Annotated in this window: 108 protein-coding genes and 3 pseudogenes (2 of these 111 running past the window's edge); 55 read left to right on the forward strand and 56 right to left on the reverse strand. The window is 67.1% G+C overall.

Annotation, left to right across the window (positions count from 1 at the left end):
• From RTK35_RS13145 to RTK35_RS13205, 13 genes are all read left to right on the forward strand, one after another.
• Window positions 1-439 carry the 3' portion of an SGNH/GDSL hydrolase family protein gene (locus RTK35_RS13145; RefSeq protein ID WP_316908191.1) on the forward strand. Its footprint begins 389 nt before the window's first position, so 439 of the gene's 828 nt are visible here — the last part of the coding sequence; its start codon lies off the left edge, out of view; its stop codon occupies window positions 437-439.
• Window positions 440-547: 108 nt separating this feature from the next.
• Window positions 548-4,447: an ATP-dependent RNA helicase HrpA gene (gene hrpA / locus RTK35_RS13150; protein ID WP_316908192.1), complete on the forward strand. Its 3,900-nt coding sequence runs from the start codon at window positions 548-550 to the stop codon at window positions 4,445-4,447.
• Window positions 4,448-4,462: 15 nt separating this feature from the next.
• Window positions 4,463-4,987, forward strand: a complete 525-nt coding sequence (locus RTK35_RS13155) for a DUF3087 domain-containing protein (protein ID WP_074969123.1) — start codon at window positions 4,463-4,465, stop codon at window positions 4,985-4,987.
• A gap of 29 nt (window positions 4,988-5,016) precedes the next feature.
• On the forward strand, window positions 5,017-5,607 hold the full coding sequence (gene pnuC, locus RTK35_RS13160) for a nicotinamide riboside transporter PnuC (RefSeq protein WP_111260620.1): 591 nt from the start codon (window positions 5,017-5,019) through the stop codon (window positions 5,605-5,607).
• Window position 5,608: 1 nt separating this feature from the next.
• Window positions 5,609-6,649, forward strand: a complete 1,041-nt coding sequence (locus RTK35_RS13165) for an AAA family ATPase (RefSeq protein ID WP_316908193.1) — start codon at window positions 5,609-5,611, stop codon at window positions 6,647-6,649.
• An 87-nt stretch (window positions 6,650-6,736) separates the two neighbouring features.
• Window positions 6,737-7,255, forward strand: a complete 519-nt coding sequence (locus RTK35_RS13170) for an MASE2 domain-containing protein (protein WP_316908194.1) — start codon at window positions 6,737-6,739, stop codon at window positions 7,253-7,255.
• The gene (locus RTK35_RS13175) at window positions 7,222-7,800 is read left to right on the forward strand and encodes a GGDEF domain-containing protein (RefSeq protein ID WP_316908195.1); all 579 of its coding nucleotides are present in this window, start codon (window positions 7,222-7,224) and stop codon (window positions 7,798-7,800) included. The genes RTK35_RS13170 and RTK35_RS13175 overlap by 34 nt, the downstream gene beginning before the upstream one ends.
• Window positions 7,801-7,883: 83 nt before the next feature.
• On the forward strand, window positions 7,884-8,315 hold the full coding sequence (locus tag RTK35_RS13180) for an HIT family protein (RefSeq protein ID WP_044413468.1): 432 nt from the start codon (window positions 7,884-7,886) through the stop codon (window positions 8,313-8,315).
• 456 nt (window positions 8,316-8,771) lie between these two features.
• Window positions 8,772-9,893, forward strand: a complete 1,122-nt coding sequence (locus RTK35_RS13185) for a beta-ketoacyl-ACP synthase III (protein ID WP_316908196.1) — start codon at window positions 8,772-8,774, stop codon at window positions 9,891-9,893.
• Complete coding sequence (locus RTK35_RS13190; RefSeq protein WP_316908197.1) at window positions 9,893-10,504, forward strand: RNA polymerase sigma factor; 612 nt, start codon at window positions 9,893-9,895, stop codon at window positions 10,502-10,504. Before RTK35_RS13185 ends, RTK35_RS13190 begins: the two co-directional genes overlap by 1 nt.
• Complete coding sequence (locus RTK35_RS13195) at window positions 10,498-10,731, forward strand: zf-HC2 domain-containing protein (RefSeq protein ID WP_182852087.1); 234 nt, start codon at window positions 10,498-10,500, stop codon at window positions 10,729-10,731. The genes RTK35_RS13190 and RTK35_RS13195 overlap by 7 nt, the downstream gene beginning before the upstream one ends.
• A 257-nt stretch (window positions 10,732-10,988) precedes the next feature.
• On the forward strand, window positions 10,989-12,338 hold the full coding sequence (locus tag RTK35_RS13200; RefSeq protein ID WP_316908198.1) for an OprO/OprP family phosphate-selective porin: 1,350 nt from the start codon (window positions 10,989-10,991) through the stop codon (window positions 12,336-12,338).
• Window positions 12,339-12,527: 189 nt separating this feature from the next.
• Entirely contained in the window at window positions 12,528-13,655 is a 1,128-nt protein-coding gene (locus RTK35_RS13205) for a GNAT family N-acetyltransferase (protein ID WP_316908199.1), read from the forward strand.
• A gap of 3 nt (window positions 13,656-13,658) precedes the next feature.
• Here the strand turns inward: RTK35_RS13205 and RTK35_RS13210 are convergent, their stop codons facing one another.
• The 5 genes from RTK35_RS13210 to RTK35_RS13230 all read right to left on the reverse strand — a co-directional run bounded on the left by RTK35_RS13210 (window position 13,659) and on the right by RTK35_RS13230 (window position 18,712).
• Entirely contained in the window at window positions 13,659-13,925 is a 267-nt protein-coding gene (locus RTK35_RS13210) for a DUF2790 domain-containing protein (RefSeq protein ID WP_044413486.1), read from the reverse strand.
• Between the two features lie 581 nt (window positions 13,926-14,506).
• On the reverse strand, window positions 14,507-16,336 hold the full coding sequence (locus tag RTK35_RS13215; protein ID WP_107328589.1) for an ABC transporter ATP-binding protein: 1,830 nt from the start codon (window positions 16,334-16,336) through the stop codon (window positions 14,507-14,509).
• A gap of 81 nt (window positions 16,337-16,417) precedes the next feature.
• Window positions 16,418-16,972, reverse strand: coding sequence for a peptidylprolyl isomerase (locus RTK35_RS13220; RefSeq protein ID WP_044413490.1), 555 nt, complete (start codon window positions 16,970-16,972; stop codon window positions 16,418-16,420).
• Window positions 16,966-17,775 (reverse strand): alpha/beta fold hydrolase, encoded by an 810-nt coding sequence (locus tag RTK35_RS13225; protein WP_074969103.1) that lies wholly within the window; start codon window positions 17,773-17,775, stop codon window positions 16,966-16,968. Before RTK35_RS13225 ends, RTK35_RS13220 begins: the two co-directional genes overlap by 7 nt.
• Before the next feature lie 10 nt (window positions 17,776-17,785).
• Window positions 17,786-18,712, reverse strand: a complete 927-nt coding sequence (locus tag RTK35_RS13230; RefSeq protein WP_044413495.1) for a LysR family transcriptional regulator — start codon at window positions 18,710-18,712, stop codon at window positions 17,786-17,788.
• 85 nt (window positions 18,713-18,797) lie between these two features.
• Here RTK35_RS13230 and RTK35_RS13235 point away from each other — a divergent pair, with 85 nt between their 5' ends.
• The 3 genes from RTK35_RS13235 (at window position 18,798) to rarD (ending at window position 21,135) form a co-directional block, all read left to right on the forward strand.
• Window positions 18,798-19,115 (forward strand): S-Ena type endospore appendage, encoded by a 318-nt coding sequence (locus tag RTK35_RS13235; protein WP_044413498.1) that lies wholly within the window; start codon window positions 18,798-18,800, stop codon window positions 19,113-19,115.
• Between the two features lie 145 nt (window positions 19,116-19,260).
• Complete coding sequence (locus RTK35_RS13240) at window positions 19,261-19,860, forward strand: FMN-dependent NADH-azoreductase (protein ID WP_316908200.1); 600 nt, start codon at window positions 19,261-19,263, stop codon at window positions 19,858-19,860.
• A 375-nt stretch (window positions 19,861-20,235) separates the two neighbouring features.
• Window positions 20,236-21,135, forward strand: coding sequence for an EamA family transporter RarD (rarD, locus tag RTK35_RS13245; protein WP_074969099.1), 900 nt, complete (start codon window positions 20,236-20,238; stop codon window positions 21,133-21,135).
• 10 nt (window positions 21,136-21,145) lie between these two features.
• Here the strand turns inward: rarD and RTK35_RS13250 are convergent, their stop codons facing one another.
• Window positions 21,146-21,553 (reverse strand): NUDIX domain-containing protein, encoded by a 408-nt coding sequence (locus RTK35_RS13250; RefSeq protein WP_316908201.1) that lies wholly within the window; start codon window positions 21,551-21,553, stop codon window positions 21,146-21,148.
• A complete protein-coding gene (locus RTK35_RS13255; protein WP_316908202.1) occupies window positions 21,550-22,095 on the reverse strand; it encodes a dihydrofolate reductase family protein in 546 nt (181 codons plus the stop codon). The genes RTK35_RS13250 and RTK35_RS13255 overlap by 4 nt, the downstream gene beginning before the upstream one ends.
• Before the next feature lie 164 nt (window positions 22,096-22,259).
• Here RTK35_RS13255 and RTK35_RS13260 point away from each other — a divergent pair, with 164 nt between their 5' ends.
• The 4 genes and pseudogenes from RTK35_RS13260 (at window position 22,260) to RTK35_RS13275 (ending at window position 26,030) form a co-directional block, all read left to right on the forward strand.
• Entirely contained in the window at window positions 22,260-23,591 is a 1,332-nt protein-coding gene (locus tag RTK35_RS13260) for a DEAD/DEAH box helicase (protein WP_044413509.1), read from the forward strand.
• A gap of 146 nt (window positions 23,592-23,737) precedes the next feature.
• Window positions 23,738-24,013 (forward strand): annotated as a pseudogene (locus RTK35_RS13265) (DUF1294 domain-containing protein); the annotation flags it as partial.
• Window positions 24,014-24,175: 162 nt separating this feature from the next.
• Entirely contained in the window at window positions 24,176-25,234 is a 1,059-nt protein-coding gene (locus tag RTK35_RS13270) for a haloacid dehalogenase-like hydrolase (protein WP_044413514.1), read from the forward strand.
• Window positions 25,235-25,304: 70 nt separating this feature from the next.
• Window positions 25,305-26,030, forward strand: coding sequence for a substrate-binding periplasmic protein (locus RTK35_RS13275; protein WP_052807669.1), 726 nt, complete (start codon window positions 25,305-25,307; stop codon window positions 26,028-26,030).
• Here the strand turns inward: RTK35_RS13275 and RTK35_RS13280 are convergent.
• Window positions 26,024-26,320, reverse strand: coding sequence for a hypothetical protein (locus tag RTK35_RS13280; RefSeq protein WP_074969088.1), 297 nt, complete (start codon window positions 26,318-26,320; stop codon window positions 26,024-26,026). The two genes, RTK35_RS13275 and RTK35_RS13280, sit on opposite strands and share 7 nt — an antisense overlap.
• A gap of 35 nt (window positions 26,321-26,355) precedes the next feature.
• Window positions 26,356-28,116, reverse strand: coding sequence for a S8/S53 family peptidase (locus RTK35_RS13285; protein WP_316908203.1), 1,761 nt, complete (start codon window positions 28,114-28,116; stop codon window positions 26,356-26,358).
• A 141-nt stretch (window positions 28,117-28,257) separates the two neighbouring features.
• Here RTK35_RS13285 and RTK35_RS13290 point away from each other — a divergent pair, with 141 nt between their 5' ends.
• A complete protein-coding gene (locus RTK35_RS13290) occupies window positions 28,258-28,659 on the forward strand; it encodes a transcriptional regulator (RefSeq protein ID WP_142011366.1) in 402 nt (133 codons plus the stop codon).
• Window positions 28,660-28,662: 3 nt separating this feature from the next.
• On the opposite strand, the gene RTK35_RS13295 is transcribed toward RTK35_RS13290, so the two are convergent.
• Window positions 28,663-28,971, reverse strand: coding sequence for a hypothetical protein (locus tag RTK35_RS13295; RefSeq protein ID WP_044413524.1), 309 nt, complete (start codon window positions 28,969-28,971; stop codon window positions 28,663-28,665).
• Window positions 28,972-29,166: 195 nt separating this feature from the next.
• On the opposite strand from RTK35_RS13295, the gene RTK35_RS13300 reads away from it, so the two are divergent.
• Window positions 29,167-30,465 carry a phospholipase gene (locus RTK35_RS13300; RefSeq protein ID WP_316908204.1) on the forward strand — a complete coding sequence of 433 codons (1,299 nt, stop codon included), beginning with the start codon at window positions 29,167-29,169 and terminating at the stop codon, window positions 30,463-30,465.
• A 25-nt stretch (window positions 30,466-30,490) separates the two neighbouring features.
• On the opposite strand, the gene RTK35_RS13305 is transcribed toward RTK35_RS13300, so the two are convergent.
• Window positions 30,491-31,189, reverse strand: coding sequence for an RNA pseudouridine synthase (locus RTK35_RS13305; protein ID WP_316908205.1), 699 nt, complete (start codon window positions 31,187-31,189; stop codon window positions 30,491-30,493).
• Window positions 31,190-31,234: 45 nt separating this feature from the next.
• Window positions 31,235-33,583: an LTA synthase family protein gene (locus RTK35_RS13310; RefSeq protein ID WP_316908206.1), complete on the reverse strand. Its 2,349-nt coding sequence runs from the start codon at window positions 33,581-33,583 to the stop codon at window positions 31,235-31,237.
• Between the two features lie 242 nt (window positions 33,584-33,825).
• Between RTK35_RS13310 and RTK35_RS13315 the strand changes: the two genes are divergently transcribed.
• Window positions 33,826-34,665, forward strand: a complete 840-nt coding sequence (locus tag RTK35_RS13315) for a S1 RNA-binding domain-containing protein (protein ID WP_074969078.1) — start codon at window positions 33,826-33,828, stop codon at window positions 34,663-34,665.
• A gap of 178 nt (window positions 34,666-34,843) precedes the next feature.
• On the forward strand, window positions 34,844-35,113 hold the full coding sequence (locus tag RTK35_RS13320; RefSeq protein WP_044413537.1) for a DUF3509 domain-containing protein: 270 nt from the start codon (window positions 34,844-34,846) through the stop codon (window positions 35,111-35,113).
• Window positions 35,114-35,188: 75 nt separating this feature from the next.
• Here the strand turns inward: RTK35_RS13320 and RTK35_RS13325 are convergent, their stop codons facing one another.
• The 3 genes from RTK35_RS13325 to RTK35_RS13335 form a co-directional block, all read right to left on the reverse strand.
• The gene (locus RTK35_RS13325; RefSeq protein ID WP_182852096.1) at window positions 35,189-35,503 is read right to left on the reverse strand and encodes a hypothetical protein; all 315 of its coding nucleotides are present in this window, start codon (window positions 35,501-35,503) and stop codon (window positions 35,189-35,191) included.
• A 190-nt stretch (window positions 35,504-35,693) separates the two neighbouring features.
• Complete coding sequence (locus RTK35_RS13330) at window positions 35,694-36,209, reverse strand: DUF4124 domain-containing protein (RefSeq protein WP_160481348.1); 516 nt, start codon at window positions 36,207-36,209, stop codon at window positions 35,694-35,696.
• Between the two features lie 69 nt (window positions 36,210-36,278).
• Entirely contained in the window at window positions 36,279-37,208 is a 930-nt protein-coding gene (locus tag RTK35_RS13335; protein WP_316908207.1) for a DMT family transporter, read from the reverse strand.
• A gap of 121 nt (window positions 37,209-37,329) precedes the next feature.
• On the opposite strand from RTK35_RS13335, the gene RTK35_RS13340 reads away from it, so the two are divergent.
• Window positions 37,330-38,262 (forward strand): LysR substrate-binding domain-containing protein, encoded by a 933-nt coding sequence (locus tag RTK35_RS13340; protein WP_316908208.1) that lies wholly within the window; start codon window positions 37,330-37,332, stop codon window positions 38,260-38,262.
• A gap of 44 nt (window positions 38,263-38,306) precedes the next feature.
• On the opposite strand, the gene RTK35_RS13345 is transcribed toward RTK35_RS13340, so the two are convergent.
• Entirely contained in the window at window positions 38,307-38,516 is a 210-nt protein-coding gene (locus RTK35_RS13345; RefSeq protein ID WP_044413549.1) for a cold-shock protein, read from the reverse strand.
• 292 nt (window positions 38,517-38,808) lie between these two features.
• Between RTK35_RS13345 and def the strand changes: the two genes are divergently transcribed.
• A complete protein-coding gene (gene def / locus RTK35_RS13350) occupies window positions 38,809-39,348 on the forward strand; it encodes a peptide deformylase (protein WP_316908209.1) in 540 nt (179 codons plus the stop codon).
• A 31-nt stretch (window positions 39,349-39,379) separates the two neighbouring features.
• Entirely contained in the window at window positions 39,380-40,918 is a 1,539-nt protein-coding gene (locus tag RTK35_RS13355; protein ID WP_279816877.1) for a ComEC/Rec2 family competence protein, read from the forward strand.
• Window position 40,919: 1 nt separating this feature from the next.
• Here RTK35_RS13355 and RTK35_RS13360 read toward each other — a convergent pair whose 3' ends face one another.
• On the reverse strand, window positions 40,920-41,255 hold the full coding sequence (locus RTK35_RS13360) for a DUF2025 family protein (protein WP_044413557.1): 336 nt from the start codon (window positions 41,253-41,255) through the stop codon (window positions 40,920-40,922).
• Between the two features lie 140 nt (window positions 41,256-41,395).
• Complete coding sequence (locus RTK35_RS13365) at window positions 41,396-41,938, reverse strand: hypothetical protein (RefSeq protein ID WP_044413559.1); 543 nt, start codon at window positions 41,936-41,938, stop codon at window positions 41,396-41,398.
• 229 nt (window positions 41,939-42,167) lie between these two features.
• Between RTK35_RS13365 and RTK35_RS13370 the strand changes: the two genes are divergently transcribed.
• From RTK35_RS13370 to RTK35_RS13380, 3 genes are all read left to right on the forward strand, one after another.
• Window positions 42,168-42,968, forward strand: a complete 801-nt coding sequence (locus RTK35_RS13370; protein ID WP_074969063.1) for a PP2C family protein-serine/threonine phosphatase — start codon at window positions 42,168-42,170, stop codon at window positions 42,966-42,968.
• Between the two features lie 17 nt (window positions 42,969-42,985).
• On the forward strand, window positions 42,986-44,527 hold the full coding sequence (locus RTK35_RS13375; protein WP_410478662.1) for a protein kinase domain-containing protein: 1,542 nt from the start codon (window positions 42,986-42,988) through the stop codon (window positions 44,525-44,527).
• Window positions 44,528-44,588: 61 nt separating this feature from the next.
• Window positions 44,589-45,449, forward strand: coding sequence for an FHA domain-containing protein (locus RTK35_RS13380; RefSeq protein WP_044407376.1), 861 nt, complete (start codon window positions 44,589-44,591; stop codon window positions 45,447-45,449).
• Between the two features lie 33 nt (window positions 45,450-45,482).
• Here RTK35_RS13380 and RTK35_RS13385 read toward each other — a convergent pair whose 3' ends face one another.
• The 3 genes from RTK35_RS13385 to RTK35_RS13395 form a co-directional block, all read right to left on the reverse strand.
• Complete coding sequence (locus tag RTK35_RS13385) at window positions 45,483-45,911, reverse strand: DUF4019 domain-containing protein (RefSeq protein WP_074969059.1); 429 nt, start codon at window positions 45,909-45,911, stop codon at window positions 45,483-45,485.
• A gap of 55 nt (window positions 45,912-45,966) precedes the next feature.
• Entirely contained in the window at window positions 45,967-46,365 is a 399-nt protein-coding gene (locus RTK35_RS13390; RefSeq protein WP_044407370.1) for a hypothetical protein, read from the reverse strand.
• Window positions 46,366-46,759: 394 nt separating this feature from the next.
• Entirely contained in the window at window positions 46,760-48,025 is a 1,266-nt protein-coding gene (locus RTK35_RS13395) for an OprD family porin (protein WP_236212644.1), read from the reverse strand.
• 333 nt (window positions 48,026-48,358) lie between these two features.
• Between RTK35_RS13395 and RTK35_RS13400 the strand changes: the two genes are divergently transcribed.
• Complete coding sequence (locus RTK35_RS13400) at window positions 48,359-49,732, forward strand: CSLREA domain-containing protein (protein WP_316908211.1); 1,374 nt, start codon at window positions 48,359-48,361, stop codon at window positions 49,730-49,732.
• Window positions 49,733-50,133: 401 nt separating this feature from the next.
• Here the strand turns inward: RTK35_RS13400 and RTK35_RS13405 are convergent, their stop codons facing one another.
• From RTK35_RS13405 to RTK35_RS13420, 4 genes are all read right to left on the reverse strand, one after another.
• Window positions 50,134-50,475 (reverse strand): FKBP-type peptidyl-prolyl cis-trans isomerase, encoded by a 342-nt coding sequence (locus RTK35_RS13405; RefSeq protein WP_044407361.1) that lies wholly within the window; start codon window positions 50,473-50,475, stop codon window positions 50,134-50,136.
• An 88-nt stretch (window positions 50,476-50,563) separates the two neighbouring features.
• Entirely contained in the window at window positions 50,564-52,414 is a 1,851-nt protein-coding gene (locus RTK35_RS13410; RefSeq protein ID WP_316908212.1) for an ABC transporter ATP-binding protein/permease, read from the reverse strand.
• A gap of 103 nt (window positions 52,415-52,517) precedes the next feature.
• A complete protein-coding gene (locus tag RTK35_RS13415) occupies window positions 52,518-53,645 on the reverse strand; it encodes a PilT/PilU family type 4a pilus ATPase (RefSeq protein ID WP_208275848.1) in 1,128 nt (375 codons plus the stop codon).
• A 147-nt stretch (window positions 53,646-53,792) separates the two neighbouring features.
• The gene (locus RTK35_RS13420) at window positions 53,793-54,074 is read right to left on the reverse strand and encodes a peptidylprolyl isomerase (protein ID WP_044407352.1); all 282 of its coding nucleotides are present in this window, start codon (window positions 54,072-54,074) and stop codon (window positions 53,793-53,795) included.
• A 284-nt stretch (window positions 54,075-54,358) separates the two neighbouring features.
• On the opposite strand from RTK35_RS13420, the gene RTK35_RS13425 reads away from it, so the two are divergent.
• The gene (locus RTK35_RS13425; protein WP_316908213.1) at window positions 54,359-54,958 is read left to right on the forward strand and encodes a DUF4157 domain-containing protein; all 600 of its coding nucleotides are present in this window, start codon (window positions 54,359-54,361) and stop codon (window positions 54,956-54,958) included.
• Here RTK35_RS13425 and RTK35_RS13430 read toward each other — a convergent pair whose 3' ends face one another.
• A complete protein-coding gene (locus RTK35_RS13430) occupies window positions 54,959-55,879 on the reverse strand; it encodes an ABC transporter six-transmembrane domain-containing protein (RefSeq protein ID WP_107330649.1) in 921 nt (306 codons plus the stop codon).
• Between the two features lie 112 nt (window positions 55,880-55,991).
• Here RTK35_RS13430 and RTK35_RS13435 point away from each other — a divergent pair, with 112 nt between their 5' ends.
• On the forward strand, window positions 55,992-56,606 hold the full coding sequence (locus tag RTK35_RS13435; RefSeq protein WP_316908214.1) for a TetR/AcrR family transcriptional regulator: 615 nt from the start codon (window positions 55,992-55,994) through the stop codon (window positions 56,604-56,606).
• Window positions 56,607-56,632: 26 nt separating this feature from the next.
• On the opposite strand, the gene RTK35_RS13440 is transcribed toward RTK35_RS13435, so the two are convergent.
• Window positions 56,633-56,857 (reverse strand): hypothetical protein, encoded by a 225-nt coding sequence (locus RTK35_RS13440; protein WP_044407341.1) that lies wholly within the window; start codon window positions 56,855-56,857, stop codon window positions 56,633-56,635.
• Entirely contained in the window at window positions 56,857-57,561 is a 705-nt protein-coding gene (locus RTK35_RS13445) for a YebC/PmpR family DNA-binding transcriptional regulator (protein WP_316908215.1), read from the reverse strand. Before RTK35_RS13445 ends, RTK35_RS13440 begins: the two co-directional genes overlap by 1 nt.
• Window positions 57,562-57,759: 198 nt before the next feature.
• Here RTK35_RS13445 and RTK35_RS13450 point away from each other — a divergent pair, with 198 nt between their 5' ends.
• Complete coding sequence (locus RTK35_RS13450) at window positions 57,760-58,185, forward strand: group II truncated hemoglobin (RefSeq protein ID WP_316908216.1); 426 nt, start codon at window positions 57,760-57,762, stop codon at window positions 58,183-58,185.
• 3 nt (window positions 58,186-58,188) lie between these two features.
• On the opposite strand, the gene RTK35_RS13455 is transcribed toward RTK35_RS13450, so the two are convergent.
• Window positions 58,189-58,668 (reverse strand): DUF6714 family protein, encoded by a 480-nt coding sequence (locus RTK35_RS13455; protein WP_316908217.1) that lies wholly within the window; start codon window positions 58,666-58,668, stop codon window positions 58,189-58,191.
• Window positions 58,669-59,037: 369 nt separating this feature from the next.
• Between RTK35_RS13455 and RTK35_RS13460 the strand changes: the two genes are divergently transcribed.
• A complete protein-coding gene (locus tag RTK35_RS13460) occupies window positions 59,038-59,661 on the forward strand; it encodes a hypothetical protein (protein ID WP_316908218.1) in 624 nt (207 codons plus the stop codon).
• Window positions 59,662-59,842: 181 nt separating this feature from the next.
• Window positions 59,843-60,694: a CAP domain-containing protein gene (locus RTK35_RS13465; RefSeq protein WP_282887614.1), complete on the forward strand. Its 852-nt coding sequence runs from the start codon at window positions 59,843-59,845 to the stop codon at window positions 60,692-60,694.
• Window positions 60,695-60,707: 13 nt separating this feature from the next.
• Here RTK35_RS13465 and RTK35_RS13470 read toward each other — a convergent pair whose 3' ends face one another.
• A complete protein-coding gene (locus RTK35_RS13470) occupies window positions 60,708-61,145 on the reverse strand; it encodes a helix-turn-helix domain-containing protein (RefSeq protein WP_044407319.1) in 438 nt (145 codons plus the stop codon).
• 71 nt (window positions 61,146-61,216) lie between these two features.
• Between RTK35_RS13470 and RTK35_RS13475 the strand changes: the two genes are divergently transcribed.
• The gene (locus tag RTK35_RS13475; protein ID WP_316908219.1) at window positions 61,217-61,723 is read left to right on the forward strand and encodes a DUF2938 domain-containing protein; all 507 of its coding nucleotides are present in this window, start codon (window positions 61,217-61,219) and stop codon (window positions 61,721-61,723) included.
• A 9-nt stretch (window positions 61,724-61,732) separates the two neighbouring features.
• Here RTK35_RS13475 and RTK35_RS13480 read toward each other — a convergent pair whose 3' ends face one another.
• The gene (locus RTK35_RS13480) at window positions 61,733-62,620 is read right to left on the reverse strand and encodes a LysR family transcriptional regulator (RefSeq protein ID WP_316908220.1); all 888 of its coding nucleotides are present in this window, start codon (window positions 62,618-62,620) and stop codon (window positions 61,733-61,735) included.
• A gap of 85 nt (window positions 62,621-62,705) precedes the next feature.
• Between RTK35_RS13480 and RTK35_RS13485 the strand changes: the two genes are divergently transcribed.
• Window positions 62,706-63,485, forward strand: a complete 780-nt coding sequence (locus tag RTK35_RS13485; RefSeq protein WP_282887611.1) for an NAD(P)H-dependent oxidoreductase — start codon at window positions 62,706-62,708, stop codon at window positions 63,483-63,485.
• A 657-nt stretch (window positions 63,486-64,142) separates the two neighbouring features.
• Here the strand turns inward: RTK35_RS13485 and RTK35_RS13490 are convergent.
• From RTK35_RS13490 to RTK35_RS13500, 3 genes are all read right to left on the reverse strand, one after another.
• Window positions 64,143-64,982 (reverse strand): bifunctional allantoicase/(S)-ureidoglycine aminohydrolase, encoded by an 840-nt coding sequence (locus tag RTK35_RS13490; RefSeq protein WP_316908221.1) that lies wholly within the window; start codon window positions 64,980-64,982, stop codon window positions 64,143-64,145.
• A 190-nt stretch (window positions 64,983-65,172) separates the two neighbouring features.
• The gene (locus RTK35_RS13495) at window positions 65,173-66,057 is read right to left on the reverse strand and encodes a LysR substrate-binding domain-containing protein (RefSeq protein WP_410478664.1); all 885 of its coding nucleotides are present in this window, start codon (window positions 66,055-66,057) and stop codon (window positions 65,173-65,175) included.
• A 129-nt stretch (window positions 66,058-66,186) separates the two neighbouring features.
• A complete protein-coding gene (locus RTK35_RS13500) occupies window positions 66,187-66,627 on the reverse strand; it encodes a DUF2846 domain-containing protein (RefSeq protein WP_316908222.1) in 441 nt (146 codons plus the stop codon).
• 212 nt (window positions 66,628-66,839) lie between these two features.
• Here RTK35_RS13500 and RTK35_RS13505 point away from each other — a divergent pair, with 212 nt between their 5' ends.
• Window positions 66,840-67,433 (forward strand): RDD family protein, encoded by a 594-nt coding sequence (locus tag RTK35_RS13505; RefSeq protein ID WP_316908223.1) that lies wholly within the window; start codon window positions 66,840-66,842, stop codon window positions 67,431-67,433.
• Between the two features lie 121 nt (window positions 67,434-67,554).
• On the forward strand, window positions 67,555-68,010 hold the full coding sequence (locus RTK35_RS13510) for a hypothetical protein (RefSeq protein ID WP_236212058.1): 456 nt from the start codon (window positions 67,555-67,557) through the stop codon (window positions 68,008-68,010).
• Window positions 68,011-68,023: 13 nt separating this feature from the next.
• On the opposite strand, the gene RTK35_RS13515 is transcribed toward RTK35_RS13510, so the two are convergent.
• From RTK35_RS13515 to RTK35_RS13560, 11 genes and pseudogenes are all read right to left on the reverse strand, one after another.
• Window positions 68,024-68,815, reverse strand: coding sequence for an ATP-grasp domain-containing protein (locus tag RTK35_RS13515; RefSeq protein ID WP_316908224.1), 792 nt, complete (start codon window positions 68,813-68,815; stop codon window positions 68,024-68,026).
• Window positions 68,812-69,396 (reverse strand): prolyl hydroxylase family protein, encoded by a 585-nt coding sequence (locus RTK35_RS13520; RefSeq protein WP_142011290.1) that lies wholly within the window; start codon window positions 69,394-69,396, stop codon window positions 68,812-68,814. The genes RTK35_RS13515 and RTK35_RS13520 overlap by 4 nt, the downstream gene beginning before the upstream one ends.
• Before the next feature lie 129 nt (window positions 69,397-69,525).
• Window positions 69,526-71,577 (reverse strand): TonB-dependent receptor, encoded by a 2,052-nt coding sequence (locus tag RTK35_RS13525; RefSeq protein ID WP_316908225.1) that lies wholly within the window; start codon window positions 71,575-71,577, stop codon window positions 69,526-69,528.
• A gap of 206 nt (window positions 71,578-71,783) precedes the next feature.
• A pseudogene (locus RTK35_RS30575) lies at window positions 71,784-72,158 on the reverse strand (methyl-accepting chemotaxis protein); the annotation flags it as partial.
• 210 nt (window positions 72,159-72,368) lie between these two features.
• Window positions 72,369-73,139 (reverse strand): annotated as a pseudogene (locus RTK35_RS30580) (PAS domain-containing protein); the annotation flags it as partial.
• Window positions 73,140-73,164: 25 nt separating this feature from the next.
• Complete coding sequence (locus tag RTK35_RS13535; protein WP_253122772.1) at window positions 73,165-74,070, reverse strand: LysR family transcriptional regulator; 906 nt, start codon at window positions 74,068-74,070, stop codon at window positions 73,165-73,167.
• A gap of 1,433 nt (window positions 74,071-75,503) precedes the next feature.
• Entirely contained in the window at window positions 75,504-77,204 is a 1,701-nt protein-coding gene (locus tag RTK35_RS13540) for a sulfate adenylyltransferase (RefSeq protein WP_316908226.1), read from the reverse strand.
• Window positions 77,205-77,529: 325 nt separating this feature from the next.
• A complete protein-coding gene (locus RTK35_RS13545; RefSeq protein WP_316908227.1) occupies window positions 77,530-78,021 on the reverse strand; it encodes a phage antirepressor in 492 nt (163 codons plus the stop codon).
• Window positions 78,022-78,773: 752 nt separating this feature from the next.
• Window positions 78,774-79,685 carry an ATP-binding protein gene (locus tag RTK35_RS13550; protein WP_316908228.1) on the reverse strand — a complete coding sequence of 304 codons (912 nt, stop codon included), beginning with the start codon at window positions 79,683-79,685 and terminating at the stop codon, window positions 78,774-78,776.
• Between the two features lie 116 nt (window positions 79,686-79,801).
• Complete coding sequence (locus RTK35_RS13555) at window positions 79,802-81,046, reverse strand: ribonucleotide-diphosphate reductase subunit beta (RefSeq protein ID WP_044407281.1); 1,245 nt, start codon at window positions 81,044-81,046, stop codon at window positions 79,802-79,804.
• Window positions 81,047-81,348: 302 nt separating this feature from the next.
• The gene (locus tag RTK35_RS13560) at window positions 81,349-84,243 is read right to left on the reverse strand and encodes a ribonucleoside-diphosphate reductase subunit alpha (protein ID WP_074969015.1); all 2,895 of its coding nucleotides are present in this window, start codon (window positions 84,241-84,243) and stop codon (window positions 81,349-81,351) included.
• A gap of 709 nt (window positions 84,244-84,952) precedes the next feature.
• Here RTK35_RS13560 and RTK35_RS13565 point away from each other — a divergent pair.
• Together RTK35_RS13565 and RTK35_RS13570 are read left to right on the forward strand one after the other, a co-directional pair.
• Window positions 84,953-85,675, forward strand: a complete 723-nt coding sequence (locus RTK35_RS13565) for a response regulator (protein ID WP_044407386.1) — start codon at window positions 84,953-84,955, stop codon at window positions 85,673-85,675.
• A 37-nt stretch (window positions 85,676-85,712) separates the two neighbouring features.
• Window positions 85,713-87,329 (forward strand): ATP-binding protein, encoded by a 1,617-nt coding sequence (locus RTK35_RS13570; RefSeq protein ID WP_044407277.1) that lies wholly within the window; start codon window positions 85,713-85,715, stop codon window positions 87,327-87,329.
• A 1-nt stretch (window position 87,330) separates the two neighbouring features.
• Here RTK35_RS13570 and RTK35_RS13575 read toward each other — a convergent pair whose 3' ends face one another.
• The 7 genes from RTK35_RS13575 to RTK35_RS13605 all read right to left on the reverse strand — a co-directional run bounded on the left by RTK35_RS13575 (window position 87,331) and on the right by RTK35_RS13605 (window position 94,225).
• Window positions 87,331-88,053, reverse strand: a complete 723-nt coding sequence (locus RTK35_RS13575; RefSeq protein WP_172432960.1) for a 4'-phosphopantetheinyl transferase — start codon at window positions 88,051-88,053, stop codon at window positions 87,331-87,333.
• Window positions 88,054-88,299: 246 nt separating this feature from the next.
• Window positions 88,300-88,623 carry a DUF6176 family protein gene (locus RTK35_RS13580; protein ID WP_044407271.1) on the reverse strand — a complete coding sequence of 108 codons (324 nt, stop codon included), beginning with the start codon at window positions 88,621-88,623 and terminating at the stop codon, window positions 88,300-88,302.
• 212 nt (window positions 88,624-88,835) lie between these two features.
• A complete protein-coding gene (locus RTK35_RS13585; protein ID WP_172432961.1) occupies window positions 88,836-89,888 on the reverse strand; it encodes an AbrB family transcriptional regulator in 1,053 nt (350 codons plus the stop codon).
• Entirely contained in the window at window positions 89,881-91,392 is a 1,512-nt protein-coding gene (locus RTK35_RS13590) for a tripartite tricarboxylate transporter permease (RefSeq protein ID WP_044407265.1), read from the reverse strand. The genes RTK35_RS13585 and RTK35_RS13590 overlap by 8 nt, the downstream gene beginning before the upstream one ends.
• 4 nt (window positions 91,393-91,396) lie before the next feature.
• Entirely contained in the window at window positions 91,397-91,852 is a 456-nt protein-coding gene (locus RTK35_RS13595; protein WP_074969007.1) for a tripartite tricarboxylate transporter TctB family protein, read from the reverse strand.
• Window positions 91,853-91,951: 99 nt separating this feature from the next.
• Window positions 91,952-92,929: a tripartite tricarboxylate transporter substrate binding protein gene (locus RTK35_RS13600; protein ID WP_316908229.1), complete on the reverse strand. Its 978-nt coding sequence runs from the start codon at window positions 92,927-92,929 to the stop codon at window positions 91,952-91,954.
• A 30-nt stretch (window positions 92,930-92,959) separates the two neighbouring features.
• Complete coding sequence (locus tag RTK35_RS13605; RefSeq protein ID WP_316908230.1) at window positions 92,960-94,225, reverse strand: OprD family porin; 1,266 nt, start codon at window positions 94,223-94,225, stop codon at window positions 92,960-92,962.
• A gap of 200 nt (window positions 94,226-94,425) precedes the next feature.
• On the opposite strand from RTK35_RS13605, the gene RTK35_RS13610 reads away from it, so the two are divergent.
• A complete protein-coding gene (locus RTK35_RS13610; protein ID WP_160481596.1) occupies window positions 94,426-95,097 on the forward strand; it encodes a response regulator in 672 nt (223 codons plus the stop codon).
• Entirely contained in the window at window positions 95,090-96,475 is a 1,386-nt protein-coding gene (locus RTK35_RS13615) for a sensor histidine kinase (protein WP_044407252.1), read from the forward strand. The genes RTK35_RS13610 and RTK35_RS13615 overlap by 8 nt, the downstream gene beginning before the upstream one ends.
• 11 nt (window positions 96,476-96,486) lie before the next feature.
• On the opposite strand, the gene RTK35_RS13620 is transcribed toward RTK35_RS13615, so the two are convergent.
• The 3 genes from RTK35_RS13620 to RTK35_RS13630 form a co-directional block, all read right to left on the reverse strand.
• Complete coding sequence (locus tag RTK35_RS13620; RefSeq protein ID WP_044407249.1) at window positions 96,487-97,242, reverse strand: substrate-binding periplasmic protein; 756 nt, start codon at window positions 97,240-97,242, stop codon at window positions 96,487-96,489.
• 61 nt (window positions 97,243-97,303) lie between these two features.
• The gene (locus RTK35_RS13625) at window positions 97,304-98,140 is read right to left on the reverse strand and encodes an HDOD domain-containing protein (RefSeq protein WP_044407245.1); all 837 of its coding nucleotides are present in this window, start codon (window positions 98,138-98,140) and stop codon (window positions 97,304-97,306) included.
• A gap of 38 nt (window positions 98,141-98,178) precedes the next feature.
• Window positions 98,179-99,120, reverse strand: a complete 942-nt coding sequence (locus RTK35_RS13630; RefSeq protein WP_316908231.1) for a folate-binding protein YgfZ — start codon at window positions 99,118-99,120, stop codon at window positions 98,179-98,181.
• A gap of 120 nt (window positions 99,121-99,240) precedes the next feature.
• Here RTK35_RS13630 and RTK35_RS13635 point away from each other — a divergent pair, with 120 nt between their 5' ends.
• The gene (locus RTK35_RS13635) at window positions 99,241-99,495 is read left to right on the forward strand and encodes a succinate dehydrogenase assembly factor 2 (protein WP_044407239.1); all 255 of its coding nucleotides are present in this window, start codon (window positions 99,241-99,243) and stop codon (window positions 99,493-99,495) included.
• Window positions 99,479-99,931: a protein YgfX gene (locus tag RTK35_RS13640; RefSeq protein WP_316908232.1), complete on the forward strand. Its 453-nt coding sequence runs from the start codon at window positions 99,479-99,481 to the stop codon at window positions 99,929-99,931. The genes RTK35_RS13635 and RTK35_RS13640 overlap by 17 nt, the downstream gene beginning before the upstream one ends.
• On the opposite strand, the gene nadB is transcribed toward RTK35_RS13640, so the two are convergent.
• Window positions 99,900-101,516, reverse strand: coding sequence for an L-aspartate oxidase (gene nadB / locus RTK35_RS13645; protein ID WP_182852125.1), 1,617 nt, complete (start codon window positions 101,514-101,516; stop codon window positions 99,900-99,902). The genes RTK35_RS13640 and nadB overlap by 32 nt on opposite strands.
• A gap of 374 nt (window positions 101,517-101,890) precedes the next feature.
• On the opposite strand from nadB, the gene rpoE reads away from it, so the two are divergent.
• The 9 genes from rpoE to era all read left to right on the forward strand — a co-directional run.
• Complete coding sequence (gene rpoE / locus RTK35_RS13650) at window positions 101,891-102,472, forward strand: RNA polymerase sigma factor RpoE (RefSeq protein ID WP_044407234.1); 582 nt, start codon at window positions 101,891-101,893, stop codon at window positions 102,470-102,472.
• Window positions 102,473-102,504: 32 nt separating this feature from the next.
• A complete protein-coding gene (locus tag RTK35_RS13655) occupies window positions 102,505-103,086 on the forward strand; it encodes an RseA family anti-sigma factor (protein WP_044407232.1) in 582 nt (193 codons plus the stop codon).
• A gap of 10 nt (window positions 103,087-103,096) precedes the next feature.
• The gene (locus RTK35_RS13660; protein WP_074968992.1) at window positions 103,097-104,053 is read left to right on the forward strand and encodes a MucB/RseB C-terminal domain-containing protein; all 957 of its coding nucleotides are present in this window, start codon (window positions 103,097-103,099) and stop codon (window positions 104,051-104,053) included.
• Window positions 104,054-104,261: 208 nt separating this feature from the next.
• Window positions 104,262-105,680, forward strand: a complete 1,419-nt coding sequence (locus RTK35_RS13665) for a DegQ family serine endoprotease (RefSeq protein WP_083422352.1) — start codon at window positions 104,262-104,264, stop codon at window positions 105,678-105,680.
• Between the two features lie 151 nt (window positions 105,681-105,831).
• Window positions 105,832-107,631, forward strand: coding sequence for a translation elongation factor 4 (gene lepA, locus RTK35_RS13670; RefSeq protein ID WP_044407226.1), 1,800 nt, complete (start codon window positions 105,832-105,834; stop codon window positions 107,629-107,631).
• 5 nt (window positions 107,632-107,636) lie between these two features.
• Window positions 107,637-108,491, forward strand: a complete 855-nt coding sequence (lepB, locus tag RTK35_RS13675; protein WP_044407223.1) for a signal peptidase I — start codon at window positions 107,637-107,639, stop codon at window positions 108,489-108,491.
• 108 nt (window positions 108,492-108,599) lie between these two features.
• On the forward strand, window positions 108,600-108,977 hold the full coding sequence (locus RTK35_RS13680) for a DUF4845 domain-containing protein (RefSeq protein WP_074968987.1): 378 nt from the start codon (window positions 108,600-108,602) through the stop codon (window positions 108,975-108,977).
• Window positions 108,974-109,663, forward strand: coding sequence for a ribonuclease III (gene rnc, locus RTK35_RS13685; protein WP_044407219.1), 690 nt, complete (start codon window positions 108,974-108,976; stop codon window positions 109,661-109,663). Before RTK35_RS13680 ends, rnc begins: the two co-directional genes overlap by 4 nt.
• Window positions 109,656-110,013, forward strand: partial view of a GTPase Era gene (gene era / locus RTK35_RS13690; protein WP_044407217.1) — the beginning only. The gene runs 545 nt beyond the window's last position; 358 of the gene's 903 nt are visible here — the first part of the coding sequence; its start codon is at window positions 109,656-109,658; its stop codon lies beyond the right edge, outside the window. The genes rnc and era overlap by 8 nt, the downstream gene beginning before the upstream one ends.

Genomic DNA, 110,013 nt, shown 5'->3' on the forward strand with positions numbered 1-110,013 from the left:
GCGCCTGATGGCCGCCGAGGCACGCAAGGCCGGCGCCCAGCCGATCCTCTACCTGACCTGGGCGCGCCAGGCGAACCCGGCCATGCAGGCGCAGCTCGATGCCGTCTACACCGGCCTGGCCAACGAGACCCACGCGCTGCTGGCCCCGGTCGGGCAGGCCTGGAAGCAGGCCCTGGCGGCCACCCCGCAACCGCACCTGTTCATCGAGGACGGCAGCCACCCGAGCTACAGCGGCAGCTACCTGACCGCCTCGGTGTTCTATTCGCTGATCTACGGCGTGCAGCCGCCGGCACCGTCGTCCGAGCAGGCCGCGCGCCTGGACCACGACAGCAGCAGCGCCCTGCAGGGCTTCGCCTGGAATTCCCTGCAGGCCCAGGACCTGGCCCTGCGCACCGTACCGGCCGAGCTGCGCACCCTGCCGATCACCGCCACCCGCTGACCCGCTCCACCCCGCGCCGCCGAGCCATCGGCGCGCGGGCGCTTCCCGATGCGGTGCGGGGGCGGAATCTGCGACAATCGCGCCTTTGCCACGATTGCCCAGCGCCTGATGACCGACATCGCCTCCCTGCACAAGAACCTCGACCACGCCCTGATCGCCGACCGCCATCGCCTGCGCCGCCAGCTCCACGAGCTGCACAAGAAGCCGGACGAGGCGAAGCTCGCCCAGTGGCTGGAACGCTTCCAGGCTTCCTGCGCCAAGGTCGAGGCCCGTCGCGCCAGCGTGCCGCGCATGCGCTACGACGACGCCCTGCCCATCGCCGCCAAGCGTGACGAGATCAAGGCCGCGCTGGAGAAGCACCAGGTGCTGGTGATCGCCGGCGAAACCGGCTCGGGCAAGACCACCCAGCTGCCGAAGATCTGCCTGGAGATCGGCCGCGGCACCCACGGCCTGATCGGCCACACCCAGCCGCGCCGGCTGGCCGCGCGCAGCGTGGCGACCCGCGTGGCCGAGGAGATCGGCACGCCCCTGGGCGAACTGGTGGGCTACCAGGTGCGCTTCGAGGACCAGTCCAACGAGCGCAGCCTGATCAAGCTGATGACCGACGGCATCCTCCTGGCCGAGACCCAGCACGACCGCCTGCTCGAGCGCTACGACACGATCATCGTCGACGAGGCCCACGAGCGGAGCCTCAACATCGACTTCCTCCTGGGCTACCTGAAGACGCTGCTGCCACGGCGCCCGGACCTGAAGCTGATCATCACCTCGGCGACCATCGACCTGGAGCGCTTTTCCAAGCACTTCGGCGATGCGCCCATCGTCGAAGTCTCCGGCCGCACCTACCCGGTGGAGACCTGGTACCGGCCCCTGGCCGCTGAGGTGGACGAGAACGGCGAGCCGCTGTTCGACGACCTGTCGGTGGACCAGGGCATCCTCCGCGCCCTGGACGAGATCGCCGACCACGAGCGCGCCGAAGGCAAGCGCCCGGGCGACGTGCTGGTGTTCCTCCCCGGCGAGCGCGAGATCCGCGACGCCGCCGAGGTGCTGCGCAAGGCCAACCTGCGCCACACCGAGGTGCTGCCGCTCTATGCACGGCTGACCCCGGCCGAGCAGCAGAAGATCTTCGCGCCCATGCCGGGCCGCAAGATCGTCCTCGCCACCAACGTCGCCGAAACCTCGCTGACGGTGCCCGGCATCCGCTACGTGATCGACAGCGGCACCGCGCGCATCAGCCGCTACAGCTACCGCGCCAAGGTCCAGCGCCTGCCCATCGAGGCCGTGTCCCAGGCCAGTGCCAACCAGCGCAAGGGCCGTTGCGGCCGGGTCGAGCCGGGCATCTGCGTGCGCCTGTACAGCGAGGAGGACTTCCTCGGCCGCCCCGAGTTCACCGACCCGGAGATCCTGCGCACCAACCTGGCGGCGGTGATCCTGCAGATGCTCCACCTGCGCCTGGGCGACATCGCCGACTTCCCCTTCATCGAGCCGCCGGACGGCAAGGCGGTGAGCGACGGCTTCACCCTGCTGCAGGAACTCTCGGCGGTGAACCGCGAGGGCCAGCTCACGCCCCTGGGCCGCCAGCTGGCACGCCTGCCGGTGGACCCGCGCCTGGGCCGCATGCTGTTGGAGGCCGCCCACCAGGGCAGCCTCGACGAGGTGCTGCTGATCACCAGCGCGCTCTCGGTGCAGGACCCGCGCGAACGGCCGATGGATCGCCAGCAGGCCGCCGACCAGGCCCACGCGCAGTGGAAGGACGCCGATTCCGACTTCGCCGCGCTGGTCAACCTCTGGCGCGGCTTCGAGGAGCAGCGCCAGGCACTGGGCTCCAACGCCCTGCGCACCTGGTGCCGCAAGAACTTCCTCAACTACATGCGCCTGCGCGAGTGGCGCGATGCCCACCGCCAGCTGACGCTGATCTGCCGCGAACTCAAGCTGACCCTCAACAAGGAGCCGGCGGACTACCCGCGCGTGCACAAGGCGCTGCTCTCCGGCCTGCTCAGCCAGATCGGCCAGAAGAGCGAGGACGGCGACTACCTCGGCGCCCGCCAGCGGCGTTTCTGGATCCACCCCTCCACCGTGATCGCCAAGAAGCGCCCGCAGTGGATCATGGCCGCCGAACTGGTGGAGACCACCAAGCTGTTCGCACGCATGGTCGCCAAGATCGACCCCGACTGGCTGGAACCCCTGGCTGGCCACCTGGTGAAGAAGAACCACCTGGAGCCGCACTGGAAGAAGCGCCGTGGCCAGGTCGTGGCCTACGAGCAGGTCACCCTCTACGGGCTGATCGTGGTCGGCCGCCGCCCGGTGCACTACGGCCCCATCGACCCGCCGGTGGCGCGCGAGCTGTTCATCCGCGAGGGCCTGGTGCGCGGCGAGATCCACAGCCGCGCCAAGTGCCTGGCCGCCAACCGCCAGTTGCTGGAACGGCTCGACGAGCTGGAGGCCAAGGCCCGCCGCCGCGACATCCTCGCCGACGAGGAAACCCTCTTCGGCTACTACGCCGCGCGCCTGCCCGAGGACATCTACCAGACCGCCAGCTTCGAGAAGTGGTACGAGCGCGAGCGGGCGAAGAACCCCGAGCTGCTGATCATGCGCGAGGAGGACGTGCTGGCCCGCGAAGCCAGCGAAGTCACCGCCGCGCAGTACCCGGACACCCTGCGCATCGGCGAGCTGCAACTGCCGCTGGACTACCACTTCGAACCCGGCCACCCGCGTGACGGCGTGACCCTGCGGGTGCCCGCGCCCCTGCTGCCGCAGCTGCCCGCCGAGCGCCTCGACTGGCTGGTGCCCGGCCTGCTGGAAGCCAAATGCGTGGCCCTGGTGCGCAACCTGCCCAAGGCCATCCGCAAGAACTTCGTGCCGGTGCCGGATTTCGTGAAGGCCGCGCTGGCCAAGCTGGCCTTCGCCCAGGGTTCGCTGCCCGAGGCGCTGGGCCGCGAACTGCAGCGCATGACCGGCGCCCGCGTGCCCGAGGAGGCCTGGGCGGAAGCCGCCGGCCTGCTGGAGCACCACCTGAAGATGAACATCGAGGTGGTGGACGCGCGCGGCAAATTCCTCGGCGAAGGCCGCGACCTGGCCGAGCTGATCGCGCGCTTCGCCGAGGCCAGCCAGGCCGCCCTGGCCATCCCGCAGAAGCAGGGCGAGCAGCGCCCGGTGGAAGCCAAGGGCTTCGCCCAGGTGGCGGAGAAGACCCAGCAGAAGGTCGCCGGCCTGTCCATGACCGTCTACCCGGCGCTGGTGGAGGAGGGCGGCAGCGTCAAGGAAAGCCGCTTCCCCACCCAGGCCGAGGCCGACTGGCAACACCGCCGCGCCCTCCAACGCCTGCTGCTGCAACAACTGGCCGAGCCGGCCAAGTACCTGCGCGGCAAGCTGCCGGGCCTGACCGAGCTGGGCCTGCTGTACCGCGACATGGGCCGGGTCGACGCGCTGGTGGAGGACATCCTCCTGGCCAGCCTCGACAGCTGCATCCTCGACGGCGAAGCCAGCCTGCCCCGCGATGGCGCGGCCCTGGCCTCGCTGGCGGAGAAGAAGCGCGGTGCCTGGGCCGAGCACGCCGAACGCCTGGCCCGCCTGACCCTGGACATCCTCAAGCTCTGGCATGGTCTGCAGAAGCGCTTCAAGGGCCGCATCGACCTGGCCCAGGCGGTGGCGCTCAACGACATCAAGGCGCAGCTGGGCAACCTGGTGTACCCCGGTTTCGTCCGCGAGACCCCGGCCGAGTGGCTGAAGGAAGTGCCGCGCTACCTCAAGGCCATCGAGCAGCGCTTCGACAAGATCGGCGCACAGCTGCAGCGTGACCGCGTCTGGTCCGGCGAGCTGGCCGGCTATTGGGAGCAGTACCAGGCGCGCCTGGCCAAGCATGCCCAGGAAGGCAAGCGCGACCCCGAGCTGGTGCTGTACCGCTGGATGCTGGAGGAGTACCGCGTGTCCCTCTTCGCCCAGCAGCTGGGGACGAAGATGCCGGTCTCCGACAAGCGTCTCAACAAGCAGTGGACCCAGGTGGAGGGTTGATCCGTGAGTGATGTGCTGTTCGAAATCCGCCCCATGAGCCCCGAGCTGTACCGCGAGAAGACCCGGCGCATCGCCATCGGCATCGCCGTGCTGTTCATCGCCCTGGCCATGCTGTTCGCCACCGCCAGCGTGCAGCTGTTCGGCACCCCCGGTGGCGACAACTTCCGCTGGAACCTGGCCGGCGTGCTGGCCGGGCTGGCGGTGACCGTGGCCCTGGTGCGCCTGCAGTTCTGGCCGCGCCCGTTCATGGCGCCGGCGGTCTATGGCTGGGGGCTCAAGCGCAGCCTGATGCGCGTCACCAACCTGATGCACCGGGTCAAGGCCGGCGTTGCCGTGAACGACCCGGCGGCGATGAAGCTGCTGCGCTTCTACCACCTGGGCGTGACCCAGATGCACCAGCTGGACGGCAACACCTCCGACCTCAGCCAGATGGTCCGCGAGATCGATGCGCACCGCGAGGCGATGCTGGCCCTGGGGCTCGACCCGGAGCAGGGGCGCCTGGAGCGCGACTGGCTGGACGCGGTCAAGCGCTTCGGCTGAACCCGGTCGCATCGGACAAGGACGACCCCATGCCTTCCACCCTCGAACTCGTCGCCGACCTGGTGAACCTGATCGCCGTGCTGCTGGCGGCGCGCAACAGCGTGCACACCTGGTCCAGCGGCATCCTCGGCTGCGTGCTGTTCGGCTGGTTGTTCTTCGAGTCCCAGCTGTACGCCGACGTCACCCTGCAGGGCTTCTTCATCATCACCAGCGCCCTGGGCTGGTGGGCCTGGTTGCGTGGCAACGCCGGCACCCAGTTGCCGGTGAGCCGCACCGCGCCAGGCACGCTGGCGTGGATGGCGGCCCTGGCGGTGGTGGTGGCGTTGGCCTATGGAGCGCTGCTGCACCACTTCACCGATGCCTACGCACCGCTGGTGGATTCCCTTGTGCTGACCTTCAGCGTGCTGGCGCAACTGTTGCTGATGCGCCGGCGCCTGGAGAACTGGTACGCCTGGCTGCTGGTGAACACCCTGGCGGTGCCGCTCTACGCCTCCCGCGAGCTGTACCTCACCGCCGGGCTCTACACGCTGTTCTGGTGCAACGCCTGGTACGGCCTGTACCGCTGGCGCCGTGAGCTGCGCGAAGCTGCCGCGCCCCTGGCCGGGCAGGAGCCGGCCTGAGATGAACACCACCTTTCGCACCGGCCTGGTGGTGGGCAAGCTCTCGCCGCTTCACCTGGGCCATGAGCGACTGATTCGCGCGGCCCGGGGGCAATGCGAGCGGCTGTTGCTGCTCTGCTGGTCCCTGCCCGAGCTGCCGGGGTGCGATGCCGGGCGCCGTGAGCGCTGGCTGCGCCTGCGCTTCCCGGAGTTGCAGGCCGAGGTGGTCACCCCGGCCCGCATCCGAGCCTGGCGGGATGAGGGCAAGCGCCTGCCCGACCTGCCCCACAACGACGCCCCCGAGTTCGAGCCGCGCCAGTTCGTCGCCGAGTTCTGCCAGGCGGTGTTCGGCACCACGGTGGACGCGGTGTTCACCAGCGAGGGCTATGGCGAGGGGTTCGCCGCGCACCTGGCGGGTGTCTTCGGGCACCCGGTGCGACACGTCTGCGTCGACCCGCAGCGCCTCGCCGTGCCCGTCTCCGGCACCCGCCTGCGGGCCGACCCCCACGGGTTGCGGGACTTCCTCGCCCCCGAGGTGCACGCCGACTTCGTCGAGCGCATCGTCCTGCTTGGCGGCGAATCCACCGGCAAGAGCAGCCTCGCCATCGCCCTGGCCGCCGCGCTCGACGCGCCTTGCGTGGCCGAGTTCGGCCGCGAGCACTGGGTGGCGAAGGACGGCCAGCTGGAGTACGACGACCTGCTGCACATCGGGCGTACCCAGGTGGCGCGGGAAGACCAGGCGGCACTCACGGCCGGGCGCTACCTGGTCTGCGACACCTCGGCGCTGACCACGCTGTTCTACAGCCACGCGATGTTCGGCCGCGCCGAGGCCGAGCTGGCCACCCTGGCCGAACGCCCCTACGCGCATACCTTCCTCTGCGCCGACGACTTCCCCTTCGTGCAGGACGGCACCCGCCAGGACGAAACCTTCCGCCGCCGCCAGCAGGCCTGGTACCGCGCCGGACTGCAGCGCCGGGGCTGGCCCTTCCTTGTACTCACCGGCCCGCTGGAGGCGCGGGTGAAGCAGGTGCTGGATGCCCTGCGCGGTGGTTCCCCGGGCTGAAGCCCGGGCTACGGGGCGGCGAGCTACGTGGTGAGGGTGGTGGCGCCGTGCTATACAGCCCGGCAGGACTCCCGAGAGTGAACGACCATGGCCAGGCAGAACGGCAGCAGTACCGTCCCGGCAGTGCCTTCCGGCAAGCACGGGCACAGCCGCTTCGTCTGGCGGGCCCTGTTGCCTCGTGCCCTGGGGCTGCCCGTTGGCGCCTTGTGCCTTGCCCTGCCGCTGTGGGAGTTGCACCGACCGGCGTGGGTCTGGGTGCTGCTTGCGCTGTTCTCCTTCGCCTGGCCCTGGGTGGCCCTGGCGTTGAGCCGGAGCTACCAGGACCCGGTGCGCAACGAGCGTCGGCACATCCTGTTCGACTCCTTCGCCGGCACTTTCTGGATCGCCACCGCCGGCTTCAGCCCGCTTGCCACCTGCGTGGCTTTCGCCATGCTGCAGGCGAACAACGTCGCCGCCGGCGGCATCCGCTTCGTGGCACAAGGCCTGCTGGCACAGCTGGCCGGCGTGGGGGCGGGCATCCTGGTGTTCGGCTTCACCTTCCACAGCCCCATCACCCTGCAGCACCTGTTGCTGTGCCTGCCGATGATGCTGCTGCACCCCTGGTGATCGGCGCCACCCTCTATGACCTGGCCCAGAGCGTGGCGCGCAGCCGCAAGGCGCTGCGCACCCTGAGCCAGACCGACAGCCTCACCGGCCTCTACAACCGCCGCCACTGGACCGAGCAGGCCCAGCAGGAATTCCTCCGCTGCCAACGGGGTGGCCAGCCCGCCTGCCTGGCGCTGGTGGACCTGGATCACTTCAAGGCCGTCAACGACACCCGTGGCCACCTGGCCGGCGACGAGTTGCTGGAGCGCCTGGGCCGGGGCTTGCGCGAGACCCTGCGGGACACCGACCTGTGCGGGCGCTATGGCGGCGACGAGTTCTGCGTGCTGCTGCCGATGACCCAGGAGGAGGGCGCCCGGGTGCTGCTGGAGCGCCTGCGCGAGAAGATCGCCCGCGAGGAAGGCGATGTGGGGCTGAGCATCGGCCTGGCCGCCTTCGACGGGCGCATGGCGTCGGTGGAGGACTGGATCCGCGCAGCGGACCAGGCGCTCTACCGGGCCAAGTCCCAGGGGCGCAACCGGGTGGTGGTGCTGGAGCGCACGGGGTGACGCCAGCGCGGCGCCGGGGGTTCAACTCCGGCGCCGCAGCGGGTAAGGTGCGCGGCTGACCAGTCGGCATATGGAGCGCCACGATGAGCCTTCACGGTACCTACGATCCGCAGAACATCTTTGCCCAGATCATCCGGGGCGATGCCCCGTGCTACAGGCTCTACGAAGACGACGACGTGCTCGCCTTCCTCGACCTGTTCCCGCAGTCCTACGGCCATGCCCTGGTGATCCCCAAGCGCTCGGCGGCGCGCAACCTGCTGGACGTGGACCCGGAGGCGCTGGCCAAGGTCATGGCCGTGGTGCAGCGGCTGTCCCGCGTGATCACCGAGGAGCTGAAGCCGGCCGGTGTCCAGGTGGCCCAGTTCAACGGCGCCCCGGCCGGGCAGACCGTGTTCCACCTGCACTTCCACATCATTCCCCGCTACGAGGGTGAAGGCCTGGGCATCCACGCCAGCCAGAAGGCCGACCCCGCCGTGCTGGAAGCGCTCCAGGCGCGCATCAGCCGCCATCTGTAAGGCCTGCCGCCCTCGCGTTGCGAGGGCATCCTGGCCGAAATTCCATGCATTTTGGCCACATGAACGCCGACGTTGAAGCGTATCGCTGTGTCTTCCAGGTGCTCTCGAGCTTCTACGCAAAAAGGGTGACTTGTAAGTCTCTTCTGATTGACGCTTGCCTGTTTTCCTACGGCCGCTGGCCCTCCCGCAGGATTGCGCCGGTGGTCTGCCGTTGCGCTCCGGCAGGCGCCAGAAGGGCCCGTGCTGTGGCAAACTTCGCCGCCAGCAAGCGCCTCGCCCGTTATCCTGCGTGGGCCGTGCCCAGCCCGGGGCACGGATGACTTGCCAACCCGTTCCACCCACCATCCCGCTGCCCGGAGATGGCCCAATTTCAGACGCCGGGCGCGCCCTGTCGGCCGGCGAACCAACTGCCTAACCGGCTGTGCCCGTCACAGCCCCGCAATGAGAGGATCGACCGTGCACAACGTCGTGATCAGTGGCACCGGCCTTTACACCCCGTCCAACAGCATCTCCAACGAAGAACTCGTGGCTTCCTTCAACGCCTATGTGCAGACCTTCAACGCCGATAACGCCGCTGCCATCGAGCGCGGCGAGATGGAGGCGCTGGCCGAGTCCAGCGTGGCGTTCATCGAGAAGGCCTCGGGCATCAAGAGCCGCTTCGTGGTGGACAAGGCCGGCATCCTCGATCCGCAGCGCATGGTGCCGCGCATCCCCGAACGCTCCAACGACGAGTGGGGCATCCTCTGCGAGATGGCCGTGGGCGCGGCCCGCGAGGCCCTGGAGCGTGCCGGCCGTACCGCTGCCGATATCGACGGCGTGATCGTCGCCTGCTCCAACCTGCAGCGCGCCTACCCGGCAGTGGCCGTCGAGGTCCAGGCTGCACTGGGCATCCAGGGCTACGGCTACGACATGAACGTCGCCTGCTCCTCCGCCACCTTCGGCATCCAGGCGGCCGTGACTGCGATCCAGACCGGCCAGGCCCGCGCCATCCTCATGGTCAACCCGGAGATCTGCACCGGCCACCTGAACTTCCGTGACCGCGACAGCCACTTCATCTTCGGCGACGCCGCCACCGCCGTGATCCTGGAGCGTGCCGACAAGGCCACCTCCAAGCACCAGTTCGAAGTCGTCGGCACCAAGCTGCTGACCCAGTTCTCCAACAACATCCGCAACAACTACGGCTTCCTCAACCGCGCGGCGGAAGAGGGCATCGGCGCCCGCGACAAGCTGTTCGTGCAGGAAGGCCGCAAGGTGTTCAAGGACGTCTGCCCGATGGTGGCCGAGCTGATCGCCGCGCACCTGCAGGAGAACGACATCGACGTCACCCAGGTGAAGCGCTTCTGGCTGCACCAGGCCAACCTGAACATGAACCTGCTGATCGCCCGCAAGCTGCTGGGCCGTGACGCCGAGCCCCAGGAAGCGCCGGTGATCCTCGACACCTACGCCAACACTAGCTCCGCCGGTTCGGTCATTGCCTTCCACAAGCACCAGGACGACCTGCCCAGCGGCAGCCTCGGCGTGCTCAGCTCCTTCGGCGCCGGTTACTCCATCGGCAGCGTGATCCTGCGCAAGCGCTGATGCCCCTCCCTGCGGACGCCGAACTGCTGCCCCGCCTGCGCGCGGGGGAGCCTTCGGCGTTCCGCCAGCTCATCGCCGCCCACCAGGGCGCGATGCGCGCGGTGGCCTATGCCATCGCCGGCCCCCGCCATGTCGAAGAAGTGGTCCAGGACGCCTGGCTGGCCGCCGTGCGCGCGCTCGACGGTTTCGAAAGCCGTTCCAGCCTCAAGACCTGGCTGCTCACCATCGCCGCCAACACCGCCCGTACCCGCGCCAGCCAGGCCCGGCGGGAGGTACTGCTGGATGACCTGCCAGCGCCCCATGGCAGCCTCGATGACGCCCGCTTCGCCCCTGACGGCCATTGGCTGCGCCCACCCAGCGCCTGGCACGAGGACTCCCCGGAAGCTCTGTTGCAGGCCGACGAGCTGCGCCAGTGCCTGGAGAAGACCCTGCTGAGCCTGTCCGACCTGCAGCGCAGCGTGTTGCTGCTGCACGAGCGCGAAGGGCTGGCGCCGGAGGCCATCTGTAATCTCCTGGACATTTCGCTCTCCAATATGCGCGTGCTGCTGCACCGCGCGCGCCTGAAGGTCTTCGCCACCCTGGAGCATTACGAGGAGACGGGCCAATGTTGAACTGCCGAGCGCTGGTGGCCTGCTCCAGCGACTACCTCGACGGCCGCCTCGGGCTGCTGGCGCGCCTCGACGTGCGCCGCCACCTGATGTTCTGCGCCGATTGCCGGCGCTTCATCCGCCAGCTGGCGGTGACCCGTGAGGTGGTGCGGCATCTGCCTGATGCGTCCCCGGGGGAAGTGGACGTACTGGCCCAGCGCCTGGCCGACGAGCGCCGCTCCCGGGGCTGACGCACCCTCGCCACCGTTCTGTCATCTTTCCCGCCGCTATGAACCTGTGCGCCCTGCTTGATGGCCGGCTGGAACCCGCGTGGGTGCTGGCTTTGAGCCTTATTTCCCATCGGACTTAAAAAGTTCCGATGTCATAAAACATTTATCTAAAAGCAACTGAGCTGAAATAACCCCCCGCCAACATTCCCCACCAGCACGAACGAGCCCCGAGGGCTCGGGTGTTTTTCCAGCACTAAGACCAATTAGGGGAATCTTCGATGATCCGTAAGCACCTCGCCGGTATTGCCGCCAGCGCCATCGCCCTGGCCATTTCCGCCCAGGCCTTCGCAGGTACCGTGACCACCGACGGCACCGACATCGTTATCAAGACCAAGGGCGGCCTGGAAGTCGGCACCACCGACAAGGCGTTCAGCTTCAAGCTCGGCGGCCGTCTGCAAGCCGACTACGGCCGCTTCGATGGCCTGTACACCCGCAACGGCGACACCGGTGACGCGGCCTACTTCCGTCGTGCTTACCTGGAACTGTCCGGCGTGGCCTACACCGACTGGGCCTATGCCGTCGCATACGACTTCTCCGAGAACTCGGGTAACGGCAACAGCACCAGCAACGGCAGCAGCTCCCAGCCGAGCGGCAACTTCGACGAAGCCTCGATCAGCTACACCGGCTTCAACCCGATCACCATCCGCTTCGGTCGCTTCGACCCGGACTTCGGCTTGGAGAAAGCCACCAGCTCCAAGTGGGTGACCGCGCTCGAGCGCAGCGCCATGAACGAAGTGATCGACTGGGCCAACACCCACCAGGACGGCCTGGGCGTCCAGTTGCAGGCGCTGATCAGCAACTACGCCTACGTGTCCACCAGCCTGGCCAGCAAGGACGCCAACGACGACGAAGGCGACAGCGTCAAGCAGTTCAACGCCCGTGCCGTATTCGCGCCGATGGCCGAAGCCGGCAACGTGCTGCACTTCGGTGCCAACTTCGCCCGCCGCAACCTGGACGATGTGGCCGGTGCCGACGTTCGCTACCGCTCCCGCCTGGGCATGCGCGGCGTAGACACCAACGGCGGTAACTCCAGCGGCAACCTGGGTAACCGCGCTGTGCTGTCCGGTACCAACTCCGCCACGTCCTTCTGGGATGACGACTCCGCCTACGGCCTGGAAGCCGCCTACGCAACCGGCCCGTTCTCCCTGCAGGGCGAGTGGATGAAGCGTGAGACCAAATCCGCCGGTCCCCAGTCCGACCTCGAAGCCACCGGCTTCTACGTCCAGGCTGCCTACACCCTCACTGGCGAGGCTCGCGGCTACAAGATGGGCAAGTTCGACTCCATCAAACCGACCAACAAGCAGACCGGCGCCTGGGAAGTCTATTACCGCTACGACAGCATCTCGGCTGACAACGATGTCGCCGTCGCTGCCGCCGCCAACCAGACCTACCTGCGTGATGCCCAGGACACCAAGGCCAAGGTGCACAACCTCGGTGTGAACTGGTACGCCAACGAAGCGGTGAAGATCAGCGGCATGTACACCAAGGCCAAGACTGACCACTTCACCAACCGCAATGGCGACGACAGCGGCGACGGCTTCGTCATCCGCGCGCAATACGTGTTCTAAGCAACTCCGTTCATCCGCTCCTTCTTGGGCCCCGCTTCGGCGGGGCTTTTTTATGGCGCGGATTTTCGCGGTCGGAACCGCGTGCGCGACGCCTTGTGGGAGCGGCTTCACCCGCTCTGCACCAGGGCCGTCGGCAATTTCTCCACGGCGGGCTTTTTTTCGACTGCGCCCCGCGCCAGACTGCTCGCCATGCCTATCCAGACCCTCACCCGACTCTCCGACCTGGCGCCCGAGCACTGGGACGCCCTGCTGCCCGATGACCAGCCCTTCCTGCGCCATGCCTTCCTCTCGACCCTGGAGGACAGCGGCAGTGTGGGGGGACAGTCCGGCTGGTACCCGGCGCACCGGCTGCTGCTGGACGACCAGGGCCTCCTGCGCGCGGCGATGCCGGCCTATGTGAAGGTGCATTCCTACGGTGAGTATGTGTTCGACTGGTCCTGGGCCGATGCCTGCCATCGTGCCGGGATCGGCTACTACCCCAAGCTGCTGGGGGCCGTGCCGTTCTCCCCGGTCGGCGGCGCGCGCCTGCTGGCGGTGGACGCCAGCGCGGCGTCGGCGCTGCTGGAGGGGGTGACCGAAGCCCTCGACGCGGAGGACCTGTCGAGCCTGCATGTGAATTTCACCGATGCCCTCGCCGACGCGGTGCTGCGCGGGCGCGAGCACTGGCTGGAGCGCCTGGGCTGCCAGTACCACTGGCACAACCGGGGCTACCGGGACTTCCAGGACTTTCTCGATGCCTTCGCCTCGCGCAAGCGCAAGCAGGTGCGCAAGGAGCGTGAGCAGGTGGCGGGGCAGGGGATCGAGTTCCAGTGGCGCGAGGGGCACGAACTGCTGGAGGCGGACTGGGACTTCGTCTATGCCTGCTACGCCAATACCTATGCGGTGCGCGGGCAGACGCCGTACCTGACGCGCGCCTTCTTCAGCCTGTTGGCCGAGCGCATGCCCCAGGCCATTCGCGTGGTGTTCGCGGTGCAGGGCGGCCGGCCGGTGGCCATGGCGTTCTCGCTGGTGGATGGCAGCACCCTGTACGGGCGTTACTGGGGCTGCCTGGCGGAGTTCGACCGCCTGCATTTCGAGACCTGTTTCTACCAGGGCATCGAGTGGGCGATCCGCGCCGGGCTGTCGCGTTTCGACGCCGGCGCCCAGGGCGAACACAAGCTGATCCGGGGCTTCGAGCCGGTCGTGACCCGCTCCTGGCACCTGCTGCGCCACCCCGGCTTGCGCGCGGCAGTGGCGGACTTCCTGGCCCAGGAACGCCCCGCGATCCTCCGTTATGCCGAGGAGGCGCGGGGCCTGTTGCCCTATCGCCAGGGTTGAGCCTCAGCCGTTGCTGAGGGTGCTGCCGCCCCATTCCAGGTAGCGCATCTTGTGCACGTCGCCCTGGCTGTCCTCGTACACCATCACCACCGGCACCACGCCGGCACGGCTGCTGTTGTCGGTGCGGTAGAGCACTTTCTTCACGTCGACCTGCATCCCGTAGTGGTACTCCTCCACCGGGAGGCCGGCGCCGGGATCGCGGCTTTCGGCGGCGAACACGGTGGGGGCGAGGCTGGAGAGAACGGCGGTGACGGCGGCTGCGATTTTCATGACGGTCTTTCCTCGATCAGTGGGTGGCGCTCCGACCGAAGCCCGGGGCCTGTGGCGCGGCTTCGGTGGGTGCCGGGAACGGGGTCTATATGACCACCGCCCCTTTCATCGCGGAAATTGATGGTTCTTCTAGTCGAGATCATCGGGATTGATAGTCGACGCGATTCCCGGGTGGCCGCCGTGCGCGGTAATGGTGGATGGAAAGAGCGCGATTCATCGTTGCGGTGTGGCCGATGTGGCGGCGGGCTCAGACCGTTGCATGGATCGTCGCGATGCGCTTCGTGGCCTCAGTAGATCCTAAGGGCTGTGCCTGTGGCTGTTGCGGCATGGCCGATGTGGCGGGCGGGTTCCTCAAAACCGTTGCATTGATCGTCGCGATGCGCTTCGTGGCCTCAGCACATCCTACGGGCTGAGCCTGTGGCTGTTGCGGCATGGCCGATGTGTCGGTGGGCTCAGACCGTTGCGGTGTGGCCTGATGCGCTTCGTGGCCTCAGCGCATCCTACGGGCCGTACCTGTGGCCGTAGGATGGGCTGAGCTGTGCGAAGCCCATGGCGTTCGGCGGTGTTGGAACTCCAGCGGCTCAGTCGACGCCGACGAAGCCGCCGGTCTGGTGGCGCCACAGGCGGGCGTAGAGGCCGCCCTGGGCGAGCAGTTCGGCGTGGCTGCCGCTTTCCACCACGCGGCCCTGGTCGAGGACCACCAGGCGGTCCATGCGGGCGATGGTGGAGAGGCGGTGGGCGATGGCGATCACCGTCTTGCCGCGCATCAGGCTCTCCAGGCTTTCCTGAATGGCCGCTTCCACTTCCGAATCCAGCGCCGAGGTGGCCTCGTCGAGGATCAGCAGTGGTGCGTCCTTGAGCAGCACGCGGGCGATGGCGATGCGCTGGCGCTGGCCGCCGGAGAGCTTCACGCCGCGCTCGCCGACGTGGGCGTCCAGGCCGTGGCGGCCTTCGGCGTCGCTGAGCTGGGGGATGAAGCCGTCGGCGCGGGCCTTGCTCACCGCGTCCCAGAGCGCCGCATCATCCGCGTCCGGGCGGCCGTAGAGCAGGTTCTCGCGGATGGAGCGGTGCAGCAGCGAGGTGTCCTGGGTGACCATGCCGATCTGCGCGCGCAGGCTGTCCTGGGTCACCTGGGCGATGTCCTGGCCATCGATGAGGATGCGCCCGCCTTCCAGGTCGTAGAGGCGCAGCAGCAGGTTCACCAGGGTCGACTTGCCGGCGCCGGAAGGGCCCACCAGGCCGATCTTCTCGCCGGGGCGCACATGCAGGTCCAGGTGCTCGATCACCCCGCTGCCCTTGCCGTAGTGGAAGCGCACCGCCTCGAAGCGCACCTCGCCACGCTGCACCTGCAGGGGCTGGGCGTCGGGGGCGTCCACCACCTGGCGCGGCACGGCGATGGTCTGGATGCCGTCCTGCACCTGGCCGATGTTGTCGAAGATGCCGTTGACCACCCACATGATCCAGCCGGACATGTTGATGATGCGGATCACCAGCCCGGTGGCCAGGGCGATGGCGCCGGCGCTGATCAGGCCCTGGTTCCACAGCCACAGGGCGAGGCCGCAGGTGCTGACCACCAGGGCGCCGCCGAGCAGGGTGACGACGGTGTCCATGATGGTGACCACCCGCGCGGCCAGCTGGCTGCGCCAGGTCTGTTCGTCCAGCGCTTCGCGGGCGTAGCCCTCTTCGTCACGGGTGTGGGCGAACAGCTTGAGGGTGGTGATGTTGGTGTAGCCGTCGACGATGCGCCCCATCAGCCGCGAGCGGGCATCGGAGGACTCCACCGAGCGCTGCTTTACCCGGGGCACGAACCAGGCGATGGCGATGACGTAGGCGATGATCCAGGCCACCAGCGGCAGCATCAGCCGCCAGTCGGCCTCGGCGAACAGCACCAGGGAGCTGACGGCGTAGATCAGCACGTGCCAGAGGGCATCCACCGCCTGCACGGCGGAGTCCCGCAGGGAGTTGCCGGTCTGCATGATGCGCTGGGCGATGCGGCCGGCGAAGTCGTTCTGGAAGAAGCCGAGGCTCTGCTTGAGCACGTAGCGGTGGTTCTGCCAGCGGATCAGGTTGGTCAGGCTGGGGTTGATGCTCTGGTGCACCAGCAGGTCGTGCAGGGCGTTGAACAGCGGGCGCAGCAGCAGGGTCACCACCGCCATCCACAGCAGCTCGTGGCCGTGGGCGCTGAACAGTTCGCCGGCCGGGGTGGACTGCGCCAGGTCGACGATGCGCCCGAGGAAGCTGAACATCGCCACTTCGATCAGCGCCACGATCAGCCCCACCACCAGCAGGGCGGCGAACACCGGCCAGACCTGGCGCAGGTAGTGCAGGTAGAAGCGCAGCACGCTGCGTGGCGGGGTGTCGTCAGGGGCCGGTCGGAAGACGTCGATCAGGCGTTCGAAGCGGCGGAACATGGCGGGACCTCGACGAAGAACGGGGCCGGCTCCAGGGAGCCGGCCCCGTGTGCAGCGGCCCGCCGAGGCGGGCCGCGAGGGTCAGGAGCGCTTGGCGGAGAGGATCACCACCGGCTGCACAGGCACGTCCTGGTGCATGCCACGGCGACCGGTGGGGACGTTGGCGATCTGGTCGACCACGTCCATGCCGCGCACCACCTTGCCGAACACTGCGTAGCCGAAGCCACGGGCACCGTGGTCCAGCGCGGCGTTGTCGCGGTGGTTGATGAAGAACTGGCTGGTGGCCGAGTCGGTGGCCTGGGTGCGGGCCATGGCGATGGTGCCGCGCACGTTGTGCAGGCCGTTGTCGGCTTCGTTCTTGATCGGCGGGTTGGTGGACTTGTCCTGCATGTCGGCGGTCATGCCGCCGCCCTGGATCATGAAGCCGGGGATGACCCGGTGGAACACGGTGCCGTTGTAGAAGCCCGCGTCCACGTAGGCGAGGAAGTTCTTCACGGTGATCGGCGCCTTGGCTTCGTCCAGCTCCAGCTCGATCTCCCCGGCGGAGGTGTTGAGGGTGACGTGGGGGTTGCCGGCGGCCAGCAGGTGGGAGGCGAACAGCAGGGTGCAGGCCGCGAGGGCGAGTTTCTTCAGCATGTGGGGCGTTCCTTGTTGTGCTCGACCTCGTGGAGGAAGCCGAGGAGGGTGGTGTTGAAGCGTTGCGGTTGATCCAGCGGGGTGGCATGGCGGGATTGCTCGATCACCACCAGGCGGGCATCGGGCAATTCGCGGACGTAGGCCTCCTTTTGCGCCACCGGGGTGTAGTCCCGGTCGGCCGTCACCACCAGCGTAGGACAGGTGATGCGGGCCAGGCGTTCCCGCACGCCCCAGCCGATGATGGCGTCGAGGGCGGCGAGGTAGGCGCGCTTGTCGTTGCGCGGCCAGCGTTCTTCCACCTTGGCGCGCAGCTCGGCCTGCTCCGGCAGCGGGAACAGCAGGCGGCCCAGGGCCTTGGCGATGGTGTCCAGCCCCAGCAGGCGCGAGAGGGTCCAGCGCTTGGCCACCTCCAGGTAGTCGCGCGGGCTGCGGGGTTTCACTTCAGGTGCGCTGTTGACGATGGTCAGGCTGCGCAGCAGTTCGGGGCGGTCGACGCCGAGCTGGAAGCCGATCATCCCGCCCATGCTGATGCCCACCAGGTGCACCGGGGCCAGGCCCAGGTGCTCGATCAGCGCGGCGGCGTCGGCGGCGAAGCCGGCGATGCTGTAGCGCTCGCGGGGCTTGTCCGACTGGCCGTGGCCGCGCACGTCCATCAGCACCACCTGGTGGCGGGCGCTGAGGGCGGGGAGCTGGTACTCCCAGTCCAGGGTGCTGGAGCCGAGGCCGTGCACCAGCAGCACCGGGGTGCCCTGGCCGTGGATTTCGTAGTGCAGGCGACAGCCGTGATGGTCGAACCAGGGCATGGCGGGCTCCTCAGGCGCTGGGCATCGGCGCGGCGAAGGGGGCGTTGAGGGGCGTCGAGTCGAAGGTCTTGATCAGCTCGACGAGGATCTGCGAAGCCGGCCCCAGGGCCTTCTCCTTGCTCGCATAGAGGAAGAAGTTCGGGTGCCGGGTGGCGCCCTGGTCCAGCGGCAACGGCTTGAGCAGGCCGTCGGCCAGCTCCCGTTCGATGATGTGGCGCGGCAGCCAGGCGAAGCCCAGGCCGTTGCTGACGAAGTTGGCAGCGGTGGGCAGGCTGCCCACCGTCCAGCGCTGTTCGGCGCCCAGCCAGCCGACGTCGCGGGGCTGGGTGCGGCCGGAGTCGCGGATCACCACCTGCAGCTGGCTTTCCAGGTCCTGGAAGCTGAGGGTGCGGTTGAGCCGATGCAGCGGGTGGTCGGGGTGGGCCACGGCGACGAACTCCACGTTGCACAGTTCGGTACCCAGGTAGCCGGCCACGGTGAGGCTGGTGATGGCCAGGTCGGCGGTGCCCTCCAGCAGCACCTCCTCCACGCCGGACAGCACCTCCTCGCGCAGGCGCACCCGGCAGCCGCGGCTCTGCGGCATGAACGCGGCCAGTGCACGCAGCAGGCGGGCGGTGGGGTAGGCGGCGTCGACCACCAGGCGCACCTCGGCCTCCCAGCCCTGCTCCATGTGGTGGGCCAGCTCTTCCAGCTGGCTGGCGGCCTTGACCAGGTGGCGGGAGCGACGCAGCAGCACCTCGCCGGCTTCGGTGAGCACCGCCTTGCGCCCGTCGATGCGCAGCAGCGGCACGCCGAGCTGTTCCTGCATGCGTGCGATGGTGTAGCTCACCGAGGACTGGGAGCGGTGGGTGGCCTCCGCCGCCTGGGCGAAGCCGCCGTGGTCCACCACGGCCTGCAGGGTTCTCCATTGGTCCAGGGTGACCCGGGGCGCTTTCATGGCTGGCTCCTCACGTTGACCGGCGCCGATGACCTGGATCGGCGCTCTCCTGTAATCTGGCGGCCCACCGCAGCGGAGACCCCCGATGAAAACAACAATGCTCTGTACCCTGCTGGCCTGCCTGCCCGGCGTCGCCCTGGCCTACCCCATCGAGGTGGAGAAGCAGTACAACGGTGCCGAGATTTCCTACCAGACCAATGACATCGACCACAACATGGGCGCCATCACGGTCTACAACCTGGGCGGGACCCGCGCCGAATGCACCGCGCGCTTCGTCAACGGCCCGGAAACCCCTCGGGTGCGCCGCTCGGTGATCGCACCGGGGGAGAGCGTCTCGCTGACCGCCAAGTTCAACCGCAGCATCATCCGCCTGCGCGTCGGGCTGACCTGCAAGCCGGTTTGATTGCGCCGCCTCCTGGTCGATCAGGAGGCCTTTATAAATTAAAAACATCGATATTTAGTAGCGGATTTTTTCGCTTTTTTATCGAATTGTGTCCTCCTAAGCTGCGCTCCATCGAATCGCAACCGTTCTTGATGGAGCAGTCAGCATGTCCCGTGTCCTCATCGTCGAAAGCAGCGCCCGCCAACAGGGTTCCATCTCCCGCCAACTGACCGCTGAGTTCATCGCCCAATGGAAGGCCGCCCACCCGGCCGACGAGGTGGTGGTGCGCGACCTGGCCCAGGAAAGCGTGCCGCACCTGGACAGCGACCTGCTGGGCGGCTGGATGAAGCCGGCTGACCAGCAGAACGGCGCCGAGCGCGCGGCCCTGGCCCGCTCCAACCGACTCACCGAGGAACTGCTGGCCGCCGACGTGCTGGTGCTGGCGGCGCCGATGTACAACTTCGGCATCCCCAGCACCCTCAAGGCCTGGCTGGACCATGTGCTGCGCGCCGGGGTGACCTTCAAGTACACCGAGACCGGCCCCCAGGGCCTGCTCAGCGGCAAGCGCGCCTTCGTCCTCACCGCCCGTGGCGGCGTGTACGCCGGTGGTCCGCTGGACCACCAGGAGCCCTACCTGCGTCAGGCGCTGGCGTTCATCGGCATCCATGACGTCACCTTCATCCATGCCGAGGGCCTGAACATGGGCGCCGAGTTCCAGGAGAAGGGCATCGCCCAGGCCCGGGCGCAACTGGTCAGGGTTGCCTGACCGGCTTAAACCGATTGCTCCGTGCGTGATCCCGACGCACACACTCCGCCCGGCCCTTGGCCGGGCTTTTTTATGGGCGCTCGCTTCCCGTTGGAGCGCTCTGCTCGCGAAGCCGGTGAGGTGAGAGTGGGTGGCCGTAGGGTGGGCTTCAGCCCACCGCCCTGCTTCGCCGACTCGGTACCCGGTTGGTTTCCCAAGCGGGAGCCTGGTAGGCAGGTGCCGCTTTCAGGCCCGTGGATGCCGGGTTGGTCCCAGCGGGTCCGCACGTGCGTGGGTAAGCTTCCTCTGTTGGTAACGAGCGGGTATTTTCGCCGGCTGCAATCAGAGGCCTGCCATGTCTTCTTCGTTCTTCTACCCAGCCGTCACGGTGTGCCGGTGAGGCTGTCCGGGCGCGGAGTCGCCCTGTCCCTGGTGGCGTCGGTGCTGTTTGCGCTGATGCCGGGCTACGTGCGCGAGCTGGCGCCGCTGGATGGCGTGCAGGTGTTCGCCCAGCGCGTGCTCTGGTCGATTCCGGCGGTGTTGCTGCTGGTGGCGCTGAGTCGCCAGTGGGCCACCCTTGGCGGGGTGCTCGTGCGGTTGCGGCGCGAGCCGCTGTTGCTGGCGGCGCTGCCGCTGGCGGCGTTGCTGATCGGCCTGCAGTGGGGGCTGTTCCTCTGGGCGCCGTTGCAGGGGCGGATGCTGGAGGTGTCGCTGGGCTACTTCCTGCTGCCGCTGGCGATGGTGGTGTGCGGCCGGCTGTTCTACAACGAGCGCCTGCGTCCGCTGCAGCTGCTGGCGGTGATCTGCGCGCTGGCCGGGGTGCTCCACGAGTTGTGGATGACCCGCGCCTTCTCCTGGCTGACGCTGGTCACGGCGTTGGGCTACCCGCCGTATTTCATGCTGCGCCGCTGGATGCGCCTGGATGCGCTGTCCGGTTTCATCCTCGAAATGCTGGTGCTGGCCCCCCTGGCGGCGTGGCTGATCATCGCCCACGGCCCCGAGGGCGCGTTCGCCCAGTCACCGGCGCTGTGGTGGCTGATTCCCGGGCTGGGCGTGCTGGGCACCCTGGCCTTTGCGGCGATGATGGCCTCCAGCCGGCTGCTGCCGCTGGGGCTGTTCGGCATCCTCAGCTACGTGGAGCCGGTGCTGCTGTTCGCAGTGGCGGTGGTGTTCCTCGGCGAGGCGTTCGACCCGGCGCAGCTGTGGACCTACCTGCCCATCTGGCTGGCGGTGCTGCTGATCGGCTGGGACAGCGCCCAGCTGCTGCGGCGCCAGGCGCGCCAGCTGGGCGTGTGAGGCGCAGCCTTCAGGCTAAGGCGGGGTGAGCGGCCAGGGCCGGCAGGACCTGTTCCCGCAGCAGTGGGGCCAGGGTGTCCGGCAGCGGTTGGCCGGGGGCCAGCCAGGCCAGTTCCTCCAGCTCGGCGGCGGGCGCCACCGGCTGCTCCAGGCGTGCGACGAAGACCTGGGCCTCGACCCAGGTGTCCGGCTCGTTGGCCGCTGCCGCGCGGAATGACCCCAGCGGGCTCAGGGCCTCGGCCGGCAGGCTCAGTTCCAGCTCTTCCTGCAGTTCACGGCGCAGCGCCTCGTGCGCGCTCTCGCCGGGCTCGCGCTTGCCGCCAGGAAGCATGAAGGCCCGGGTGTTGCGCTTGCGCACCAGCAGCAGGCGGTTGTCGGCGTCGATCAGGCAGGCGGCGGTGATGTCGAGGGTGGTCATGGGGCAGGGGCTTCCGGTAGCAGTCGGTAATGCAGCTGCACCACGCCGGTGGCGAAGCTGCGTTGTTCATGCAGTTGCAGGCGCCGTTCGAGGCCGGTGGCGAACATCGGGATGCCCGCACCGAGCAGGTGGGGGATCACACTGACGATCAGCTCGTCCAGCAGGCCGGCGGCGTAGCAGGTGCCCGCGAGGGACCCGCCGCCCACCAGCCAGACCCGCTTGCAGCCGGCCTCGGCCAGCTCCGCCAGGGCCTCCTGGGGCGTGCTGTGGCGGATATTCACCTGGGGGCCGGCGGGTTGCAGGTCGGCGCGGGTGAGCACGGTACAGGGCTTGCCGGGGTAGGGCCAGTCGCCGCCCATCGCCAGCACGGTCTCGTAGGTCCCCCGGCCCATCAGCAGGCCGTCGATGCTTTCGTAGAAGGCGTGGTAGCCGTGGTCGTCGCCGGAGCGCTCGATGGGTTCGAGCCAGTCCACCCGGCCGTCGGGGCGGGCGATGTAGCCGTCGAGGCTGGTGGCGACGTAATAGATCAGCGAAGCAGTCATGGGGGCTTTCCGCAGAGGAGATCGGGGGCGTCAGGGTTTGGAGTGGGCCGGTCGGGCGCGAGTTCAGTCGTGCGCAGGGGCCGGCGAAGGGATCGCGGGCGTTCGGGCGCGACACAAGGTAACCTACGCAGCTGTTTTCCAGGCTTCCGATCGAGGTGGTACCCGTGTTCTCCCAATTCGCCCTGCACGAACGTCTGCTCAAGGCTGTCGCCGAACTGAAATTCGTCGAACCGACGCCCGTGCAGCAGGCGGCGATTCCCCCGGCGCTGGAAGGGCGCGACCTGCGCGTCACCGCGCGCACCGGCAGCGGCAAGACGGCGGCCTTCGTGCTACCCCTGCTGAACCGCCTGATCGGTGAAGCCAAGCCCCGCGAGCGCATCCGTTCGCTGATCCTGCTGCCGACCCGGGAGCTGGCCCAGCAGACCCTGAAGGAAGTGGAGCGCTTCTCGCAGTTCACCTTCATCAAGTCCGGCCTGGTCACCGGCGGCGAGGACTTCAAGGTCCAGGCCGCCATGCTGCGCAAGCTGCCGGACGTGCTGGTGAGCACCCCCGGCCGCCTGATCGAGCACCTCAACTCCGGCACCGTGAGCCTCAAGGAGGTGGAGGTGCTGGTGCTGGACGAGGCCGACCGCATGCTGGACATGGGCTTCGCCGAGGACATGCAGCGCATCACCGCCGAATGCGCCAACCGCCAGCAGACCCTGCTGTTCTCCGCCACCACCGGCGGCGCGGCCCTGCGCGAGGTGTCCGCCCAGGTCCTGAAGGACCCGCTGCACCTGCGCCTGAACGGCATCGAGCAGCTCAACGAGTCGACCCGGCAGCAAGTCATCACCGCCGACGACGTGGATCACAAGGAAGCCCTGGCGCGCTGGCTGCTGGCCAACGAGACCTACCAGAAGGCCATCGTCTTCACCAACACCCGTGCCCAGGCCGACCGTTTCTACGGCCACCTGGTGGCGGCCGGCTACAAGGCCTTCGTGCTGCACGGCGACAAGGACCAGAAGGACCGCAAGCTGGCCATCGACCGTGTGCGCGAGGGCGGCACCAAGGTGCTGGTGGCCACCGACGTGGCGGCCCGTGGCCTGGACATCGAAGGCATGGACCTGGTGATCAACTTCGACATGCCGCGCTCCGGCGACGAGTACGTGCACCGCGTCGGCCGCACCGGCCGTGCCGGGGGCGAGGGCCTGGCCGTCTCGCTGATCTGCCACAACGACTGGAACCTGATGTCCAGCGTCGAGCGCTACCTCAAGCAGAGCTTCGAGCGCCGTGTGATCAAGGAGCTGAAAGGCACCTACAACGGGCCGAAGAAGGTCAAGGCCTCGGGCAAGGCAGTCGGTAGCAAGAAGAAAAAGACCGACAAGAAGAGCACCGGCAAGGCGTCCGCCAAGCCCGCCGCCAAGCGCAAGCCGTCCAGCCCGCGCCGCGAGCAGCCGCAGGTGGTGAGCAGCGACGGCCTGGCACCGCTCAAGCGCCGCAAGCCGGCGGCTGAGTGATCCGTCCATCATCGTTCGGCCTGCCGGTGGTGTTGCTGCCGTGGCTGGCCACAGCCGAGGCCCAGGTGTACCGCTGCACCCGGGCCGACGGCACGGTGGAGTTCACCGACCGCGGTTGCGGAGCCCTCGAACCCTCCCTGCCTCCCCTTTTGGACGCTGCTCCGGCGTTCATCCCCTACGGCCTCGCCCTCTGGCAAGTGCTGGCCCTCGTCTACCTGGTCATGAGCCTGGTCTGCTTCGTCGCCTACTGGTACGACAAGCGCCAGGCCGTGGCCGGCATGCGGCGCATCCCCGAGGCGCGCCTGCACCTCTTCGAGCTTCTCGGCGGCTGGCCCGGCGGCCTGCTGGCCCAGCGGCTGATCCGCCACAAGAACCGCAAGCTGCCCTACCAGTTGCGCTTCTGGTTCATCGTCCTGCTGCACCTCGGGGCCTTCGGCGCCTGGGTCGCGTGGCGCTGGCACTGACGTGGACGCAAGCGCGATGGTGCGTGTCGGTTACGGTCATGGCGGTGTCATGGTCCTCTGCTAGGGTCCAGGGGCCCGGGGCGCCTGATGCGCCTCGCCCACCCCGAGGGAACCTACGCGATGACATTGACCCGGACGCTTCTCGCCGCCGCCCTGTGCCTTGGCCTGGCCGGCCCCGCCGCAGCCGCCACCGAACTTGCCCACTGGCCGGCGCCCGCCGCCAAGCAGCTGGACGCGCTGATCGCCGCCAACGCCAACAAGGGCGCCTACGCGGTGTTCGACATGGACAACACCAGCTACCGCTACGACCTGGAGGAGTCCCTGCTGCCCTTCCTGGAAATGAAGGGCGTGCTGACCCGCGAGAAGCTCGACCCGTCGCTCAAGCTCATCCCGTTCAAGGACGTCAACGGCCACAAGGAAAGCCTCAACAGCTACTACTACCGCCTCTGCGAAGTGGACGACCTGGTCTGCTACCCCTGGGTGGCCCAGGTGTTCTCCGGCTTCACCCTGCGCGAGCTGAAGGGCTACGTGGACGAGCTGATGGCCTACGGCAAGCCGATCCCCAGCACCTACTACGAAGGGGATGAGGTCAAGACCATCGAGATCAACCCGCCCAAGCCCTTCACCGGGCAGAAGGAGCTGATGAACAAGCTCCGGGAGAACGGCATCGAGGTGTACATCATGACCGCCGCCCTGGAAGAGCTGGTGCGCATGGTCGCCGCCGATCCCAAGTACGGCTACAACGTGAAGCCCGAGAACGTCATCGGCGTCACCACCCTGCTCAAGGACCGCAAGACCGGCGCCCTGACCACCGCGCGCAAGCAGATCAAGGACGGCCACTACGACGAGAAGGCCAACCTCGACCTGGAAGTCACCCCCTACCTGTGGACCCCGGCCACCTGGATGGCGGGCAAGCAGGCGGCCATCCTCACCTACATCGACCAGTGGAAGAAGCCGATCCTGGTGGGTGGTGATACCCCCGAGAGCGATGGCTACATGCTGTTCCACGGCACCGACGTGGAGAAGGGCGGGCTGCGGGTGTGGGTGAACCGCAAGGCCAAGTACATGGACCAGATCACCGCCATGCAGAAGAAGAACGCCGAGTCCCAGGCCAAGCTGGGCCTGCCGGTCACCGCCGACCGCAACTGGGTGGTGGTGACGCCGGAGGAGATCCAGTAACCGGCCGTCTTGCCCCCTGCGCAGCCACAGCGCCAGCGACTATTCTGCGAGGCAGTGACCAGGGGGTGGCATGGGAAAGTGGTTCATCGGCATCGTGCTGGCAGGGGTGACCCTGCTGGCACAGGGGGAAACCCTGCGGTTCGGTTTCGGCACCGAGAAGCCACCTTATGTATTCGAAGCGGAGCAACGCGGCCTGGAGGTGGAGATCATCGCCGCCGCCGCCCGTGAAGCCGGCTTCGAGCTGGAGTACCACTACCTGCCCATGGAGCGCCTGCACCTGATGCTGGCGCGCGGCGAGCTGGACGGCATCGCCCCCACCAGCGAGCTGAGCCAGGTGCAGGCCTTCTATTCCGACGTCTACCTGCAGTACCACAACTACGCCATCGCGCTGGCCGCCTCGAACCTGACCCTGTCCTCCATCGAGGACCTGGGGCAGTACTCGGTGAGCGCCTTCCAGCGTGCGCGCTTCCTGCTCGGGCCGCGCTTCCAGGCCATGGCCGAGAACAACCCGCGTTACCGCGAGGAGGCCCACCAGATCGCCCGCAACCGGTTGCTGTATGCGCGGCGCATCGATGTGGTCATCGGTGACCGGCGCATCATCAACTACCTCAACCAGGAGGTGAGGGACCAGGTGGACGTAGCCCAGCCGCTGGCCTGGTTCGACCTCTTCGAGCCCACCGACTACAAGGTGGGCTTCCTCCACGCCTACCAGCGCGACCGCTTCAACATCGGCCTGCGGCGCATCCGCGAGAGTGGCGAGTACGGCGTGATCGAGCGCAAGTACGGGCGTTACTGATCCGGCGTCTTGCGTTCGGCCTCACTGCCGGCGCGTTCCACTTCGCGGGCCCGCCGCTCGGCGGCGGCGCATTCATCGGTGCCCGGCCGGGCGGACGTCTCGGGCTTGTCCTGGCGCAGCTCCTTGTTCACCTGGGCTGCCTGCTTCGGGTCGCTGTCGGTGGCCTGGTGCACCTCGCGGGCCAGTTGCCCGCGCTGCTCGACGGCGTCGTCCACGCCGCAGGTGGCAAGGGCCGGCAGCGGTGCGGCGAGCGCCAGTGCCAGGGCGAGGAGTGGGGTGCGAGGGTTCATGGTGACCTCCTGTTTCGGCATCTGAGGGGCGTGCGTCAGCGCACGCGGTCGCGGCTCCGGACCGCCAGGTCCAGGGCCTTCTGCATGTCCAGCCGTGCCGAGCGGCCGACATCCGGGTCATCGAGCCGGTAGCGACGTTCCGAGGGCAGGATGGGGGCCGTCAGGTCCTCGGCATCCATGGGTTCGAAGTCATAGTCGCCGCCGATGGTCATGGCGCTGCGGCGCAGCAGCATGCGCAGCTGGTCCGGCTGCAGGCGCGGGTTGATCGAGAGCATGGCGGCCACCACCCCGGTGACCATGGGCGTGGCGTAGGAGGTGCCGCAGTGCACGTCGCCGCGCTGGCCGTCCTGCAGGGTGGAGGCGTGGGTGCAGGCGGCGGCAGTGATGTCCACCCGCATGTCGATGTTCGAGGTGCTGCGCTTGACCGCATAGGCCGGGTCGTCCACCGCCAGGCCTTCGCGTTCGCTGCGCTGATGGCCGCCCACCACCAGCAACTGGTCGGTGACGAAGGAGGAGGGCAGGCGGTACTCGTCGGTGCCGGAGAAAGAGGCGCCGTTGCCCGCCGAGTTGATCACCACCACATCCGGGTGGGCCTTGCGCAGCCAGAGGAAGAACTCTTCCAGCAGTTCCTCGTAGCCGCTCATGGCGATGCCGGAGCGCACCAGCGAATCCACTTCGTCGCCTTCCACGTTGCGTGCGCCGACCCGGTGGATGCCCCAGCTCCAGTTGAGAACCCGCACGCCGTCCTCCACCAGGTTCGCCGAGGCGGCGATGTTGGCGGTGATGCCGGCATCGGCATTGCGCTCGACGATCACCTCGAAGCCCTGGCTGGCGCCGTCCAGTGCCCGCAGGAAACCGCTGTTGCCGCCACGCCCGGCATGCGCCGCGAGGATGCCGGCCACGGTGGAGCCGTGGTTGTCCGGGCGCCGGGCGTCGCGGGCGTAGAGGCAGGTGCGCGGCCCTTCGCAGGGACCGAGGTAGTCGGCGAAGTCGGGGGCGTCGAAGTCCACCTCGCGCTCGATCACCCCGATGCGCACCGGGGTGGCCGGCACCGGGGCCTGGTGTGCGGGAATGCGCCGGGTGTAGTAGTTCACCGCGTCCATGAAGCGGTTGGCGGCCCATTCGTCCGAGTCGGGCGCCGGCTTGCTGCGCGCCGGCCCGGCTTCGGATTCTTCGCCCTTCTCGGGGGCGGATTCCTCCACCACCACGGCGTCGACGCTGGTCTCGCTGCCCAGGCGCAGCACCAGGGCATCGCGCTCGGTCAGGTCGCGGGCCGGCAGGCGCAGCTGGTAGACGTTCAGCGGCGGGATCGCGCCGACCACCTGGGCACCGTACTTGCCGGCCAGGCGCTGGGCCTCCTGGGCGCCGTCGCGGTCTTCTTCGATCAGCAGGCTCACCAGGTCGACGTAGGTGGTCAGCCCGTCCATGTTCTTCGCCACCTCATCCGGCCCGGCGGCCAGCACGTGGCTGCGGTTGAGCGACAGCCATACCGGGTTGCTGCGCCGGCCATCGATCTCCAGCCAGACCGGCCCGCTGCGGTGTTCGCGGGCGTCCACCTGCAGGCGCAGCCGGCCCTCGGCGGGCTCCCGCTCCACGGCCAGGGTGCGCCCGCCCAGGTGCAGCACGGGGTCGGCCTTGCCCAGCCCGCGCACGCCGAGGCACCAGGTCTGCCGGGTCGGCTCCAGCAGGTCCCCGCAGCGGGCCAGCCGCTCGATGCGCAAGGGCTCCGGGCCGGCTTCGGCCAGGCCGGACAGGGCCAGCAGCACGGGAGCGAGGCAGGCGGGGTGAAGGGGCATCGGCGGTTCTCCTGGATCGGGCCTTGTGCAGTTCCGACTGCCCCCGGGCGGCTTTCGTTCAGGTGACCGTCCGCCTCGTCGGTCGAACCGCCCGGGCGTCGTCCGGTCGCAAGGAAGAGGACCACCACAGGAGTCATCGCCATGAACGAGCACTACGACTGGGAACTGATCGAACGCCTGCTGCACGAGGCGCAGAACGGCGCCAACCGACCCTTCGCCCCGCGCGAGTACGCCGCGCAACTGGCCGAGGAACGCCTGGCCAGCGGTCGCGACCCTGGCGGCAACCTGGATGCGCTGAAGATGCGCGCCGCGGACTACGAGGCTCTGCTGCTGGAGGGCGGCTACCTGGAACACCGCCCGGAAGCGGAGGGTGGCAACGGCGAGAATTTCATGCTGGGCGCGCGTGGCGTGCGCCTGCTGGAGATCCTCGGCAGCAGCCTGCCGGCGCATCTGCAGGTGCGCGAGCAACTGACCGAGCGCGGCAGTGCGGCGCTGGTGCCGGAGGTGTTCGACACCCTGGCCGACCAGGCGGCCAGGGCCTGAGCCTCAGTAGTTCGGCGGGGTCTCCGGTAGCACCTCGGGATCGGGGATGTAGGGCATGGCCCAGGGGTCGAGGTTGCGCCCCTGGTGGGTCAGGTCCAGCCGAACCTGTTCCAGCACGCCGGCCAGGCGCACCGGGTCGGCGTACTGGGTGCTGCGGACGTGGCTGATCTCCAGCACCTTGCCGCCGTGGAGGTCGGTCACGGTGAAGCTGAAGCTGTCGTCCTCGTCATGGGCCCGGGCCTGGCAGCCATAGGGCAGGAAGGCCTGGGTGGCCAGGCGCATGGCGGTGTCGCGGGTGATCGGCGTGGTCATGGCGGGCTCCTCGTGGATGGGGTCGCAGAGGGTGGACCACCGGCCCTGTGGCAGGGGTTCCCATGGCCCGACGAGGGGCAGCGACCGATTTGGTGAGTCGCCTGTCCTGCCTGGACAGTGCCCCGGCGTTCCTTCGATTGTTACCCTTGCGTGACGAGCGCCCCGGCAAGAGGGCGCCCCAGACACGGAGATGCAATGAAACGCCTGCTGCTCGCCCTCTGCGGCCTGATCGCCTGTTCGCCGGCCACCCTGCTGGCCTGGTCCAACCATTCCCTCGGCACCTGGCTGGCCCTGGCCGACCTGCCCGAGCTGCGCCAGGCCGAGCCGGTGCCGGTGGAGCGCCTGGAGGACTTTCTCGCAGCCGAGGCGGTGGCCCTGCAGCAGGTGCTGGACGAGCAGGAGGCGCGTGCCCGCGAGGAGCTGCCGGACTACCCGGCCCGGCCGGACAGCCTGCGCTGGATCGCCGATGGCAGCGGCGACCGGCGTCGTGCCTTCCTCATGGCGCTGCGGGTCAGCCCGGAGATCCGCCTGGCGTATTTCGTCCAGGCGCTGCCGGGGCTGGAGCTGCCGGCGGCCAAGGTGCTGCCGGCCCAGGACGTGCTGGTGTTCCGCAAACTGAGCCTGTGGAACGAATGGCGCTTCCTGGCGGTGGAGCCGGGGGAGCGGGTGAGCCCCCGTGCGGTGCTCGCCAGCGCGGCGGACGAGCCGGACTACGGGCACGACATCAACCTCTTCTCGGACAACCCCGGCGAGGTCGGCGCGCTCTACGGCTTCGGCCCCCAGCCCTTCGGTGATGCGCGTTTCGAATACTCGTCACAGGCGCCGTTCCACATCGGCTACTACCACGAGTCGGCGGTCATCTATCAGGCCGCGCCGTTCCTCGCCCGCACCTACCCGGAGCTGCGCGTGCGCCAGTACATGGCGCTGGCGCGGCTGGCGTTCGAGAGCGGCCACCCGTACTGGGGCTATCGCTTCCTCGGCTGGGCGCTGCACTACGTGCAGGACCTGACCCAGCCCTACCACGCCAAGGCCCTGCCCGGTGAAAACACCGCCACGCTGATGTGGACGGCCATCCAGGCGGCGTTGGGCGATACCTCGGGCAAGGAGGCGGCCATCGAGCGGGTGGCGACCCGCCATACGGAAGTGGAGAAGTACCAGGCCGACTGGTTGCGCCGGCTGCTGCGCGAGGGGCGCAATGACGACCCGCTGCTCAGGGCCTATGCGGACACGTCGGACGACGACCGCTACCCGCCGTTCGGCCCCGGCTACCTGCAGGACGTGGTGGCGCAGGAGTCCTATGAGGCGGCGGACGAGTTCGACGAGCGCATCGGCCTGTGGCTGGCCGGTGCCCAGCCGGGGCAGGGCTTCAGTGCGGGCAACCAGCTCAAGCCGGCGGAGACCGATCCGGCGCTGAACGAGGTGCTGGTGAAGCTGATCCGGCATTTCGCCGGGCACACCCGCAACCTGGTGAAGACCACCCTGGACAATCCATAAGAAGGCGGGCCATTGGCCCGCCGCTTCAGAACTTCTCGCCGGGCAGCAGGTAACGCCACTGCCCCGGCTGCAGCCGTGCTGCCGAGACGCCGCCCAGGCGCAGGCGCCGCAGGCCCAGCAGCTCCAGGCCGAGGTGCTCGCAGATCTGCCGCAGCTGGCCGGGGCGCGGGCTCTTCAGGGCGATGCGCAGGCGGTTCTCGCTCTGCCAGCTGACCTTGGCCCGGGGCAGCGGGCGGCCCTTGTGCTCGACCCCGCGTGCCACCCGCGCCAGGTGTTCGGCATCGGCTTCGCCGCGCACGTCGACGGTGTATTCCTCTTCCAGCGGGCGCTCGAAGCGCAGGGTGACGCCGTGGGCCTGGGTGAAGATCACCAGGCCGCTGGCCCGGGGTTCCAGCGGGGCCATCTGCGTCAGTCGCAAGAAGTGCTTGCGCAGGGTGCGCTCGCCGGCCCGCTCCGCCGCCAGGTTGGCCGGCACCAGCAGGGCGCGGGCGCCGTCCTCATCCACGCCGGCGGGTTTGTGCAGCAGCAGGGTGACCGGCGGCACCGGCGTCGGCTTGGCGTCGGGGTGCAGGTTGATGACTTCGTCGGTCACCCGCGCGTGGGGTTCTTCCACCACCTGGCCGGCGACGCTGACCCAGCCGTTCTCGATGTACAGCTCGGCGTCGCGGCGCGAGCAGGGCAGCAGCTCGGCGAGGCGCTTGGAGAGGCGGATGGGGTCGGTCATGGTGCGGGCTCCTGTGGCGGGGCCCGCATTGTCCCCGGTGCGCGGTCAGCGCACCAGGGTTTCCGGCTCGGCGTCGACCGGTAACAGCTCGGGCAGGGCCTCGGACTCGGCTTCCCCGGTGCTCTCCAGGTCGCTGTCGACCGTCTCCGGATGGCGGGCGAACAGGTTGAGCACCCGGGCGATGCCCTTGCGCTCGGGGGCGGTCCCGGCCACCTGGCTGGCAGCCTCCGGCGCGGCAGGGAGATTAGGCAGCGGCTGGGTGACCACCTTGAAGTTGCTGATCTCGATGGTGCCGCGCCCTTCGGCCAGCAGGTGGAAGGAGAACGCCTTGCGTGCCTCGGGGTTGTCGAAGGCGAAGTGCAGGGTTACCGGCTTGCCGCGCTTGAGCAGCGGGAACTCGGGAAGGGCCAGGGCCACGTCGCGCTCGAACTCCTTGGTCTTGAGCTGCAGGCGGGCGCCCTTGGCGTCCATGGCGTGGACCTTGATGGTCAGCTCCACCTCGGTGCGGGTGTTCTTCGGCAGCTCCAGGTATTGGGCGCCGATCAGGTTGTCGGCCCAGTCGTCCTTCACCTGCTGCTTCAGGCGGATGCGCTCGCGGGTGGCGAACTGGTATTCCTGGCCCACCTGGCCGCCGACCAGGGACTGGTCCAGCAGGGTGCCACGGGTGGCCACCTGGCGGGCTTCGCGACCGCTGAAACGGCCTTCGAAGCGGGCCTGGTCGGCGATGAAGCCTTCACTGCGGTAGCGCCGGCAGACCTGCTGGAAGTCGCACTCGACGAAGTGCTCCTTGCCGTCGTGGTAGCGCAGCATGCCGTTGGTGTAGGAGATCATCTCGCGGCCCTGCTCGTAGTCGCGGAACAGCGAGCGGCCGGCCAGGCTCAGCGGGACGCGGTAGCCGAAGTAGTCGAGCACCGAGGCGGTCAGGTCGACGTGGCCGTAGACGCCCCCCTTGATCGGCGGCAGGGCGGCCTGCTCGGGGGCCAGCACCAGGTTGAAGCCCCAGGCGGAGGCCAGGCGCACCTGGTCGATGCCGTGGGATTCGTCGGAGGTGATGATGACCAGGGTGTCCTTCAGTACGCCCTGTTTCTCCAGGCCGCTGAGGAAGGCGTCCACGGCATCGTCCAGGTAGGCGATGGCGGCGCGCTTGGCGTCCGGGTAGCGGGCCAGGTAGTCCTCCGGCGCCGAGTAGGGCTGGTGGGTGCCGACGGTGAGCAGGGTGAGCATCCACGGCTTCTTCTGCTTGCGCAGTTGCTGCACGTAGGTCTGCGCGCCCTCGAAGAAGGCCTTGTCGTCCATGCCCCAGGGGAATTCGAGGTAGGGGGTGTTGCGGAACCAGTCGCGGCCCTGGGTCTTGTCGAAGCCCATGCGCGGCATGATCTTGTCCTTGGCCATGAAGCGCAGCCCGGCACCCTGCAGGAAGTGGGTGCTGAAGCCGTGCTGGTGCAGCTGGGCCGGCAGGCAGTCCTGGGCGCGGGTGGGGTTGTTCAGCAGTTCCAGGCCCTTGGGGGTGCCGGAGTCGAGCTTGCTGTAGTCACCGCAGAGCATGGCGTAGAGGCCGCGGATGGTCTGGTGGCTGTGCAGCACGTAGTCCGGCGTGGTCATGGCGCGTTCGGCCCACTGGCTCAGGCGCGGCATGGGCGATTCGGCGTAGTGGCTGTTGATGGCGGCGCGGTTGGCGGCGATGTAGGCCCCCGGGATGCCTTCCAGGGTGATCACCAGCACGTTGCGCGCCTGGCCGGGGCCGGCCAGCAGCGGGGTGCCGTCGAGGTCCAGGCGGGCCAGGCCGGCGATGTCCGGCGGGCTTTCCGGCTGGTCCCCGGCGAGCCAGTCTTCCACGGCCATCTGGCCGCTGCTGAGGGCACCGGCGAGCAGCTTGTGGGGCAGGTTGAACTGGCGCCACTGGTCCGCTTCGCTGGGGCGCAGGTACTGCAGGGTGGCGTGGCCGGCCAGTAGGGCCAGCGGCACGGCCAGCCAGGCACGGGCCGGGCGTTTGGCCGGGCGATGCCAGGCCAGCAGGGCGGCGAGGATGCCGATGGCCAGCGCGCCGGCCAGCCAGGGGTAGGTCAGCCCGCTGCCCTGGGTGGAGTGGCCGACGAACTGCGGGTCCAGCAGGTACTTGAGGTCGCTCGGCTCGGGCATGCGCCCGACTGCGCCCACCAGCTCGGCCGTCCCCAGCATGATCAGCGCCCAGAACAGCATCACCGGCAGCGCCACCCAGCGCGGGCGACCATACAGCAGGGCCACCAGGAGGCTGCCGAAGGCCAGGTCGGAACCGTAGCCGAAGCCTTCGCTCCAGCCGAGCAGTGCACGGCTGACCAACGGGATGCCAATGAACAGGACGATGAGCAGGAACAGGTGGAGGGGAGCAGACAGCCAACGGCCGATGGTGCGCACAGGAACTCCTGAGATAGGGCAGCGAGAATCCGAAAAGCGGGCGTGTGTTTCAACGCGGACACGATTCTGAAACATCATTGTGCTAGCGGCCAGTAGACAACGCCGGCAATGCGGAATTCTCCGCATCAAGGTATTTCAGCGAAGCGGCGACGGGCGGCGTTGCGAGGCCGTCGAGCGGTGTGCGTGGCCCCGTTGCGGCGGGGGCTGTAGAATGCGCGCCCTGTCAATTCGAGGTACGCGAGATGGCCCTGATCGGTCGATTCAACAGCCTGCCGGTGGCCAAGCACACCGATTTCGGTCTCTATCTGGACGGTGGTGCGGAAGGCGAGATCCTCCTGCCCCGGCGTTATGTGCCCAAGGACCAGCCCTGCGAAGTGGGTGACTGGCTCAACGTGTTCGTCTACCTCGACAGCGAGGACCGCCTGATCGCCACCACCCAGAAACCCAAGGTCCAGGTGGGCGGTTTCGCCAGCCTGAAGGTGGTGGAGATCAACCGCATCGGCCTGTTCCTCGACTGGGGCCTGCCGAAGGACCTGCTGCTGCCGCACTCGGAAGAGAAGCGCCCGCTGCAGGTGGGCGACTACTGCGTGGTGCACGTCTACCTCGACCGCTCCCGCCGGATCACCGCCACGGCCCGGCTGGACCGCTACCTGGACACCACTCCGGCCCGCTACAGCGTGGGCCAGGAAGTGGACCTGCTGGTGGTGGAGCAGACCGACATGGGCTTCAAGGCCATCATCGAGGACCGCCACTGGGGGCTGATCCACCGCAACGAGGTGTTCAAGTTCCTGCGCAGCGGCATGCGCGAGAAGGGCTACATCCGCGAGATCCGCCCCGACGGCAAGATCGCCCTGAGCCTGCAGCCCCAGGGGCAAGCCGCTTCGTCCGACCTCGCCGAGCGCATCCTCGAGCGTCTGCGCGCCGAAGGTGGCCGCCTGGCATTGAGCGACAAGAGCCCGCCGGAGGTGATCGCCCAGATGTTCAACGTCAGCAAGGGCAACTTCAAGAAGGCCATCGGCGGCCTCTACAAGCGCGGTGAGATCGTCATCCACGAGGACGGCATCGAGCTGGCGCGCCGCTGAATCGCATCGTGCATATTGCCCGGTGATTTTCGGGTGATCGGGCGAAATGCACGAAAGCGGGTTGGGCTTGTTTCACCAATGCATTGATTTTATTGGGCTTTCGCTTGTCTCAAGGCTGGCACGCTGCCTGCAGGACACCCTGCCAGGAAAAATTTTGCCCCTTGGAGAGTGAAACGCTATGGGTCTCGACATCAAGCAGTTGGCCAAGGCCTTTCCCGACTACGCGCTCAGCGCCCAGCGCCGCCCCGACGGTGGCTACGTGGTGGTGCTGGAGAAGGACGACACCCGCTTCCAGCGCGTGGTGCCAGCGCTCAAGCAGCCGGCCCAGCTGGAGCTGATCATCGCCACGCTGCGCCGCGACATCGCCCTGGAGCTGGGCGAGGTGCCGCCGGTGGAGTCGTTGCGCAACCTGCACAGCACGCCGCTGCCGCGTTACTTCGGCGCCTGATTTCCATACGGCAGAACGCCGGCCTGGGGCGACCCGGGCCGGCGTTCTCGCGTCTGCGCTGGGTGGTGAGGCGGATCAGGTTTCCACGCCAGCGGGCGGCATCATGGCGTCGCCCTCCTTCGGGCGTTCGCCTTCGGCACGGGGTGGTTGTTCGGGCTGTTCGCCGGGTTGTGCCTTGAGCCATTCGCGGGTGGCCTGCTGCGCCTTGTCCACTTCCTTGTTCACCTGGTCCACGGTGTCGTTGATGGCTTCACGGGCCAGTTCCTCGGCGGCTTCGCGGGTCTTCTCGGCGAGGCGGTCGGCCGACTCCTGTGCCATGTCGCAGCCGGCGAGAGCGAGCAGCAGGGTGCTGCCGAACAGCAGGGAGGGGAGGCGGGAAAGCGTGGGCATGGTTGGGCTCCGTAGGGCTGGCCGCAGATTGGGCCGACGTCGCCCGGCATGATCAGGCACGCCGGGCCCGGCGTGAACGCCCCGGGCGTAGGGAAACTGTGAGCGGAGATGACAGGTGAAACGACCCCGGACCCCCAGCGGCGACTCTATGGGGTCCGAGGCCTGAGGCCGCCGGTCATCGGCCTCGTTGTCACTGACCCGTGCCCGTGCTCGATGGTTCCCCGGTGGTCGACGAACTGCTGTTGGGGGATGGGGCTGGGCTCTGCTGGCGCTGACGGGCTTCGCGCTCGCGTTGCTGGCGCAGTTCCAGCTCCATGCGCTGGCGGCGCATTTCGTAGTCGCGGTCGTAGCTGTCCTTCTTCTCGCGCTCGGCGCGCTCGCGCATCTCGTTGACCCGCGCATCGCGGTCGCTGGCAGCGCTATCGCCTACCACGGTGACGCGAGCACCGCGCTGGGGCGCGGACGTGCTGGCGGCGGGCGCGGCAGGTGCGGCCTCATGGCTGACAGGGGGGGACACCACCAGGGGCGGCGGAGGCGGTGGCACATCGCTGGGGGGCGGTGCCTCGCGCATTTTCGTCGCCTGGCCTTCGGTGGCGGGGCAGGGCACGGCGGAGTAGCTGACAGCGCCGTCGTTGCCGACGCATTTGTAAACGGCCGCCTGCGCCAGCATGGGCAGCAGGCAGAGGCCGAGCAGGGCCGATCTCAAAGTGCATCCCTCACTTCGTCTGAAACGGCCGACAGGCTATCAGCCCTTTTTCCTGACCGATAGGTGCAATCAGGTGCCGTGCGTCACGCGCCGACGCGCCAGGTGGTCGCGCAGCAGCTCGGCGCCGGTGACCAGCAGCAGGCCACCCAGCACCAGCAGGCCGCCGAAGATGAAGGAGGAGTCCAGTGGCTCGCCCAGCACCAGCACGCCGAAGCCGACGCCGAACAACGGAGTCATGAACGACAGCATCGACAGGCGCGAGGCGAGGTAGCGACGCAGCAGCCAGAACCACCCCAAGTAGCTGATCAGCGCCACCACCACCACCTGGAAGCCGAGGCTGAGCAGGGCGCGGTCGCTGGGGACCAGGCCCAGGCGGCCGGTGGCGGCGGCCACCGCCAGCAGGACCACGCCGGCAACGCCGAGCTGGTAGAAAAGCGTCTTCACCGGGGCGGCTTCCGACAGGCTCGATCCCCGGATGAGCACGGTGGTGGCACCCCAGGCGACGGCGGCGCAGATGCCCAGCGCATCGCCGAACAGGCTGCCTGCGGCATTCCCCGGCTTGCCGAGAAAGGCCAGGGCGATGCCGCCGAAGGCCACCAGCACGCCCAGCCACTGGACCGGCGACAGGCGTTCCTCGGGGAGGATCAGGTGCAGCCCCAGGGCGGCGAAGATCGGTGCGGTATAGAGGAACACCGCGATGTGGGAGGCGCTGGTGCGGACCAGCCCTTCGGAGATGAAGAAGAACTCCAGGGTGAACAGCAGGCCGACCCCGAGCCCAGGCAGCAGGGTGCCGTCACCGAAGGCTCCACGGCCCTCCCGCCACAGGGTGATGGCGCCCAGCACCAGCGCGGCGATACCGGAGCGGATGGCCAGTTGCTGGACCGGCGCCACGTCCTGCTCCACCAGCTTGATGGAGACCTGCTGGAAGCCCCAGACGATGCAGAGCAGCAGCATCAGGCCGCAGGCGAAAGGGTCCAGGGGCAGGCGTGTGGGTCTCATCGATGACTCGCAAGGCAGGGGCCGCACAGGTGGGCCGGAAGGGCGGCAGGATGGCGAGCGGGCGCCTTGCATTCAAACGATGTTTTGTCATCATGCTTTGACTTCAACTCAAAGCACTCCCATGCGCACACCATCCCTTGTCGCCCTGCGCGCCTTCGAGGTCGCCGCCCGCAGCCGCAACTTCACCGAAGCTGCCCACGAGTTGTCGGTCACCCCGGGGGCCGTCAGCCGGCAGATCCGTCTGCTGGAGGAAGAGCTCGGGGTCAGTCTGTTCGACCGTACCCGCAACACCGTCACCCTCAACGACAACGGCCGGCGCCTGGCTGCCACCGTGTCCCAGGCATTCGCCCTGCTGGCCGAGGGGGCGGCGGCGCTGCGGGGCATGCCCGAGGGGCCGCTGCAGGTCAGCTGTGCGCCCTCCATCGCGTCCCACTGGTTGATGCGCCGGCTCAACCAGTTCTCCGGCACCCATCCGGACATCGCCCTGAGCCTGGAGGCCACCGAAGAGCGGGTGGACCTGGAGCGCGGCGAGGCCAGCCTGGCGATCCGCTTCGTCACCGAGGGCACCGTGTTGCCCGCCAGCGAGCTGCTGTTCCGCGAGGTGTTCTTCCCGGTGTGCAGCCCGGCCTACCTGGAAGCCCATCCGGTCCGTGAGCCGGCGGATCTCGTGGGCGCGCGGCTGGTCCACGCCCATTGGAAGAGCGCCAGCAACCTGCGGATTCCCGACTGGGGGGACTGGTTCGAGCGCTATGTCGGCGCGCGCGTCGATACCTCGGCCGGCATCCGCTTCGGCCTGATCGGGCATGCGATCCAGGGGGCGGTGAATGGGCAGGGCTTTGCGTTGGGGTCGACGGCGCTGGCGGGGGATGACATCGCGCAGGGGCGACTGGTGTTGCCGTTCGGTGAGGCGTGTCGCTTGCCGACACCCTGGGAATACCGCCTGGCCTGGAGCCGGAAGGGGCAGCCCAGCGAGCGGCTACGCCGGCTGATCGACTGGCTTGTGGCCGAGGCTCGCGCCAGTACGCGCGTCAGCGAAGCCAAATCGCAGGCATGAAAAAACCGGCCCGAGGGCCGGTTTTTCCGGAAGACGGTCGGTGATCAGATCACTTGGACTTCGTCTGCCTGCATGCCCTTCTGGCCCTGAACGGCTACGAAGGAAACCTTTTGGCCTTCCTTCAGAGTTTTGAAGCCGTTGGACTGGATGGAGCGGTAGTGGACGAACAGGTCCGGGCCGTTGTCAGTGGTGATGAAGCCGAAGCCTTTCTCATCGTTGAACCACTTAACGGTGCCAGTTTGACGATCAGCCATTTGGAGTAACTCCTTGAACAAAGTTGACACGGCGAGGACTTTCCACGCCGGACTGAGCGCAAAGAGTACAAATCGAAGCTTGGAACATGGATCGATTTACGTCACACATGCAGCACAGTGGGCAACACCATACCCGTCATTTCGGGGATTGCCTACCGTTTTTTAGCGCTGCGTTGAAAGACCCGTTTGCGCCCCCCGGCGAGGTGCGTTGCAAAGCCGTTGCGACCCTTGCCAGCGGGCGCGTTTGCAGGCTTCATCGAGCTCCTCCAGCCACCGTTCCGGAATGCCCGAGATGATCCGCGAAATCCTCCGCATGGGTGACCCGCGCCTGCTGCGCATCGCCCCGCCCGTGCCCGACGAGATGATCGGCAGCGCCGCCCTCAAGACGCTGATCGACGACATGTTCGAAACCATGCACCACGTCGGCGGCGTCGGCCTGGCCGCCCCGCAGATCGGCGTCGACCTGCAGCTGGTGATCTTCGGGTTCGAGCGCAGCGAGCGATACCCCGACGCCCCGGCCGTGCCACCCACCATCCTCCTCAACCCGGTGATCACGCCCTTGGACGATGCCCGAGAAAGCGGCTGGGAAGGTTGCCTCTCGGTGCCCGGCCTGCGTGGCTGGGTGCCGCGCTACCGGGCCATCCGCTACCAGGGCATCGATCCGGACGGACAGCCCATCGATCGCACCGTCGACGGCTTCCACGCCCGCGTCGTACAGCATGAATGCGACCACCTGCTCGGCCGGCTTTACCCCTCGCGCATCGAAGACTTCACCCGCTTCGGCTTCACCGAGGTGCTGTTCCCCGGCCTCGATCCCACGGCCGACGACTGACCCGCCCAACACGCCCGGAAGGAGCCCGAGCATGACCGCCCAGCACGCCATCGCCGTCGACCTCGCCAACGTCTACGACAGCCCGGAACGCAACACGCTGCTCTACACCCTCGCCTGGGGGGATTTCGTCGAGGTACTGGAGGTGACCGAGCGGCATGTGCGCATCGCCACCCACACCTACGAAGAGCGCCCCGATGGCAGCATCCTGCCCGTCGCCACCGAGGCCTGGCTGGTGCCTCCGCGCTCGGCCCGGCGCCGCGACGGCAAGCCCCTGCGACCGGCCGACCTGGTCATGCCGCGCACGGAAAGCCGGGTGCTCAAGGTCAACTTCGTCGACGTGCAGCAGGGCGATGGCGCGGTGATCGAGACCCCGGGCGGCCAGGTGATGCTGGTGGACGGCGGCGACAACCAGATGTTCGCCCGCTACCTGGCCGCTCGCTACCGCGGCTCCTCGCCCGAGGCGCCCAAGGTGATCGACTGCATCCTCGTCACCCACGGCGATGCCGACCACTTCTCCGGGCTGACCCAGATCCACCGCTCGGAAACCAACGCCGAACCGCGCAAGCGGTTGTTCATCGAGCCCCGGCGGATCTACCACAACGGCCTGGTCAAGCGTGCCGCCAAGGGCCTCAAGGAAACCGAGCAGCTCGGCCCCACCCGCCAGGTCGGCGACGCCCTGCTGGTCTCGCCCCTGCTGGACAACCCCCTGGACGTACCGGCCGAGGCGATGAACACCGACTTCCGCGCCTGGCGCAAGGCGCTGGAGGCCTGGTCGAGCCGGGCCCGCCAGCCCATCGAGTTCCGCCGCCTGTCCTTCGGCCAGCACGATGCCTTCGACTTCCTCCGCAAGGAGGGGGTGGACGTGCAGGTGCTCGGCCCGTTGCCGGTCGGTGAAGGGGCCGACGCCGGCTTGCCGTTCCTCGGTGCGCCACCCGCCGGCCCCCGTGTCGGCCATGACTCGCTGGAAACGGCGCCCACCGGCTTCTCCGGGTACTCCGCCTCCCACACCATCAACGGCCACTCCGTGGTGTTCCGCCTGGCCTATGGCGGCTTCAGCTACCTGTTCTGCGGGGACCTCAACGACGAAGCCGGACGCACCCTGGCCCGCCAGCACGATGCTGGGCAGGTCAACCTGCGTTCCGAAGTGTTCAAGGTGCCGCACCACGGCTCGGCGGATTTCTCCGGCGCGTTGTTCAAGCGGGTGTCCCCGGTGGTCAACGTCGTCTCCAGCGGCGACGACCCGATGAACGAATACATCCACCCCCGTGCCACCCTCATGGGCGCCCTGGGGCGGCATTCCCGGGTCGAGGAGCCGCTGGTGTTCGTCACCGAGCTGGTAGCGTTCTTCCGCATGGAGGGCTGGGCTCGCCTGACCGACGCCCAGAAGGCCGAGCGCCGTGGCGACTTCTACGCCTTCAGCCGGACCGCCTACGGCCTGGTGAAGACCCGCACCGACGGCCAGCGCCTGCTGGTCTACACCGACAGCGGCAAGGCCAACCTCAAGGAAGCCTATTGCTACGAACTGGACGAGGCCGGCGAGCCGCGCCCGGTGCCGGTACTGAAGGCCTGACTCAGGCCTCCAGGCAGCCCCGCAGGCGGCGCTCGGCGGTGATCTCGGGCAGGTCGCGGCGGCGCATGTACACCCGCAGCGGCTCGCTGATGTTCAGGCGCTCGTCGATGTTCTGGTCCAGCAGCAACTGGATCAGCTCGCGCTTGAGGGTCATGGTGTGGTCGGTGTGGGGCTGCCAGACGAATTCGCTGGCCGGCATGATGCTGTCGTTGTCCACGTCCATGCCGAAGGAGTCCTCGCTGAAGCGCACGATGTGGTGCCCGGTCTTCAGGTTGAAGCCGACGAAGCCCTGCAGCTGGTCGGCGGCGGCGCAGATGCCGCTGGAAGTGATGCTCATGGGTAAACCTCGCTGGAAGGTCCGCAGGACCGGTTCGGGTCTACACGCGCAGGCGAAGGGCGCCGGTCTGGCGCCGGGCTCCGGGGGCGGATTGTGCCGCAGGCGTCGGCGAGGTGGGGCTGGGCGTATTGCCGCAGGCGTCAGCGCCCGCTGACCCGCGCCCCGGCCGGGTTGGAGCGGTCCACCAGAGTGTTGACCACCGCCAGGGCCTTCTCGAAGGAGGGGTAGCCGCTCTTGGCCACGTCCAGGTCGGCATAGCGCGCCCGGTACAGTTCCGCGCGCAACGGGTCGGCCTCGGTGGCCAGGAAGGGTTCGGACCAGATCTTGTAGAGCAGGGCGATGGCGTGGGGGTGCTTGCGCGCCGCTGCCTTCTCCAGCAGATCGAGCACCTCCTCCAACTGCGGGCCCTCGTTGATCAGCAGCACCGCCTGGTAAAAGGGCACCTCGCCACGCGTATCCCCCGGCTCCGCCCGCTTGAGCAGCGCGCCTGCCAGCTCGTAGTTCTCCGGGTCACCCGCTGCGATCAGCAGCTTGGCCTGCAGCATGTCGTTCTGGTAGAGCAGCTTCTCGTCGCGGCAGGTCTCGCCGGAAAGCGGCTCGTCGCAGGACTGGCCGGCGCAGCCGGCCAGCAGCAGGGGCAGGCCGAGCAACAGGGTGCGGAAGCTGAAGCGGGTCACGGGCATGGGGCGTCCTCGGGTCCGGGTGCCAGGGTTGAGCGTTCGACTGCACGTGGCGGGGCCGGTTCGGCCCGTGCCGGCCCCGAAGCGCAAGCATAGACGCCCGGGTTGCGCACCACGCGTGCGACAAAGCCTCGACTGTTTAACACTTGTGGGGCACGGAACGCGACAGCCAGCGTGGCTGCCGCCATCATTCAGGGTCGACCCGACCCACCCGAGACCCCCGCCGCCGCCCATGCCCAGCACGCCTGCCCCCTCCGCTCCCGCCTACGCCGCCCTGTCCGTGGCCGGCCGCGTGCGTGAACACAACGAAGACGCCCTGCTGTGCAGCAGCACCCTGGGCCTCTGGGCCGTGGCCGATGGCATGGGCGGGCACCAGTGCGGCGAAGTGGCCAGCGCCACCGCCCTGGCCGCGCTGGAGCAGCACATCCAGGCCGGTGCCGACCTGCCCACGGCCGTACACGGCGCCAATGAAGCCGTGCTCGCGGTGGCAGCCGAAGGGGGCGAGGAGCGCCGCGGCATGGGCACCACCCTGGTCGCCCTGCACCTTCAGGGCGATGCCTACCAGCTGGCCTGGGCCGGTGACAGCCGCTGCTACCTCATCGACGCCAGCGGTATCCGCCAGATCAGCCACGACCACAGCTGGGTGCAGATGCTGGTGGACCTCGGCCAGCTCACCCCCGAGCAGGCCCGCCAGGACCCGCGTCGCAACGTCGTCACCCAGTGCCTCGGCCGGGACGACCAGGCCCTGGAAGTCGGCAGCCTGGTCGGTCGCCTCGCCCCGGGCGAGCTGCTGCTGCTGTGCAGCGACGGCCTCAGCAACGAACTGGACGACGCCACCCTGCACCAGGTCTGCAGCCGCTCGAGCACCCTCGAAGCGATGGTTGGCACGCTGGTCGAGCTAGCCAATTGCCATGGCGGCAGGGACAATATCTCCTGCATTGTGCTGGGCCTGTCGGCGCCGGAGCCTGTTCCACCGGAGGCCCCGCCACGCAGCTTCCTCAGCCGATGGTTCGGCTCCCGAAAACAGCGATAAGCGCACCTTCCTTCCCTATGAACGACAGCTTGTTGGAGATACCCGGCTACAGCGTGCAAGGCCGGCTGGGCCGTGGCGGCATGGCCGAGGTCTACCTCGCCACCCAGGAATCCCTGCACCGCCAAGTGGCGATCAAGGTCCTGCAACGCCTGGATGATGAGGCCTTCGCCAAGCGCTTCATCAAGGAAGCGCATCTGGTGGCTTCGCTGCACCACCCCGCGATCATCACCATCCACGACATCGGCCGGCTCGCCGATGGCCGCCCCTACATCGCCATGGAGTTCGTCGCCGGTGGCGACCTGGCGCAGCACCGGGGCGAGTGCTTCGAGCCCCAGCGGGCGCTGACCCTCATCCGGCAGATCGCCAGCGCCCTGGTGGTGGTGCACGACAAGGGCATGATCCACCGCGACATCAAGCCGGCCAACATCCTCTTCCGAGAGGACGGCACCGCCGTGCTCAGCGACTTCGGCATCGCCAAGGAACTGGCTCTGGACAGCGACCTCACCCAGCATGACGTCGCCGTCGGCAGCCCCGCCTACAGCAGCCCGGAGCAGGCCCAGTGCCTGCCCCTGGACCCGCGCAGCGACATCTACAGCCTGGGCGTGATCTTCCTCGAGCTGCTCATCGGCACCAACCCGTTCCGTGGCACCAGCTACACCCAGACCGTGCTCAACCACGTGCAGATGGCGCCACCGCGCCTGTCCGGCGCCCTGGAGCCCTACCAGTTCCTGGTGGACCGCATGCTCGCCAAGGACCCGGAAGAGCGCTTCGCCGACTGCCGCGTGCTGCTGGCCAGCCTCGCCGAGCTGAACGAGAACGAGCAGGACCACACCCGCGTCACCCGCACCCCCGACCTCGCCAAGGGAGCCGGCCCCGCGCGCACGTCCCCGCGTCAGCCCGTGCCGGCCGCCGCCCCGGCCCGTCGCCTGCCCGTCTGGGGCTGGGCGCTGCTTGGCGTGCTGCTGCTGGGGATCGGCTCCGCCGTCGGCCTGCACCTGGTCAAGCAGAAGGAAATCCGCGACCTCCTGGCACAGGGCGAACAGCGCCTGGCCGCCGGCCAACTCGCCAGCCCGGCCGGTGACAGCGCCGAAGACTTCTTCAACCGCGTGCTCGCCCGCGAACCCGACAACGTTCAGGCCCGCGATGGCCTCGCCCGCGTCCTCCAGGCCCGCATCGAGGCCGCCCTGGCCCAGGGCGATGCGCGCCTGGCCGAGGACCGCCTGGTGCAACCCGAGGACGACAGCGCGGTCTACCACTACCGCCAGGCCCTGGCCCTGAAGCCGGACGAGGCCCGCGCCGAGCAGGGGCTCGACCGCGTCGCCGCGCGCTTCGCCCAGCTCGCCGACGAGGCTTACGGACACCGCGAGTTCGCCCTGGCCCAGCAGTTCATCGAGGCCGGGCTCAAGGTCCGCCCGCTGGACGAACCCCTGCTGGCCCTGCAGGCCGGCCATGCCCAGCGCGTGCGCCGGGCCCAGGCCCGTGCCTCCGGCAGCCAGGCGGCCCGGCAGCAGCAGAGCAGCAACCCGGTCAAGCGTTTGTGGAATCGCATCTTCGATTGATGCGCGGTAACAGGTCAGCTGGGCAATCGGCTTGGCGCAACGGAAATCAAGGACTTCGGACATGCTCAGGATTCACTTCGCGGACAACCGCCAGGAACCCATCTGGCTGGCGGACGAGCGCTTCACCATCGGCCAGGACGAACGCAACCACCTGGTACTGAACGAAGCGGACGTCAGCCCCTTCCACGCCGAGATCCGCCAGGACCACGGCCACTACTACCTCTCCGACTGCGGCACCCGCAACGGCACCCTGGTCAACGGCGAGCGCATCGGCGCCCGCTACCAGCTGCGTTCCGAGGACCGTGTGAAGGTCGGCTCCGTGGAACTGGTGCTGGTCGATCCGGCCAAGGTCAAACCCAAGGCCGCACCCACCGCGCGCTGGTTCCTGCAGGTGATCAAGGGCGAGAACGAAGGGCGCAAGTACCACGTCACCGGCTCCATGACCTTCGGCCGGTCGGTGAAGTGCGAACTGTGCTTCAGCGACCTGGAACTGTCCCGCCGGCACGCCGAGTTTTTCCTCAAGGACGACGTGCTGGAGATCAAGGACCTGGCCTCCGCCAATGGCGTCTACGTCAACCAGCAGAAGGTCGGCACCGCCGTGCTCGCCCCGGGCGACCAGGTGCGCATGGCCTCGGTGACGCTGCTGGTGATCGGGCCCAAGGTGGAAGTGCGCCAGGCGGCCGACGAGGACGCCACCCAGTTCGTGCGTGTGGTCGACCTGCCCAAACCGGCCCCTGCAGCCGCCCGCGAGGCGAGCCAGCCGGCCGCGGCCAACCCGCTGCGCGCCGTGGCACCGGCCCCCGCCGAAGCGGCAGCCTCGGTGGCGACCAATGAAGACGCCAAGGGGCGTCTGGTGCTGATCGGTGGCATCGTCATCGCCGTGCTGGGCATCGGCGCCGCCGTCGCCAAGTTCGTGCTCTGACCCGCCAGGACCTCGCGCCCGTGGGGCGCGGGGTCAATCCACGAAGTAGCTCACCACCCGCCACCGGCCGTCGCTGTCGCGCATCGGCGTCACCGTTTCGGTCGCGCCGTCCCGGTGCTCGAAGTCGCTGCGGTACTGCAGGATCACGTATTCCCCATCCGGCAGCCCCGGCAACTGCGTGGCGTAGCTGGCGCCCTGCAGTTCACGTTGCTTGAGCGCCCCCAGGGGCGAACGCAGGTCCACCGCCAGGGTCACCCAGTCGTACTGGCTGGTGCTGCGGCGCAGCACACTGGCCGCCTGCTGCCAGGTGCGGATGTAGTCTTCACGGTCGGCCACCGCCAGCCAGGCGCGGGCGGCGGCTTTGGCCTGCTCGATGGCCTGGGCCTCCCCAGCGGCCTGGGCCGGGGTCAGGACGCAGAACAGCAGGCCCACCAGCAGCGGCAGGATGCCGCGTCGGTTCATCACGAAATCCTCCTTGAGGCACCCGCCGCACGGGCGACGGGTGTGGGTTTCTACCTTAGTCCTTCAGGCGCTCGTCACGTTTCAGCTGAACCATGTCGCCCCGCGTGCACTGCTGCGGCTCGGTGGAGGTCAGGTCATAGCAGCGCTGGCCGAAGCCCATGGGCCAGTAGATGATCGCGAACGGCGGCCAGAAGATCGACGCCACGCGGAAGCGCGCCCGCAGCTTGCCCTGCTGCACCGGCGCCCCGTCGATACGGGTGAGCTTGTAGGGGATGCCACCGCTGGCGCTCCAGAAGAACGGCCGGGTGGTGACCATGCCTTGCGGGTACTGCTCGGCGCGTTCGTAGACGGAAACCCGGGTGTTCTCCGGGAGCTTGAAATAGGTGCGGGTGGAGCAACCCCCCGCCACCAGGGCCACCGCCAGAAGGGCGGCCGTGCGCGTGTACTTCTTCACTTCCAATCCTTTTCGGTACGACTGTCCAGGGCGGTATCGCCGCCGGGTGCGCATGGTGCCCGGATCGGCTTGATGGCGCCAGGCCATTAGTCAGCGGATGGGCAGCACCGGGTGTTTATGTGAACCGTTCGACGGTGTGTCGGCGGGGGATTTGTAGCTCGGCTGGTTATCGAGTTCTGCTGATGTCACCTGTTTCGCCTTGGCGGGCGCGTTTCTTTTTCAGTCGCCCCCCGCGTCAGGCAACAGCAAAGTGTGCGCTCGGAGTCCGCTCAATTTTTCACTACCTGGGATAAGGCTGGGGGGAGAGTGGGTATCAGGGCCTGGGAAGACAGGACCACCGCCAATAAAAAGCCCCGGCGCTTTCACGACGGGGCCTTTTGGAATCGGGCGGGAATCAGAACACCCGGATCGGGTACTCCACGAACACCCGCACCTCGTTGCCATCGTCCACATAGCTGTTGACGTTGTTGGACGCCCGCAGCATCGAACTGCGCAGCTTCAGCTTGAGGTCTTTGGCCGGGCCTTCCTGCACCAGGTACTGCAGCTGGTTGAAGATCTCGCGCTCCTGGCCACGGCCGGCCTGGCCGGCATCGATGTTGTCGCCGCGCACGTAGGCCACGCGGTAGCTCAGGCCGGGGATGCCGTACTCGGCGAAGTCCAGGCCGTAGGCCACCTGCCAGGAGTTCTCATCCTTGCCGTTGAAGTCCGACCAGTAGGAGTTGGCCAGCCAGATGGTGGTGCCGCCGTCGCCGATGTAGTCGGCACTCTGGTAGCCGCCGTAGAGGTAGCCGATGTCACCGCTGCTGCGCTGGTGGGCGAGGGTGAAGGAGTGCGCGCCCATGGCGTAGGTGGCCGCCAGGCTCCAGATGCGGTTGGTGCGGTTGTCGTCCTTGGCGAAGTCCTTGTCCAGGCGGGTGCGGTAACCGTTGAAGTCCAGGGTCAGGGAGCGGTCCTTGGCGATCGGGTAGACGTAGTTCAGGTTCACGTACTGCTTCTTCAGCACGTCTTCCACGTCGGAGCCGTACAGCGAGGCGCTGAACTGGTCGTTGAAGCGGTAGCTGCCGCCCAGCACGTCGATGCGCTTGAGACCGCCGCTGTCACGGCCTTCGGCGCTCTTGCGGGCCTCGGCGGTGAAGTGGCCGGCGTTCAGCTCCAGGCCCTCGATCTCCTTGGAGGTGATCAGGGTGCCGGTGTAGCTCTCCGGCAGCAGGCGCGAATCGTCGTAGCTCAGCACCGGCAGGGCGGGCATCTGGTCGCCGAACTTCACCACGGTGTTGGAGAAGCGCGCCTTGACCGCCGCGCCGCCACGGGCGATGTCGTCCTGGGCGTGGCCGCTGTCGCCGGGCTTGAAGAAGTCGATGCCGGCCGCGCCGACACGGCCCTTGCCGCCGTCCAGGCGCAGGCCGTAGAGGCCGAAGGCGTCGACGCCCACGCCCACGGTGCCCTGGGTGAAGCCGGAGGTGAAGGTGCCGATGACGCCCTGGCCCCACTCCATCTTGTCCTTGTTGTGGTGCTTGTAGTCGCGGTTCATGTACGCGTTGCGCAGCAGCACGTCGAGGTGGCTGTCTTCCACGAAGCCCTTGGCGGTGGACTGGTCGTCGGCCAGGGCCGAGGTGGAGGCGGCGATGCAGAGGGCGATCAGGCTGAGCGTGTTCTTCATGTTCGGTGCGGCTCGGTTTTTCGAAAGGCGGCGATTCTGACCAAGTCGTCCAAGGGGTTCAACCCGCCTAAGGTCGCGTTTTGCCCCTGGCAGCGTGGGCGACTGCCCGTGCTGCCTGCCGGAGCCGGCCGCTCTGCGACAGGGTGTCCAGGCTGCGCATGACCTTCCGTCCGGTTCGTTGAACCCGAGGCATGTTGCGCCGGTCGATCACCCTGCCGCATTCGGGCGGCACGTGCGGAGGCCCGGTCGTATCCGCACCCATTGGAACCGGCAGGGCCTGGACGCTCACCTCGAACGGCGGCCGCGCCCTGTCCACGACACTCAGGACGGGTCATGCACATGCCACGTATCCCCTCTCGCCTCGGCGCCCCTTGCGCCGCACTGTCCCTCGCCTTCCTCGGCCTGCCGGCCGGCGCTGCCGACTTCATCGTCAACCAGACCGACGACCGCTACGACGGGGTCTGCGATGCCCACTGCTCCCTGCGCGACGCGGTTTCCGCCGCCAATGCGCTGCCGGGGCCGGACCGCATCATCCTCCAGGCCGAAACCTACCGCCTCAGCCTGCCCGCCGGACGCGACGAGGAGGGCGATGTGCTGGACGAGGACGACAACCTCAACGGCGACCTCGACATCCGCGATTCCCTCACCATCGTCGGCCAGGGCCCCAGCCGCACCATCATCAGTGGCAGCCCCGAGGCCAACGACCGGCTGATCGAAGTGTTCGCCGGGGCCCGCGTGGTGCTGGAGCGCCTGCGCCTCACCGGTGGCCACAGCTCCACCTACGGCGGCGCCCTGGAGAACCACGGCGAGGTGGTGCTGCGCCAGGTGGAGGTGAGCGGCAACCGCTCCACGGCGGCATTCCAGCCCGGCAATGGCGGCGGCGTGGCCAACCACGGGCGGCTGGAGGTGCACCGCTCGCTGTTCGCCAACAACTGGGCGGGGGCCGGCGAAGGGCACTACGGCCTCGGCGGCGGCCTGTACAACGACGGCGACCTGCTGCTGCGCGACAGCACCCTGCTCGGCAACCGCGCCAGCGACGACGATGACGCCGGTTTCGGCGGCGGGCTCTACAACAAGGGCCGCGCCGACGTGGCGCGCACCACCTTCACCGGCAACGAGGCCAGCTTCGGCTCGGCCATCGGCAACGACGGCGTGCTGACCCTGGCCAACGCCACCCTCAGCGGCAACCGCCAGCCCTACTACGGCCAGGCGACCTTCAACAACGGCCAGTACTCGATGGGCGGCACGCCACCCGAAGCGCTGCTGGTGAACGTGACCATCGCCAACAACAGCGGCGGCTACGGGCTGATCAACCTCGGCAAGGTGACCCTGCGCAACAGCATCATCGCCGGCAACCTCGACGAGGACCTGGCGACCCCGATGAACTGCGACAACCGGGGCGCCCAGGCGCAGTACAAGGCCATCGGCCTGCTGCTCGGCACCGGTCCGGGCAACTGCACGGGCGAGCTCTACGTGGAGCAGGTCGACGTGATGACCAAGGTTCTCTACCCATTGGCGGACAACAACGGCCGCACCCAGACCCACGCCCTGCGCCCGCGCAGCCCGGCGGTGGACGCCGGCATCGGCACCTGCACCGCGCGTGACCAGCGCGGTTCCAAGCGCCCGCGTGACGGGGATGGTGATGGTGTGGCGCGCTGTGACCTGGGAGCGTATGAGCGGCCGAAGCCGTGGGTGGCGAAGCCCTGAGCGGGTGTAGAGAAAGGGGGCCGGGGCCTGTGAGGGGCCCCGTACTTTGGGGGGTGAGGAGGCTACTTCTAGAAGGTCCAGCTGATTATCGAGTTCTGCTGGTGTTTCTTGTTTCGCCTTGCCGGGCGAGCCCCTTTTGGCAGTCGCCCCAAAAGGGCTCGCCCCACCATCCGGGTCCCGCTTCGCGGGACTTCCCTCGCTCCGTCGTTGCTCCGGGGGACAGCGCGATGGGCCATCCATGGCCTGACGCGCTTCTCGCGGCATCCATGCCGCTCGTCCCCCTGCGCAACGACTGCGCTCGGCCTCCTGAAGGGGCAGTTTCCCTGCCTCACCTTTTCAGCCAGACGGTGGGGTCAGCGTGCGCTTCATACAGGTCGTTGCAAAGGGCAAAGGCTCCCGGTTCAGTCGTCCCTGGTCAGCACTTCCAGCAGTTCGATCTCGAACACGAGGTTGGAGCCGGGGGTGATGTGGGCGCCAACCTGGCGGTCGCCGTAGGCCAGGTGGGCGGGGACGTGGAGCTTGCGCTTGCCGCCGACCTTCATGCCCATCAGGCCCTGGTCCCAGCCCTTGATCACGCGGCCGGTGCCGATCACGCACTGGAAGGGGCGGCCTTTCTGGTAGGAGGAGTCGAACAGGGTGCCGTCCTCCAGCCAGCCGTTGTACTGGGTGGTGATCAGCGCGCCCTTGACCACGGCCTTGCCGTCGCCTTCGAGCAGGTCTTCGATCTTCAGTTCATCGCTCATGGGAGTCGCTCCGGTGGGGAAGGCGCGCGTTTTCGCAGGAAGCGCGGCGCTTGGCAAGGGGCCGGTCGCGGGGCGACCGGCCCTCGGCTCAGGCTTCGGCGGGCTCGTCCGGCTCCTGCTGCTGCAGGGTCCACATCTGCGCGTAGGTGCCGCCGGCCTCCAGCAGTTCGCGGTGGGTGCCCTTTTCGATCACCCGGCCGGCGTCGAGCACCAGGATCTGGTCGGCGTCCATCACCGTCGACAGGCGGTGGGCGATGACCAGGGTGGTGCGGCCTTCCTGGATGCGGTCGAGGGCGGTCTGGATGGCCTTCTCGGACTTGGAGTCCAGCGCCGAGGTGGCCTCGTCGAAGATCAGGATCGCCGGGTTCTTCAGCAAGGCCCGGGCGATGGCGACGCGCTGCTTCTCGCCGCCGGAGAGCTTCAGGCCGCGCTCGCCCACCGGGGTTTCGTAGCCGTCGGGCAGGCGCTGGATGAAGTCGTGGATGTGGGCGGCGCGGGCGGCGGCCTCCACCTCGTCGCGGGTGGCGTCGGGGCGGCCGTAGCGGATGTTGTAGTAGATGCTGTCGTTGAACAGCACCGTGTCCTGGGGAACGATGGCGATGGCCCCGCGCAGGGACGACTGGGTCAGCTCCCGCAGGTCGTGGCCGTCGATGCGGATGTGGCCGCTGTCGATGTCGTAGAAGCGGTAGAGCAGGCGGGCGAGGGTGGATTTGCCCGAGCCGGAGTGCCCTACCACCGCCACCGTGCCGCCGGGCGGGATCTCGAAGTCCACGCCGTGGAGGATCTCCCGGCGCGGGTCGTAGCCGAAGTGAACGTTCTCGAAGCGCACCCGGGGCCGGGTGGCCTGCAGCTGTACGGCGCCCTCGGCATCGCGCACGTCCTGGCGCTCGTCCAGCAGGCCGAACAGCCGCTCCATGTTGGTCAGGGACTGCTTCACCTCGCGGTACATCATGCCGAGCAGGAACAGCGGCGCGGAGAGCTGCAGCAGGTAGGTGTTCACCAGCACCAGGTCGCCGATGGTCAGTTCGCCGGCCACCACGCCAGCGGCGGCGCGCCACATCATCGCGGTCACGCCCAGGGCGACGATGGCGGTCTGGCCCAGGTTGAGCAGCGCCAGGGACTTGGTCGCCTTGACCTTGGCGTTCTCCAGGTGGCGCAGGTTCTCGTCATAGCGTGCTGCTTCGTGGGCTTCGTTGTTGAAGTACTTCACCGTCTCGTAGTTGAGCAGCGAGTCCACCGCACGCTCGTTGGCGCGGGTGTCCGCCTCCACCGAGGCGCGGTAGTAGGCGGTGCGCCACTCGGTCACCGCCACCGTCCACAGGCCGTAGACCACCAGGGTGGCGAGGGTGATGAGGGCGAAGCCCCAGTCATAGGCCCAGACCAGCACGGCGGTGACCATGACGATCTCCACCAGGGTCGGGACGATGGTGTAGAGGGTCCAGTCCAGCAGGTCGGAGATGGCGCTGCCGCCGCGCTCCACGTCCCGTGCCACGCCGCCGGTGCGGCGGCCCAGGTGGAACTTGAGGCTGAGGCCGTGCAGGTGCTGGAACACCTGCAGGGTGATCTGCCGCGAGGCCCGCGCCATGACCCGGGCGAACACCACCTGGCGCAGCTCGGTGAACAGGGTCACGCCGATGCGCGCGGCACCGTAGGCCAGCAGCAGGCCGGCCGGCAGCACCACCAGGCTGGGGGCGACGTTGAGCTGGTCGACGATCTGCTTGAGCGCCATGGGCACGTAGAGGTTGACCAGCTTGGCCGCGAGGATCAGCCCCAGGGCCACGGCGATGCGCCCGGTGTAGGGGCGCAGGTAGGGGAGGAGGGTGGCGATCACCGCGGCATCGCCACGGGCGTTCGCCTGGCGCGCCACCGGGGTGGCGCCGTCATGGGGGCTGCCGGCGTTCGCCGGCGGGGTCTGGGTTTGTTCGTTCTGGGCTGCCATCGCCCACCTGCCTTGTGTCGTCGAGAAGGGGCGACCTTACTCCAGCGCTGGCGCGGGTGCGAATCGTGCCGGTCGATGGTGGTCATCGACCGCTGGTGGGCGATCAGGCGTCGCGCAGCACCTTGCGCTCGGCGTCCTGGCCGTCGAAGCCGTGCTCCAGCTTCACCTTCAGCGCCAGGTCGGTGCGCGAGTCGGCGAAGCGCAGCGCATCGGCCAGGCTGACGCGGTTGGCCTCGACCAGGCGGAACAGGCTCTGGTCGAAGCTGCACATGCCGGCCTCCAGGGCGTTCTCGATGGCGTCCTTGAGCTCGTGCAGTTCGTCGCGCAGCACCAGGTCACGCACATGGGGCGTGCCCAGCATCAGCTCCACGGCGGCCACGCGCTTGTGGTCGATGCCCGGCACCAGGCGCTGGCCGACCATGGCCAGGAGGTTCTGCGAGAGGTCGGCGAGCACCTGCTTGCGGGCCTCGTCGGGGAAGAAGCGGGTGACGCGCTCGATGGCATGGCGGGCGCTGGTGCCGTGCAGCGTGGCCACGCACAGGTGGCCGGTCTCGGCGTAGTGCAGGGCGTGCTGCATGGTGTCGGCGTCGCGCACCTCGCCGAGCATGATCACGTCCGGCGCCTCGCGCAGGACGTTGCGCAGGGCGGCGGAGAAGCTGTGGGTGTCCAGGCCCACCTCGCGCTGGTCGACGATGGAGCGACGGTGCGGGTGGAGGAACTCGATGGGGTCTTCGATGCAGATGATGTGGCCGCTGCGCTGGGCGTTGCGGTGGTCGAGCATGGCCGCCAGGGTGGTGGACTTGCCGGAGCCGGCGGCGCCCACCACCAGGATCAGGCCGCGGTCCTGCAGGGCCAGCTTCTCCAGCACCGGTGGCAGGCCGAGGCTCTCCAGGCTGGGGATGCTGGTCTTGATCAGGCGCACCACCATCGAGACCTCGCCCCGCTGCAGGTACATGTTGGCGCGGAAGCGGCCGCTGCCGGGCAGGCTGACGGCCAGGTTCATCTCCCATTCGCGCTCGAACTCGGCGACCTGGGCGGGGGACATCAGCTGGTAGGCGAGCTGGCGCACTTCGCCGGGCTGCAGGGCGCGTTCGCCCACGGGCCGGGCGTGGCCTTCGATCTTGATGTGGGGCGGCGAGCCGACGCTGAAGAACATGTCGGAGCCCTGGTGCTGGTGCAGCAGGTCCAGGTAGGTGAATACGCCGGGGACCGTGTCGAGGGAGTCGCTCATCCCGCCTCCTTGCTGGGTGGATCGGGCAAGCCTAGCAGTGGCGGCGCGGGGCGTGCCATCCGGCACGGCGTCGCAGGGGGAAGAGGGGGAGGGGAGAGGGGAGAGGGGAACGTGGAAAGGCCCGGCGCTGCCGGGCCTCGGGGCGGATCAGTCCTGGCGGCTGGTGACTTCCACCAGGTGGTAGCCGAACTGGGTCTTCACCGGGCCCTGGACCACGCCGACCGGCGCGCTGAAGACCACGGTGTCGAACTCGCGGACCATCTGGCCGGGGCCGAAGGAACCGAGGTTGCCGCCGTCACGGCTGGAAGGGCAGGTGGAGTTGTCCTTGGCGACCTGGGCGAAGTCGGCACCGCCTTCGATGGCGGCTTTCAGTTCGTTGCACTTGGCTTCGCTGGAAACCAGGATGTGGCGGGCGGTTGCGCGGGGCATGGGAGGACTCCTCTGGAAAAGCGCAGAGCCTACCGCAATGCGCCGGCCAGTCAAACGCCGTCGGGGCACCTCTAAAAACTACCTGCGTTGCCATCGCGGCGTTAAAAGCAGGCTCGTGCGCGAGTCCGATCAAAATGCTCATTTACCCCGCGTAAACTGCGCTTTTTCGCCTGTTTTTGCCTTGCGCTGGCTGCCTCGCCTACGTTTTTAGAGGCGCCCGTGGGGGCTGGACAACGGCGCGCGGCTGCCCAAGTATCGCCGCGCGTTTCGTCCCGGAGTCGTCCATGCGCCTTGCCTTGTCCGCCCGCTGCCTCGGGTTGCTGTTGTTGTCCGCCTCGCCCGCCTTTGCCGCGTCCTGCCCGGCGGGGCAGACGCAGGTCTGCCTGGGGGGCTGCATCTGCGTGCCCGATCCGGACGGGGTGATCGGCCCGGCCCAGCAGCGGATCGGCGAAGTGGCGGCCACCTCCCTGGAGGGCTGGATCCTGCGTTCCCGCGCCTCGGCGCTGAGCCAGGGCACCGCGCCGATCCCGCCGGCGATCCGCCAGATGCTGCTGCCGTACTACCCCACCGAGGTGCTCGACAACGTGCGCTACCGGGTGGGCGATGCCGACGACATGGCCGCCGCCCGCACCATGTTGCAGAACCCCGACATCAAGGCGGTGACGCTGGTGGACGTGATCGTCTTTCGCAACGAGGCCCTGGCCCAGGACGCCGCGCTCTGGGCCCACGAGTTGTTCCACGTCCAGCAGTACCGCCAGTGGGGCAGCCTGGAATTCGCCCGGCGCTACACCCGCGATTACGACGCAGTGGAGTCGCCGGCCTACCGCCAGCAGTTCGACGTGGCCCGCGAGCTGCGGCAGCAGGCCCAGCGCCCGGCCCACTGATCAGGCCGGGGTGTCGTCCCGGCCGATGTCGACGCGCTTGCCGATGTCCCGCAGGCGGGCCAGCTGGTCCACCACCGAGGGCGCTTCGTCCAGGCTGCCGACGAAGGTCCACAGGTAGGTCATCACCGCGTAGATGTGCCCGGCCTTGACCTGCTCGGCAGAGGCCAGGCAGGTGATGGCGACCACGAACAGCAGCGCGGCCATCACCCCCAGCAGCAGGTAGGCCACCGCCTCGCGGTCGGAGAGCCGCACCCGCAGGCTCGACAGGTGCCGGTAGTGGCGCAGCAGGCTGCCCCGGCCGACCCGACCCACCAGCGCCACCTCCTGCTCCAGGCGGTCGTTCAGGCGCTCGTGCAGGGCCTGGTTGCGGGTGGCGAAGCGCGGCAGGCAGGCCAGGCACAGCGAGAGGGCCAGCAGGCAGGCCGCGCCCACCCAGGGCTCGATGGCCAGCAGCATTGCCGCGGCGCCGACGATGGAGACCAGGGCGGTGGCGATCACCGGGATCTGCTTCTCGAAGAAGTCGACGAACTCCCGTGCCAGCACCACCCGTGCCGCCACCTTCGAGGTGCCATGCTGCTGCCGGCGCTGGTGCAGCACCACCGGCACCGCCAGTTCGGCATAGATGCGGGTGAAGGTGCGGGTGTCCACCGCACGGCGCGCCGCGCCCACCACCCAGAAGCCCAGCACCACCAGCGCATAGAGCACCGCCAGGCGCGCTTCGCCACGCACGATGGCGTCGATGGCGAACCCGGCGAACAGCGGGTAGGCCAGCATCAGCAGGTTCTCCAGGGCGACCAGGGAGAAGGTGCCCAGCAGCTTGCCGGGGTAGGCGCAGGCGATGGCCTTGAGGGTGGTGGCGGCGGATTGCTGGCCGAGGCGGGCGCCGGTGGAGGCCAGTTGCTCGGTATCGAGGGGGTGCATCGTCGGTAGACCGTAGTGAGTGAAGAAGGGCCGCGCTATGATTTGAGCGGCCGCTCAATTTTCCTTGAGCAGTCGCTCAAAATTCAAGAGCCACTCATCCCCCGGAGACCCCATGGCCCGTCCCCCCGTTGCCGAACGCAAGGATCAGATCATCACCGCCGCCCTGGAGCTGTTCCTTCGCAACGGCCTGGCCAGCGTCTCCACCCGTGACCTGGCGGAGCACACGGGGTTGTCCCGCAGCCACCTGTACCACTACTTCAGTGACTGGAAGACCCTGCGCCGGGCGGCGTTCGAGCGCTTCTCCGAGGAGCAGCTGGCCGGCACCCAGGCGTTGCTCCAGGGGCTCGACCCCGAGCCTGCGCTCATCGCGCTGATGCGCGATTGCCTGCCGGCGCGCAAGGACGATGCGGCCTGGACGCTCTGGCTGGATGCCTGGGATGAATCCCTGCACGACCCGGAACTGGCCGAGGCCTACCGGCTGGCGCTCGGCCAATGGCAAGGGCTGTTGCAGGGGCTGATCGCCGAGGGATGCGCCAGTGGGGTGTTCAGCTGCGATGACCTGCCACGGGCCACCCGGCAGATCACCGCCCTGGCCAACAGCTACGCGGCGGACCTGCTGCTGGAGCCCTCGCCCATCACCCTGGAGGCGGCGCTGGAGGAAATCATCGAGGTGGCGGGCTTGCTGCTGGGGACGCCCAGGCTGGGCGCACGGCTGAAGCCTGCGTGAGGAGTGCCCGCGCTGTGACGCGCGGGTCAGTGGACCGTGGTGCCCGGCGCGTCCAGCAGGCGCTGGGCCGAGGTCAGCCGCTCCAGTTCGCGGCGCACCATGTTGGCGTATTCCGGCGGCTTGAACTGGTAGAGCTCGGTGGCCACCCAGGCCAGCCAGCGCGGGCCGAGGGCGACGCGCTGGGCCAGCAGGCGCAACGCGTCGGCGCGGGCGCGCTCGGCGTGTTCCTCGTGGAAGTCCCGGCGGCTCATCAGGCCACGGATAGGCCCACGTAGACGTTCTGCACGTCATCGTGGCCGTCGAGGGCTTCGAGGAAGGCCTCCACTTCCTCCAGCTCGGCGCCGGAGAGGGTGACCGGGTTCTTGGCCTTGTAGCCGAGGTTGGCCGAATGCACGGTGAAGCCGAAGTCCGGCAGGGCCTTGCACACGGCGTCCAGGTCGGTGGGCTCGGTGTAGAACACGCTGGTGTTGTTGTCACCGGGCTCGAAATCCTGGGCGCCGGCTTCGATGGCGGCCAGTTCCACGTCGGCATCGGCGCTGGCCGGCTCGGCCTCGATGATGCCCAGGTGGTCGAAGTCCCAGGACACGGAGCCGGAGGTGCCCAACTGGCCCTTGCGGAACAGCACGCGGATTTCTGCCACGGTGCGGTTCAGGTTGTCGGTCAGGCACTCGACGATCACCGGCACGCGGTGCGGGGCGAAGCCTTCGTACAGGGTGCGCTCGTAGTTGACCACCTCACCGGACAGCCCGGCGCCTTTCTTGATGGCGCGCTCCAGGGTGTCCTTGGGCATGGAGGCCTTCTTGGCCTGGTGAACGGCCAGGCGCAGCTTGGGGTTCATGTCCGGGTCGGCGCCGTTGCGCGCGGCGATCATGATTTCCTTCACCAGCTTGCCGAAGATCTTCCCTCGGGCGTTGGCGGCGGCTTCTTTGGGTTTGGCTTTCCACTGGGCGCCCATGGCGTATCTCCCGCAGGTTGATGGGGCGGACGTGACCGTCCGGCAGGGCGGCGATTCTACCGGGCCAGCAGGGGCGCCTGCCAGCGGGGCGCCGAGTGGTGCGCGGGGGGTCACAGCGCCAGTGTCCGGTGCGACCAATGAGCAGTCACTGCCACCAGGCTCCGCTCGCTACAATCCGTGCTTTGCCCGGAGCCCTCCATGAGCCATGCGCCCTACGGCGTCGGCGATGCCTCTTACCAGGCTGCCGGCGGCATCGACGGTTTGCGCCGTCTGGTCGACGACTTCTACCAGCAGATGGACAGCCTGCCCGAGGCGGCGGCGCTGCGCCGGCTGCACTCCGAGGACCTGGCGCCCTCGCGGGACAAGCTGGCCTGCTTTCTCAGTGGTTGGCTGGGCGGCCCGCGCCTGTTCAGCGAGAAGTACGGCTCCATCGCCATCCCGGCGTTCCATGCCCGCTGGCCCATCGACGAGGCACTCAGCGAGGCGTGGCTGCTGTGCATGGAGCGGGCGATCGCCCGGCAGGGCTACGCGGCGGACTTCGCCGAGTACCTGCTGGTGCAGTTGCGGGTGCCGGCCGCGCGGGTGGTGCAGGCCGCCCGGGCGCGGCACGGCTTGCCGGGCTGAGGCTCAGCGCCGGCGGCGCAGGTCGTCGAGGAAGCTGCAGGCCTGGTCGATGTCCTCGCCCCAGGCCAGCAGCCACGGCTGCTCGCCGCACCACTGCATGAAGCGCAGCAGCAGCCTGAGCTGCTGCGCATCCAGCGCGCCGAGGCGGGTGCGGGTGTCCTCGCGGTAGGCGGGGGAGGGGTTGAGGTTGAGGATGAGGAAGCCCAGCAGCAGGTTGATCTCATCGGGCGGCGACTCCAGCACCAGCCGCAGGTAGGAGGGCAGTGCCCAGCGCCAGCCGGCGGCGGAGAGGCTGCTCATGTCGTCGTGCAGCCAGAAGAGGGCCTCCATCGGCAGCTTGCGCCCGGGCCAGATGGCCAGCTCCGTGCGCAGCATGTCGCAGGCGTCGCAGCCGCTGGGGTGAAAGGACAGGTCCGGGCCTTCGGGCTTGTCCACCGGGGGCAGCAGGCGGTCCAGTTCGTCGAGCAGTTCCAGCCGGTCCATGTCAGCCCCTCCGCTGTCGCAGGGGGAAACGGACGTGGTCGGGGGTTCGCAGGGCAGGGCTCATGGGGTTCCTTCCATGGGGTGGTGGGGTGTTGGGTGCCACGTTCTGGGACGGTCGTCCGGGCGGTCGCCGATGATGCTCGCTGCGCTGTGCCGAGCGTTGCCTTGCGTCAACATGTGCGCTTTTCACGGAGGAAAACCATGCCGGTCGAGTATCCGCTGACAACCGCTGCATGACTCCTCGGTCTGCTTGCAAGCCCAAACGTCGGCTGATTCCCCTGTCATCCCCGGCCGCTCCCGTGCTGGGGCCGCTGACGGTGTGCCTGGGCGTGGGTAATCTGCGCGCCCCTTTGCTTGCCGGCGCTGCCCATGAATCCGTTGCCCATCGTCCTGCTGGTTGCCCTCGGCCTGGTGCCTGCCGTGGCTGATGCCCGCGCCGTCGACGCGGTTGTGGCGGCCCCCGCCCCGGCCTCGCTCGGGCTGCCGCCGCTGGAGCCGGTGCAGGGTGACCTGCGCGGTGCGCGGCTGCTGCACCAGGCGGACTGGTTGCGGGTGCAGTTCCTGGCGCCGGGCCAGCGTGGAGCGGCCGAGGCGGCGTTGAGCGCGCTCAAGGCCAGCGGGGCGCCGGGCCCTGGCGCGCTGGGTGGTGTGCCGCTGGTGCCGTTGCCCGATGCACTGGAGCGCCTGGCCGCGCGGCTCGGCGTCACGCCCGGGCCGGCGCCGGTGGTGGTGGCCGAGGGGCAGGTGCTGGGGCGGCTCGCCCAGGGGTTCAGCCTGCCCGTGGGGCGCGGCGCCTGGCTCTACGGCTACACCGGCCCGCGCGGGTTGCTGGCGCTGGGCGCGGTGTTGGAGGAGGGGGCGGACTCCCAGGCCTTGATGGGCGCGTTCCTCGCCCTCAACCGCGAGCACGGCCTGTTGCTGGTGGACTGGCCCCAGCGGCTGTTGCTGATCGGCGCCGATGCCAAGGGCCAGGTGCAGGGCTGGCGGCCCTGAACGGGGCTATTCCGGTGCGAATGGCCTGGGATTTGCCCGGCCCCCGTGGTTGAATCCACCCCTATCCGTCCGGCCAGGCAACCATTCGCCCGTCTGCCGGTCATACGCCCTTCCGATAAGTCGCGACCCCAGCCCCGAGCGGGCTCGCGCACCCGGGCGCAACCCGTCCAAGGAGGCATTCATGCGCGTCACCTCTACCGTCCTGCGGCTTGCGGCCCTGTCGCTGGGCCTGTTGCTCGCCCAAGGCGCCCGTGCCGGCGATGAAGCGCAGCTGATCGAAGCCCTCAACGCCTACCGCGGCCAGGTGCAGAGCTGCGCCGGCCAGGCTTCCCTGGAGCTGCCGCCGCTCACCGCCGACTCCCGCCTGGTGATTTCCGCCACCACCATGGGCGACCTGCAGGAGGCGATGACCCAGTCGCGCTACCCCATGGTCAATGTCCAGGCCATCAGCCTCTCCGGCCCCCGCGATGCGCAGTCGGCGATGAAGGCCATCCGCGAGAGCTTCTGCCAGGTGGTGCTGGACCCGCAGTTCGTCGACATCGGCGTCAGCCGCGATGACCGCGAGTGGCGCATCGTCCTGGCCCGGCCGCTGCTCACCGGGCGCCTGGGCGACTGGCAGGCCGAGGGCCAGAAGCTGCTGGAGCAGATCAACACCGCCCGCGCCCAGTCCCGCCAGTGTGGCACCCAGTTCTTCGCCGCCGCTGCGCCGCTGAGCTGGAACGCCTCCCTGGCCACGGCGGCCGAGGGGCACTCCCGCGCCATGGCTAACAACAATTTCTTCGACCACAAGGACCGCGACGGCCGCACCCCGGGTGACCGCGCCGAGCTGTCCGGCTACATCGGCCGGCAGATCGGCGAGAACATCGCCGCCGGCCAGGACACTTCGCGCAAGGTGCTCGACGGCTGGCTCGCCAGCCCCGGCCACTGTGCCAACCTGATGAACCCGCAGTTCCGCGACCTGGGCGCTGCCTACTCGGTGGACCCGAAGAGCGACGCCGGCATCTACTGGACCGCGCTGTTCGGCAGCCAGTGACCCCGCGCCGGCCTCAGGGCCGGCGTTTCGTACCCGCCCGCCGCGCCGGTTCTCGCGTGGCGGCGCGGGCCGCCACTTTCATCAGGCGCTGGAAGGTGGGGCAGGCCAGGTGGTCCTCCGCCGGGCAGTCCACCGCGTGGCGCAGGCTGTCGCGGATCGCCGACAGCTGGCGGATGGTCGCGTCCAGCGCGTCGGCCTGTTCCGCCAGGCGCTGGCGGTCCAGGGTCGGTTGCCGTGCGCTGCCGAGCAGGGCGCCGATGTCGTCCAGCGAGAACCCCGCCGCCCGTCCCATGGCGATCAGCGCCAGGCGCTCCAGCACGTTGGCGTTGAACACCCGCTTCATGCCGGCGCGGCCGATGGAGCGGATCAGCCCCTTTTCCTCGTAGTAGCGCAGCGTCGAGGCCGGCAGGCCGGAGTTTCTCGCCACCTGGGCGATGTCCATCTCTTTCATGCTTGACCTCAAGTCGACTTGAACTGGCAGCCTGATTCCACGGGCGTTCCGTGACAGTGGAGGAGCTAAGCATGAACGGTGAGACGGTGGTAGCGGTGGTGGGGATCGGTGTGGGTGCGACCCTGGTGATGGACCTGTGGGGCTGGCTGCTGCGCCGGCTGACCGGCAACGCCGGGCTGGACTACGCCCTGGTGGGGCGCTGGGTCGGGCACATGCCCCGAGGGCGCTTCCGCCATGCGGGCATCGGCCGTGCCGCGCCGGTGCGCGGTGAACGCGTGCTGGGCTGGACCTGCCACTACCTGATCGGCATCGGCTTCGCCGCATTGCTGGTGGCGGTTGCCGGGCCGGCCTGGCTGTGCCGGCCAAGCCTGTGGCCGGCGCTGGCGTTCGGGCTGCTGAGCGTGACGGCGCCGTTCCTGGTGATGCAGCCGGCCTTCGGGCTCGGCATCGCCGCTTCCCGCACCCCGGAGCCGCTCAAGGCGCGGCTGCGCAGCCTGCGCACGCACCTGGTGTTCGGCCTGGGCCTGTACCTGGCGGCCCTGGGCATGGCCTGGGGGTGGATGAACTGCGCGGGCTGAGCGGCGGGCTCACAGGGCGCTGACGATCTGCTCCCGCAGCCACTGGTGGGCCGGGTCGCGGTGCACGCGCTCGTGCCAGAGCATGGCCATCTCGTAGCCGGGCACGTCCAAGGGGGCGTCGACCACCTGCAGCGTGCTGCCCTTCAGCAGGCGCTCGGGAAGCATGGCCACCAGGTCGGTGCTCTCCAGCACGGCACGGAGGAACAGGAAGTGCGGCACCGAGAGCACCACCTTCCGTTCCAGGCCCAGGCTTGCCAGGGCCTCGTCGGTGGGGCCGCTGAAGCCGCCGCCATCGGGCGAGACGATCGCCTGGCCCAGCGCGCAGAACTGCTCCCGCGTCGGCCGCCGCCTGAGGCCGGGATGCCCGGCGCGGCCAGCGAGCACGTAGCGTTCTGCGAACAGGGTGCGGCGATGCAGGCTGGTGGGCGAGCCCTCCACGGTGTGGAAGGCCAGCTCGATTTCCCCATGCTCCGCCTGCCGGGCGATGCGCGAGGGCACCATCTCCACCACCGCCACGCGCATGCCCGGGGCAGCCCGCAAGCGGGGCAGGGCGGGCAGCAGGATGGCCGACTCGCCGTAGTCGGTGGCGGCCACCCGCCAGGTGCCCTGGGCCTGGGCGGGGTCGAACGGGCTGGCCGGGGCCACGGCGCGCTCCAGGGCCTCCAGCGCCTGGCGCAAGGGTTCGCGCAGGGCCTCGGCGCGAGCGGTGGGGCGCATGCCGCGAGGGCCGGGCAGCAGCAGCGGGTCGTTGAAGATCTCCCTCAGCTTGGCCAGGTGCACGCTCACCGAGGGCTGGGAGAAGTTCAGGCGTTCGGCGGTGCGGGTGACGTTGTGTTCGGTCAACAGCATGTCGAGGGTTACCAGCAGGTTGAGGTCCAACCGTCTGAGATTATTCATGCGTATACCTGGGATATCAGCTATTCATTTCCAATATATCTGCCGGGCTCCCATCCTGCGTACCTCCCGTCCCGTGAGGTGCCCCATGAATATCCTGATCGTCCATGCCCACCCTGAACCCCGCTCCCTCAACGGCGCGCTGAAGGACTTCAGCGTCCGGCACCTGCAGGCCGCCGGCCATGCGGTGCAGGTGTCCGACCTGTACGCCATGGGCTGGAAGCCGACCCTCGACGCCGCCGACAACCTGGACCACGAGCCCGGTGCGCGCTTCGATGCCTCGCAGGACTCCCGGCACGCCTTCGCCAACGGCCGGCAGAGCCCGGACATCGCCGCCGAGCAGGACAAGCTGCGCTGGGCGGATGCGCTCATCCTGCAGTTCCCGCTCTGGTGGTTCACCCTGCCGGCGATCCTCAAGGGGTGGGTCGACCGCGTGTACGCCTACGGATTCGCCTACGGCGTGGGCGAGCATTCGGATGCACGCTGGGGGGATCGCTACGGCGAAGGCTCCATGGCCGGCAAGCGGGCCATGCTGGTGGTCACCACCGGTGGCTGGGATTCCCACTACAGCCCGCGCGGCATCAACGGCCCCATGGAGGACCTGCTGTTCCCGATCCACCACGGCATCCTCCATTACCCCGGCTTCGACGTGCTGCCGCCCTTCGTCGTGCACCGCACCAGCCGCATCGACGCGGCACGCTTCGCCCGCATCCAGCAGGAACTGGGGCAGCGCCTGGACGACCTGTGGCGCACCGAACCCATCGCCTACCGCAAGCAGAACGCGGGGGACTACGAGATCCCCGCGCTGACCCTCAAGCCCGACGTCGCGCCGGGGGAGCAAGGGTTCGCAGCGCATGTGAAGCGGTAGGCGAGGGGCAACGTAGCCCGGGCTTCAGCCCGGGACCGGAGTCCACCGAGGCATCCCTGGGCTGAAGCCCAGGCTACGAAGCCTTTGCGGCCCCGCAGAAACGACGACGGGAGATCAGGCCATCCGAGCCTTGCAGGAGCGAGCTCTGCCCGCGAACCGCTGCCGCTCCGAGTTTCGGCAGCAACCGTAGCCCGGGCTTCAGCCCGGGGCCGGAGTCCACCGAGGCATCCCTGGGCTGAAGCCCAGGCTACGAAGCCTTTGCGACACCGCAGAAACGACGACGGGAGATCAGGCCATCCGAGCCCTGTAGGAGCGAGCTCTGCTCGCGAACCGCTGCCGCTCCGAGGTTCAGCAGCAACCGTAGCCCGGGCTTCAGCCCGGGACCGGAGTCCACCGAGACATCCCTGGGCTAAAGCCCAGGCTACGAAGCTTTTGCGGCACCGCAGAAACGACGACGGGAGATCAGGCCATCCGAGCCCTGTAGGAGCGAGCTCTGCTCGCGAACTGCCGCCGCTCCGAGGTTCAGCAGCAACCGTAGCCCGGGCTTCAGCCCGGGGCCTGAGTCCACCGAGGCATCCCTGGGCTGAAGCCCAGGCTACGGGCCCTTTGCGGCACCGTAGAAATGACGACGGGAGCGCTGGGCTCCCGTCGTTTGGATCAATGGGCCTGGTTGAGGGTCAGGCGCATGTGGCGGTTCACATCCTTGTACAGCAGGTAGCGGAAGCGACCTGGGCCACCGGAGTAGCAGGCCTGCGGGCAGAAGGCACGCAGCCACATGAAGTCGCCGGCCTCCACCTCGACCCAGTCCTGGTTCAGGCGGTACACCGCCTTGCCTTCCAGCACGTAGAGGCCGTGTTCCATCACGTGGGTCTCGGCGAAGGGGATCACGCCGCCCGGCTCGAAGTTGACGATGTTCACGTGCATGTCGTGGCGCATGTCGCTGATGTCCACGAAGCGGGTTGTGCTCCAGCGGCCTTCGGTGTCCGGCATCACCTTCGGCTCGATGTCCTGCTCGTTGGTGACGAAGGCTTCCGGCAGCGGCACGCCGTCAACGCGCTGGTAGTGCTTGCGGATCCAGTGGAAGCGGGTGTGCTGGCCGGAGGTGTTGCGCACCTTGTAGTCGGCGCCCGGCGGAATGAACGCATAGCCGCCCGGCTGCATGTTGTGTACCTGGCCCTGCAGGGTCAGGTTCAGCTCGCCTTCGACGATGAACAGCACCGCCTCGGCGTTCGGGTCCAGTTCGGGCTTGTCGCTGCCGCCGTTGGGCGCCAGCTCGACGATGTACTGGGAGAAGGTCTCGGCGAAACCGGACAGCGGGCGGGCGATGACCCACATGCGCATGTCGTCCCAGAAGGGCAGGTGGCTGGTGACGATGTCACGCATCACCCCTTTGGGGATCACGGCGTAGGCTTCGGTGAACATCGCACGGTCGGTCAGCAGCTCGGTCTGGGCCGGGTGACCGCCGTGGGGGGCGAAATAGAAAGGCTTCTTGGACACGAAAAGTCTCCTGTGGGTATTCGGCGCCCCGCCAGTGGCCAGGAGGCCGACGCTGGCGTCGCGTGGGCGCAGCCGCAACCGGACGGGTCGCAGGTGCGCGGGGCGGAATCCACGATATCCAGCTGTCTTCGCATCCACAAATTAAATATCGGGATGGGTCACATTCGGTTATCGAATGCAATGCGCGACCTCAGCGCTGGCGCTCCTCGTCCAGCAGGCGGCACAGGGATTCGGCCAGCGCCTTGATCACCGGCCCGGCGCTGGGGCGGTGCAGCAGCGCCACCTCGAACAGGTCCAGCGGTTGCAGCCCCATCTTCTTCGGCAGCACCGCGTGGTCGGCCGTCACCGCCCGCGCCGGCAACAGGCCGACGCCCATGCCATCGGCGATGGCAGCCTGGATGCCGCTCAGGCTGGAGCTGGTGAAGCTGATGCGCCAGCGCCGGCCGGCGGCTTCCAGGGCGCTGATCATCTCGTCGCGGTACAGCCCGCGCGGCGGGAAGGTGACGATGGGCAGCGGGTCCAGGTTGGCAGCCGGGGTGCGCGCGCTGTCCACCCAGCGGGTCTTCTCCGGCCAGCGGGCGATGGCGTCGCGGCTGTTGCGGCGCTGCTTGATCAGCACCAGGTCCAGCTCGCCACGGTCGTAGTTGGCGGCCAGGTCGCGGCTCAGCCCGCTGGTGACCTCCAGCTTGGCCTGGGGGAAGTGGTGGTTGAACACCGCCAGGTGGCGGGTGGTGCTGCCGGCGGCGAAGTCATCCGGCACGCCGATGCGCACCGTCAGCGACACCCGCGCCCCCGCCAGCGCCTCGTGCAGTTCATCGTTCAGCGCCAGCATGCGCCGGGCATAGGCCAGCAGCGTCTCCCCGGCATCGGTGGGCAGCACATCGCGGTTACCGCGCTCCAGCAACCGGTGGCCGGCCAGCTCCTCCAGCCGCCGGACCTTCTGGCTCACCGTCGACTGCGTGGAGCTGAGGCGCCCGGCGGCACTGGTAAAACTGCCGCAATCGGCCACCGCCACCAGCGCCCGCAGCAGGTCCAGCTCGAACAGGCGGTTATTCGATCTGTCACTGTGGTCCATGGGGGTATTCGTCTTTCAAATGGGGGTGAAGGCTTGTAGCAGTTTGGAGAAAGGGGGGCAACGACGAGGGGGCGGGGTGTGCGAGCAGGCTGTGGATGGAGTCGATTGCCGACCCCATCCACGGGGTTTTCAGCGGGCCAGCTTGGTGTCGGCCACGGCCTTCTTGCCTTCGGACTCGGAGACTTCGCTCAGGGTGGCGCCACCGGCGAACACACCGATCCGGATGGACTGGCGTACGTAGTGGTTCTTGCCGGGCTGGGCGTTCAGGTTGAGGGTGTTGTCACCGAACTCGGACTCGGTCGACAGCACGTGTGCGCCCGGGGTGATCAGGCGGTAGAAATAGGTGTTGGGTGCGGTTTCCCCGATCACCTTGTCGTCGATCTTCACGGTCTTCTTCAGAGCAGCGCCCAGGGACGTGTCACGGAAGATGTAGACCGCGGACTGGTCCTGCGGCGGGTTCGGGAAGGCCTTGAGGGCTGCGTCTTTTTCGGGGGATTCCATCGGTACCGAAGCGCAACCGGAGAGCAGCGCAACTGCCAGCGCCGCCGTGCATATCATGATTTTGGTCATGGATTACTCGTTCCTGAGTGAAGGTTCTTGCGGTGATGTCATTTCGCCGCCGCGCTACTTTATCGAGGCCGATGGAGAGTGCAAGGGTGAGTGGTAATTGGTCGCGTATGGCAAGGTCGATTGCGGCGATATCCGCTCTTTTCGCGGTGATTGACGGCTGAAGTGGCGGCAACACAAAATCCGCCACCCTGTCGATCACAAGGAAGTCGGAAATGGATGCAACCGAAGCGCGCTTGCGAGAAACCTACAGCGGAAGACGGACGGAGGTCCTGGTCGATCTGCTCGAGCAGGGCGGTTTGACCGAGGTGGCCGAGCGGGTCATTCGCGGTGTGCTTGCTGAGCGGGAATCGACCCCGGGCGAGCGTGCCGTGCCGCGACAAGCCCCAGCATCCAGCGCGGTTCGGCGTGAACCGCTCGACCTGCAACTCGCCCCGCTCTGGGCGAGGCTGGTGGCATCGCAGCTCGATTTCTGGCTGGCCTTGCTGGTGCTGGCCGTGATCAGTACCGCCATCGAGTTCCTGACCGCTCACCACAGCGGCACTCAGGACACCGTCGGCAAGGCCGGCATGCTGCTGCTGTTCGGCTATCTGCTGGCCAAGGACGGGTTCAACGGGCAGGGCATCGGCAAGCGCTTGCTGAAGATCCGCGTCGTCGACAGCGAGACCGGTGCACCCTGCGAATTGCACAAATCCTGCCTGCGAGGGTTGGTTGGCCTGTTGGGCATTTTCGACGTGATCTTCATCTTCGGGCAGCGACGCCAGCGCCTTGGCGACCATGCTGCGAAGACCCTTGTGGTCAGGGCGTGATTACTGCCCCGTGCCTTTCAGGTTGTGCCGGAGGACGGCGCTTCCCTTTGCCAATTGCGTCGCCCGCAGGGCCATTGCATCGGGTTGCGTCGGCAGGGGGACCGCACCGGGGCCCAGACTCATGAGCACCCACCGTTTCACCCTGGTCATGCCGGCCTCCGCCGACGCCACCTTCGAGGCCTTCCATAACCACCGCGTGCGGTTGCAGTGGGACACCTTGCTGGCCGTCGCGCATATGGAGACAGGCGACAGCCACCCCTCCATCGGCGCGGTGTCCTTCAACCGGGGCAAGGGCTGGAAGCGCCTGCTGGCAATGCGTACCCGCTTCGTGAACTACCAGCCGGGCAAGGTTGCAGCCGCCATGCTGGTGGAGCCGACCGGGTTGTTCGAGTCGTGGGCGGCGTCGATGCGTCATCGCGATCTCGACGGTGCGCGCTCCGAGCTGATCTACAGCTTCAGCCTGAAGCTGCGCCCGCGCTGGCTAGGGTGGTTGCTTGATCCGCTGGCCAATCGGGTATTCGCCTGGGAAGCCCGAAAGCGTTTTGCCGCGCTGGCGATTTTCCTGGCGAATCGGTAGGGCCGGTTTCCGCTCAACCCCGCGCTGACTGCAACATCGCCACGAAGCGATCAGCCGGCCATTGCTTGCGGTCGGAAACCTGTCCGTCGCCCAGCTCGACCAGGCGCAGGGCGCCGGTTTCGGAGGCCACCAGGTCGACCGAGAAGAAGGGGCAGGGCACTCGCCGGGCGACTTCATGAACCAGTGCCGGGACCTCGCCGTTGCGCCCGAACGCGCGGCCGTCGAGGACGAAGTAACGCTCCTCCGTCTCCGGCTTCAGCGGTTCGAACTCCCTCAGGCACACGCCGCCTTCCAGGGCGCCCCGGTAGCGTTCGATGAGCGTGAGGATCTCGATCACTTCATCGGCGTTGCGGGCCACCGAGCCGCGTTGGGTGGTCAGCGATTTCACGTAGTCCTTGACGAAGCAGGCGGTCCAGCCGGTGTCGGCCAGTGCGGCGTCGAAGTCGGCCTCGCGGGGTAGCACCAGGGTGGCGGGGGTCAGGTCCCGGCAGTGCGGGTACCACTCGGGCAGGTGGTGGCAATGCCGATACTGCGCCGGGTCGGTCACCGCAATGGCGCCCTGGCTGGCGATGGCGTCGGTCAGGTATCGGTAGGTGTCCGGCGTCAGCATCCAGCCGCGGTACAGAACGCGAGCGCCTTCACCCAGGGCGGGCGTCGGCCTGAAGCGTTGCAGCTCCAGCTCTTCGCAGGAGAACAGCGAACAGGCGAAGCCGGCCGCTGTGGCCGCTGCGAACTCCTCGGCGAACGTCTCGTCCGGGACGCGCGGGTTATCAGGTGCGCACGGGTAAAGCAGGTGCATGGTCATGCCCCTCCTGTCGGGGTAGCCCCGGCTTCTATCCGCCGGTACATCACATCGGTTCGCAGCACGTACTTCACCCCGGCCGTTATCGGCGAGCCCTGGTGCATCACGCGGTGGGGGAAGACCAGGGCCATGCCGGTCTCGGGGCGGATGTCGGCTTCGTCGCGCAGTTGGGTGGCGCCGCCCTGGTAGTTGTCGTTGAGGTAGATGAGCAGGGTCAGCTGGCTGATCTCACTGGGGCTGCGCTGGAAGGCGCCGTCCCGGTGCCATTTGAAGTACTGCTCCGGGGTGTAGCGGTAGAAGCGGAAGCGTTCGTTCAGGCCCACCAACTGCCACTCGTTGTCCAGGCAGTCGGGCAGCCAGGGGCGGGCCCGTTCCAGCAGGCGCTGGGCCAGGGCCGGGTCGTCGAAGAGGATGCGGTCGTTGTTGCGGATGGCCTTGTTCATCGCCTGGCCGCCGTCGCGGGTCTGGATGGCGGCTTCTTCGTAGCCCAGGGCTTCGCTGGCGTGGATGTGGCCCTGGCATTCGTCGGGGCTGAGGAAGCCGTGGATGAGAAAGCGCATGCCGCCCAGGTCGGTCTTTTCCATGATCCGGTCCGTGGTTTCGTAGGAAAGACCGGATGCTACGGCCGCGCCGGGCGGGCTGTCGAGGACGGCTTGCGCCCGGTGGGACGGGGTTCGCGGGCGAGGCAGGGCGGCTGCCACGCCCGCCTGGGGCTACAGCTTCAGGTTCAGCGACAGGTAGGCGGTGCGCCCCGGTGCGGGGGAGAACATCGGCTGGTCAGCACCGCCCCAGAAGAAGTTGTCGTACCAGACGTATTCGTACTGACGGTCGGTGAGGTTCTTCACCTGCAGGTCCAGGCTGGTGGTGTGGCTCAGCCGGTAGTTCACGCTGGCGTCCAGCAGCGCGTAGCCGCCGTACTTGCCCTGCTGGTTCAGCTCTTCGATGTAGTAGTCACCCTGGGCGCGGGCCTGCAGGCCGAAGCGCCAGTCGTCGTTGAGCCGGTAGTCCGCCCCCAGGTTGGAGATATGGCGCGGGGTGGAGAACACCTCCTTGCCCGCCAGGGACTGGCCGCTGGCGGTGAAGGCGCTGACCACCTTGGCCTCCTGGATCGAGTGGGAGGCCCAGAGGCTCCAGTGCTCGTCGAGTTCGGCGGTCAGCTGCAGGTCGACGCCGCGCCGGCGGGTCTTGCCGAGGCCAACGGTGGTGCCGGTGCTGGGCATGTTGGCCACTTCGTCGGTGGCGTCCTGCTGCCACAGGGCGATGCGCGTTTCGGTGCCGTTGACCGGGTTGAACCGCACGCCGACTTCCTTGCCGGTGTTGATGGAGGGCTTGAAAGCCTTCTGCCCGGCGGTGAGGTAGGCCGGCTCGCGGGAGCCGGTGAGGATCTGGAAGGTGCGGCCCCAGTTGGCGTAGACGTTCAGGTCCGGGGTGAGGCTGTAGACCACGCTCAGCTTGGGCTGGCGGATCCAGCCGTAGTCCTGCAGGTCGGCCTTGATGCCGCCGGGCAGCTCGGTCTCGCCGGAGAAGCGGTCCAGGCGGTAAGCCGGGATGATCTTCAACTGCTCGGTGGGCTGGATCACCGCCTGCACGTAGGTGCCGAAGTTGTCCAGGGTGTAGGCGTCGTCGTTCTGGATGCGCGCCGGCGGGGCGTCGAAGTTCGTCGGCACGCTGTAGCTGTAGCGGTAACGACGGTACTCGTTGTCCTGGTGTTCGAGGTTGATGCCCCCGTCCAGGGTCAGCCAGTCGGTGCTGGCCCAGGTGAGGTTGCTCAGCAGGCCGGTCTGGCGTTCGTCCCACTGGCGGCGCTGGCGCGGTGCGTTGCCCACGGCGTAGGAGGTGAAGGTGACCTTGCGGTCGTCCTCGTAGCGGTTGTGGTAGAGCGTGTTGCTCAGGCTCAGGTCGTCGCGCAGTTGCCAGTCCAGGTGCAGCGCCAGCTGCTTCATGTCGCGGTCGTCGCCGTCGTTGGCGTTCTTCGCGGCGGAGTCGGTGCGGCTGGCCTTGAGTTCCTGGCGGGTGAGGAAGCCCGGTTCGTCGGCCTCGTGGTGGTAGAGGCGGGTCACCAGGCCGACCTTGAGCAGGCCCTCGTCGTCGGTGAAGAACCACTTGGCGCCGAGGGAGTACTTGTCCGATCTGTCGTGGTCGCGGAAGCCGTCGGAGTCCTGCTTGGCGAAGAAGTAGTTCTGCGCGAAGTTGCCCGACTCGCGGCCCACGGCCACCTGCAGTTCGCGGGTGTTGAAGCTGCCGTAGGTCAGCCGGCCGTCGCTGTAGTTGCCGCCCTGGCGGGTGACGAAGTTGATGTTGCCGCCGATGTTGTGCAGGCCGTAGCGCGGGTCGTTGGTGCCGCGCACCACCTCGATGTAGTCGATGTCGAGGGGGAAGACCATGTCGATGAAGCGCTGGTTGCCGCTGTTGACGTTGCTCGGCACGCCGTCGATCAGGGTCTTGATGCCGTTGATGTAGCCCTCGCCGTTGAAGGCGCGGAAGGTGGCCTTGCCCGACTCGGCGCCCTGGCGGGTCTCGGTCAGCTGGATGCCGGGCATCTGCCCCAGCAGCTCCCAGCTGTTCATCACGTTCTTTTCCTCCACCTTGTCGGCGCCCAGCACGTCCACCGAGGTCAGCACGCTGCTGCCGGTCTGCAGGGGGCGCCCGGAGGAGGAGTCCACCCGGACTTCGCCGAGGGTCAGGGTGGATTCGCCAGCGGGCGCCGCTTCGGCGCCACCTGCCAGGGCGGCCAGCATGGCCAGGGGGGCAAGCTCGTTCTTCATCGTGTGTCCTTGCAACCGGGTCGGGAGGGCGCCCCGGCGGGTGAGCGGGACGGCAGCCAGCCCGACGCGGCCGCAAGGCCGGTCGACAGGGCGGGGAGGGGCTGCACGGAACCGCTCATGTCTCCGTGCCGGGGTCAGGGGTCGCAAATGTTATACCGTAACGTTTTGTCGCGTCATCCCCGGCGCGGATCCAAGCTTGCAGAGGTTCAGCGACCGGTGTGCCAGGTGCCGGTCTTAACCTCCGACTCATCCATCAAGCTGGCGAACATGCTGACGGCCCGTACCGCATCGTTGGTGCCTTGGCGGATCTGTTCGATCACGGTTCCCGCCTGGTCGGCCAGTGCCATGCCGGCTTCTGCCCGCATGTGCGTGTTCTTCATGCTTTCCACCGCCTGGCGTGTCTCGGAGAGGATCATCCCGATCATCTCGGCGATCTCCGTCGTGGCGCTGCTGGTGCGCCCGGCCAACTGCCGCACCTCATCGGCTACCACGGCAAAGCCCCGGCCCTGGTCGCCAGCCCTGGCGGCTTCGATGGCAGCGTTCAGCGCCAGCAGGTTGGTCTGGTCGGCAATGCTGCGGATGGTGTTGACGATGGCCGTGATGCGCTCCGAGCGGGAGCCCAGTTGCTCGACGATGGTGGTGGAGGCGTTCACATCCTCGGCGATGCCTCGCATCTCCCGCGCCGCACTGTGGATGATCTCCGAGCCGTTCTCGGCCACCCGCTCGGTCTCCACCGAGATGTGATAAGCGGAGCTGGCGCTGCGGGAGTCCTGCTCGTACTTCTCCACCCGCTCGGTGATGTCGGCGGCGAACTTCACCACCTTCACCAACTCTCCCTGAGCGTTGAACACAGGGTTGTAGGTGGCCTCCAGCCACACGCTCGAACCGTTCTTGCGCAGGCGTTTGTACTGCCCTGACAGAAACTGCCCCTGGTTGAGTTGCGACCACAGGTCGCTGTACTCGGGACTGTGCACGTAGTTCGACTCGCAGAACATGCTGTGGCTTTTGCCGCGCACTTCCTGCAGCGAATAACCCATGGTGAGCAGGAACTTCTGATTGGCATCGATCACCTGGCCCTGGGGCGTGAACTCCACAATGGCGGTGGAGCGGTTGAGCGCCTTCAGCCGTGAGTGCACATCAGCATCGTGTTCGATTCGCGTCGTGATGTCGTAGGCGAGCTTGAGGATGCGGGTCAATTTGCCGTTACTGAAAACCGGGCTGTAGCAAGCCTCCAGCCAGACACTTCGGCCTTGGCTGTCCTGGCGTTGGAAGACACCTTTGACCAACTGTCCGCTGCGCAGAGTCGTCCACAGTTGTTCGTACTCTGGAGAGCGGACCAGCGTGGGCGAACAGAACATGCGGTGGTGTTTGCCTACGACTTCATCGAGTGAATAGTGGAAAAGCTCGAGGAAGTTGGAGTTTGCCGTTATCACGGTGCCATCAGGTCGGAACTCGATCATCCCGGTTGCGCGATCAATCGCAGAGAGACTGTCCTCCGACTGCTCAAGCGTCTTGAGCAGTTCTGCGTAGATTTTCTTTGCTGATGTATTGAATCTGAACATGGCAAGACTCCCTGGGCTCCTAGCCTCAGTTATTGCAGGAGGACGATATATCCCGGTGGAGGGGCAGCGTGAGAGCGAGCATCTGGTCGAGTACGGCCCGCGCGCAGACTGACAATGAGCGGGAGCTTAGGTAGGAGATGTAGACCGACCGACCCGCCATCGACAGCTCAGGCAGTACTTGCACTAAGGCCCCGCTGTTCACATAGGGTCTGGCAAGTTTCACGGGGAGCAAACCAACGCCCATACCATTGCGTGTTGCTCGCATCAGCATCCCGCCAGAACGTGTCAATAATCGTTCCTGACGGGGCACATACACGGGAGTGCCATCCTGATCTTGCAGTACGCACTCCTTCAGGCTGCTATCGTGCAGAACTTCATGGTCAAGCAGGCTATCCGCATTAGCGGGGCGACCTTTCAGTTCTATGTAATCCGGTGTCGCAAACAGCTTGAGCTGTGTGTCGAAGAGTTTCCTGGTGACACAGTCGATGGATTTGAGTTCACCTGCATGGATCAAAAGATCAATGCCTTCACCAAAAAGATCCGGCTCCTGGTCATTGACCAAGTACTCGATTCTGATACCTGGGTTGGTCTTGTGCATGTTGAGTAGCGGGTGACTTTCTTCGCACTCGACAAAACTGCTGGGTAGTTGAACGCGAACTTTTCCCTTGAGTTCGAATTTTTCCCTCTGCACGGAAGAAAGCGCGATATTCAATTGATCGACACTGTCTTTGCAGGCGGCGTACAGGGACTCTCCATCGCATGTGCACCGCAGTGCTTTTGTTGATCGGAAGAACAACGTGGTACCCAGCCGCCTTTCAAAAGCCTGAATACGCCTGCTCAGTGTACTTGCCGGCATGTTTAGAGCCTTTCCCGCTTTCGCGAGACTTCCTGCACGAACCAGTGTTACAAAAAGACCAACTTCACTTAGCATGACTATCTACACAAGGCTGTTTGCATTCCTTATTTCCGCGATGGCGGAAAATATGTTTTTGCTCCTCTTTGTTATTATGATTCTCCAGGGGGTTCGAATTATCGTGGGGCGTTCTCCCTTTTTGACTTTTAAGTTTTTTTTGGTTTTTGACTGTCTTCTCAGGTAGGCCTTCTCAGGCTACGGCTGCAATCTAGCAAAAGAGAAATATGTGCGGAACCGTAAAAAACGGTGGGCTCTCTTTCATTTTTGCAATAGCTGTTATGTGCGGGGGGCTGATAAAACGACGCCAATCTTCTGGCGTAAGTTTTGTAAAGGGCGGCCCATGGAGGGGCATCCAAAGAATGCGTGCGAGGTCCTCCAGCGCAGGCCCATGTCATAGGCAAGAGTCCACTTCGCAGGGAGGGCTGGACGGCCGCTTTCGGATGAAGTGGATTGTCGTTTTGCTGCTCTGCCAAGTTGAGGCGAAACGGTGTGGTGTTGCGGTTTTCTTGTGGTTCTCCACAGCGTGGAAACCTATTGAATGAGGCCTTATTCCTAAACCGTAAACGCCGTATCTTCGATGCCGCTCTCAAACTGCAAGTTGTCCAAGTGATCAGGTAATAACCCTTGGAGTTGCCAAGCCCTGCCGAGATCTCGAACAGTGAGCAGTGGCTGTTTATCGTTTGCTTCGGCAGTACAAAGCACAACCGGGTATAAGCAATACCACTGACGCCGGAGCAGTAAATAGGCAGCACGTTGGCAACTGCAACGAGGCAACGAGCGGCTGAAAGGCGACGGCCTTCTTTGCCTGAATGCCGAAGTGATTGACCGGGCGCTTCACCGATCCACCGTTGCCATATTCGACGCCGGCCGGTGGATGGAAAGAGCGTCACCCACCCAACACCACGGGCGGGTCCGTAGGATGCGGTGAGCTGTGCGAACCGCATCGACCCCGGCGCTCGGGCAATCATGGGCTTCGCACCGCTCAGCCCATCCTACGTTTGCCGCCATGCCCTGATTCGAGGGTGGAGCGGGCTTCATCGGTTCACCGTGTTGCCCCATGCAACGCCGGTGACACCACGGGCGGGTCTGTAGGATGCGGTGAGCTGTGCGAACCGCATCGACTACGGCGCTCGGGCGATGATGGGCTTCGCACAGCTCAGCCCATCCTACGTTTGCTGCCATGCCCCGATTCGTAGGGGGGAGCGGGCTTCGCCGGTGACACCACGGGCGGGTCCGTAGGATGCGGTGAGCTGTGCGAACCGCATCGACTCCGGCGCTCGGGCAATGATGGGCTTCGCACAGCTCAGCCCATCCTACGTTTGCCGCCATGCCCTGATTCGTAGGGGGGAGCGGGCTTCGCCGATCCACCGCACTGCTGTATTCGATGCCGGTTGTTGGAGGGAAAGAAACACCCACGACAGCCATTGGAAGCGCTGCCGTGGGGTGTGGGGTCAGGCGTCGTCGGCGCCGCGGTAGCGGGGGTAGGGCAGGCTGTTCCAGGCGCGGTTGGCGAGGCGGGTGGCGTCCATCGCTGCGGGGATGTCGTCAAGCAGCGTGCGGGCGGCGCTCAGTTCCCGCTGCACTTCCGCCTGGTCCTGGTACATGAACTCGTCGGAGGCCTGCTCCGGCGCCTGCCTGAATTTCTCGTCCAGGTCATCCAGCAGGCGCCGCTGCTGCCGGTGCAGGGCGTCGCGCGCGTCGTCCACCCAGGACGGTTGCAGGCTGCGGTTGTGGTCCAGCAGGGCGGTGTATTCGCGGTAGACGCCGTCGTAGATATCGCCGGTGTGGGTGCGCGCCTCGTGGCAGGCCAGTTCCAGGTCGCGCACGGTGAGGGTCTCCGCGTCCAGGGGCTGCTGGCGCGGTGCGCCGCCCAGGCGGGTGAAGCGGGTGTAGAAGGGGAACAGGCTCTGGATCACCTTGGCCACCGGCAGGGTGCCTTCGCCGTCGTCTCCCAGCCCCTTGGGCTGGATGCCCTGCATGGCCGCCAGGGCCGACTCCGGGCGCACCACCTCCTTGGGCGGCACCAGGCCGTGGCGCAGCATCTCGCGGATGCCGGTGCCGGAGATGTTCAGCCGGTAGCGCTCGTCGTGGGGGCAGGTTTCGGTCGTGGCGTGGCTGGCGCAGCGCACGCAGTAGAACACCTCGTGGAACAGGCGCACCTCGATGCCCAGCTCGTCCGGGGTGAACTGGTCGAAGATGCTGTGGCTGGCGTACTTGTCGTAATAGCTGCCGATCCCCGCGTGGTCGCGGCCGATCAGCGCGTGGGTGCAGCCGTAGTTCTTCATGATCAGGGCGTGCAGCACCGTCTCCCGGGGGCCGGCGAAGATGTAGGTGACCCGCAGCGGCGAGAGCATGGCGCGGTCCTTCGGGTAGTAGGTCTCCAGCACGTTGCGGTAGGCCTGCATGCGGTACTCGTGGCGCACGTATTCACGCTTGGCCATTTCCACCAGCGGTTGCAGCAGCAGGCCGTCGATGCCTTCCAGGGCGTTGCGGTGGATGTATTCGTGGCCCCGGTGCAGCGGGTTGGCGCCGGTGATGAAGCCGGCCACGGAGCGGAAGCCGCGCTCCTCGTAGAAGCGCTTCCAGGTGTCCCGGGGCTCCAGGCGCAGCGACTCGAAGGGGCCCCAGTCGACCCGTTGCAGCAACTGCAGCGTGCCGCCCAGGGCCACGTCGCCCATGCGCCGGTGGATGGCGTCCACCCCGGGGTGGTTGCGGTCGGTGGTGCCGAACAGCTGGCGGGCGCGCTCTTCCTTGTCGTAATCGAAGATGTCTTCGATGGCGAGGATGGCCACCGGCTCGTTGCGGTTGTCGATCAGGGCCACTTCATCGCCCACCGCCAGGGCGGCGATTACCTCGCGGTTGCGCTCGCCCACCGGGGCGAAGCTCAGCGGCACCGGCCACACCACGCCGTTGGCCAGCCGGCCGCTGCCCAGCACGGACAGGTAGTCGGCCTGGTTCATGAAGCCCTTGTTGGGCGAGAGCACGCCGGTGGTGATCATCTCGATGGTGATCACCGCCTCCAGGTCGATGCGGATCGACGGCATGGCGCGTGCCCGCGCGATTTCTGCCTGGACCCGGTCGGCGGGCACCACCTGGTTGACCAGGGTTCCACCGTGGGGCTGCTGGGGGTAGCGATCGAAGGCGAGTTCCATGTTTCCTCCTGCTCGGCTCTGGCCCCGCTCGCTGGTCGCCTGACCGTCGAACGGGTCGCACTGTGCCGTTTTGTTATGGGTAGGACATGGCCGGTCACTGCGGCCGTCCGGCCTGCCTGTGGGCGCACCGGACTGGCTGAACGGTAGGGGCCGGGGGCCGGGGCGGACAAGGACGTTGCCCTGTGGGGAAAGTCTGGAAGTTACCGGCGGAGCGTCTGCCGGGCGGGTTGGGTGTGGTACGGGGGCGTGCAAGCGGGCGCGGGCCGTTTGCCTGGCGCACCCTGCGACGGCTGGGCTGCAGGGGCTTTGCGTGGGGCGCGGGGGCTTAGCCGATCACCCGTACCGGTCGCTGCAGCAGGCGGTGGCATTCGCTGGCATCCAGCCAGGTGCGGCCCTGCCAGTGCAGCACCTCCAGCGGGCGTTCCTGCCAGTGCAGCACGTTGCGGTAGGGGCGCAGGGCGTTCGGGTGGCGCTCTTCGCGCAGGCGGGGGATCACCTCGCGGCTGATCCAGCGGCGAATGCCGCCGTTCTCCGGGTGGTAGTAGAAGATCAGCAGCGCGTAGACGCCGCAGTCGCTGACCAGCAGCTCGCGCTGGTACTCGCCCCTGCTGTCGCGCACCCAGGCGGGCTGCAGTTGGTCCGGGTCCAGGTTGCGGGGCGCGCGTTCGTCGAGCGGTACGCGGTTGATCAGCCGCGCCAGGTCGTTGAGGACGAACCAGGGCTCGTCGTCCAGCAGCAACGCACGGAGCTGGCGGCGGTGGCGGGTGAACAGGGTGGGGATGAGGATCTCGTCGTGGAGCTGGGGTGAGTCGGACATGTCCATTACCTCTGTGTGATCAGCTTTCTCAGGGCTGGTGGCGCCGGGAGCTAAGAAACCCACACAGAGGCCGGGCATATTTCCCTTTCGGGTCTTGTATTAGCCCACTCCCGACATACAGAGGTTTTGAGCGTGCGCGAGTGTGCCGCACGCACAAAAAAGCCGCTGGCTATCGGGAGCGGTCAGGCCGCTGTGTGAGTAAGCGTTTCTTAGGCGCCGGGGACGGAGGCTATGGGCGCACCCGGAAGGTGGCAATGCAGTTGCCGCGTGGGAAATGGCTGATCGGTCAGGCGGAAGCGGGAGGGTGGGGGCGGGTGGATCGCGCGTTATCGATCCACCGTTGTGCCGCGCTCGACGCCGGTTGGTGGATGGGAAGAGCGCCATCCACCCTACGTCTGAAAAAGTTAATAAACCTCAGTCATTCGGATCGGAGTCGCCTTTGTTTAGTAAATATGGACGGGCAGCGGCATAGGCTTTGAATAAGCTGTCTTTGAATCTGTAATATCTTTCCTGCGTCTTTTCTATCACTGATCCATATTTTTCGCTTCCAAGGTGGCCCACATAGACCGATATTACAGAGGACTCGAGTGACAGTTGCTCGCTCAGCTTTTTGTAGAGTTCAGTTGTGTGTATTTCGTGTTCGTCTCTCTTTGCAAATTCTTTTAGGATCGTTTCTCTCGTGTATGAGTGTCCTATGGCATCTTTGTAAGACTTCTCTTGAGTAGGGGCGTGATTGTTTAGGGCGATTAAATTTAATACTGCTTCGCACGCTTCTCTTGAGATGTTTTTTTTGCTGATTTTAAAGATCCAAGTAATGCGTGTTTTCCAATCAGATGAATATAAAATGGATGGCCGCGAGAAACTTGGAACATGTAGAGGCGGGCATCATCAGAGAAAGATATTTCGTGGTTAGTATCTTTTTCTGCTTTGTCGATGATTGTGCAGGCTTCCTCGTATGTCATGGGTTTTACTTCGATTGAACCATCGGCAATAGCTCTATCTAAAGAGCTGTGGTCATTTAGAAGTTCTTTCACATTAGAAGATACGCCTGTTAGCGAGAATTTTACTTCTTTCTTGCATGATTTTATTAATGAGGCAATTCCGGTTTTGTCGCTTATTCTGTCGAATTCGTCGATGGCGATAAGTACAGTTTCGCAGTTCTCGGTTGTTATCAGGTTTCTAATTGCGTTGTTGAAATGACTAACAGTATCTGTAGTCGGTCCCTCTTTTTTTTCTGAGGTTGAGCTTCTTCCTGATGCACCAAAAAAACCCTTAAATCCTATGGAGGCACTTAACTCCGTCCTCTCTTCTGATTTCGAAAGAGGAATGTACGGCTGCAAGTGTTCATTTGATGAAAGTAACCGAATTAGTAATGTTTCAATGTTCTTGACGGAGTCATCGCACTTGAACTGGATTACTTTGTAATTAAAGTTTATGTAGGGTTTTGTGGATAGTAGTTGAAGAGCTTTCGTATTTCCTTGAGCCAATAGGCACATCTGATTGGTTAGGGAGCTTTTTCCTACTCCCCGATTTCCATATATAACGATATGGGCTCCGTCGGTTTGAAGAGCTAGCGATATCTTTTCAAGCTCTTGTGTTCGGCCAGAGAATTTCTCTGGATCGGTTATTTCACTTGATGGAGTAAAAATGTTTATTGGATTCATTTCAGGTTCCATAATAAAAAACCCCGCACAAAGGCGGGGTTTCGTCTTTCTTCGCTACCCCGAAAATCCATATCAGGTTGAAGCGTTTTAAGTAGTCCTAATGGTTCGACCCGGAATCAATCCCAGCTCAGCGCACCACCGGTCTGATACTCGATCACACGGGTCTCGAAGAAGTTCTTCTCTTTCTTCAGGTCCATGATTTCGCTCATCCAGGGGAACGGGTTGGTGGTGCCCGGGTATTCCTCTTTCAGGCCGATCTGGGTCAGGCGGCGGTTGGCGATGAACTTGAGGTAGTCCTCCATCATCGCGGCGTTCATGCCCAGTACGCCGCGCGGCATGGTGTCGCGTGCGTATTCGATCTCGAGCTGGGTGCCCTGGAGGATCATCTGGGTGGCTTCGTCCTTCATCTGGGCATCCCACAGGTGCGGGTTTTCGATCTTGATCTGGTTGATCACGTCGATGCCGAAGTTCAGGTGCATGGATTCGTCGCGCAGGATGTACTGGAACTGCTCGGCGGTGCCGGTCATCTTGTTGCGGCGGCCCATGGAGAGGATCTGGGTGAAGCCGCAGTAGAAGAAGATGCCTTCCAGTACGCAGTAGTAGGCGATCAGGTTGCGCAGGAACTGGCGGTCGGTTTCCGGGGTGCCGGTGTTGAACTGCGGGTCGGAGATGGAGCGGGTGTACTTGAGGCCCCAGGAGGCCTTTTTCGCGACGCTCGGAATCTCGTGGTACATGTTGAAGATCTCGCCTTCATCCATGCCCAGGGACTCGATGCAGTACTGGTAGGCGTGGGTGTGGATCGCCTCTTCGAAGGCCTGGCGCAGGATGTACTGGCGGCACTCGGGGTTGGTGATCAGGCGGTACACGGCCAGCACCAGGTTGTTGGCAACCAGGGAGTCGGCGGTGGAGAAGAAGCCGAGGTTGCGCATGACGATGCGGCGCTCGTCTTCGCTGAGGCCGTCCTTGCTCTTCCACAGGGCAATGTCGGCGTTCATGTTCACTTCCTGGGGCATCCAGTGGTTGGCGCAGCCATCCAGGTACTTCTGCCAGGCCCAGTCGTACTTGAAGGGTACGAGCTGGTTGAGGTCGGCACGGGCGTTGATCATCTGCTTGTCGCCGACCTGTACGCGCGCGGAGGCGCCTTCGAGGTCGTCCAGGCCTTCCTGGATGTCGAGGGCGTCGAGGGCCTTCTTGGCGCGGGCGACGGCGTCGGAGTCGTCAGCCGATACGGCGCGGGCGTCCTGCACGGAGCCGGCGGCTTCGTCGTCGAGCTTGTCGGCGTTCTGCGCGGCCTGGGCAACGGCGGGCGCGGCCTTGGCTTCGGTGGGGTCTTCTTTGTCGAATTCGTCCCAGCTGAGCATGTTTCCTCTCCTGGTGTCTGGATGCGTGAAAGTGGGTTGCACGCTAAAGCGATCATCTGGCCGGCGGTGCTTTGCCTGGCCTGCACGCCCGGTTTGTGGACGTGCTGTTCGGATTCGGTGTTGCCTGTTTCGTCCGCGCCTCCCCGGGGGAGGGGAGGTCTGGATACGTCTGCCGATGCGAGCGTGACGCTGGGCGAGTGACCGTTAGGCGCCCGGTTGGCCGGAGCCCCTGAGCGTACGTCCGTACGTGATGGGGTCCGGCCTGCCGGGCAACGCCACGGGCGCCGCTCAGCGGCGCGCGCTTACTGGCAGGCTTCGCAGTCGGGGTTGTCGATGCTGCAAGCCTTCGGCACCGGCGCCGGCTGCGGCGCGGCGGCCGGGGCAGCCTGCAGGCCTTCGTCGATCACCGAGCTCACGGCGTTGAGCTTGCCGGTGTTGATGGTGGACTTCTCGGTGCTGGTGGCGGCCAGGGCACGGAGGTAGTAGGTGGTCTTCAGGCCACGGTACCAAGCCATGCGGTAGGTCACGTCCAGCTTCTTGCCGGAGGCGCCGGCGATGTAGAGGTTCAGGGACTGGGCCTGATCGATCCACTTCTGGCGGCGGCTGGCGGCGTCGACGATCCACTTGGTCTCGACTTCGAAGGCGGTGGCGTACAGGTCTTTCAGGTCTTGCGGGATGCGCTCGATCTGCTGCACGGAGCCGTCGTAGTACTTCAGGTCGTTGACCATGACCGGGTCCCACAGGCCGCGGGCCTTGAGGTCGCGTACCAGGTAGGGGTTGATCACGGTGAACTCGCCGGAGAGGTTCGATTTCACGTACAGGTTCTGGTAGGTCGGCTCGATGGACTGCGATACGCCGGTGATGTTGGCGATGGTCGCGGTCGGCGCGATGGCCATGATGTTCGAGTTGCGGATGCCTTTCTTGACGCGCTCGCGCACCGGGGCCCAGTCGAGGGACTCGGTCAGGTCGACGTCGATGTACTTCTGGCCACGGGCTTCGATGAGGATCTGCTGGGAGTCCAGCGGCAGGATGCCCTTGGACCACAGGGAGCCGTCGAAGGTCTCGTAGGCGCCGCGCTCGTCGGCCAGGTCACAGGAGGCCTGGATGGCGAAGTAGCTCACCGCTTCCATGGACTTGTCGGCGAACTCGATGGCCGCGTCGGAGCCGTAGGCGATGTGCTGCAGGTACAGGGCGTCCTGGAAGCCCATGATGCCGAGGCCTACCGGGCGGTGCTTGAGGTTCGAGTTGCGAGCCTGCGGGACCGAGTAGTAGTTGATGTCGATGACGTTATCGAGCATGCGCACGGCGGTCTTCACGGTCTTCTGCAGCTTGGCGGTGTCCAGCTTGCCGTCGACGATGTGGTTGACCAGGTTGATCGAGCCCAGGTTGCAGACGGCGATTTCGTCGGCATTGGTGTTCAGGGTGATCTCGGTGCACAGGTTCGAGCTGTGGACGACGCCCACGTGCTGCTGCGGGCTGCGCAGGTTGCACGGGTCCTTGAAGGTCAGCCACGGGTGGCCGGTCTCGAACAGCATGGAGAGCATCTTGCGCCACAGGTCCTTGGCCTGGACGACCTTGAACACCTTGATCTTGTTGTACTCGGTCAGGGCTTCGTAATACTCGTAGCGCTCTTCGAAGGCCTTGCCGGTCAGGTCGTGCAGGTCCGGCACTTCGGACGGGGAGAACAGGGTCCACTTGCCGTCGTCGAAGACGCGCTTCATGAACAGGTCCGGAATCCAGTTCGCGGTGTTCATGTCGTGGGTGCGGCGACGGTCGTCACCGGTGTTCTTGCGCAGTTCGAGGAATTCCTCGATGTCCAGGTGCCAGGTTTCCAGGTAGGCGCAGACGGCGCCCTTGCGCTTGCCGCCCTGGTTCACGGCCACGGCGGTGTCGTTGACCACTTTCAGGAAGGGGACGACGCCCTGGGACTTGCCGTTGGTGCCCTTGATGTAGGAGCCCAGCGCGCGCACCGGGGTCCAGTCGTTGCCCAGGCCACCGGCGAATTTCGACAGCATGGCGTTGTCGTGGATCGCGTTGTAGATGCCCGACAGGTCGTCCGGCACGGTGGTCAGGTAGCAGGACGACAGCTGCGGACGCAGGGTGCCGGCGTTGAACAGGGTCGGGGTCGACGACATGTAGTCGAACGAGGAGAGCAGGTTGTAGAACTCGATGGCGCGGGCTTCACGGTCCTTCTCTTCGATGGCCAGGCCCATGGCCACGCGCATGAAGAAGACCTGCGGCAGTTCGAAGCGGATGCCGTCCTTGTGGATGAAGTAGCGGTCGTACAGGGTCTGCAGGCCGAGGTAGGTGAACTGCTGGTCACGCTCGTGGTTCAGTGCGGCGCCCAGCTTGGCCAGGTCGAATTCCTTGAGCTTGGGGTCGATCAGCTCGAACTCGGCACCCTTCTCCACATAGGCCGCCAGGGCCTTGGTGTAGAGGTTGGCCATCTCGTGGTGGGTGGCGCTTTCGGCAACGCCGAGGAAGCCCAGGGCTTCGGCGCGCAGGGTGTCCATCAGCAGGCGGGCGGTGACGTAGGAGTAGTTCGGCTCACGTTCCACCAGGGTACGGGCGGTCATCACCAGGGCGGTGTTGACGTCCTTTTCGGCCACGCCGTCGTACAGGTTCTTCAGGGTTTCGCGCTCGATCAGGGCGCCGTCCACCTCGGCCAGGCCTTCGCAGGCTTCGCGGATGATGGTCTGCAGGCGGCCCATGTCCAGTGGCTGGACGCTGCCGTCGGCCTTGGTGATGCGGATGCTCGGGTGCGGCACGGCAACGTCGCTGGCGGCGGCGCCACGCTTGGCGCGCTCCTGGGCGCGGGCTTCGCGGTAGAGCACGTAGTCACGGGCGACCTTCTGTTCGCCGGCGCGCATCAGGCTCAGTTCGACCTGGTCCTGGATTTCTTCGATGTGGATGGTGCCGCCGGAGGGCATGCGACGCTTGAAGGTCGCGGTGACCTGCTCGGTCAGGCGGGCAACGGTTTCATGGATGCGGGAAGAAGCAGCGGCAGTACCGCCTTCCACGGCGAGGAACGCCTTGGTGATGGCAACGGTGATCTTGTCATCGGTGTAGGGGACGACGGTGCCGTTGCGTTTGATCACGCGCAGCTGGCCGGGAGCGGTGGCGGCCAGGTCCTGGGCGGAGTCGGCTGCCAGCGGCGCGTTGGCCTGCGGGTTCTCGCGAGTGGTGTCGGTCTGCATGGGGGTCTCCATGTTCGTATAGGTCTGGTTGGGCGCCGGGGCACCCGTTATTCCGTTACAAAGCTCGCCGCGCCGGCCAGGGCCGGGCGGTGGGTACTACAAGGCAGAGAGGTCGGACTCAGGTGCCTCCCTGGCCCTACAAAGTCTAGGGTCGCCGTGTTAAGGCACGACGACTGAAACACAATACCTAGTGGTGCGGCCTGCTCCGGCTGCGCACCGCTTCCGGTGGCGGTCACGTCTTGCGCGTCTCGCCCCGGCACCGTCTGCCGGGGCAGCGCGGTGGGTTGGACTCTCGATGGATCACCGGGTTCGAATGCACGGAAAAGGCTCTTCGGGACTTGATTCTGGTTGTGCCTGGTGATCTAGCAAAACCCCAATATGTAGGGGTGCTGCGCGATGGGGGTACAAGATAATGCGCTGTCTGGGCTATTGCAAGGCGAGGGGTACTGAACAAGCTGTGGATAAGTTGTGGGTGCTCTGTGCGCGGCGGCCGGCGGGCGCCGGGTAGGCCTTGGGCGGCGTGGGGTACGCCGTTCGTCGTCACTTCGCAGGCCTTTTCAGGGGCGATCCGAGGATGCCGACGGGTGCGCAAGCTAACACAATATGTAGTGTTTTTCCGCTGTTCTGGCATGCGCTGTGCAGAACGGCCGGCATTGCTACAATCCGCGCGTTTTTCCTGGCCCTCGCGGCGCTGGAGTGGGAGTAGGTGGTGGAACAAGAAGCCTGGCGCATCCTCATTGTCGAAGACGACCAGCGACTGGCCGAGCTGACCCGTGAATACCTGGAAGGCAACGGCCTGCGGGTGTCCATCGAGTCGGACGGCGGCCAGGCGGTGGCGCGCATCCTGGCGGAACGCCCGGACCTGGTGATCCTGGACCTGATGCTGCCGGGTGAGGATGGCCTGTCCATCTGCCGCAAGGTACGGGGGCGCTACGACGGCCCGATCCTGATGCTCACCGCGCGTACCGACGACATGGACCAGGTGCTGGGCCTGGAGATGGGCGCCGACGACTACGTGTGCAAGCCGGTGCGCCCGCGCGTGCTGCTGGCGCGCATCCGTGCCCTGCTGCGGCGCAGCGAGGGCGTGACCGACAGCGTGGAAGACACCCCGCGGCGCCTGGAATTCGGCAGCCTGGTGATCGACAACGCCATGCGCGAGGCCTGGCTCAGTGAGCGCAGCATCGAGCTGACCAGCGCCGAGTTCGACCTGCTCTGGCTGCTGGCGGTGAACGCCGGGCGCATCCTCTCCCGCGAGGAGATCTTCAATGCCCTGCGCGGCATCGAGTACGACGGCCAGGACCGCTCCATCGACGTGCGCATCTCGCGCATCCGCCCCAAGATCGGCGACGACCCGATGCACCCGCGCCTGATCAAGACGGTGCGCAGCAAGGGCTACCTGTTCGTCGGCGAGGCGGCCGACGGCCAGCCATGACCCGCGCCGCCCGCTCGGCCGTGGCCTGGGGGCGGCCATGAACTCCATCTTCCTGCGCATCTACGGCGGCCTGCTGGCCACGCTGGTGCTGGTGGCCCTGCTGGGGGTGTTCACCCTGCACCAGGTCAACGAGGTGCGCGCCGACCGCTACCGGGAAAGCCTGGCGCGCGGCACCTTCCGCCTGATGTCCGACAACCTCGAACCCATGACCCAGGTGGAACGCCGCCGCGCCCTGGTGTTGTGGAGCCGCCTGCTGGGCATCCCCCTGGCGCTGCAGGACCTGGACGAGGACCGCCTCGACAGCGGCGTGCGTTCCCGCGTGTTGCGCCGCCAGGTGATGGTGGAGCAGACCGGCCCCCACGCCGCCAAGGTCTACAGCCTGGTGAGCGAGAAGGACCACCTGGTGCTCACCGGCGAGGTGCAGCAGATCAGCGAGCAGCTGGCCCGAGCCACCGTCTACCTGCTGATCGACGAACTGGTGCGCTACCCGGTCAACGAACAGCCGCAGCGTCTGGCCGCCCTGAAGGAGAGCAAGCAGTTCGGCTTCGACCTGCACCTGGTGACCCTGGAGAACGCCGACCTCGACGAAGACCAGCGGCGCCGGGTGGACGAGGGCGACACGGTGATGGCCCTGGGCAAGGGCGGCGACTCCATCCGCATCTTCGCCGGCATCGTCGACACGCCCTGGGTGCTGGAGATCGGCCCGCTGGTGCTGATGAACCCCTACCCGCCGGAGCTGCTGATCCTTATCGGCGTGCTCGGGCTGAGCCTGATCGGCCTCACCATCTACCTGCTGGTGCGCCAGCTGGAGCGGCGCCTGCTGGGGCTGGAGGCGGCGGCCACGCGCATCGCCCACGGCAAGCTGGATGCCCGCGTACCGGCCCGTGGCGCGGACTCGGTGGGGCGCCTGGCGGCCGCCTTCAACGGCATGGCCGAGCAGTTGCAGCAGTTGCTCTCGGTGCAGCGCGAGCTGGTGCGGGCGGTGTCCCACGAGCTGCGCACGCCGGTGGCGCGGCTGCGCTTCGGTCTGGAGATGATCGCCGACGCCGAGACCGACACCGCGCGGCGCAAGTACATGGAAGGCATGGACGGCGACATCCAGGAACTCGACAAGCTGGTGGACGAGATGCTGACCTACGCCCGCCTGGAGCAGGGCACGCCGGCGCTGAACTTCCAGCGGGTCGACCTGGATGCGCTGATGGAGCAGGTGATCGCCGAGCTGGCGCCGCTGCGCCCGGCCATCCGCGTCGAGCGCGGCCATGCCTTCGGCCGTGTCGAGGAGGGCGCCTGGGTGGAGGCCGAGCCTCGTTATCTGCACCGGGCCCTGCAGAACCTGGTGAGCAATGCCATGCGCCACGCCGAGTCGCGTGTGCGCCTGAGCTTCCAGATCGGCGAAGCGCTGTGCCGCATCGACGTGGAGGACGACGGCCCCGGCGTGCCGGAAAGCGCTTGGGAGCGCATCTTCACCCCCTTCCTGCGGCTGGACGACAGCCGTACCCGCGCCTCCGGCGGGCATGGCCTGGGCCTGTCCATCGTCCGGCGCATCATCTATTGGCACAGCGGGCGTGCGCAGATCGGCCGCAGCGAGGCCCTGGGTGGCGCGCAGTTCAGCCTGGTCTGGCCGTGCCGGCAGGGCGAACGCCTGCCTTCCTGAGTCAGCGCACCGCCACCAGGGTCAGCAGGCGGTCCGGGTAGTGGCGCACCTGCCCCTGCAGCTCGCGGCCCTGGTGCCATTCGGCGGAGAGGTCGATCAACAGGCGCAGCTGCACGCGGTGGCCGTCCACCGCCAGCACTTCCGCATCATGGAAATAGAAGCGCACCCCCACCAGCGGGTAGAGCGCCTTGAACAGGCTCTCCTTGATGGAGAAGGTCAGGGTCACCCGCTCGGCCCTGGCCTCCAGCGGCAGGGCGTCGAGCCGTTGCAGTTCGGCCTCGGTGAGGATCTCCCCGGCCAGGCGCAGGGCGCGCTCGGGTTCCAGGCGCTGCTCCAGGTCCAGCCCCAGGCCGCGCCATGCCTCGGCACGGGCCACCACGCTGGCCGCCTGGCCGGTGCCGTGGGTGATGGAGCCGACGATGCCGGCCGGCCACACCGGTGCCCGGTCCTCGCCGGTGGCGGGCACCTCGGCCTGCCCGGTGAGCGCCTGCAAGGCCGCCCGCGCGCAGAGCCGCCCGGCCAGGTACTCCGCACGGCGCTTGGCCACCGAGCGCTGGATGCTCGGCGTGGTGGGGATGTTGCAGCGGGCGAAGTCGCCGTCGTCGAGGGCCGCCGGGTCGAAGCGGCAGCTGTGGAAACCCACGCCCTCCAGCGCCTCGGCGAAGGGCCAGGCGGCATCGGGCTGGGTGCAGAAGGGGGGCAGGGTCAGGTTCATGGCGCGCATTCTGCCGCGCCGGTGGGGCGGCCGACCAGACGCTGGCTCGGTTACATATGTTTGCAATCGGGTTACCAAAGCTAAACGGATCGTCCAGTCGGCTTTTGCCAGACTAGCCGTGCGTTTCTTCTGGAACGCAGGTGAGGTTGTAGCCTGGGGCCGTTATCGGCCCCGGCGTTTTCTCTGAATCGAGAACGGGAGCCCTGTGGCTCCCGTTTTTTTTTGCTTTGGATTCTGCACCTGGCGCAGCGCGCCTTATTCAGGGTTCTCCAGGTCCACCAGCAGCCGGGCGGGGTAGACCTTCTCCCAGTGGGCCTTGAAGCGCTTGTGCACGCGGTCGATATCGAAGGTGCTTTCCCGGCCCACCTTCTGCGCGTGGGCGATGTCATGAGCCCGCATGTAGGCGATCAGGAACGGTTCGCCGTTCAGCTCCAGGTGAAACCAGGATTCGACGGTCACGCCCTCCGCCTTGAGGGTTTCCACGGCTTCGGCCTTGCGGCGTTCTATTTCGCTCCTCCAGGCCTCGACCTGTTCCATCGAGTCGCTCTTCAGCTTGATCAGTACGGAACCGACATCCATTGCGGCACTCCAGCGTGTGGTGAAAGGGGATGCCGAGGTTAAACGCGGGCTGGTCGTGCGGTAGGGCGGCTGCCGATTGCTCAGCCAGCCGTTCACGCCGTTGGAGCTGCCACGGGCGGGCGTTGGCGGCTCAATGCGCCGTGTTCGTCAGCGAGGGGAGGTGGACGCGTTGGGCGGAGTCCGACGGGCTCAGTCGTCAATGCACCCTGGGATCAGCGCCCTGGTTCGCCAGGGCCTGATGCACCCAGGCGCTGCCAGCACCGGAACACCGGTTCGGCCAGGAACAGCACCAGCAGCAGCCGGGCCACCTGCAGGGCGGTGACCAGCGGGACGGAGAGCTGCAGGGTCTCGGCGGTGAGGCTCATCTCGGCGATGCCGCCGGGCATCATCCCCAGGGTCAGGGAGCGCAGGTCCAGAGCGCTGGCCCAGGCGATGCCGAAGGCGCAGAGGCTGGCGAAGCCGATCATCAGTGCGGTGCCCAGCAGGGTGCGGGCGAGGAAGGCCGGGGCTCGGCGGAAGAAGGGGCGGTCGAAGTGGCAGCCCAGGCCGCTGCCGATCAGCAACTGACCCACCTGGCTGGCCCCTGGGGGCAGGCCGATGTGCAGGTCCCAGGCGACGCTGGCGCAGGCACTGACCAGCAGCGGGCCGAACAACCAGGGGTTGGGTTGGCGCAGGCGTTGCCAGAGCAGCGCCACCAGGCCGCCGGCCGGCACCAGCACGGCCAGCCAGGCCCAGTCCACCGGGGCGCTGGTGTGCAGGGCGGGGCCGTCGCCCAGCAGCAGTTTGAACAGTGCCGGTATGCACAGCACCACGGCCACCACCCGCAGGCTCTGGGCCGCGGCCACGCGGCTGGTGCTGGCGCCGTTGCGCTGGCCGAGGTTGACCATCTCCCCCGAGCCGCCGGGCATGCAGGCGAAGAAGGCGGTGGCGCGGTCCTCGCCGCTGCGGCGCAACAGCCCGATGGCGAGGACGCTGGAGAGGCTGGTGAACAGGGCACCGAAGAGCACCAGCGCCCAGTGGGCGGTGACCTGCTCCAGCACCTGGGGGGTGAAGTGCAGGCCGATGCCGATGCCGATGATCCATTGCCCGGTCTTGCGCCCGCCCGGCAGGTCACGGATCTGCCAGGGCGTGGCGCAGCGGAACAGGATGACCGCCACCAGGGCGCCGATCATCCACGGCAGCGGCCAGTGGGCGAGGCTGGCGAGCAGGCCGCCCGCCGCGCCCACCAGGGGCGTCGCCCACCAGCTGCGCCAGCCATCACGCATCCGCCAGGGCCTCCCGGCGGGCGCGGCGGCGCCAGATGCGCACCAGCGGCAGGGCCAGCATCACCGCTACCAGCACCCAGGTGCCGATGGCGATGGGGCTGGACCAGAGGATGCCCAGCTCGCCGTTGGAGATGGACAGCGCGCGGCGCAGGTTCTGCTCCATCAGCCCGCCGAGGATGAAGCCCAGCAGCAGCGGCGAGAGGGGGAAGTCCAGCTTGCGCAGGATGTAGCCGAAGATGCCGATGGCGACCATCAGGAACAGGTCGAAGGTGGTGGCGTGCACGGCGTAGACGCCGATGGAGGTGATGATGGCGATCACCGGCACCAGGGCCCAGTTGGGCACGGCGAGGATGCGGGTGAATATCCGGATCATCGGGATGTTGAGGATCACCAGCATGACGTTGGCGATGAACAGCGAGGCGATCAGGCCCCAGACGATGTCCGGCTGCTGCTGGAACAGCATCGGGCCGGGGGTGATGTTGTACAGCGTCAGTGCGCCGATCATCACCGCCGTGGTGCCGGAGCCGGGAACGCCCAGGGTCAGCATCGGCACCATGGCGCCGCAGGCAGAGGCGCCGATGGCGGTTTCCGGGGCGGCCAGGCCGCGCATGTCGCCTTTGCCGAACCTGCCGGAGTCGCCGGCGAGCTTCTTCTCGGTCATGTAGGCCACGGCGCTGGCCAGGGTGGCACCGGCGCCCGGCAGCACGCCGAGGATGAAGCCCATCACCCCGCAACGCAGGTTGACCACGGCGACCGAGGCGGCCTCCTTGAGGTTGAACAGCATTCGCCCGGTGGCTTTCACCGCGACGTGGCCGTGGTGGGTCTTCTCCAGCAGCAGGAGGATCTCGCTCACCGAGAACAGGCCCAGCACCAGCACGACGAACTGGATGCCGTCGGCGACGTGGATGCTGTCGAAGGTGAAGCGGTACACGCCGCTGTTGGCGTCGATGCCGATGGTGGAGAGGAACAGGCCGAGCAGGGCGGCGATGAAGGTCTTCAGCGGCCGGTCGCCGGCCATGCCGCCGAGGGCGACGATGGCGAACACCATCAGCACGAAGTACTCCGCCGGGCCGAAGGCGATGGCCCACTTGGCCAGCAGCGGGGCGAACAGCACCATGCCGCAGGTGGCGATGAAGGCGCCGATGAAGGAGCTCCAGGCCGACAGCGACAGGGCGACGCCGGCCAGGCCCTGGCGGGCCATGGGGTAGCCGTCGAGGGTGGTCATCACGGTGGAGGCTTCGCCAGGGATGTTCAGCAGGATGGAGCTGATGCGCCCGCCGTATTCGCAGCCCAGGTACACGGCGGCCAGCAGGATCAGCGCCGACTCCGGCGGCAGGCCGAGGGCGAAGGCCACCGGGATCAGCAGGGCCACGCCGTTGATCGGGCCGAGGCCCGGCAGCAGGCCCACCACGGTGCCGATCAGGGTGCCCACCAGGGCGGTGACCAGGTTGTAGGGGGAGAGGGCCACGCCGAAGCCCTGGCCGAGGTAGCTCAAGGTATCCATGTCGTCACTCCAGGAAGTCGAGGAGGCCCAGCGGCAGGGGCACGTCCAGGGTCTTGTCGAACAGCAGGTAGAGGCCAACGCTGATGGCCAGCGCGGCGATGGCGCTGGGTAGCCAGCGGCCGCCGTACAGGCGGGCCATCAGCAGGCCGGCGAGGGTGCTGGAGAGGATGAAGCCCAGCGGCTCGAAGAGCCCGGCGTAGACCAGCAGCAGGGCGATGCAGGCGATCACCTTGCGCAGGGTGGGGGCGTCCAGCGGGGTGTCGTCGTGTTTGTGCAGCAGGGCACCGGGGCGCAGCACCTGCCACAGCAGTGCAGCGGCCATCAGCCCGAGGGTGAGCAGGGGGAAGGCGCGGGGGCCGACCGGTTCATAGGAGAAGGCGGCGTGGTAGTCCCAGGCGAGCGCGGCAAAAAACAGGCATGCGACCAGCCAGCCCAGACTGAACAGGCGTTGAAAAAGCATGGGGGATTCCTCGCGGAATGGGGGCGCGGAGGGCCGGCTGGCGGGGGCGCTCAGCCGGCTGTTCGGGGCCTTAGCGTCTGTTCACGCTCTTGTGAGCGCTTACTGAGTGAGGCCGAACTCCTTGGCCATGTCCTTGTACTGGGCGACGCGCTGCTTCACGTAGGCGTCCAGTTCCGGGCCGGTCATGGCGAAGGGGAAGAGCTCGCGCTGGTCGCGCAGCTTGGCGAAGTCCTCGGAGGCCAGCAGCTGGTCGAAGGCGGCCTTCCACCAGGCGTAGTCCTCGTCGCTCACCTTCGGGCCCAGGTAGAAGCCACGCACCACCGGCCAGGTGATGTCGTAGCCCTGTTCCTTGGCGGTGGGGATGTTGGCCTTGTCTTCACCCGGCAGGCGCTCGTCGGAGAGCACGGCGAGGATGCGCATGTTGCCGGCGAGGATGTGCGGCATGGAGTCGGAGATGTCGGTACTGCCCACCTGGATGTGCCCGCCGAGCAGGGCGGTGGCGATCTCGCCGCCGCCTTCCAGGGCCACGTAGCGCAGGTTGCGCGGGTCGATGCCGGCGGCCTTGGCCAGCAGTGCGGTCTGCATCCAGTCCTGGCTGCCGACGGTGCCGGAGGAACCGATCACCACCTTGCCCGGGTCGGCCTTGAGGGCTTTGACCAGGTCGTCGAGGGTCTTGTAGGGGGAGTCGTTGCGCACGGCGATGGCGCCGTAGCTGGTGCCGATGCCGGCGAGCCAGCGCACGGCGTTCTCGTCGAAGCGGCCGAACTTGCCCTGGGCCAGGTTGAGCAGCGAGCCGCTGGACCAGGCGGTGATGGTGCCGGCGTCACCGGGGCGCTGGGCGACCACGGCGTTGTAGGCCACGGCACCGACGCCACCGGGCATGTAGGTGACGCGCATGGGCTTGCTGAGCAGCTTGGCGTCCATCAGGGCGCTCTGGGCCAGCTTGCAGGTGAGGTCGAAGCCGCCGCCGGGGGCGGCCGGGGCGATGCACTCGGGGCGCTTGGGCTCGGCCATCAGCTGGGTGGAGAGCAGCAGGCCGGTGGCGAGCAGGGCAAGGTGGGAGAGGGCGGTCTTCATCGGTTGTCTCCTGTGGAGTCTTATTGTGGATCACCAGATGGCGAGGGCGTAGCTGACGATCAGGCGCAGTTCGTCGGCATCCCGGGCGAAGTTGGAGCGGAAACCGGCGTGGCGGGCGCGGAAGGTGAGGTCCTTGAGGGCGCCGCTCTGGACGACGTACTTGAACTCCACGTCGCGTTCCCACTCGCGGCCTTCCTGGTCGCTGCCGGTGACCTGGGCGTTGTCGCTGGTGATGTAGCGGGTCATGAAGCTCAGGCCGGGGGCGCCGAGGCTGGCGAAGTCCAGGTCGTAGCGGGCCTGCCAGGAGCGCTGGTCGGCGTTGGCGAAGTCGTTGATCTGCACGAAGTTGACCAGGAACGGGTCGCTGCCGTCGATGTAGGCGTAGCCGGTGTCGCCGCTCATGCGCTGGTAGCCGAGGCCGACCTTGTGGGCGCCCTGGCCGTAGCTGACCATGCCGTTCAGCGCGCGGTTGTCCACCTTGCCGGCGGCGGCGCGGCCGGTGTCGGCGCTGATGGCGTAGCGCAGGTCGGCGCTGAGGGTGCCGCTGCCCAGGGGCTGGGTGGCGAGCAGGCCGAAGAAGTGCTGGCGGTAGACGTCGTCCAGCTCGGCGAAGTAGTAGCGCCCGGTGAGCTGCTTGCTGAACACGTAGTCGGCGCCGGCCAGGTCGTAGTGGTCGCCGCTGGCGCCACTGGCGAAGCGCCGGTTTTTGTTGTTCAGGGCCAGGTCTTCGGAGTGGGTGGAGGCGCGGTCCTTCACTTCGCGCAGGCGGCCGCCGGTGAAGGTGAGGCCTTCGATCTCCTTGGAGGTGAGCAGGCCGCCTTCGAACACCTGGGGCAGGATGCGGCTGTCGCTGGCCTTGACCACCGGCAGCTCGGGAATGTGGCTGCCGATGCGCAGTTCACTCCTGGAGAAGCGCACCTTGCCGGTCAGGCCCAGCTTGCCGTAGGTGTCCGGGGTGCCGCCGTCGTCCTGCACCGGCAGCAGGTCGGTGCCGCTGCGGCCTTTGCCGGAGTCGAGCTTGACGCCGACCATGCCGAGGGCGTCCACGCCGAAGCCGACGGTGCCTTCGGTGAAGCCGGATTCGATGTTGAGGATGAAACCCTGGGCCCATTCGTCGCGCTTGGACTGGCCGGTGCCTTCGCGGAAGTCGCGGTTCAGGTAGATGTTGCGGGCTTCGAGGGTGGCCGAGCTGTCCTTGATGAAGTCAGCCTGGGCGAACGGGGCGAGGGTGCAGCCGGCGATGGCCAGGCTGACGATGCGTGCAGGCGGCAACGCCTGCCGGGAGGCAGTGTGCATCGGTGGTCTCCGTTGTTGTTCTTGTAAAGCCGGCTCAACCAGGGCCGGCTATTGATGGGTGGTTTTGTCCACCCTGTGGCGATCCTAGGGGGCGAAGCTTTCGCCAGGCTTTCAGCGTGAAAGAATTCGGCAGGCCGGTTTTTTGCCGGTGGTTGGCCGTTACACTGCGGGCCGTTTCCTACAGCCTGGAGGACTCCACCGTGCGAATCCTGCTCGTCGAAGACCATCTGCAATTGGCCGATAGCGTGGCCCAGGCGCTGCGCGCGGCGGGCTGGACGGTGGACGTGCTGCACGATGGCGTGGCGGCGGACCTGGCGCTGTCCAGCGAGGAGTACGCCCTGGCGGTGCTGGACGTGGGGCTGCCGCGCCTGGATGGCTTCGAGGTGCTGTCGCGCCTGCGCGGGCGGGGCAAGACGCTGCCGGTGCTGATGCTCACCGCGCGGGGCGAGGTGAAGGACCGGGTGCTGGGCCTGAACCTGGGCGCCGACGATTACCTGGCCAAGCCCTTCGAGCTGTCGGAGCTGGAGGCGCGGGTGAAGGCGCTGCTGCGGCGCACGGTGCTGGGTGGCGAGCAGCAGCAGCGTTGCGGGCCGCTGCTCTATGACCTGGGCACCCGGCGCTTCAGCCTGGACGGCCAGCCGCTGACCCTGACCTCGCGGGAGCAGGCGGTGCTGGAGGTGCTGATCGCGCGGCCTGGCCGGGTGATGAGCAAGGACCAGTTGGCCGCCCAGGTGTTCGGCCTGGACGAGGAGGCCAGCCCGGACGCCATCGAGATCTACATCCACCGCCTGCGCAAGAAGCTGGAGGGCAGCTCGGCGCGCATCGTCACCTTCCGCGGCCTGGGCTACCTGCTGGAGCACCAGGATGCGTGAGTCGGGAAGCCTGCGCGGGCGGCTGCTGCGGCGGCTGGCGCTGCTGCTGGCGGTGCTGCTGGTGCTCGGCAGCCTGAGTGCCTACTTCAATGCCCGCCAGGCGGCGGACACTGCCTACGACCGCACCCTGCTGGCATCGGCCCGGGCCATTTCCGCCGGGCTCTACGAGGCCGACGGCCGGCTCAAGGCCGATGTGCCCTATGTGGCGCTGGACACCTTCGCCTACGACAGCGCGGGGCGGATCTTCTACCAGGTGACCGACATCGAGGGGAAGCTGGTCTCCGGCTACGAGAACCTGCCTGGCCCGCCGCCTGGCACGCCGCGCACCGATGACTACCCGGCCCTGGCGCGCTTCTACGACGCCAACTACGGCGGGGTGGACGTGCGGGTGGTGAGCCTGCTGCGCCCGGTGAGCGAGGCAAGCATCAACGGCATGGCGGAAATCCGCGTGGCCGAGACCGAGGAGGCCCGCGAGCGCCTGGCCCGGGGGCTGCTGGTGGATACGCTGTGGCGCCTGGCGCTGATGTCCCTGGCGGCGCTGGGGCTGGTGTGGCTGGCGGTGAGTGCGGCGATGCGTCCGCTCAACCAGCTGCGCTCGGCGGTGGAGGAGCGCCAGCCGGACGACATGCGCCCGTTGCCGGTGGTGGTGGTGCAGAGCGAGCTCAAGCCGCTGGTGGATGCGCTCAACCGGTTCACCGAGCGCCTGCGCGGACTGTTCCAGCGCCAGGCGGACTTCATCGCTGACGCCTCCCACGAGTTGCGCACGCCCCTGGCGGCCCTGAAGGCGCGGATCGAGCTGGGCCTGCGCGAGCAGGACCCGGCCGCCTGGCGCCGGACCCTGGAGGAAAGCGCGGCGAACACCGATCGGCTGACCCACCTGGCCAACCAGTTGCTCTCCCTGGCCCGCATCGAGAGCGGGGCGCGGGCGATTGCCGAGGGCGGTGCCGAGCGCATCGAGCTGGGCGCCCTGGCCCGTGAGCTGGGGATGGCCCTGGCGCCCCTGGCTCACGCGCGGGGCATCGCCCTGGCGCTGGAGGCCGAGGACAGCGCCTGGGTGATGGGCGAGCCGACGCTGCTCAACGAGCTGCTCAGCAACCTGGTGGACAACGCCCTGGCCCATACGCCGAAGGGCGCCAGCGTGACCCTGCGGGTGATGGCGCCGGCGGTGCTGGAGGTGGAGGACGAGGGCAGCGGCATTCCGCCGGAAGAGCGCGAGCGGGTGTTCGAGCGCTTCTACCGGCGCACGGCCCAGGCCAGCGGGGCCGGGCTGGGCCTGGCCATCGTCGGTGAGATCTGCCGGGCGCACATGGCCGAGATCAGCCTGCACGACGGCGGCGCGGGTGGGTTGCGGGTGCGGGTGAGCTTTCCGCCGGCCTGAACGGCCTGCCGTCAGTGCAGGGCGCTCAGCGGCTGTTCGGCTTCGAGCAGGTAGCGGGCGACCTTGCCGCTTTCGCGCAGTTGCGCCAGGCCCTGGTTGAAGCGCGCCATGAGCTGTTCGTTGCCGGGCACCGAGCGGGACAGCAGCAGGTGCATGGTGTCGCTGCGCAGGGGCCGGGGGTGGAAGGTGAGGCGGCTGCGTTCCTCGCGGCTGAAGCCTTGCTGCAGGTTGGCGATGCCGACCACCTTGTCCATGGGGAACACGTCGATGCGGCCGGCCAGGAGCATGCGCAGGCCCTGTTCCTCGGCGGCCAGGCGCTGCACGCGCAGGCGGCCGTCCTGCTCGGCACGCTGGAAGGCCTCGCCGTAGTCGTAGCCGATGGTGGCGCCCAGGCGGTACTGCCGGAGGTCCTCCACGCTCTGCCAGTCGAGGGCGGTGTCCTTGCGGTGGAACAGCACGTAGCCGCTTTCGATCACCGGATCACTGACGTAGAAATCCCGCTCGCGGTCTGCCGTGCGCAGCCAGATGGCGGTGCCGTGGCGCTCGCCTTTCTCGGCCAGGCGCAGAGCGCGGGCCCAGGGGTAGAACTCCCAGTGGACGGTGACGCCCTCCAGGGCGAAGGCTTCGGCGACGATGCGCGAGGCCACGCCCTGGTGCGGCAGCGTGGCGCCGAGGTAGGGCGCCCATTCACCGTTGGTGAGGCGCACGTCTTCAGCGGCGGCGAGGCTGCCGAAGGCGAGGGCGAAGAGAAGGAAGAGGGCGCGCATCCGTCGGGTCCGGTACTCCATGTATGCAGGGAGTCTAGACAGGGATGGCGCGCCCGTTAGATCACTGCAGCATGCTCATGGCCGCTTCCATGGCGGCGGAGAGGTCTTCGTCGGCCTGCATGTCGACCTGCGGGTCGAGGCCGAGCTTGGCGAAGGCGGGGACCTGGCTCCAGTCGAGCTGGGTGTAGGGGTGCTCGCTGCCCAGGTAGCTCTGCAGGGTGGCGACCTGGACGATGTCCACGTAGTCGACCTTGGGGGAGTTGCGGGTGAAATCCAGGTACTGGCTGGGGATCTGCGCGATCGGGGCGGGGAATTCCCAGGCCTTGAGGATGCGGTCGCCGATGATCGGGTGGATGCGCTCGATCACGTGGTTGAGGCTGATGGAGTCGGCCAGCAACTCGTAGTGTTCTTCGGCGTAGGTGAGGATCGGCAGTACGCCGATCTGGTGCACCAGGCCGGCGAGGGTGGCCTGGTCCGGCGCGAGGCGGGTGTAGTGGCGGCAGAGCACGTGGCAGATGCCGGCGATCTCGGTGCTCTTGTTCCAGACTTCGCGCATCTTGCGGTCGACCACGTCGGAGGTGGCCTGGAACATCTGCTCCATGGCCAGGCCCGTGGCGAGGTTGCAGGTGTAGTTGATGCCGAGGCGGCTGATGGCCATCTGCAGGTCGGTGATTTCCTTGTTGGTGCGCAGCAGCGGGCTGTTCACAACCTTGATGATGCGGGCGGTGAGGGCGGCGTCGTTGCCGATCACCTTGGACAGGGCGGGGATGCTCACGTCGGGGTCTTCCGCGGCTTCGCGCACCTTCAGCGCCACTTCGGGCAGGGTGGGCAGCACCAGCTCATCGTTGTCGATGGCGCGGATCAGGTCTTCCTGGACTTTCTCGGCAAGCTTGCTCATGGGGGCTCTCTAGGCGTTGTAGGCGGTTGGACCGGCCCTCAGCGCTGGATCTCGCGGTCGGCGTCCAGCGTGTAGGGGAGGTCGAGCAGGTTCAGCACGGGGCCGTCGATGGCGCCCAGGTGGATCCGTCCGTCGTTGACCGCGTCTTCCTGGAGCACGGCGAGGAGTTCGTAACCCTGTTCCGCCGGGGCGGCCAGTACCACTTCGCCGACGCTGCTCTGGTGAACGGGGGAAAAGAGTTCGAGGCCGGGGGCCGGGCGTTCGCCTTCGGGCAGGGCCAGGCGCTGCAGGCGGCGCTTGAGTTTGCCCAGGTACTGCATGCGGGCGACGATCTCCTGCCCGGTATAGCACCCTTTCTTGAAGCTGACGCCGCCGACCGCCTGGAGGTTGATCATCTGCGGGATGAACAGCTCGCGGGTGGCGGCGAAGACCTGGCCGACCCCGGCGCGCACCTGGGCCAGCAGCCAGGCATCGAGCGGAGCCTCGGGCAGGTGGGCGGCGAGCTGGGCGCGCAGGCTGTCGGCTTCGCCAGCCGCTGCCCAGAGTTCGGCGCGGCCGTCGGAGAGGCGCAGGGCGATGCGGCCCTCGGCGCGTACGACGGCGCCGGCTTCGGTGGGCAGGTCGAGGCCCAGTGCGGCCAGCACGCTGTCGCCCTGGGCCAGGCCGAAGCGCACCCAGGTGGTGCTCTCGTCGGCCAGGGTGGCCTTGGAGAACACGGCGTATTTCTTCAGGTCGGCGAGTTGCACGTCCAGCAGCTGGGCGTCGAGGGCGAGCAGGTAGCCGTCGCCTTCGGGCAGGATGCGGAAGCTGGAGACCATGCGCCCCTTGGGGGTGCAGCGGGCGCCGAGGCTGGTGGTGGTGTCGTTGAGGTAGGCGAGGTTGCAGGTGACCTGGCCCTGGAGGAACTTGGCGGCGTCCACGCCACGGACGGCGATGATGCCTTCGTGGGTGAGCGGGCAGAAGAATGCGGTTTCAGCCATGGGATATCGCTGGAAAGGGTGTCCGGGGCGTCATCATAGAGCCCGGTCGGCGGCTTGTCAGCGGGTGCCGGCCGGCGTCCGTGCCGTTATACTGCGCGCCTGTTTACTGGAGGCACCCCGATGGCCGACGCAACTGAACTGAACCGACTCTTCTGGCACAGCCGCCGCGGCATGCTGGAGCTGGATGTGCTGCTGGTCCCCTTCGTGCAGGAGGCGTACCCGCACCTCGACGAGGCCGACCAGGCCCGTTACCGCAAGCTGCTGGAATGTGAGGACCAGGACATGTTCGGCTGGTTCATGCAGCGCGGCGAGCCGGAAGATGCTGACCTGCGGCGCATCGTGAAAATGATCCTGGACCGTGTCCAGCCCAAGTAGTCCCTTCGAATGTCACTGGCGCCCGTCGCGGCGCCTGCTGGCGATCTACCTCTTCCTTCTAGTGCTGTGCCTGGTGGCGCTGGCGACGGCCGAGTGTCCGGCCTGGGTGCGCCTGCTCGGTGTGCTGCTGTGCGCTGGCCATGCGGCCTGGTTGCTGCCCCGGCGCATTCTGCTGACGGCGCCTTCGGCGATCCTCGGGTTGCGCCTGTCGTCGGATGGGCTGGCGTTGCTGCGCCGGGATGGCGAATGGCTGCCTGTGCAACTGTCGCCGGACAGCCTGGCGCTACCCCTGGCGGTGCTGCTGGTCTATCGCCAGCCGGGTCGCCCCTGGGCCCAGGGGCTCTGCGTGCCGGCCGATGCGATGGACGCCGATTGGCATCGGCGCCTGCGGGTGCAGCTGCGTTTCAGTCGCCAAAGGTGGGCGGCACCAGAATAGTGTCGTGGGCTTCGGGCAGGGTGTCGGGGTAGTCCAGGGTGTAGTGCAGGCCTCGGGATTCCTTGCGCTGCATGGCCGAGCGGATGATCAGGTCCGCCACCTGGGCCAGGTTGCGCAGCTCGATGAGGTCACGGCTGACCTTGTAGTTGGAGTAGAACTCGTCGATCTCGCTGAGCAGCAGGCGCACCCGGTGCTGGGCGCGCTGCAGGCGCTTGTTGGTGCGCACGATGCCGACGTAGTCCCACATGAATCGCCGCAGTTCGTCCCAGTTGTGCGCGATGATCACGTCCTCGTCCGAGTCGGTGACCTGGCTGGCGTCCCAGGTGGGCAGGCTGTCGGGAACGGGGATCTGCTCCATCTGGCCGAGCATGTCCTCGGCGGCGGAGCGGGCGTAGACGAAGCACTCCAGCAGGGAGTTGCTGGCCATGCGGTTGGCGCCGTGCAGGCCGGTGAAGCTGGTCTCGCCGATGGCGTAGAGGCCGGGGACGTCGGTGTGGCCGTGGCGGTCCACCACCACGCCGCCGCAGGTGTAATGGGCGGCGGGCACCACGGGGATGGGCTGGCGGGTGATGTCGATGCCGAAGCCCAGGCAGCGCTCGTAGACCGTGGGGAAGTGGCTCTTCACGAACTCGGCGGGCTTGTGGCTGATGTCCAGGTAGACGCAGTCGATGCCCAGGCGCTTCATCTCGTGGTCGATGGCGCGGGCGACGATGTCGCGCGGGGCCAGTTCGGCGCGCTGGTCGAAGCGTTGCATGAAGCGCTCGCCGCTGGGCAGGCGCAACAGGCCGCCTTCGCCGCGCACCGCTTCGGTGATCAGGAAGCTCTTGGCCTGCGGGTGATAGAGGCAGGTGGGGTGGAACTGGTTGAACTCCAGGTTGCCCACCCGGCAGCCGGCCCGCCAGGCCATGGCGATGCCATCACCGCAGGCGCCGTCTGGGTTGCTGGTGTAGAGGTAGACCTTGGCTGCGCCGCCGGAGGCGAGCACGGTGAAGCGCGCGCCGTAGGTGTCGACCTCGCCGCTGCTGCGGTTCAGCACGTAGGCACCGAGGCAGCGCTGGCCGGGCAGGCCGAGCTTGCGCTCGGTGATCAGGTCGACGGCGACATGCTGCTCCAGCAGTTCGATGTTGGGGCACAGCCGGGCGCGCGCCAGCAGGGTGTTGAAGATGGCGGCACCGGTGGCGTCGGCGGCGTGGATGATGCGCCGGTGGCTGTGCCCGCCCTCGCGGGTGAGATGGAACTGGAAGCCGCCGTCTTCGCGGGCGCTCTCGTCCTCGCGGGTGAAGGGCACGCCCTGGTCGATCAGCCACTGGATGGCCTGGCGGCTGTGCTCGACGGTGAAGCGGACGGCATCCTCGCGACAGAGCCCGGCCCCGGCGATGAGGGTGTCCTCGACATGGGAATCGACGGTGTCGGTGTCGTCCAGGACGGCAGCGACGCCCCCCTGGGCCCAGAAGGTCGAGCCCTGGGACAGGTCGCCCTTGCTGAGGACGGCGATGCGCAGGTGGGAGGGCAGTGTCAGCGCAAGGGTGAGGCCGGCGGCGCCGCTGCCGATCACCAGTACATCGTGCTGGAAGTGTTGGCTCATGTCGGGGATCCCGCGGGAAGGCGGCCCCTAGTATATAGAGGGGGTGGTCGGCACAATAGCGCGTTCATGGTCGCCGAATAAATCGTGGGAACTTTCCATCGCCCCCCGCTTTCTTAGGTGTGTCGCACATGAAGTGACGTGCTTGGCGAGTTGTGCCGCGAGGGGCTTCCTGCTCCTCTGGCTGCGGCAAATCAGGCGAATAAATTATCCGCGCAGCAGCGGTTGAACCCTGCTGCGTGATTCCGTGCAAGAAGGAAACGGTCTTGCAGGAAGCTTGCTTGGAGGGGAGAACTTTTGCGTAACGCCCGAGTCTATCTTGGCAAGCCGATCCACTGGGCGGCGCGGTACCCCTCGAGCTCCAACGAGGAGTATCCATGCTAACCCAGGAACAGGATCAGCAACTGGTCGAGCGGGTGCAGCGAGGCGATAAGAGGGCTTTCGATCTCTTGGTGCTGAAGTATCAGCACAAGATCCTCGGGTTGATCGTGCGGTTCGTGCACGACACCCAGGAAGCCCAGGATGTCGCTCAGGAAGCCTTCATCAAGGCGTATCGTGCGCTCGGTAATTTTCGCGGTGACAGTGCTTTCTATACCTGGCTGTACCGCATCGCCATCAACACGGCGAAGAACCATCTGGTGGCGCGTGGTCGACGTCCTCCGGATAGTGATGTGAGTGCGGAGGATGCGGAGTTCTACGATGGCGATCATGCCCTCAAGGACAACGAATCGCCCGAGCGCTCGCTGCTGCGGGACGAGATCGAGGGTACGGTCCATCGAACCATCCAGCAGTTGCCCGAGGATTTGCGTACGGCGCTGACGTTGCGTGAATTCGATGGTCTGAGTTACGAGGACATCGCCAGCGTCATGCAGTGTCCGGTTGGTACGGTTCGCTCGCGTATTTTCAGGGCGCGAGAAGCGATCGATAAAGCCCTGCAGCCCTTGCTGCAGGAATCCTGAGACAGCGGCGACAGCAATAGAGAGGAATCGCCATGAGTCGTGAAGCCCTGCATGAATCGCTGTCCGCGGTGATGGATAACGAAGCGGATGAACTGGAGTTGCGCCGAGTGCTCGCCTCCAGCGGTGATGAGGAGATCCGTGCCACGTGGTCGCGCTACCAGATAGCCCGTGCCGTGATGCACAAGGAGCTGCTCGAGCCCCGTCTCGACATCGCGGCGGCGGTATCCGCAGCGCTGGCGGAAGAGGCTGCGCCGGCTGCCGCTACCAAGGGCCCCTGGCGGACCCTGGGTCGCCTGGCGGTCGCTGCATCGGTGACTGTCGCCGTGCTGGCCGGTGTGCGCCTGTACAACCAGGACGAGGTGGGCGCCCGCCAACTGGCCCAGCAAGGTGGCGTGCAGCCCCTGATCACCGCGCCCCAGGCCAACAAGGATGCGGTACTGGCGGGTTACAGCGTCGAGTCCCCGCGTGTACTGCCGCAAGGTTCGGCTGCGCCGTCGGGCTGGCATGACCAGCGCCTGCCGGCCTACCTGCGCCAGCACGCCCAACAGGCCGCCATGAGCGGCTCCGAGAGCGCGCTGCCCTATGCACGCGCTGCCAGTCTGGAGAGCCGCTGAGCAGTAATCCATGCGCGCACTACCACTCTTCTTGCTGCTCGGCGGCGGATGGCTGGCTCAGGCCGCCCACGCCGCCGAACCCCAGGATTGGCTGAAGCGTATTGCCCAGGCCGAGCAGCAGCAGAATTTCCAGGGAACATTCGTCTACGAACGCAGCGGCAGTTTTTCCACCCACCAGGTCTGGCATCGGGTCGATGCCGGCCAGGTACGTGAGCGCCTGCAGCAGCTTGATGGCCCGGCCCAGGAGGTCGTGCGGGTGGACGGCAGGACGCAGTGTGTCAGTGGCGCCCTTGCCGACCAGATGGGTGGCCAGCTGTGGCCCGCGCGCGACCTGGATGCGGCGCAGATCGCCAAGTCCTACGAGATCAGCGTGGTGGGTGAATCCCGTGTTGCCGGGCGTCCTGCCGTGGTCTTGAGTCTGGTGCCGCGTGACCAGCACCGCTATGGCTTCGAGCTTCATCTGGATCGCGAGACCGGCCTGCCGCTCAAGTCGCTGATGCTCAATGACAAGGGGGGGCTGCTGGAGCGCTTCCAGTTCACCCAGCTCGAAACGGTCCGCCCGGACGATGCCGAACTTCAGCCGGGGGCCGATTGCCAGTCGGTGAGCTTCTCCGAGGCACCGGCGGAGCAGGCCAGTGGCTGGCGCTCCGATTGGTTGCCGCCAGGCTTCAGTCTTTCCAGTTCGACCCAGCGCCGCAGCCCGGCGTCATCCGATACCGTGGCTTGCCTGCTCTATGGCGATGGCCTGGCGCGCTTCTCGGTCTTCCTCGAGCCGCTGCACGGCGCGCGGGTGGAGGACATCGTGCCCTACGAGCTCGGGCCTACTGTGGCGGTATCCCGTCGACTGAGCACGGCAGATGGGGATGTGATGGTCACCGTCGTAGGTGAAATTCCTGTGGGAACTGCGGAGCGCGTCGCGTTGTCTATGCGTTCGGCGGGTACCGCTGGCAGTCCGGCGCCCCAGTAATTGAGGTGCGCACGGGCGACAGCGCTGGGTCTCCTGCTCGAACGGAGGTCAGCAATCGGTGGCAATCTGCCATCGATTCGTGTCCCAAGTTGTGCAATGTTCTATCGGGCTGGAAGCCTCGCTTCCGGCCCGATTTGCGTTTGCCTGCCCCGCCCCAGGGCGCTCGGTGGGTTCAAATTCCTCGTGTAATGACGGGAGCTGTATGTCGATGTTAAGCATGAAATCCTGCATGTCCGCCGTGGCGGCGCTGCTGCTGCTCGGACAAACCCTCGTGGCGCGTGCCGAACTGCCTGACTTCACCCCGCTGGTGGAGCAGGCGTCCCCCGCCGTGGTCAACATCAGTACGCGACAGAAGCTGCCCGAGCGCGCTGTCGCCAACCAGATGCCGGACCTGGAGGGCCTGCCGCCGATGCTGCGGGAGTTCTTCGAGCGCAGCATGCCCCAGGCGCCCCGCGGCCAGGGCGGTCGCCAGCGCGAAGCGCAGTCCCTGGGTTCCGGCTTCATCATCTCCAAGGACGGCTACATCCTGACCAACAACCATGTGGTGGCGGACGCCGACGAGATCATCGTGCGCCTGTCCGACCGCAGCGAACTGGAGGCCAAGCTCATTGGCGCCGACGCCCGCACCGACGTGGCCCTGCTGAAGGTGGAGGGCAAGGACCTGCCCATCGTCAAACTCGGCAAGTCCGACGCGCTGAAGGTGGGTAGCTGGGTGCTGGCCATCGGTTCGCCGTTCGGCTTCGATCACTCGGTGACCGCCGGCATCGTCAGCGCCAAGGGCCGCAGCCTGCCCAACGAGAGCTACGTACCGTTCATCCAGACCGACGTGGCGATCAACCCGGGTAACTCCGGTGGCCCGCTGTTCAACCTGGACGGCGAAGTGGTCGGCATCAACTCGCAGATCTTCACCCGCTCCGGCGGCTTCATGGGCCTGTCCTTCGCTATCCCGATCGACGTGGCGATGAGCGTGGCCGATCAGCTCAAGGCCAACGGCAAGGTCAATCGCGGCTGGCTGGGCGTGGTGATCCAGGAGGTCAACAAGGACCTCGCCGAATCCTTCGGTCTCGACAAGCCGGCCGGTGCGCTGGTGGCCCAGGTGCTGGAGAACGGCCCCGCTGCCAAGGGCGGTCTGCAAGTGGGTGACGTGATCCTCAGCATGAACGGCCAGCCCATTGTCATGTCCGCTGACCTGCCGCATCTGGTGGGCGGGCTGAAGCCGGGTACCAAGATCGACCTGGGCATCGTTCGCGATGGCAATCGCAAGAACCTGTCCCTGAGCATCGGTGCGCTGCCGGAGGACGGTGAGGAGCTGGCCGGTGCCGGCGAGTCCTCGGGTGCAGAGCGCAGCAGCAACCGTCTGGGCGTGCTGGTGGCCGGCCTCTCCGAGGAACAGCAGAAGGCGCTGGACATCAAGGGTGGCGTGGTCATCCGCGAGATCCAGGATGGACCGGCTGCACTGATGGGCTTGCGCCCGGGCGACGTGATCACCCACCTGAACAACCAGGCCATCGATTCGGTGCAGACTTTCGCCAAGATCGCCAAGGAACTGCCGAAGAACCGTTCGGTGTCCATGCGCGTGCTGCGCCAGGGCCGCGCGAGCTTCATCACCTTCAAATTGTCGGAGTGATCCGATGCACTGAAAAAGGGCGGCCCAGGTCGCCCTTTTTCATGGGCGGGGCCCGTCGGTCGTGCGTGACGCCCATGATGGCGATCAGGTAAACTCCCCGGCTATTTTTCGGCAAGCAACCGGCTTGCGGCTTTTTTCGAGTGTCGATCCCGTGAGTGACCTGAGTCATATCCGCAACTTTTCCATCATCGCCCACATCGACCATGGCAAGTCGACCCTGGCGGATCGCTTCATCCAGCTCTGTGGTGGCCTTTCCGATCGCGAAATGGAGGCCCAGGTGCTCGACTCCATGGACCTGGAGCGTGAGCGCGGCATCACCATCAAGGCCCACAGCGTCACCCTGCACTACAAGGCGCAGGACGGCCGGACCTACCAGCTGAACTTCATCGACACCCCCGGCCACGTGGACTTCACCTACGAGGTGAGCCGCTCACTGGCTGCCTGCGAAGGCGCGCTGCTGGTGGTGGACGCGGGGCAGGGCGTTGAGGCCCAGTCCGTGGCCAACTGCTACACCGCCATCGAGCAGGGCCTGGAAGTGATGCCCGTGCTGAACAAGATGGACCTGCCCCAGGCCGAGCCGGAGCGGGTCAAGGACGAGATCGAGCACATCATCGGCATCGACGCCACGGACGCCGTGCCCTGCAGCGCCAAGAGCGGCATGGGCGTGATCGAGGTGCTGGAGCAGCTGGTCAAGGTGATCCCGCCGCCCGAAGGCGAGATCGAGGCGCCGCTGCAGGCGCTGATCATCGACTCCTGGTTCGACAACTACCTGGGCGTGGTCTCGCTGGTACGGGTCAAGCACGGCCGGGTGAAGAAGGGCGACAAGATCCTGGTGAAGTCCACCGGCAAGGTCCACCAGGTGGACAGCGTCGGCGTCTTCACCCCCAAGCACACCGAGACCGCAGACCTCAAGGCCGGCGAAGTGGGCTTCATCATCGCCGGCATCAAGGACATCCACGGCGCGCCGGTGGGTGACACCCTGACCCTGTCCAATACCCCGGACGTGGACGTGCTGCCCGGCTTCCAGCGCATCAAGCCGCAGGTCTATGCCGGCCTGTTCCCGGTCAGCTCCGATGACTTCGAGGACTTCCGCGAGGCTCTGCAGAAGCTGACCCTGAACGACGCCGCGCTGCAGTACGAGCCGGAAAGCTCCGAGGCCCTGGGCTTCGGCTTCCGCATCGGCTTCCTCGGCATGCTGCACATGGAGATCATCCAGGAGCGCCTGGAGCGCGAATACGACCTGGACCTGATCACCACCGCCCCGACCGTGGTCTTCGAGATCGTCCTGAAGAGCGGCGAGACCGTCTACGTCGACAACCCGTCCAAGCTGCCGGACCTGGCGTCCATCCAGGAGATGCGCGAGCCCATCGTGCGCGCCAACATCCTGGTGCCCCAAGAGCACCTCGGCAACGTCATCACCCTGTGCATCGAGAAGCGTGGCGTGCAGCGCGACATGCAGTTCCTCAGTTCCCAGGTTCAGGTCTGCTACGACCTGCCGATGAACGAGGTGGTGCTGGACTTCTTCGACCGCCTGAAGTCGGTGAGCCGTGGCTACGCCTCGCTGGACTACAGCTTCGACCGCTTCGAGCCCGCCAACCTCGTCCGCCTGGACGTGCTGATCAACGGCGAGAAGGTCGATGCGCTGGCACTGATCGTTCACCGCGAGCAGGCTCACTACAAGGGCCGTGCGTTGACCGAGAAGATGAAGGACCTGATTCCTCGGCAGATGTTCGACGTCGCCATTCAGGCCGCCATCGGCGGCCAGATCGTGGCGCGGACCACCGTCAAGGCACTCAGGAAGAACGTTCTGGCCAAGTGCTACGGCGGCGACGTCAGCCGTAAGAAGAAGCTGCTGGAGAAGCAGAAGGCCGGTAAGAAACGGATGAAGCAGGTAGGCAGCGTGGAAATCCCGCAGGAAGCCTTCCTCGCTGTTCTCAAAGTGGATAGCTAGGGTCTATGTCGATCAATTTCCCGCTCTTGTTGGTTATCGCCGTGGCGGTCTGCGGCGTGCTCGCGCTCCTCGATCTGGTCCTGCTGGCGCCTCGCCGGCGCACTGCGATCGCCACCTACCAGGGGCAGGTCGGCGAGCCCGATCCGGCAGTGCTGGAAAAGCTCGGCAAGGAGCCCCTGCTGGTCGAGTACGGCAAGTCCTTCTTCCCGGTGCTGGCCATCGTGCTGGTGCTGCGTTCGTTCCTGGTGGAGCCGTTCCAGATCCCGTCGGGCTCGATGAAGCCGACGCTGGAAGTGGGCGATTTCATCCTGGTGAACAAGTTCGCCTACGGCATCCGCCTGCCGGTGCTGGACACCAAGGTGATCGAAGTGGGTGACCCACAGCGCGGCGATGTGATGGTGTTCCGCTACCCCAGCGACCCGAACGTCAACTACATCAAGCGCGTCATCGGCCTGCCGGGTGATCGCATCGCCTACAGCAATGACAAGCGCCTCACCGTCAACGGCCAGCTGGTGGCAGAGACGCTGGTGGGTGACGAGCCCGGTACCCTGGGTAGCGCGCGCCTGTACCAGGAGAAGCTGGGCGAGGTCGAGCACATGATCCGCAAGGAAATGCGCCGCAACCTCATGGAGCCCGGCAAGGAGTGGGTGGTCCCGGAGGGGCACTACTTCATGATGGGCGACAACCGCGACAACTCGAACGACAGCCGCTACTGGAACGACCCGAACATCCCCCGCGACCTGCTGGGCATGGTTCCGGACCGCAACATCGTCGGCAAGGCCTTTGCCGTGTGGATGAGCTGGCCGGACCCGAAGCTGCGCAGCCTGCCGAACTTCTCCCGCGTCGGCCTGATCCACTGACCGACCCGGGATTTCGCTTTTGCGGCGCTGTTCACGACGGCGCCGCCCGCTATATATAGTCTTGCGACGGGCCGGCCGGCCCGAACAACAACCGACATTGAGGTCAACATGACGTTCGCACGCTCGCAGCGCGGCCTTTCGCTCCTGGGTTGGATGGTGGTCCTGGCCATCGTCGCCTTCCTCGCCAGCACCGCCTTCAAGATCATTCCTCACTACATGGACTACTACGCGCTGGAAAAGCTGATCACGTCCGTGGAGAACGAAAAGGGGCAGGGCATCAGCACCCCGGCTGACTTCAGGGACTATGTGCGTAAGGGTATGCAGGTCAACAGCATCCGCGACATCGACCTGGACAAGGCGCTGGACGTGAAGGTTGAAAACAACGACTTCTACGCCACCCTGAAGTACGAGAAGCGCGAGCCGCTGATCGAGAACCTCGACCTGGTGGTCCATTTCGACAAAGAATTCCGTGTAAGAGTCCCGTGAGCGCATCCCTAAGCCGTCTCGAGCGCCAGCTCGGCCATACCTTCAACGACCAGGGTCTGATGACCCTGGCCCTCACCCACCGCAGCTACGCCGGGCGCAACAATGAGCGCCTGGAGTTCCTGGGTGACGCCGTGCTCAACTTCGTCGCGGGCGAGGCCCTCTACGAGCGCTTTCCCCAAGCCCGTGAGGGGCAGCTCTCACGGCTGCGCGCGCGGTTGGTGAAGGGCGAGACCCTGGCTCTGCTGGCACGGGGTTTCGAACTGGGCGAATACCTGCGCCTGGGTTCCGGAGAGCTGAAGAGTGGTGGCTTCCGCCGCGAATCGATCCTGGCGGACGCCCTGGAGGCGCTGATCGGTGCCATCTACCTCGATGCAGGCATGGACAGGGCCCGTGAACGGGTCCTGGCCTGGCTGGAGAACGAGCTGGAAAGCCTGACCCTGGTGGACACCAACAAGGACCCCAAGACCCGCCTGCAGGAATTCCTGCAGTCCCGGGCCTGCGAGCTGCCCCGCTACGAAGTGGTGGATATCCAGGGTGAACCGCACTGCCGCACCTTTTTCGTCGAGTGCGACATCACCCTGCTGAACGACAAGACCCGTGGCCAAGGGGCCAGCCGGCGCATCGCCGAGCAGGTGGCTGCGGCCGCCGCCCTGGTCGCCCTGGGCGTGGAGAATGGCCATGACTGATCTCGAAACCTCCCGCTGCGGCTACGTGGCCATCGTCGGACGCCCCAACGTGGGCAAGTCCACCCTGCTCAACCACATCCTCGGGCAGAAGCTGGCGATCACCTCCCGCAAGCCCCAGACCACCCGCCACACCATGCTCGGCATCAAGACCGAAGGCGCGGTGCAGGCGGTCTACGTCGACACCCCCGGCCTGCACAAGAACAACGAGAAAGCGCTCAACCGCTACATGAACAAGTCCGCCGCCGCTGCCCTCAAGGACGTCGACGTGGTGGTGTTCGTGGTGGACCGCACCCGTTGGACCGACGAGGACCAGATGGTGCTCGAGCGCGTCCAGTACGTGCAGGGCCCGG

It is taken from the genome of Pseudomonas sp. zfem003 (assembly GCF_032621675.1).
Lineage (GTDB): Bacteria > Pseudomonadota > Gammaproteobacteria > Pseudomonadales > Pseudomonadaceae > Metapseudomonas > Metapseudomonas otitidis.

What these genes read in the sequence shown, in the direction of transcription:
- hrpA (WP_316908192.1), top strand. Translation starts at nt 548, where the DNA reads ATGACCGACATCGCCTCCCTGCACAAGAACCTCGACCACGCCCTGATC.
- pnuC (WP_111260620.1), top strand. Translation starts at nt 5,017, where the DNA reads ATGCCTTCCACCCTCGAACTCGTCGCCGACCTGGTGAACCTGATCGCC.
- RTK35_RS13165 (WP_316908193.1), top strand. Translation starts at nt 5,609, where the DNA reads ATGAACACCACCTTTCGCACCGGCCTGGTGGTGGGCAAGCTCTCGCCG.
- RTK35_RS13170 (WP_316908194.1), top strand. Translation starts at nt 6,737, where the DNA reads ATGGCCAGGCAGAACGGCAGCAGTACCGTCCCGGCAGTGCCTTCCGGC.
- RTK35_RS13180 (WP_044413468.1), top strand. Translation starts at nt 7,884, where the DNA reads ATGAGCCTTCACGGTACCTACGATCCGCAGAACATCTTTGCCCAGATC.
- RTK35_RS13190 (WP_316908197.1), top strand. Translation starts at nt 9,893, where the DNA reads ATGCCCCTCCCTGCGGACGCCGAACTGCTGCCCCGCCTGCGCGCGGGG.
- RTK35_RS13195 (WP_182852087.1), top strand. Translation starts at nt 10,498, where the DNA reads ATGTTGAACTGCCGAGCGCTGGTGGCCTGCTCCAGCGACTACCTCGAC.
- RTK35_RS13200 (WP_316908198.1), top strand. Translation starts at nt 10,989, where the DNA reads ATGATCCGTAAGCACCTCGCCGGTATTGCCGCCAGCGCCATCGCCCTG.
- RTK35_RS13205 (WP_316908199.1), top strand. Translation starts at nt 12,528, where the DNA reads ATGCCTATCCAGACCCTCACCCGACTCTCCGACCTGGCGCCCGAGCAC.
- RTK35_RS13210 (WP_044413486.1), bottom strand. Translation starts at nt 13,925, where the DNA reads ATGAAAATCGCAGCCGCCGTCACCGCCGTTCTCTCCAGCCTCGCCCCC.
- RTK35_RS13215 (WP_107328589.1), bottom strand. Translation starts at nt 16,336, where the DNA reads ATGTTCCGCCGCTTCGAACGCCTGATCGACGTCTTCCGACCGGCCCCT.
- RTK35_RS13220 (WP_044413490.1), bottom strand. Translation starts at nt 16,972, where the DNA reads ATGCTGAAGAAACTCGCCCTCGCGGCCTGCACCCTGCTGTTCGCCTCC.
- RTK35_RS13225 (WP_074969103.1), bottom strand. Translation starts at nt 17,775, where the DNA reads ATGCCCTGGTTCGACCATCACGGCTGTCGCCTGCACTACGAAATCCAC.
- RTK35_RS13230 (WP_044413495.1), bottom strand. Translation starts at nt 18,712, where the DNA reads ATGAAAGCGCCCCGGGTCACCCTGGACCAATGGAGAACCCTGCAGGCC.
- RTK35_RS13235 (WP_044413498.1), top strand. Translation starts at nt 18,798, where the DNA reads ATGAAAACAACAATGCTCTGTACCCTGCTGGCCTGCCTGCCCGGCGTC.
- RTK35_RS13240 (WP_316908200.1), top strand. Translation starts at nt 19,261, where the DNA reads ATGTCCCGTGTCCTCATCGTCGAAAGCAGCGCCCGCCAACAGGGTTCC.
- RTK35_RS13250 (WP_316908201.1), bottom strand. Translation starts at nt 21,553, where the DNA reads ATGACCACCCTCGACATCACCGCCGCCTGCCTGATCGACGCCGACAAC.
- RTK35_RS13255 (WP_316908202.1), bottom strand. Translation starts at nt 22,095, where the DNA reads ATGACTGCTTCGCTGATCTATTACGTCGCCACCAGCCTCGACGGCTAC.
- RTK35_RS13270 (WP_044413514.1), top strand. Translation starts at nt 24,176, where the DNA reads ATGACATTGACCCGGACGCTTCTCGCCGCCGCCCTGTGCCTTGGCCTG.
- RTK35_RS13275 (WP_052807669.1), top strand. Translation starts at nt 25,305, where the DNA reads ATGGGAAAGTGGTTCATCGGCATCGTGCTGGCAGGGGTGACCCTGCTG.
- RTK35_RS13280 (WP_074969088.1), bottom strand. Translation starts at nt 26,320, where the DNA reads ATGAACCCTCGCACCCCACTCCTCGCCCTGGCACTGGCGCTCGCCGCA.
- RTK35_RS13285 (WP_316908203.1), bottom strand. Translation starts at nt 28,116, where the DNA reads ATGCCCCTTCACCCCGCCTGCCTCGCTCCCGTGCTGCTGGCCCTGTCC.
- RTK35_RS13290 (WP_142011366.1), top strand. Translation starts at nt 28,258, where the DNA reads ATGAACGAGCACTACGACTGGGAACTGATCGAACGCCTGCTGCACGAG.
- RTK35_RS13295 (WP_044413524.1), bottom strand. Translation starts at nt 28,971, where the DNA reads ATGACCACGCCGATCACCCGCGACACCGCCATGCGCCTGGCCACCCAG.
- RTK35_RS13300 (WP_316908204.1), top strand. Translation starts at nt 29,167, where the DNA reads ATGAAACGCCTGCTGCTCGCCCTCTGCGGCCTGATCGCCTGTTCGCCG.
- RTK35_RS13305 (WP_316908205.1), bottom strand. Translation starts at nt 31,189, where the DNA reads ATGACCGACCCCATCCGCCTCTCCAAGCGCCTCGCCGAGCTGCTGCCC.
- RTK35_RS13315 (WP_074969078.1), top strand. Translation starts at nt 33,826, where the DNA reads ATGGCCCTGATCGGTCGATTCAACAGCCTGCCGGTGGCCAAGCACACC.
- RTK35_RS13320 (WP_044413537.1), top strand. Translation starts at nt 34,844, where the DNA reads ATGGGTCTCGACATCAAGCAGTTGGCCAAGGCCTTTCCCGACTACGCG.
- RTK35_RS13325 (WP_182852096.1), bottom strand. Translation starts at nt 35,503, where the DNA reads ATGCCCACGCTTTCCCGCCTCCCCTCCCTGCTGTTCGGCAGCACCCTG.
- RTK35_RS13335 (WP_316908207.1), bottom strand. Translation starts at nt 37,208, where the DNA reads ATGAGACCCACACGCCTGCCCCTGGACCCTTTCGCCTGCGGCCTGATG.
- RTK35_RS13340 (WP_316908208.1), top strand. Translation starts at nt 37,330, where the DNA reads ATGCGCACACCATCCCTTGTCGCCCTGCGCGCCTTCGAGGTCGCCGCC.
- RTK35_RS13345 (WP_044413549.1), bottom strand. Translation starts at nt 38,516, where the DNA reads ATGGCTGATCGTCAAACTGGCACCGTTAAGTGGTTCAACGATGAGAAA.
- def (WP_316908209.1), top strand. Translation starts at nt 38,809, where the DNA reads ATGATCCGCGAAATCCTCCGCATGGGTGACCCGCGCCTGCTGCGCATC.
- RTK35_RS13355 (WP_279816877.1), top strand. Translation starts at nt 39,380, where the DNA reads ATGACCGCCCAGCACGCCATCGCCGTCGACCTCGCCAACGTCTACGAC.
- RTK35_RS13360 (WP_044413557.1), bottom strand. Translation starts at nt 41,255, where the DNA reads ATGAGCATCACTTCCAGCGGCATCTGCGCCGCCGCCGACCAGCTGCAG.
- RTK35_RS13365 (WP_044413559.1), bottom strand. Translation starts at nt 41,938, where the DNA reads ATGCCCGTGACCCGCTTCAGCTTCCGCACCCTGTTGCTCGGCCTGCCC.
- RTK35_RS13370 (WP_074969063.1), top strand. Translation starts at nt 42,168, where the DNA reads ATGCCCAGCACGCCTGCCCCCTCCGCTCCCGCCTACGCCGCCCTGTCC.
- RTK35_RS13375 (WP_410478662.1), top strand. Translation starts at nt 42,986, where the DNA reads ATGAACGACAGCTTGTTGGAGATACCCGGCTACAGCGTGCAAGGCCGG.
- RTK35_RS13380 (WP_044407376.1), top strand. Translation starts at nt 44,589, where the DNA reads ATGCTCAGGATTCACTTCGCGGACAACCGCCAGGAACCCATCTGGCTG.
- RTK35_RS13385 (WP_074969059.1), bottom strand. Translation starts at nt 45,911, where the DNA reads ATGAACCGACGCGGCATCCTGCCGCTGCTGGTGGGCCTGCTGTTCTGC.
- RTK35_RS13395 (WP_236212644.1), bottom strand. Translation starts at nt 48,025, where the DNA reads ATGAAGAACACGCTCAGCCTGATCGCCCTCTGCATCGCCGCCTCCACC.
- RTK35_RS13400 (WP_316908211.1), top strand. Translation starts at nt 48,359, where the DNA reads ATGCACATGCCACGTATCCCCTCTCGCCTCGGCGCCCCTTGCGCCGCA.
- RTK35_RS13405 (WP_044407361.1), bottom strand. Translation starts at nt 50,475, where the DNA reads ATGAGCGATGAACTGAAGATCGAAGACCTGCTCGAAGGCGACGGCAAG.
- RTK35_RS13410 (WP_316908212.1), bottom strand. Translation starts at nt 52,414, where the DNA reads ATGGCAGCCCAGAACGAACAAACCCAGACCCCGCCGGCGAACGCCGGC.
- RTK35_RS13415 (WP_208275848.1), bottom strand. Translation starts at nt 53,645, where the DNA reads ATGAGCGACTCCCTCGACACGGTCCCCGGCGTATTCACCTACCTGGAC.
- RTK35_RS13420 (WP_044407352.1), bottom strand. Translation starts at nt 54,074, where the DNA reads ATGCCCCGCGCAACCGCCCGCCACATCCTGGTTTCCAGCGAAGCCAAG.
- RTK35_RS13425 (WP_316908213.1), top strand. Translation starts at nt 54,359, where the DNA reads ATGCGCCTTGCCTTGTCCGCCCGCTGCCTCGGGTTGCTGTTGTTGTCC.
- RTK35_RS13430 (WP_107330649.1), bottom strand. Translation starts at nt 55,879, where the DNA reads ATGCACCCCCTCGATACCGAGCAACTGGCCTCCACCGGCGCCCGCCTC.
- RTK35_RS13435 (WP_316908214.1), top strand. Translation starts at nt 55,992, where the DNA reads ATGGCCCGTCCCCCCGTTGCCGAACGCAAGGATCAGATCATCACCGCC.
- RTK35_RS13440 (WP_044407341.1), bottom strand. Translation starts at nt 56,857, where the DNA reads ATGAGCCGCCGGGACTTCCACGAGGAACACGCCGAGCGCGCCCGCGCC.
- RTK35_RS13445 (WP_316908215.1), bottom strand. Translation starts at nt 57,561, where the DNA reads ATGGGCGCCCAGTGGAAAGCCAAACCCAAAGAAGCCGCCGCCAACGCC.
- RTK35_RS13450 (WP_316908216.1), top strand. Translation starts at nt 57,760, where the DNA reads ATGAGCCATGCGCCCTACGGCGTCGGCGATGCCTCTTACCAGGCTGCC.
- RTK35_RS13455 (WP_316908217.1), bottom strand. Translation starts at nt 58,668, where the DNA reads ATGGACCGGCTGGAACTGCTCGACGAACTGGACCGCCTGCTGCCCCCG.
- RTK35_RS13460 (WP_316908218.1), top strand. Translation starts at nt 59,038, where the DNA reads ATGAATCCGTTGCCCATCGTCCTGCTGGTTGCCCTCGGCCTGGTGCCT.
- RTK35_RS13465 (WP_282887614.1), top strand. Translation starts at nt 59,843, where the DNA reads ATGCGCGTCACCTCTACCGTCCTGCGGCTTGCGGCCCTGTCGCTGGGC.
- RTK35_RS13470 (WP_044407319.1), bottom strand. Translation starts at nt 61,145, where the DNA reads ATGAAAGAGATGGACATCGCCCAGGTGGCGAGAAACTCCGGCCTGCCG.
- RTK35_RS13475 (WP_316908219.1), top strand. Translation starts at nt 61,217, where the DNA reads ATGAACGGTGAGACGGTGGTAGCGGTGGTGGGGATCGGTGTGGGTGCG.
- RTK35_RS13480 (WP_316908220.1), bottom strand. Translation starts at nt 62,620, where the DNA reads ATGAATAATCTCAGACGGTTGGACCTCAACCTGCTGGTAACCCTCGAC.
- RTK35_RS13485 (WP_282887611.1), top strand. Translation starts at nt 62,706, where the DNA reads ATGAATATCCTGATCGTCCATGCCCACCCTGAACCCCGCTCCCTCAAC.
- RTK35_RS13495 (WP_410478664.1), bottom strand. Translation starts at nt 66,057, where the DNA reads ATGGACCACAGTGACAGATCGAATAACCGCCTGTTCGAGCTGGACCTG.
- RTK35_RS13500 (WP_316908222.1), bottom strand. Translation starts at nt 66,627, where the DNA reads ATGACCAAAATCATGATATGCACGGCGGCGCTGGCAGTTGCGCTGCTC.
- RTK35_RS13505 (WP_316908223.1), top strand. Translation starts at nt 66,840, where the DNA reads ATGGATGCAACCGAAGCGCGCTTGCGAGAAACCTACAGCGGAAGACGG.
- RTK35_RS13510 (WP_236212058.1), top strand. Translation starts at nt 67,555, where the DNA reads ATGAGCACCCACCGTTTCACCCTGGTCATGCCGGCCTCCGCCGACGCC.
- RTK35_RS13515 (WP_316908224.1), bottom strand. Translation starts at nt 68,815, where the DNA reads ATGACCATGCACCTGCTTTACCCGTGCGCACCTGATAACCCGCGCGTC.
- RTK35_RS13520 (WP_142011290.1), bottom strand. Translation starts at nt 69,396, where the DNA reads ATGGAAAAGACCGACCTGGGCGGCATGCGCTTTCTCATCCACGGCTTC.
- RTK35_RS13525 (WP_316908225.1), bottom strand. Translation starts at nt 71,577, where the DNA reads ATGAAGAACGAGCTTGCCCCCCTGGCCATGCTGGCCGCCCTGGCAGGT.
- RTK35_RS13535 (WP_253122772.1), bottom strand. Translation starts at nt 74,070, where the DNA reads ATGCTAAGTGAAGTTGGTCTTTTTGTAACACTGGTTCGTGCAGGAAGT.
- RTK35_RS13540 (WP_316908226.1), bottom strand. Translation starts at nt 77,204, where the DNA reads ATGGAACTCGCCTTCGATCGCTACCCCCAGCAGCCCCACGGTGGAACC.
- RTK35_RS13545 (WP_316908227.1), bottom strand. Translation starts at nt 78,021, where the DNA reads ATGTCCGACTCACCCCAGCTCCACGACGAGATCCTCATCCCCACCCTG.
- RTK35_RS13550 (WP_316908228.1), bottom strand. Translation starts at nt 79,685, where the DNA reads ATGAATCCAATAAACATTTTTACTCCATCAAGTGAAATAACCGATCCA.
- RTK35_RS13555 (WP_044407281.1), bottom strand. Translation starts at nt 81,046, where the DNA reads ATGCTCAGCTGGGACGAATTCGACAAAGAAGACCCCACCGAAGCCAAG.
- RTK35_RS13560 (WP_074969015.1), bottom strand. Translation starts at nt 84,243, where the DNA reads ATGCAGACCGACACCACTCGCGAGAACCCGCAGGCCAACGCGCCGCTG.
- RTK35_RS13570 (WP_044407277.1), top strand. Translation starts at nt 85,713, where the DNA reads ATGAACTCCATCTTCCTGCGCATCTACGGCGGCCTGCTGGCCACGCTG.
- RTK35_RS13575 (WP_172432960.1), bottom strand. Translation starts at nt 88,053, where the DNA reads ATGCGCGCCATGAACCTGACCCTGCCCCCCTTCTGCACCCAGCCCGAT.
- RTK35_RS13580 (WP_044407271.1), bottom strand. Translation starts at nt 88,623, where the DNA reads ATGGATGTCGGTTCCGTACTGATCAAGCTGAAGAGCGACTCGATGGAA.
- RTK35_RS13585 (WP_172432961.1), bottom strand. Translation starts at nt 89,888, where the DNA reads ATGCGTGATGGCTGGCGCAGCTGGTGGGCGACGCCCCTGGTGGGCGCG.
- RTK35_RS13590 (WP_044407265.1), bottom strand. Translation starts at nt 91,392, where the DNA reads ATGGATACCTTGAGCTACCTCGGCCAGGGCTTCGGCGTGGCCCTCTCC.
- RTK35_RS13595 (WP_074969007.1), bottom strand. Translation starts at nt 91,852, where the DNA reads ATGCTTTTTCAACGCCTGTTCAGTCTGGGCTGGCTGGTCGCATGCCTG.
- RTK35_RS13600 (WP_316908229.1), bottom strand. Translation starts at nt 92,929, where the DNA reads ATGAAGACCGCCCTCTCCCACCTTGCCCTGCTCGCCACCGGCCTGCTG.
- RTK35_RS13605 (WP_316908230.1), bottom strand. Translation starts at nt 94,225, where the DNA reads ATGCACACTGCCTCCCGGCAGGCGTTGCCGCCTGCACGCATCGTCAGC.
- RTK35_RS13615 (WP_044407252.1), top strand. Translation starts at nt 95,090, where the DNA reads ATGCGTGAGTCGGGAAGCCTGCGCGGGCGGCTGCTGCGGCGGCTGGCG.
- RTK35_RS13620 (WP_044407249.1), bottom strand. Translation starts at nt 97,242, where the DNA reads ATGCGCGCCCTCTTCCTTCTCTTCGCCCTCGCCTTCGGCAGCCTCGCC.
- RTK35_RS13625 (WP_044407245.1), bottom strand. Translation starts at nt 98,140, where the DNA reads ATGAGCAAGCTTGCCGAGAAAGTCCAGGAAGACCTGATCCGCGCCATC.
- RTK35_RS13630 (WP_316908231.1), bottom strand. Translation starts at nt 99,120, where the DNA reads ATGGCTGAAACCGCATTCTTCTGCCCGCTCACCCACGAAGGCATCATC.
- RTK35_RS13635 (WP_044407239.1), top strand. Translation starts at nt 99,241, where the DNA reads ATGGCCGACGCAACTGAACTGAACCGACTCTTCTGGCACAGCCGCCGC.
- nadB (WP_182852125.1), bottom strand. Translation starts at nt 101,516, where the DNA reads ATGAGCCAACACTTCCAGCACGATGTACTGGTGATCGGCAGCGGCGCC.
- rpoE (WP_044407234.1), top strand. Translation starts at nt 101,891, where the DNA reads ATGCTAACCCAGGAACAGGATCAGCAACTGGTCGAGCGGGTGCAGCGA.
- RTK35_RS13655 (WP_044407232.1), top strand. Translation starts at nt 102,505, where the DNA reads ATGAGTCGTGAAGCCCTGCATGAATCGCTGTCCGCGGTGATGGATAAC.
- RTK35_RS13660 (WP_074968992.1), top strand. Translation starts at nt 103,097, where the DNA reads ATGCGCGCACTACCACTCTTCTTGCTGCTCGGCGGCGGATGGCTGGCT.
- RTK35_RS13665 (WP_083422352.1), top strand. Translation starts at nt 104,262, where the DNA reads ATGTTAAGCATGAAATCCTGCATGTCCGCCGTGGCGGCGCTGCTGCTG.
- lepB (WP_044407223.1), top strand. Translation starts at nt 107,637, where the DNA reads ATGTCGATCAATTTCCCGCTCTTGTTGGTTATCGCCGTGGCGGTCTGC.
- RTK35_RS13680 (WP_074968987.1), top strand. Translation starts at nt 108,600, where the DNA reads ATGACGTTCGCACGCTCGCAGCGCGGCCTTTCGCTCCTGGGTTGGATG.